Genomic DNA, 114,260 nt, shown 5'->3' on the forward strand with positions numbered 1-114,260 from the left:
CCGAACCGGCACGGTAGCCGGGCGGGTACCGCCGCCGGGCCGAGCCCCGGACGCGGGGGGGGGGCCCCGCCGCCCCCCCCCCCGCCCCCCCGCGACCGGTATGTCTCAGGCGGGCTGGATGCCGGGCCGCCCCGCCTCGGTCACGAGCGAGGTACGGGTCGACACGGGGGCTCCTGGGGTGGTGACGTACGGAAGCACCCGGAAGTCCGCACGGCAGCGCTCCTGGGTCAGCGAGCAACGTACGTAGCCGCGCTGGAAGTTGGTGAACTTGATGTGCTCGTTGGCCGCGAGCAGTCGGGCGCCGGAGGGGTCCAGGTCCATCCCGTCCTTCGTGGTGGAGATGGACGAGCCGACGAACTCGACGCCGAGCGTGGGCGATCCGGGGTCGTCGAAGTCCTGTTTGAGATCGGCGGCGAGGTGGCGGTGCATGTCACCGGTGAGAACGACGGGGTTGCTCACGCTGCGGTCGGTGATCTCCTTGAACAGCCTTCGGCGCGCGTCCACGTAGCCGTCCCAGAAGTCCATCACGAAGGCCTGACCGGGTCCGGGGTCGGTGTCGACCTGGGTCACGGGAATCTGCTGGGAGATCATGTTCCAGGTCGTGTCCGAACGTCCGAGGCCGTTGTAGAGCCACCGCTCCTGCTCGGGGCCGAGGATCGTGCGGCCGGGTTCGAGCCGTTCGTCGCAGCCGCTCTTCGTTCCGTCGCCGCAGGGCTGGTCGTCGCGGAAGAGTCTCGTGTCGAGGATGTGGAACGTGGCCGTGCGGCCGTAGCGAAGACGGCGGTACATCCGTGCCTCGAAGCCGTTCGGTCTGTTCGGCAGTCGCAGCGGCAGGTGTTCGTAGTAAGCCTGGAAGGCGGCCGCGGCACGTTGCCGGAAGACCGCCGGGTCCTGGTCGGGTTCGTTGTCGGCCTTGGACCTGTCGCGTGCCCAGTTGTCCTCGACCTCGTGGTCGTCCCAGACGACGGCGAACGGGTGGACCCGGTGGGCGGCGATGAGATCGGGGTCGAAGCGGTGCAGGGCGTGACGGTTGCGGTACTGGACGAGGTCCATCGGCTCGGGGCGCAGTTCGGCGGCGACGGGGACGTTGCGTACACCGCCCATGGCGTCGATGGCGTTCTCGTAGATGTAGTCGCCCAGATGCAGGACCAGGTCGACGTCCTCCTCGGCGAGGTGCCGGTAGGCCGTGTAGAAGCCTTCGAACCACGCCTGGCAGGAGACGAAGGCGAAGTCGAGCTCCTTGGGACGGCTGTGCGGCGGGGGTGCGGTGCGGGTGCGGCCGACGGGGCTGTGCACGCCGCCGGCGCGGAAGCGGTAGTAGTAGTGCCGGCCCGGCTGGAGTCCGGAGACCTCGACGTGGACGGAGTGGGCGAGCTCGGGCACCGCGCGGGTGCGGCCCCGGCGTACGACGGACCGGAAGCGTTCGTCGCGGGCGACCTCCCACTGGACGTCGACGGAGTACGGCGGCATGCCTCCGGCGCCGTCGGGAGCCAGGGGCTGGGGCGCGAGGCGGGTCCACAGCACGAATCCGTCGGGCCAGGGATCGCCGGAGGCGACTCCCAGGGTGAACGGATCCTCGTGGAAGGGCGTGTCGCCCCAGGCGCTGCCCGCCGACAGTCCGGCCGCGGCAAGCGCCATTCCGACCGTCCCACCGAGCATCGCCCGTCTCTTGAACCCTCCGGCGCCGCCTGGCCCACTGTTCATTGACATGAGACTCGTCCCTTCGTCGGGCGGGATCCCGTCCGGTACGAGGTGGGATCGGCACGTGATTTCACGTCCGCCCATGTGGTAATCACAGGCTGAATATCACAGGGGAACAACACCCCACAAGACCACGCACGGGTGGTCACATTGCCGTTCACAGCGGTTAGTTGGGGATACATCGCCCCTTCTCCGGGGCGACCGAGGGAGGGTTCGGCAACACCCTTGACACCCCTGAGGGGGGCTCATAGTCTCCACGCCACAGAATTAACGTTAGATTTCACATGAGGAAAATCGGTGCGACGGAAGGACGTGCTCGTGTCCGGTTCCTCGGCGGCGGAGGTGCCCGCCCCCGGCCCCGCCGGGGGCACAGCGACCGACACTCCCGAAGACCGGGCGCTGCGGCCGTTCGGCCTGCGGTGCGAGCACCGCGCCACCCCGCTCGGGATCGACGAACCCGCGCCCCGGCTCTCCTGGCGGCTGGCCTCCGCGCACCGCGGGGACGACCCCGTGGCCTATCGGGTCCGTGTCGCCGAGCGCCCCGAGGACCTGGACGAAGGCGGTCGACTCCTCTGGGACACGGGACGAGTGTCCGATCCCGGCGCGATCGCCGTCCAGTACGCCGGCCCCGCGCTCCGGGGCCGCACGCGCTATCACTGGCGGGTCTCCGTCTGGCCGGGCGGGCCCTGCGCGCCCACCGAGGCGACGTCCTGGTTCGAGACCGCCTTCACCGACGTGGGGGCATGGCGGGCGTCGTGGATCACTCACGACCCGCGTCGGATCGACGTCATGGACGCCCCCACCGAGGGCGAGTTCGCCCTCGACGACCACGGGCTCTCCCCGTGCCCCGTGCTGCGACGCGCCTTCACCGGATCGCCCGGCACACGCGCCCGGCTCCATGTCAGTGCGCGCGGCCTGTACGAGGTCCGGCTCAACGGCGTTCGGGTCGGTGACGCCGAACTCGCGCCCGGATGGACCGACTACCGCAGACGCGTCCAGTACCAGACGTACGACGTGGGCGAGTTGCTGCGTGACGGGGAGAACGTTCTCGCCGCGACCCTCGCCGACGGTTGGTGGAGCGGATTCGTGGGCTTCGAACCGCGCAGGGCCGGAGCCCACTACGGCTCGTTCCCGCAGTTCCTGGCCGAACTCCACCTCACCGGTCCGGACGGCCGCAGTACCGCGATCGTCACCGACGACAGCTGGCGCACCGGCACGGGAGTCGTCCGTCACGCGGATCTGCTGATGGGCGAGTGCCATGACCTGCGGAACGCGGCCGACGGCTGGGAGCTGCCCGGGTTCGACGACTCCGGATGGTCCCCGGCCCTGATCACGGACACCGATCACCGGTTGCTCGTGGCGTCCGCGGACGAGCCCGTCCGGGCGATGGCCGAGCTGCGCCCGTGCTCGGTCACCCGGACGTCAGCGGACATCCATCTCGTCGACTTCGGCCAGAATCTCGCCGGACGGGTGCGGCTGCGGATCGCCGGGCTGGCCCCCGGGGCCCGGGTGGTCATCCGGCACGCCGAGGTGCTGGACGCCTCGCACCGTCTGTACACGGCCAATCTGCGCACCGCCGCCGCGACCGATGTGCTCGTCGGGGACGGACGCCGCGACATCGTGTTCGAACCGCGCTTCACGTATCACGGCTTCCGATATGCCGAGATCAGTGGCGTCCCCGAGCTGACCGAGTCCGATGTCGTCGCCGTGGCACTGCACAGCGACACCCCGTGGGCCGGGGAGTTCGACTGCTCGGACGCGGAGCTCCGACGACTCCACGACTGTGTGGCGTGGGGGCAGCGCTCGAACTTCGTCAGTGTGCCCACGGACTGTCCACAACGTGACGAGCGGCTCGGCTGGCTGGCCGACGCGCAGGTGTTCCTGCCGACGGCCGCGCTGAACGCCGACGTCGCCGCGTTCTTCACGAAGTGGCTGCGCGATGTCGATGACGCCCGTACGCCCGACGGCGGCTTCACCAATGTCGCCCCGCGCCTCGTGGGGGTCGCCGACGAGGGAGCGCCCGGCTGGGGCGACGCGGGTGTGATCATCCCGTGGCACCTCTACCGCACCTACGACGACCCGCGGTTCCTCGAACGGGCGCTGGTCGGCATGTGCGCCTGGGTCGATCTGATTCACCGTCACAACTCGGATCTGGTCTGGCGCAGGCGGGTGGGTCCGCACTTCTCCGACTGGCTCGCCCCCGGCACTCCCACCCCGCGCGACGTCGTCGCCACGGCCTACTTCGCGCACAGTGCCCGCCTCACGGCGCGGGCGGCCGACGTCCTGGGGCGGAACGAGGCCGCGAACCACTACCACCGGCTGGCCGACGACATCCGCCGCGCGTTCACCGAGCAGTTCGTCACCGTCGACGAGGGCGCCGACGGGCTCCCCGCCGTGCGCGTGGCAGGAGACACCCAGAGCGGCTATCTCCTCGCACTGGGCTTCGAGTTGCTGCCCGCGGAGCTGGTGGACCCCGCCGCGCGCCGCCTCGCCGAACTCGTCGAGTCGGCCGGTCCCGCCCTGCTCACCGGCTTTCTCGGGGTCGCGCTCGCCGCGCCCGTCCTCGACGCGCACGGCCGGGCCGATCTCGCCCACGCTCTCCTGCGCCGCGACGAAGTCCCGTCGTGGCGGTTCCCGCTGCGGCACGGCGCCACCACGATCTGGGAACGCTGGGACGGGTGGACACCCGAGGCGGGGTTCCGTGCTCCGTCGATGAACTCCTTCAACCACTACGCGCTCGGCTCGATCGGCGAATTCCTCTACCGCGGTGTCGCGGGCCTCGACCAGGTACCGGACTCCACCGGATACCGTCATCTGCGGGTACGGCCCCGCCCCGGCTCCCTGCGGCACGCGAGCGCCCGCCACGTATCGGTCCGCGGCACCGTCGAGGTGGCCTGGGAGAGGAACGGCGGCCGGCTCGCCCTGCGTGTACGGGTCCCGCCCGGCGCCGTGGCCGACGTGCACGTGCCGACCACCGACCCCTGCTCGGTCCGTGAATCGGGGGCGGTCCCGAGCCCCGACGACCCCCACGTCACGTTGATCGCGACCCGCCCCGACCACGTTCTCTACCGCGTGTCCTCGGGCGTCTACCGCTTCACCGCGGCCTGGCCGCCCGTCGGCGGCCCTGCCGGTACGCCGCACGCGGATTGTCTTCGACCGTCGCCCACCCCGAGCCCACGTACACCAGGACCGGCGGCGAAACCATCGTTCGCCCGTTCGCACGAGGAGGACACACCATGACGACGGGTTCTCACAGCCGACCGGGCCGGAGCACGGTCGGACGCCGGGGATTCCTCCGGATCGGGGGCGGTGTCGCCGCACTCGCCACCCTTCCCCCCGCGCTGACGGCCTGCTCCGATTCGAGTGGAGCCTCCGGCAAGCTGCGCATCGTCGGCGTCGCCGACCAGCAGAAGCCGATCGAGGAGCTCGTCGGGCTGTACCGCAAGTCCCGTCCCGGTGACGGGTTCTCCACCTCCTTCGCACCCACGGACCAGGTACAGACGGTGGTGCGCACCCAGCTCGCCGGAGGCAACGCCCCCGATGTGCATGTGCTCTATCCGGGCAGCGGCAGTGCCATGTCCATGGTCGAGCTGGCCAAGGCCGGGCTGCTCGCCGACCTCAGCGACCAGCCGTGGACCAGGGAGGTCCCGGCGAACTTCCATCCGGCGTACCGGTACCGGGGCAAGACGTATCTGTATTCGGCGGGCAGCAGCGTCATCGGCGCCATCTACAACAAGAAGGCCTTCGCCGCGGCCGGGGTGAAGCCGCCCGGTACATGGGGCGAACTCCTCGACGTCTGCGCCAGGTTGAAGGCCAAGGGCGTGATCCCGATCGCGCTCGGCACGCAGACTCCCTGGGTCACCCAGCTGATCACCTACGCACTGGTGCCCAACGCGGTCTACGCCGAGAACCCCGGCTTCGACGCCGAGATGGCCGCGGGAAAGGCGCATTTCCGCGGCTCCGGGTGGGCCGACGCGATGGGCAAGTACAAGGAGTTGCAGCGCCGGGGCTTCTTCAATGACAACCCCAACGGGACGACGTACGAGCAACAGACCTCGATGGTCGCGAGCGGCAAGGCGGCCATGGCCGTCCAGGTCTCCGCCGTGCTCGCCAACTTCCGGCAGGCCACCGCGACACCGGACGACCTCGGCATGTTCCCGTTCCCCGGCGGTGACGACGCGGCGCGTCTGTGGATCCCGGCCGGCATCGTCGTCGGTCTCGGTGTCTCCGCGCGGTCCAAGAAGGCGGCCGGGGCCAAGGACTTCATCGAATTCCTCGGGGAACAGAAGAACGTCGACCGCTGGGCGCAGTCCGTTGCCGCGATCCCGTTCAAGCGCGACGCGTCCACCAGGATCGACCCCGTCCTCGACGGCTTCCTGCCCGTCATCGACGACAACCGGGCCGTCCCGTTCATGGACCAGAGCTGGCCCAACGCCGAGGTCCAGCCGGCCCATTTCGCCGCCGTGCAGAATCTGCTCGCGGGCAGGACGGATGTCGACGGCGCGCTGGGGCAGATGGACGAGGCCTACGGGAAGAAGTCGTGACGACGACCTCCGAGAGGCCGGTCCCCGGCACGGGCGGCAAGGTCACGGGCCCGCCCGACGGCCCGGTCCGCCGCCTCCGGTACCGCGATCACACCACCCCACCGTGGATCTCCGTGCTCCCGGCGCTCGTCGTGTACGGCGCCGTCGTCCTGTACCCCAGCCTCGCCGGGGTGATGTACGCCTTCACCGACTGGTCCGGCATCGGCGGCTTCTCCTTCACCGGGCTGGACAACTTCCGCACCCTGCTCGACGACAGCCGGGCCCTGGAGTCCGTCGGCAACACCCTGCTGCTCACCGTCGCCGTGGTCGTCGTCCAGAACGGCGTCGGCCTGTTGCTCGCACTCGGCGTCCACACCAACATCAGGTCCCGCGCCCTGCTGCGGCTGATCTTCTTCGCGCCCGCCGTCGTCAGCCCCGTCATGGTCGCGATCCTGTGGAAGTACGTCTACAACCCCGAGAACGGCGCGGGCCTCAACGGTGTCCTCGGTGCGATCGGACTCGGCGGTCTGCGTCAGGACTGGCTCGGCGATCCCTCGCTCGCCCTGTGGTCCGTCGCGGCGATGGTCGTGTGGCAGTACGCCGGCTACTCGATGGTCGTCTTCCTCGCCGGTCTCCAGGGCGTCCCGGCCGAACTCCACGAGGCCGCGAGGATCGACGGCGCCGATTCCTGGCAGCGCTTCCGCCACGTCACCTGGCCGCTGCTGGCCCCGGCCCTGACGATCAACCTCATGCTGTCGACCATCGGCGGTCTCAAGCTCTTCGACCAGGTCTACGCAGCCACCAACGGCGGCCCCGGAACCTCGAGCGAGACGCTGTCGACCGTGCTGTACAAGGAAGCCTTCGTGTACGGGAAGTTCGGCTACAGCACCGCCGTCGCCCTCGTCCTCGCGTTGTTCGTCGCCGCGGTCTCCCTGGTCCAGCTCCATCATCTGCGCGCCAGGGAGGTCACCGCGTGAGCACCGCACCGCCCCGAGGGCCCGTGGCACGGAGACCCGGGCGTGGGGGGCGCCGACCGCGCTACGGGCGGTACGTCCTCGAACTGGTCATGATCGCCGTCGCCGTGGTCTTCCTGTTCCCGGTGTACGCCCTGATCACTCTGGCGATGAAGGATCCCCGGCAGATCGCGGACTCCCCCCTCTCGCTCCCCTCGCCGCCCACCTTCGCCAACTTCGGCCATGCCTGGTCCTCCGCGTCGCTGGGGCCCGCGCTGCTCAACAGCACGATCATCACCGTCGCGAGTCTGCTGCTCCTCGTCGTCCTGGGTTCCACGGGGGCCTACTGCCTCGCGCGGCGCGCCCGCGGCCTCGGCTACGGGGTGTACATCCTCTTCCTGCTGGGCATCGTGCTGCCCTTCCAGCTCGGCATGATCCCGCTCTACGAACTCGTCGACGACCTGGGCTGGCTGGGCACGTACCAGGGCATGGTGTTCTTCTACACGGGCATCCAACTGCCCTTCACCGTCTTCCTCTACACCGGATTCATCCGGGCCCTGCCGCAGGACTACGCACAGGCCGCGCTCATCGACGGCTGCAACCACCGGCAGGCGTTCACCCGGATCGTCTTCCCCCTGCTGCGCCCGATCACCGGCACCGTGATCATCCTGAACGCCGTGTTCGTCTGGAACGACTTCTTCACACCGCTGCTGTACCTGGGCGGCTCCGACAAGGAGACCGTGCCCGTCGGTGTGTTCGCGTTCGTCGGTCAGTACGTCTCCGACTACGGACTCGTCTTCGCCGGACTCGTACTGGCGGCGCTGCCGATCCTCGTGGTGTTCGTACTTCTCCAGCGTTATGTGATCAAGGGCTTCGCGGGCGGCCTCAAGGGCTGAGGACATCTCATGACACACCCGGCGCATCCGTCGCTCCCTCCGAGCATCGCCGCGATCCTCGCGGAACCCCCGCGTGCCTTCTCACCCACGGCCATCTGGTGGTGGAGCGGGGAACGGCTCGACCGCACACGGCTGCGGGCCCAGCTGGAACGGTTCACGGAGGGCGGTGTGCACAACCTCGTGCTCCTCAATCTGGCGCCGTCGGGCCCGCTGTTCGGTTCCGACGCCGACGACCCGCCTTTCATGTCGGACGCGTGGTGGGAGCTGCTCGACGGCGTGTGCGACGACGCCGGTGAACTCGGCGTCAGCCTGTGGTTCTACGACCAGCTCGGCTTCTCCGGAGCGGACCTCCAGGCGCGTCTGGTCGATGAACAGCCCGCCCACGCCGGCCGCCGGCTCGTCCGGCTGAGTGCCGTCGTCGAATCCGCGGCGATGCCGGCCGGAGAGCTGCGGTGTCCCCCGGACGGATGCCCGCTGGCGGGCCGCGCCGAGCCGGTCGACGACGCCGGCCGGACCGTCGGCCCGGCAGTCCCGGTCGCGGTGGAGGACGGGGTGGTACGGGCGCCGGGCGCGGGCCGCTGGCGCCTGACGCTCCATCACCATGTCCCGCTCGGCTTCGACTATCTCGGCAGCGGGGCGTGTGCGGCGCTGCTCGACCGGGTGCACGGGGAGTTCGAGCGCCGGCTGGGCGACCGGCTGGGTACCGTCGTCGTCGGCTCGTTCCAGGACGAGCTGCCGTCCCTGCCCACCTGGTCCGCCGGTTTCACCGAGGCCTTTCTCCGTCTGCGCGGATACGACATCACCGCACGGCTCGACGCCCTGTACGACGACAGCACGGATGCGGACGTCCACCGCGTCCGGCGCGACTACCAGATGACCCGCGCCGAACTCGCCGAGGAGGCGTTCTTCCGGCCGCTGGCCGCCTGGCACGACCGGCACGGCCTGCTCATCGGCTGCGACCAGCAGGACCCGGCTCGTGCCGGACACCCCGTCGCCGGCGTGGAGTTGTACGCCGACTACGCCCGCACCCACCGTTGGTTCTCGGCCCCCGGCTCCGACCACCACGGGGATGCCCGCATCCACTCCTCGCTCGCCCATCTCCACGGCCGTCCCCGCACCTGGATCGAGGCCTTCCACTCCACCGGCTGGGGCGGCACGCCGGAGGAGACGTTCGACTGGTTGCTGCCGTGGCTCCGCGCCGGAGCGACCCTCTACAACCCGCATGCCGTCTACTACACGACCAAGGGCGGCTGGTGGGAGTGGGCACCGCCCGCGACCGACTGGCGTCAGCCGTACTGGCGCCACCATCGTGTCCTGGCCGATGCCGTGACCCGGCTGTGCGCGATCCTGAGCCTCGGCCGCCATCTGTGCGACACCGCGATCCTGCTGCCGACCACCACGGCCCAGGCCGGTACCGCACCGGACGGGATCTCGGGCGCGGCGAGGCGGGCCCAGTCGACGTACCTGGAACTCGTCGGCGACATGTCCTGGTTCCGCACCCGTCCGGGCCTCATGGACCGACTCGGCCTCGACGCCGACGTCATCGACGACGCCTCCCTGGCACGCGCCCGGGTCGCGACATGTGACGGCGACGTGCGCCTGAGGGTCGCGAACGAGGCGTACGCCACGGTCGTGCTGCCCGCGTGCACGGTCCTGGAACAGGAGACGGCACGGCGCCTCGTCGAATTCGTCCGCGCCGGTGGGAAGTTGATCGCGGTCGGCGCTCTCCCCGAACACGTCGTCGGCCCCGGCCCGGACACGGCCCCGGCCGAGCTGCGCTCGTGCTTCGCGGACGGCAGCGCCCTCTTCGTCGACGGGGCGGACGATCCGGCGGGTTCGCTGGCGGCCGCGCTCATGGGACAGCACCCGGTGGTCCGGGCCCCGGTGCCCGCACTCGCGCGTCGCACGGAGGGCGCCACGGTGGTGTTCCTGACCGCGGGATCCCCGCGGGCCACCCGGGCGACCGTCGCGGCCCCCGACGAACGCGGTGCCGCACTGGGCTGGCTGGATGCGCGGTACGACTTCGACCCCGACCGCTACGCGCGCCGCGCACGGGTACGGGTACGGGTGCCGGACGCGGTGGGCCCGGCCCTCCTGGTCGACCCCTTCGGCGGCGTGCCCCGGACGTTGCCGGTACGGCCGGCCGACGACGACGCCGGATACGCCGAGGTCGACGTGCCCTTCGACCGGGGGCCCGCGGCGTTGCTGGTGTTTCCGGACCGCACCCGGGACGCGGCCCCGACCGAGGTGTCCGGGACTCCCGGTGCGGCAGCGGCCGTCACCACCGTCGGGATCCCTCCGGAAGCGGAGTGGGACATGACACTCGTCCCGACCCTCGACAACACCTGGGGCGACTTCGCCCGGCCCGCCACCGGCCCGCCCGGTGGCCCGGCCGTCACCGAGTGCCGGACCTTCCGGCACCGGGTGGAGGCGGCCGGGGAGGACGGCGTGCGGGACGGCTGGGCCATGCCGGACCGAGCCGACGAGCAGGCCGGGGACACGGTCCACGCGACCTTCGGTCCGCACGCGCTGCTGCTCCGCGACGGCGCCGGAACCGACGGCGCGTCGGTCCTCGCGTGGTCCGACACCCTGGGAGTGCGCAAGGACCCCGTCCACCGTGCCGTGCTGGGGCCGAAGGGACATGTGCCGGAGGAGTTCGCGCACATCGGCCCCTCGGCCGCCGGACGGATGGCGCTGTTGCGCACGGATTTCTTCCTCGACGAGGACTTCGACGGACATCTCGCGGTCGGCGCCGCGGCGGCGAAGCGGGTCCGCATCGACGGTGCGCCCGTCGCCCTGGACGACGGGGGCCACCTCGCGACGGGCCCGCTGCGGGCGTCGTCGGGCCGCCACCTGCTCGAACTGGAACTGACACCCGATCACGACTGCGCACTGCGGGCGCACGTGGCGCTCGTACGCGATCCGGGGCGCTACCGGCGCCCGGAATGGATTCACGCTGCCGGAACGATGGGCACGACGCTGCGTCTGACGGCCCTCCCCGTCCGGGCCGTCGTCCAGGTCGCCGCGCGAGTGCCCTGCCTCCTGCGCGTCAACGGACATGTCGTGGGCAGACAGGGCGGGTTCGATCCGTACGCCGAACACGCGGTGCCCCGCGTGCGACGGCATGACGTGGCGGCGGCCCTGCGCATCGGTGACAACGAGATCACGGTCGAGGCGTCGGACGGAGGCGACCGTGCGGTCCTGGTGGACGCGGCCTTCGAGGACGGGAACGGCGACCGGGTCGCGACCCTGCACAGCGATGCCCGGTGGTGGGCCGGGAGCGGGCGGGGACGTGTACCGGTCGCGGTGCGTCGCGAGCCGGTGGGCGACCCGGCCGCCCTGTATCTGCGCCGCCGCCCTCATCCGCTGCCGGGCGCCGCGTGGCTGGACCCGGAAGCGGACGACGGCACGGTGGTGCCGGTCCGGTTCGCCGTACCGGGGCGCCGGGGAGCGGTGGAGTGGCTGTGGTGGGAACTGCCGCCCGGAGCCGTCGGGCTGACGGTCCGCGTGTACGGCGAGGCGACGGTCTTCGTGGACGGTTCCGCGTGCGATGCGGCGGTCACCGCCGTCGACGCCCGGGACATGCGGACCATCACGGTCGATCTCTCGGCCGGTGCCCCTTCCGGCCCTCGGACCGCGGCCCTGCGCGTCCGGACGCTTCCCGGTCGCGAGGGAGGCGCCGCCCTGGCCGGTCCGGTGCGCTGCGAGGTCGGCCCCGGAAGGATTCGCCTCGGCGACTGGGAGACGCGCGGCCTGGCCGAGTACAGCGGCGGCGTGCGCTACCGCCGATCGGTGAACGTGCCCGTGGGCGCCGCGGAGGGGCCCGTGTCACTGGATCTCGGGCGGGTCCGGGGGACGGCGGAGGTGCGGGTCGGTGACGCGGAGGCCGGGGTGCGGGTGTGTTCCCCGTACGTTTTCGATCTGACGGGTCTGGTCGGGCCCGGGGCCAACACCCTCGACATCACCGTGTTCGGGACGCTGGCACCCCACCTGGACGCGGCGAGCCCGACCCACTTCGTCTTCCCGGGGCAGCGTGTCAGCGGGCTGCTGGGTCCCGTCCGGCTGCGAACAGGTGGTCGCGGGGAGGGCGAGGCGCGGGTGTGACACCGTCGAGGCCGCCCAGGACCGGCGACGCGGACACCGCTGACCGGCGCTTCCGGTTCCCCGGCGACCGGGGGAGTGTCAGTCGCTGTCGCTACGGTCCTACCCATGGAACGGACATCTGCCCAACGCTTCGATCCGCTGCCCGGACGGATCGCCCATGTCGGCGGTATCGAGTCGCTCGTGCTCGACGGGCATCGCTACTACTTCGGCTTCGACTACAGAAGCGACATCGTCCTGTCACCGCTGATCGACGATCCGGAGGCGATGGCGGCCTTCGCGAGCGAACACATGCGACAGACGACCGGCACGCATGACAGGAACCACTGGGCGAGTCTCGTCGCCGCGGCAACCGGGAGCTCGGGCCTGGCGGGGGTCGCGGAGTGCGAATTCACCACCGAGGGCCTGCGCGATGCCCTGCCGGCCCCTGCGAGCCACCTGCTCTACCTCTTGGGCGCGGCCACCGGCTGGGACGACTGGTTCGAACAGTCACCGGAGGCGGAACGGGCGTGCGAGCGACTGGGGCTGGACGAAGAGGACCCGGAGTTCATCGACCAGTGCCTGCAGGCGGTCCAGGAGCACGGGCCTCGGGCCCGGCCCGACGAGTGGACGGTGGCCCGCTTCCACCTCGGCGCCGCGGTGCGGCATCTGCCGGGCAACTGGGCAGTGTTGTTCGCTCCCGTGGCGGAGGGCGTCGCGAACCGCGGGTGAGATGCCCCTTCGGAGCGCGCATCGCGATCCGGCACGGATCCGACCGCATGTTCCGACCCGGCGTTCTCGGTGCGGGAGGGGTGCCCGGGCCGCCGCTCTGCGGACCGTGGCCCGCACCGGGACAGGGTGCTCGCGTTCGTCCTGTTCAGTGGCACGGCGTTCCGTCATGATGAAGCGTCAGCAGTCGTCCCGCTCCCCGTTCCTGAGGGCTGTCCCGCAGAATCGCGCAGAAGCCGCCGCTCGCCGAGGAAGCCGGGCACGGCGTGATCCGAACGAGAGGCCCCAGGAGCCGCCCCGTGTTCTATTACGTGCTCAAATACGTCGTCCTCGGGCCGCTGCTACGGCTGTTCTTCCGGCCCAGGATCGAGGGCCTGGAGCACATTCCGAAGGACGGCGCGGCCATCGTCGCCGGGAACCATCTGTCGTTCTCCGACCATTTCCTGATGCCCGCGATCCTGAAACGGCGCATCACGTTTCTCGCCAAGGCCGAGTACTTCACCGGACCGGGGGTGAAGGGGCGGCTGACCGCCGCCTTCTTCCGCAGCATCGGGCAGATTCCGGTGGACCGGTCCGGCAAGGACGCGGGGAAGGCGGCGATCCGTGAAGGGCTCGGTGTGCTGGGCAGGGGCGAGTTGCTGGGGATCTATCCGGAGGGCACCCGCTCGCACGACGGACGGCTGTACAAGGGCAAGGTCGGCGTGGCCGTGATGGCGATCACCGCACAGGTGCCGGTGGTGCCGTGCGCGATGGTCGGTACGTTCGAGATCCAGCCGCCGGGACAGGTCGTCCCGCGGATCAGGCGGGTCACCATCCGCTTCGGCGAGCCGTTGGACTTCTCGCGTTACGCCGGTCTGGAGAACCAGAAGGCGGCGATCCGGGCCGTCACCGACGAGATCATGTACGCCATCCTCGGCCTCTCCGGACAGGAGTACGTCGACGAGTACGCGGCCAAGGTGAAGGCCGCACAGGGCGAGCAGGACGCGAAGCCGAAGAAGTTCCCGAAGCTGCGACGCCGACGGCGAATCCGCGCTCGGTGAACTCCTCTGGTCCGGGCTCCGGCCCCGTCCTAGCGTGCTCCTCATGAGCAAGGGAAACGCATGGGTTCTGGGAGCGACGGGACAGATCGGGCGGGCCGCCGTGCAGGCGCTCGTCGAGGACGGCTGGGAGGTGACGGCCGCTTCGCGGGGTGGCGGGCGGGACGCACGGTGGGACGAGGCGGTGCGCGCGACGGCTCTCGACCGGGACGAGGACGGCGCGCTCGCGGCGGCCCTGGGCGAGGGCTGTGACGTACTGGTCGACATGGTGGCCTACGGCGAGGACCACGCCCGTCAGTTGACCGGACTCGCGGACCGGATCGGTTCGGCGGTGGTCATCTCCAGCGGTGCGGTGTACGAGGACGATCGGGGCCGAAACTTCGACACCCAGGATGAACCCGACGGGTCTCCGCGGTACCCCGTGCCGATCCCGGAGACCCAGCGCACCGTGGCGGCCGGCGACGCCACCTACGGGACCCGGAAGATACAGCTGGAGCGGGATCTGCTGGCGGCGGGGGACGCGCTGCCGGTGACGCTGTTGCGGGCCGGCGCGATCCACGGGGTGCACTGCCGGTCGCCGCGCGAGCTGTACTTCGTGAAGCGGCTGCTGGACGGCCGCGGGCGGCGGGTGCTCTCCTACGGCGGGACGTCCCGGTTCCACCCGGTCCATGTCTCCAATCTGGCCGAGCTGATCCGGCTCGCGGCCGGCCGGCCCGGTTCGCGGGTGCTCAACGCCGGGGACCCGCAGGCGCCGACGGTGACGGAGATCGGCGAGGCCGTCGACGCGGTGTTCGGCCGGAGGACCGAGACCGTGCTGATGGCGGGCGCGCCCGGTGAGGACGGCGTCGGCTCGACGCCGTGGAGCGCCGCCCATCCCATCGTGTACGACATGACGGCCGCGGAGCAGGAACTCGGGTACCGGCCGGTGACGGGCTATGCGGAGTCGCTTCCGGCGACGGTCGAGTGGATCTCCGCACAGCTGGAAGGAAGGGACTGGAGGGAGGCCTATCCCGTCATGCTGCGGGCGTACGGGGAGAAGCTCTTCGACTACGCGGCGGAGGACGCCTGGCTGGAGACGTACGACCGCACGGCATGAGGCGGACCCCGTACGCGGGAACGGGCGGCCGGAGGTTCGAGACCGCCGGCCGCCCGTGTCCCTCGGTCGTGACCGTTACGCCTTCGGCGTGGCGTGCGGGGCGCACGTCACGTCGTTGCTGTCGGTCCCGCCCGTGAGCAGGTAGGTGTCCACCCGCTCGTTGATGCAGGGGTTGACCAGACCGGTGACGCCGTGCGAACCGGCGTCCCGCTCCGTGATGAGGCGCGAGCCCTTGAAGCGCTTGTGCAGTTCGACGGCGCCTTCGTACGGGGTGGCGGCGTCATGCGTGGACTGCACGATCAGCACGGGCGGCAGGCCCTTGCCGGTCTTCACGTTCAGCGGGGTCTGCTGCTTCGCCGACCAGGTCGCACAGGGCAGGTTCATCCAGGCGTTGGCCCAGGTCATGAACGGGTATTCCTTGTGCAGCCGGCTGTTGTCGCGGTCCCACTTCTGCCAGCTGGTGGGCCACTTGGCGTCCGTGCACTCGACCGCCGTGTACACGGCGTTGCCGTTCTCCGAGGAGATGTTCCCGGCGGTGTCGGACATGTCCGGGCCCGCCGCGTCGACCAGAGCCTGGGTGTCGCCGCCCAGGTATGCGCTCCAGATCCGGGCGACGGGCGCCCAGGAGGAGTCGTAGTACGGCGCGCTCTGGAAGAAGCCGATGAGCTCGGCGGGGCCGACGACGCCGCCGATCGGGTTCTTCTTCGCCGCGGCGCGCAGCTCCAGCCACGCCTGCTCGACCTTCTCGGGGGTGTTGCCGATGTGGAAGACGGAGTCGTTCTTGGCGACCCATGCCTTCCAGTCGTCCCAGCGTCCCTGGAAGGCGATGTCCTGGTTCAGGTTGGCCTGGTACCAGATGTTGTCCTTGGCCGGGTTGACGACACTGTCGACCACCATGCGGCGGACATGGGTCGGGAAGAGCGTGCCGTAGACCGCTCCCAGGTAGGTGCCGTAGGAGACGCCCAGGTAGTTGAGCTTCTCCTCACCGAGAGCGGCGCGGATGACATCCAGGTCGCGGGCGGTGTTCGGCGTGGTCATGTGCGGCAGCATGTCGCCGCTGCGCTGGGCGCAACCGTCCGCGTACTCGGCGGCGAGCTTGCGCTGGGCGCGCTTGTCGGCCTCGGAGTCGGGTACGGGGTCGGCCTTGGGGGCCTTGACGAACTCCTGGGGATCGACACAGGAGATCGGCGCGGAGTGGCCGACGCCGCGAGGGTCGAAGCCGACGAAGTCGTACGCCTTCGCCGTGTTCGCCCAGAGCGGGTTCTTGTTGGTGATCCGGGTGGGGAACCGCATCCCCGAACCGCCGGGGCCGCCCGGGTTGTAGAGCAGGGCGCCCTGTCGCTCGTCCTTCGTGCCGGTGCTGACGTGCCGGTCGACGGCGAGCTTGATCTGCTTGCCGTCGGGCCTGGCGTAGTCGAGCGGCACGGTCACCCAGCCGCACTGGATCGGCTTGGCCAGGGCCCAGTCGGCCGGACAGTCCTTCCAGTCGATGCCGGACCTGGCCGCCCGTGCCGCGGCGATCTCTACGCCACGCGCCTCGGAACCTTGGTGACGGCCTTCGGCCGTGGCCGCCGGTGCGGTCACCGCGCCCGCTATGAGCGTGCCCGCGATCAGAGCGCCGGCCGAGCCGAGCACTGCTGTGCGTCTCAAGTGGAACCTCCCCCACATCAGAAGCGCCGCCGATGGCGGCGCGTTTCGTTCTTGACCTCCCGCGGATCCTGTCGTCTGTGAGGTTCCTGGGAACAGGCCGTACGCACACTTCTTTACCGAATCGATAACCGGAGACCCGTGTCCCGCTGAGCGGTGTTCATCCCACCGAGGCTCCGAATACGTCGTTCATCGCGCTGTCCAGGGTGGAGCGCAGCAGACGGGCGTCGGGAGCGAGGGCCGTCACCAGCACGGCCGGTCCGGCCAGCGGGGTGAGGACGGCGGTCGGTCCCAGCAGGCGCGCTCGGGGGCATTGGTCGTCGAAGGACGGGTCGACGAGAAGAAGTTGACCGACGGCACGGTGCCCGCCCAGGACGGCCGGACCGTCCCAGCCGCCGGGCGCTCCTGGACCGTACGCCGTCTGCTGGTCGATCAGCGGACGGCCGGCGCGGTACACGGTGAGACGACCGGTGAAGGTGCCGCCGCTCTCGCCGTGGCGGCCGAGGATCTGCTCGTCGCGCAGCACCAACCGTGCGGTGGGGGCGAGTTCGACCCGTGTGGTCATGCGCAGGGAGCTGCCGTGCACCGAGACGAGCTGCTCCGGCAGCCAGCGGAGCCGGCCCCGCTCCCCCACGCTCAACTCGACTTCGTAGGTGGCGGGTTCGGCGACCCTGCCCGCCCCCGGCAGGGCGATGGTCGCCGCCGCCGAGTCGACGGCGAGCCATGCGTCCTCCTCCACCCGAGCCTCGATGGCGAGTCGGTCGCCGCCGAGCGGCGCGCTCATGGCACCGACGACGGTGACCCGGGCGTACGGCCCGTGCGGGGCCCTGGTCCGGCGCAGGGCGAGCGGTCCGTCGCTCTCCAGCACGGGGAGCGAGGTGACGCCCCGGCCGTCGACGGCCGCACCGATCCGGGCGACGGCCCGGACGCTCACGCGGTCCAGGCGGCGAGCCGCCCCCGTACCCATTCCGCGACGGGCCCCACGCCCTCCCCGGAGGTGAGCGAGGTGAGGACCACGGGGAGCGGGCCACGCTGCTGAGCGGCGTCGCGGGCCATCCGGTCCAGATCGGAGCCGACGTACGGGGCGAGGTCGGTCTTGTTGATGACGAGCAGGTCCGAGGTGGTGACGCCGGGGCCGCCCTTGCGCGGGACGTCGTCGCCGCCCGCGACGTCGATGACGAAGATCTGGGCGTCGACCAGTCCTTTGGAGAAGGTGGCGGTGAGGTTGTCGCCGCCGGATTCGACCAGGATCAGATCGAGCGGCCCGACGGTGTCCTCCAGGTCCTCGACGGCTTCGAGGTTGGCGGAGATGTCGTCCCGGATGGCGGTGTGCGGACAGGCGCCGGTCTCCACCGCCTGGATGCGCTCGGGCGGCAGGACGGCATGGCGCAGCAGGAAGGCGGCGTCCTCCCTGGTGTAGATGTCGTTGGTGACCACGGCGACGGAGAGCTGGTCGCGCAGGGCGCGGCAGAGGGCTGCGACGGTCGCGGTCTTGCCGGATCCGACCGGCCCTCCGAGCCCGATGCGCAGGGCGCGGCGGGTACCGTCGGGGCGGGCGGCATCGGCACTCACGGCGGCGGGTCCGTGCTGGGCGTGGTCGAGGTGCATCGGTTACGTCTCCAGGTTGTTGCGGGACTACGAGGCGAACAGGCGGACCGGCCAGGTCGCGTGGGTCTCGGCGGTGATGTCGAGGAGAGGGGCGGAGGGGGCGGGCAGCGCGTCGACGGCTCCGTGGGCCGCGGCGGCGGCCTGTTGGGCGATGCGGTCGAGTTCGGGTGCGAGACGGGCGAGGACGGCGGTGGCCTCGAAGGGGTCCAGGGAGAGCAGACGGACGACGGCGGTGGCGGGACCGCCGACGGTTTCGTAGGCGACGCAGTACGCGGCGTCCTCGGGCCCGAGTCCCGCCGCGCGGGCGGTGAGGCCGAGCACCACGGGCTGGTGGGCGCCGCGCGGCCTGGACCGGGCGAGCGCGGCGAGTTCCGGACTCGGCCAGGTGGCACCGGCCGCCCGCATCAGCTGCCGTCCGAGCCTGCGCGCGACGGCACGCAGTGCGGGCGACGGGGTGCGGGCGTCGGCGGCTTCGTCGAGCGCGAGCGGGTCGTGGCCGTGGGCGGCCGCCGCGGCGAGTGCGGCGGCCGTGAGTCCGGTGGTGTGCAGGCGGCCCCGGCAGAACTCCGCGAGGTCCTCGGCGTCACGGATGCGCCCTTCCCTCACGGCCGGTTCGGCGCCGCCGGAGTGGGCGTGGCCACCGGCGGGGAACCGGCCGTCGGCGAGGACGAGCAGGGCTGCGCGGGTCATCGCACGGTCCGCATCAGAAGAGGAAGTAACGCTGGGCCATGGGCAGTTCGACGGCCGGTGCCGGCTCGACCGGTTCGCCGTCGATCGTCACGGCGAAGCTGTCGGGGTCCACATGGACCCGCGGCAGCGCGTCGTTCTCCCGCATGTCGGCCTTCGTCACACCACGCGTGCTGGTGATCGGCACGAAACGCTTCCCGAGAGCGAGTCGTTCGGCAAGCCCGTCCTCGATGGCCGCGTGCGCGACGAAGTTGAACGAGTTGGCCGCGGGGGAACGGCCCACCGCTGCGAACATCGGGCGGGGCAGCACCGGCTGCGGGGTCGGGATGGAGGCGTTGGCGTCGCCCATCTGCGCGTACGCGATCTGGCCGCCCTTGATGACGGTCTGCGGCTTGACACCGAAGAACGCCGGCTCCCAGAGAACCAGATCCGCGAGCTTTCCCGTCTCCACCGAGCCGATCTCCCGGTCCAGGCCCTGCGCGACCGCCGGGTTGATGGTGTATTTGGCTACGTAGCGACGCACCCGGTGGTTGTCCGCCCGCCCGTCGCCGGGCAGTGCGCCACGGCGTCGCTTCATCACATGGGCCGTCTGCCAGGTACGCAGGACGACTTCGCCGATGCGGCCCATCGCCTGGGAGTCGGACGAGATGATCGAGACGGCCCCCAAGTCGTGGAGGATGTCCTCGGCCGCGATGGTGGAAGGCCGGATCCGCGACTCGGCGAAGGCGAGATCCTCGGGCACGGCCGGGTTGAGGTGGTGACAGACCATCAGCATGTCGAGGTGTTCCTCGACGGTGTTGACGGTGTGCGGCCGGGTCGGGTCGGTCGAGCTGGGCAGGACGTGCGGCTGGGAGACGACGCCGATGATGTCGGGGGCGTGCCCGCCGCCGGCGCCCTCGGTGTGGTAGGCGTGGATGCAGCGTCCGGCGATGGCCGCCAGGGTGTCGGCGACGAATCCGGCCTCGTTGAGGGTGTCGGTGTGAATGGCGAGCTGGGCGCCCGTCTCCTCGCAGACGCTCAGGCAGGCGTCGATGACGGCGGGGGTGGCGCCCCAGTCCTCATGGATCTTGAATCCGAGCGCACCGGCACGCAGTTGGGAGTGCATGGCCTCGCGCGACATCGTATTGCCCTTGCCGAGCAGACCGATGTTGACGGGGTAGGCCTCCAGAGCCTCGAACATCCGGGCAAGGTGCCACGGGCCCGGCGTGATGGTGGTGGCCTTGGTTCCCTCGGCCGGTCCGGTTCCGCCGCCGACCAGGGTCGTGACACCACTGGAGAGCGCCTGGTCGATCAGCGTCGGCGAGATGAAGTGGACATGAGCGTCGACGGCGCCCGCGGTGAGGAGCTTGCCGTTGCCCGCGATGATCTCGGTCTCGGGGCCGATGACCAGATCGGGGTGGACACCGTCCATGGTGTCGGGGTTGCCGGCCTTGCCGATCCCGGTGATCCGGCCGTCCCGGATGCCGAGGTCCGCCTTGACGATGCCCCAGTGGTCGATGATCACGGCGCCGGTGACGACGGTGTCCGGAGCTCCTTCCGCGCGGCTCGTGCGCGCCTGGCCCATCGACTCGCGCAGCACCTTGCCGCCCCCGAACACGGCCTCGTCGCCCGCGAGTCCGGGGCCGCCCGAGCGGTCCTCATCGATCTCGACGAGCAGATCGGTGTCGGCCAGCCGGATACGGTCGCCGGTCGTGGGGCCGAACAGATCGGCGTGGACGGCGCGGTCGAGTTCAGCCATCGAGGGGACCTCCGGTCTCGCCGCGCAGGCCGGGGACGATGCGCCGCCCGGCGAGTGGAACGAGTTCGATGTCGACGGGGATGCCGGGTTCGAAGCGCACTGCGGTCCCTGCGGCGATGTTCAACCGCAGTCCGTGGGCGGCCGGACGGTCGAAGACCAGGCCCGGATTGGCCTCGGCGAAGTGGTAGTGCGAGCCGACCTGGACGGGCCGGTCGGCAGCGTTGAGAACAGTGAGGCGGGTGACGGCGCGGCCCTCGTTGAACGGCACGGGCCCGTCACCGTGGAGGATCTCTCCGGGAATCATCGTCGCCACGCCCCGTCAGACGATCGGTTCGTGGACGGTGACGAGCTTCGTGCCGTCGGGAAAGGTGGCCTCGACCTGGACGTCATGGATCATCTCCGGAACTCCGTCCATGACGTCGTCGCGGGAGACCACCCTGCGTCCCGACGCCATCAGTTGGGAGACCGTGCGGCCGTCGCGGGCGCCCTCCAGCAGATGTGCGGTGATCAACGCGACCGCCTCCGGGTGGTTCAGCCGCAGGCCTCGTGCCCGACGCCGATGAGCCACGTCGGCAGCCACATGGATGAGCAGGCGTTCCTGTTCATGCGGGGTCAGTTGCATGCCTCCACCTCACAGTCCTGTGCCCGTTGCCGGCCCTGGGCACAGCGGACACCAGTCGCCGTCGACGAACGTCGAACGGGTGCCTCGCGGCGAGGTATGCACGCTAGAGCCGAAGTTTTTCCGGCGCGTTAAATACAACCGGCTCCGTCACCCTTGGTGGCGCACGGCGGCAGACCGCGGTCTTCCTCCATTCCATGAGAACCAGGCCCCGCAGCGCGTTCTCCGACCGTTACGGCCTCCCGGCGTCATCGAGGGCGCCGACCGTGCGAGGAGCCCTCCGCGCCACCGCCGCCACCCTCGGCACCACGTGGCGGGCCGCACGACCGTCCGCGGGGACCCGCGCGGCGGTGGGCCTTGCCCACCCCGGCCGCACGCCTGGTGCCGTCGGCTGCGTCTCAGCGGGAAGCCGGGCGGAGGAGCGATCGCTGCGCCGGGCGGTCACGCCCCGGGCTCTGGACGGTGCCGGAATGCGGGTCACGGGTGCGGATGTGGCCGGGAGCCGGGGGCAGCGCCTTCGGCACGAGCCTCCTGCCGTCGGGCGGCCATCGGGTGTCCTCCCTGACGCGTGGGGATCGTGGCCGCGTCCGCCCCCTCCGCGGCGTCCATGCGCCACGGACCTCGGCCGGCGCTCAGCGGCCCGGCTCGTGAGGCCCCCGGTGCTCCGCCGCGATACCGAAGCGCCGCCGTTCGCCGGAAGCGGACACCGCGGAGCCGATCGAGGAGACGGAGCTGATCACCTGCTCCTCTGCGGCCGCCTCATCGTTCTCCAGTCGCTCCAGGTCAGCGGCCGAGACGAGGGCCACGAGCGGCTTGCCGTGCCGCGTCACGACCACGCGCTCACCGCCGTAGACGACGCGGTTGATCAGTTCGGCGAGCTCAGCTCGGGCTTGCGTCACCGGAATCTCGTAGGCCATGCTCCCTAGCTTATGTAATGTCCACCTGGTCCGCCGTGGTCCGTGGCGACAGCGATTATCCAGGTCAGAGGCTCTCGCGTGCTCCCGTTCGGGAGAGGTGCGTGAGACGGGACGAGACGAAGATTTTTCTGGTCGCCCTGAAATCCTGGCGGGTCTCAGCGCGGATCGACACCTCACATGACGCGATCGGGCACTGTCACGGTGGCCGGCCCGTGGGACGATCTCCGGGTTGATCACGTCGAGGGAGCCGTCTGCGGTGGGGGCACCGCCGTCGTACCAGGGGCATCGACACGCGGTCGAGATCAACAGCGAACAGAACGGTCGGCGGCCATCAGCCGAAGCGTCGAGCGCAGTTCGCCTGGCTTCGCACGTGGAGTTGGCACCGGGTGTCGATGAGGCTGCAGCCCGGTGCCACCGAGTCCTTCTGGAAGCGGAGGGTCCCTTTCCAGGCAGTGGGAACCGGGAACCGCCCCCACCTCCATGCATGCCTCAGGCCTGAGCGATCTCGACATGGTGCGGCTTGGCCGCCTGCGCCTTGGGCACGGTGACGGTCAGCACCCCGTCGGCCAGCGTCGCCGTGACCTTTTCGGCTTTGAGGTCCGTCGGCAGCAGCGTCCGGTACTCGAAATGCCCGGTGCGCCGCGTACTGTGGCGCAGGGCGCCCTCGCGCTCACATTCTTTGTACTCCCCTGTGATGCACAGTTCCCGGTCGCTGATCTCGATGTCGATGTCCTGACGCTCGATCCCGGGCAGCTCCGCCTCGACCACGTAGGCGTCGTCTGTCTCATGCAGGTCGGCCAGGGGCGACCATGCCCCGCCGGAGGGCTCGGTGCCGATGGCTCCCAGGAAGCGGTTCATCCGCTCGAAGAGGTCATCGAACTCGGCGGCGGTCGGCTCGCCCCAGCCCAGCGAGGGGAACGGCCGTTCCAGGAGACGGCCGGGCCTGCGGTGTACGACGGGAAGACCCATCGCGGTTCACCTCCGCAAAACGACGATTCGGGTACACCTCCATGCTGCGTGGCTGCCTATCGCCTCGCGAATCGGGCAAGAACCACCGGGCAGGAACAGATGTATCGCACGAAGGCCGACGGGGCGATCCGGTCCCGAGGCCGCGACGTCGCCGCCACACTCGTTCGGGCGGGCCACCGTCAGAACGGCCGGACCAACGCGGATGAACGGTTGCGCAGAGCTCGAGTCGCTTGTGCGGGAGAGCATTCCGGGCGTTGCCGCGCTCAGGAGCGGCGGGCGGGAGGGGCGTTCGACAGCCGGAGCCGGTTCATCCCACGGTGCCTGGCATCCGGACGACGGCCGCCAGATCCGCGGTCTCCAGGACCGGGTCGTCGATGAGGGTCTGGTGTACGGCTTCCAGGATGGGGAGCTTCGTCGCCGCGGTGGCGAGGGCGACGTCCTTGGCCGCGAGGGCGAGCGTGAAGTGGGAGCCGGTTGCCGTTGCCCGCGCCGCGGCCTGGCCGAGCGGACCTCTGCCGAGGGCGTGCAGCGCGAGGTCCTGAGGGAGGCCGAGGGCGGCGGCGAGCGTGAGTGTTTCGCCGATCAGGGCTACTCCGCCGATTACGGCGTTGATGAGGACCAGCTTCAGCGCGGCACCCGCGCCTGGAGCACCGCAGGCGGTGACCGTGCCGAGTCGGCCGAGGATCCCCTCGACGGAGGTGGTGTCGCCGCCCGCCAGAATCAGCAGCTCTCCGCTTGCGGCCCGGTCGACGCTGCCCATGACCGGGGCGTCGAGGAGGGTGACGCCTTCTGGGAGCCGGGTCGCGAGGGCACGGACGGCGTCCGGGCCGATGGTCGAGGTGTCGATCCAGGTCGTACCTGGACGCAGTCCGGGAATCATTGCGTCGGCGACGGCAAGGACCGCTGCCGGGTCGGAGAGCATGGTGATGACGACGTCCGCGTGGGCAACAGCTTCAAAGGGCGTGGCGGCCCGGGTGGCGCCTGCCTCGACCAGTTCGTCGGCGTGCACGGGGGTGCGGTTCCACACTGTGAGGCGGTGACCGGCAGCGAGCAGGCGGCAGGCCATGGGCCTGCCCATGCTGCCCAGGCCGAGGAAGGCTATCTGCTGCGATCTCGGATCGTAGGAGTTCTGGTTCTGTGGCATGGCCTCGACGCTATGAGGCCCTCGGTCATGCGACAAGCGAATGTTTAGCATTGATGCCATGACGAGTTCGCATGACATGGGTCTCGGCCTGTATGAGATCTTTCTGGCTGTCGCCCTGGAGGGCTCCTTCACCGGTGCCGCCCGCACCCTCGGCTACACCCAGTCGGCTGTTTCACGTCAGGTGCAGAGTCTGGAGGAGGAGGCCGGGGCACAGTTGTTCGAACGGCTGCCGCGCGGGGTGCGGCTCACCGAGGCAGGCCGAGTGCTGCTGCCCCACGCGGAGGCGGTGCGCAACCGGCTCACGGCGGCACGCGCGGAGCTGGACGCGCTCCGGACCCTGGACGGGGGGCTGTTGCGGCTCGGCTCGTTCTCCAGCGCCAACGCCACGTTGGTGCCGCGGGCGCAGGCAGAGTTCAGGGTCCGGCATCCGGGCGTCACCATCACCCGCATCGAGGGACCGTCCGTGAAGCACCTGGGGCGGATCGTCGGAGGCGAGGAGGACTTGGCTGTGGTCAGCCCAGCTCTCGGTGCTCCCCCGCCCGACGGCGCGACCCTTCACCACCTGCTGGACGAGCCCATGCTGGTTGCCCTGCCGCGCGGCCACGCGCATGCGGGCCGACGCGCGGTACGGCTCGCCGACCTGGCCGACGAGGAGTGGGTCGTCGGCCATGAAAGCCTGGCGGACACCCTGTTCCGCCCTCTCGTCGACAGCGGCTTCACCCCCCGTACCGGGTTGATCGCACAGGACTGGATCGCCAAGCTCGGCGCGGTCGCAGCGGGGCTCGGCATCACCCTTGTACCGGCGTTGGCCGCTGCGTCCGTGAGCCGGGACGTCGTCCTCGTCACCATCCACCCGCACGACGTGCCCTACCGGCAGGTGTACGCGGCGACTCCCCCCACACCGACGGAAGCTGCCCGGACGTTCCTCAAGGTCCTCCACGAGACAGCGGCCGCATTGCGCGGATCCCGCGGATTCTCCCGACGTGCGGCGCGGTGACGCCCGTTGCCCGGAAGCATGCGGTTCCGGTCCACGTCCGCGAGTCGACTCAGGCGGGCAACAGGGAGTTCCCCTGCTCCCACGATCGCCCCAGCAATCCACTCACGCCGTCGCTGCTTGTACCTCCCGCGGCTCGGTGGGGAGTTCATTCTGTCTCCGCGCAGCCCGCATCACCTCCGCGGCCTCGCCGTCGACCAGCACATGGACCACGAGCGGCAGTTGCTGACGCACCGGCTCGTCAACGCCGAGGGAATGGGACGCGCCCCGCAAGGGCCCGCCGGGATCGTCGTCCCCGCGCCCACGGATCTGCGCGATGGCCTCGCGGACCGTCTTCGTGACCGCGACAGCCGGGGAACGGCGGCGCCGGACTTGCGGCACACGGACATGGCCTTGTGGGAGAAGAACGCCGAGTCCGCGCGGACGACGACGCGCGCGGTGATGCTCACGGCCCGGACGTGGTCGGGGCCTCACGCTGCAGACGGGGCTCCCTTGCCGGAGCCGGCCGCTTTCGCCGATGTTCTGCCGTCGACACGGCATCCGCCGCGACATGGGGCGCGTCGGCTCGAGCCACGTCCTGGCCGCGTTCATGCGGCAGGCCATCGCTGCGAACGGCATCATGGGCGGCGGCATCGTCGCCTCGTCTCCTACCCGGACAAGAGCGGTGCACCCCCGTCGCGTTCCTGCGCCTGCGGTGCTGCCCGGGAGGGTGTAGGCAGGAAATATGCGCCTGCGGCAGCGGTTTGCAGACCGTCCTCGCTCACGGCACACCAGTGACGCTCTGCTGGCGCTGCCGCTGGGTTTGATCATGACAATCGTGCTGACCGACGTGCTGAGCCCCGGTTTGCCGATGGGCCCGTCGCTGCTGATCGTGGCGCCCGCGCTCACCGCGTCTTTCGCCTCCACCCGCATGACCGGGGCGATCGCTGCGCTGGCGGTGGCGGGCATGCTCATCATCGGCCTTCAGGAGAACCAGCTGCTCGGCAGATGGACGGACTTCGGGACGCAGCTCATCGTCCTGCTGGTGGTCTCGGTGATCGTGACGGTCTTCCGTTATCTGCAAGAGCGGCACGCCCATGAGCTGGCGCTGGTGCGGACGGTGTCGGAGGCCACGCAGCGGGTGGTACTGCGGCCGCTGCCGCACCGTATCGGCCCGCTGCGGGTCGGATCGGTGTATATGGCGGCGCAGGAGCAGGCCCTGCTCGGCGGCGACCTGTACGCGGCCGTCCGTACCCCCACGGGCACCCGGCTGATCATCGGGGATGTGATGGGCAAGGGTCTGACCGCGATCAGCGACGCCGCTCTGCTGCTGGGCGCCTTCCGGGAGGGCGCGCACCGTGAGACCGGTCTGCCCGACCTCGCGGCCTACCTGGACCACAGCGTGTGCTGGAACCTGGCCGACCCCACCGAGGCGGAGAAGGCCGGCGAGTGCTTCATCACCGCCGCCATCCTCGACATCCCCGACGCGCTGCCGCAGGTGGACATGGTCACCTGCGGGCATCCGCCCGCCTTGCTGCTGGACGGCCAGAAGGTCTCCACCTTGCACGCCACCTGCCCCGCCCCGCCGCTGGGCCTGGGTGAACTGGTCGGCCACCTCTACCACGTCGACACCTTCACGTTCGGCCCCGGAGACACGCTGCTGCTGCACACCGACGGGGTGATCGAGGCCCGGAATGCCAAGGGCGTCTTCTACCCGCTGTCCGAACGCGCCGCCTCGTGGGGCCACCACAACCCCTCCGCGCTGGTCCACCACCTGCGCACCGATCTCATCGCCCACGTCGGCGGACACCTGGCCGACGACGCCGCCGCGATCGCCGTCCAACGCAGCCGACGGCCGCCGGCTGCCGAGACGGCCGAGCAGGCGCTCCTACCGCGACCCACTGGCGAAAGCGACCAAGCACTCAATTCGGTGATCTGAGCACGGGCGGGTTCACGCTCGTCCTCGCCACCGCCGACTCCCCGGATGCCGTACTACGCGCGGTCCTCGTACACCATGCCGTGTGCCCTCCAGTCGATCGCCTTGGCAGACGCTCCTCCCCTGCCGGAGCCCGGCCTCGGCCGACAGGGCGGTGACGCCGCTCCTTTTCTTCTCGTACGGGCGTGCAGCGTCGCCACCACCCCGTCACGACGTTGACCAGCGGGTTTATAGGTCTACAGCGGCAGCGGAGTGGCGGGGCTGCGGAATTTCGTCGCCCTGGCTCTCGACCTGGAGGACAGCGAAGTCGGCGTTGGTCGCCGCGATGGTTTCGGGGTACGCCTGAGCCTTCTCATGTTCGGCCAGAGCCCGGTAGATACTGGATGTCAGCGTCGTCCAGCCCCAGATCACCGATGGAGGCGACGTCCAGCATCACCGTGAGCAGACTGTCCGCTCCGCACCGAGCTCGATCTGCGGCACAGCGTCGATCTTCCCAGCAAGTGAACCAATACACGTTGCCTTGGAGGCTGTGGCTACGGCTGCGCGGGTGATTGGGTAGGCGTGGGTTCCCCGCCCGGGGCGGGATGGGTTGCCCAGCTGTCGGTGGTTTGCGGCTCGGTCCGGCTCCCTCTGTTGGACACCACGCCGCAGACCGCGAAGGTCACCCCCAACACGCCGAAGATGATCGCCAAGTTGCCCTTCGCTTGGATGTCCGCCTGCCGCGCTGCAACCTCCCTCCCCCAGAACGCCGCATCCTTCTGCATGGTCGACTGGTGCTCGAAGAAGCAGCGCATGAAGCGCTGATCGGGTGGAGCATCTGCCCTGGCGTCGCAGTCGGCGTCCTTGAAGAGATCGATCTTGTTGCTGTACATGTCCAGCGGCTCATCGGGCACCTGAGAGGTCGCGCTCAGTGCGACCGCCGACAAGATCACCGCCGTGGTCATGCTGAGCATCGCCAAGACGATGCACAACACGGTTCCGGAACTGCGCCCTTGGGATGACATGACAGGGAGATTGACGGCATGCGTGAATCACCGTCAGTCCGGCTGCGCTTGCTGACCAGTTCGCCGGATGCGCCCGACTTTCCTGCCTCCCGTGCCTGATGAAGAGCCATGCCGCAGCAGGGACCTCATCAGGTTCAGAGAAAGGTACTTACGATCCGTCGGCCGCATGGCGTGGCCGAGTGCGGGGCGGCGGCCCTGGTCGCCGCCGCATCGGTCTCCTTGGTGGTGCGGCTGCTCGTGCGGGTGGGCGAGGCGCTCGTACGGTGATGGCCCGTCGTGGCCGTGCTCGCCCTGGCGCCTGGCGCGCTGCGGCAGCCGCGCGAGCACACGGCACGAGGACGGCGTCTGTCCGTGCTGCGGTTCACCCTGGCGGAGATCGACGCGCTGGACGACCGGCAGCTTCATCCGCGACACCAGGGAGTGGAGGCCGGTCCTCGCATGAGCCCGACCGGGTTCGAGCACGCCTGCGCCGAACTCCTCTGAGCGCCCCGCTTCGTCGCCTTCGTGAGACATCCGCCCTCAGCGAACGGCCAAACAACCTCTGACCTGGGAGTTTCAGTGGATCACCAGGATCACACCCCCTCATGGCTGCCTGTACGTCCTGTACATTTTTCACAGAAGCTCGCACAGGCCCTGCACAGACCCGGATACGCGGACTGCGTACAGACCCGGAGGAGAGGCGTCACCCATGCCGTTCCGTCCCAGCGCCCGCTACGTACTGCCCGAGTTCACCGAGCGCACCACCAGCGGAACCCGCACCTTCGACCCGTATTCCAAGCTGCTCGCCGAGCGGATCGTGTTCCTGGGCACCCCGGTCGACGACACCGCGGCCAACGACCTGATCGCCCAGTTCATGTATCTGGAGCATGACGATCCGGACCGACCCGTCTCCCTCTACATCAACTCCCCCGGAGGCTCGTTCGAAGCCATGTCCGCGATCTACGACACCATGGAGTACCTCACCTGCGACGTGGAGACCTTCTGCCTGGGCCAGGCCGGTTCCTGCGCCTCCGTACTGCTCGCCGCAGGCGCTCCGGGCCGACGGCACGCACTGCCGGGAGCCCGGGTCGTCGTACAGCAACCCGCGCTCAGCGAGCCGGTGCAGGGCCGGCCTTCCGACCTGGAGATCGAGGCCCTGGAGCTGGAACGGGTCCGCGAAATGCTCATCACACTGCTGGCCCGCCACACCGGCCGTGACGCAGAGCGGATCGCCACCGACATCGAGCGCGATCTCATTCTCGACGCCCCGGGCGCCAAGGCGTACGGCCTGGTGGACCACCTCACACAGAACCGGAAGTCATCGCTCCCCACGTATGGCACGAGGTGAACGCCCGGTGCAGCCGCCACACTTGCCGCAACTGCCCGCACTGACCCGCGCGGAGGGGGAGTTCATCGACCACTACCTCGAAGTCCTCGACCAGTTGGGCCGGATCAATCCGGCCCGTGGCAGCGACACCTACGGCGCGTTGCGCGCCGCGCAGGCACTCGTGTCCCGGGCGGGCGCGCTGCGGGATGCCCTCGCGTCGATGCATGAACGCGGCGAGGCGCAGATCCACACGGGAACCCTGGCACGAGCGCTGCGCGTACTGGACGGGGAGCGGCGGGCCGGACGTGTCACCGTACCCCCCGCTCCGCCGAGTTGATCAGTCTCCACCGGCCCCGGCACCGCCGGGGTCCGGTCGGCTCCCCCACCCCCGCCGACAGCCGGGATTCGGCCAACTCCCGTACACGACACGCCCGGTGGGTACATCGAAATTCCTCGCTCGTTCGGCGTAGGAAGCCCCCCTCACGACGGATATCTCAACTTGCGCTTTTCAGATGACCAGTGAACGGAATCAACGATTCCAGTGCTGGTACGAGACGGGTCCCGGTGAACGACCCCACCCGAGAGTGCGCCGCCTCCACCCGAACGGGTCATTCGTGATGATCCACGCAAATCATCGCTTCCCTTCGGAAATCCGGCAGTCGGTGAGTCAAGATCCCTGGGACGACAAGCCCCCGTCACCGCGACGGGGCGGTCCGGGCGGACGCCGAGTCCTGCCGTCGTCCGGATGTCTGGTCGACAGAAGTGGATCGGCAGGAGTGGAGGACCCGAGCACAACGGGTCGGCCGGATCACCGGTCGATCCTCGGGGTGAAGCCGCCGAGCGCGGCCGGGCAACTTCGCCAGCCCGAACCCGACAGGTCATCCTTCACAGGCGGCTGACGAAGGGTTGCGCATGACTGCGCAGGTTCATGTCCCGTCTCTGCTCGTCCGGGCCGGTACGGCCTCGGTTCTGACTCTCGCCGCCGTCGGCGGCACCGTGCTCGCCCCCGGCGCCACGCCGGAGGCCCAGGCGGCGACTCCCTCGATGAAGGCGCTGAACATCGCCGCGTCGAAGAAGGGGGCGCCGTACCGGTGGGGGGCCACCGGTCCCAACCTCTTCGACTGTTCGGGACTGACGGTCTATTCGTTCAAGAAGGCAGGCAAGCGGCTCCCCCGCACCGCCCAGCAGCAGTACAACAAGACCCGCCATGTCTCGGCCTCGCACAGGAAACGCGGCGACCTGGTCTTCTTCCATTACGGTCGCAGCGTCTACCACGTGGGGATCTACGCCGGCCACGGCAAGATCTGGCACTCGCCGAGGACCGGCGCGGTGGTCCGACTGGAGAAGATCTGGACGAAGCGCGTCTACTACGGGCGGGTCGGCTGACCCGTCCGGCGGATCCTCACCTCCCTCCGGCCCCGACCCGCCGGCGGTGCACCGCCCCGTGCCGCTGATCCGCTCGTCACCGGTGCGGGGCGGTCACCCGACCCGACGCGGCACGCCCTGCGTCGCTCCCGCCCTCGGTCAGCCCTGCACGGGGATGCTCCAGGGAAGCGCGATCCAGACCGTCTTGCCGCCGTCGGCGGTGGGGGTGACGGTGAGCCGGCCGCCGCACTCCTTGGCGAGACAACGGATGATCACCATGCCGCGCCCGTTGTCCTGCTGAACGGCGGCGGGCAGCCTGCGGGGCCAGCGTGGGTGACTGTCCGTCACCCCCAGATAGAGCTGTTCCTCCTGCTCCAGTCTCAGGTCCACGGTGAAGGTGGGCGACTGCCCGAAGGTGTGCTGGACGGCGTTGGTCGCAAGCTCCGAGACGATGAGGCGGATACTGTCGGCGAACTCGGTGTCGACGGTCAGGCCCCATTCGGTGAGCACCCGGACCACATGCTTCCGGGCCGCCGAAACCGAGGCCGGATCGCTCGGCAGAGTGACGCTTGCTTCTTGATGGTCTGCCATGGCGAGCCGTCCCTTTCCCACCCGGACCGACGCTGGATCGGCCCCGGTTGCGCTTCGCGCCAGATTGCCATCGATGCTGCCCTCCGCGACGGCGATCCATCAGGATATGCATATATCTGTCGCTCAATGCGGTGAACCCTGCCCCACGAAACCGTTTGCGGGCGCCACACTGTCCGCTCGGCACGAGAGGGAGGGAGGCCGCGCATGCAGTACGGCCCTGCGGTACGACGCCGCAAGCTCGGGGAGGAGCTCCGGAGTCTGCGCCACGCGTCGGGACTGACCAGTCGGGACGCCGCGCGGATGCTCGGCTGGCACCAGTCCAAGGTGAGCCGGATCGAGACCGGTGTCAGTGGGGTGCGCCCGGCCGACGTGGCCGGGCTGATGGACGCGTACGGCGTGGACGACACCCGGCTCCGGACGCTCCTGGAGACGTTGGCGGGCTCGGCGGGCGGTGGCGGCACCGGGTGGTGGCATGCCTATCGTGGTCTGATTCCGCCGCAGTACCGCGACTTCATCAGTCTGGAGTCGCAGGCGCGGACCGCACGGACCCTGGAGACCTCGGTGGTGCCGGGACTTCTGCAGACGGCGGACTACGCACGCGCGGTGACCCGGGCTTCGCTGGACGATCCACCCGCCGGCCGGCTGGACTCCCTGGTGGAGGTGCGGCTCGCCCGGCAGGGGGTGCTGCGGACCGATCCGCCGCTGCGGCTGAGCGCGGTGCTCGACGAGGCGGTGCTGCGGCGCGAGGTCGGCGGGCGCCTGGTGATGAGGAACCAGCTGCGCCATCTGGCTCGGGTGGCCCAACTTCCCCATGTCGAACTCCAGTTACTGCCGTTCTCGGTCGGCGGCTACGCCGGCCTCACCGGACCTTTCGTTATCTTCTCATTTCCGAACACTTCTGATCTGGACGTGGTAGTTCTTGACCATTTGACGAGTAGCCTCTACCTGGAGCGGAAAGAAGACCTTGAGGCGTACAGCTCGGCCTTCCGCACCATGCAGGCACATGCGCTGTCGCCGCAGCACTCGTTGGACCTCATCGCCGCGATCGACCGCGGCGGTCAGTAACCCCGGACCGCCCGAGAGGGGCGTCATGTCGGATTGCCTCGCACAGCACGAGTTACGGTGGCGGCGCAGCAGCCGCAGCACGGGAATGAACAACTGCGTGGAAACCGCGCCGTTCGGTCACGGGCGGCTGGCCGTGCGGGACTCCAAGGACGTGTCCAGGCCACCACTGCGGTTCTCCGCGGCGGCCTGGACCACCTTCGTCTCCGGCCTGCGCCGGGGTCCGGACGACTGACAGGCAGGACCGTCCCACGAAGGAAGCCGTCCGCGGAAGCGGTCGATCGACCGTCGGGGTCAGCCGACGGGGGCGGTTCGCCGCACGATCGCCACAGCCTTGGCGATCTGTTCCTCGGTCAGGTCCGCCCGCGCCGTCAGCCGCAGCCGGGAGACGCCGTCCGGCACCGACGGCGGCCGGAAGCAACCCACCGCGATGCCTGCGGCGCGACAGTCGGCCGCCCAGCGCACAGCCGCCTGTGCCGAGGGTGCCCGCACCGAGACCACGGCCGCGTCGGGGCGTGCGACGGTCAGCCCGCCCGCCGTCAGCCCCGCGTACAACGCGGCGGCCACCGCCCGGGCCCTGGCGGCGCGCTCCGGCTCGCGGCTCAGCAGTCGCAGGCTGCCCAGGGCGGCGCCCACGGCGGCCGGTGCCAGACCCGTGTCGAAGATGAACGTACGGGCCGTGTTGACCAGGTGTTCGATGACCGCGGCCGGACCGAGTACCGCTCCACCCTGGCTGCCCAGGGACTTGGAGAGGGTGAGTGTGGTGACGATTCCCTCGCCGCCGGCCAGACCCGCGGCGGCGAGCGCACCCCGACCGCCCTCCCCCAGCACACCGAAGCCGTGCGCGTCGTCGACGAGCAGTGCGGCACCCTCCGCCCGGCAGGCTTCGGCCAGTTCGGGCAGTGGCGCGGCGTCGCCGTCCACCGAGAAGACCGAGTCGCTGACCACCAGCGCGCGCCCCGCGTGTGCCCGCAGAGTCTTGCGCACGGCATCCGGATCGGAGTGCGGCACGACGGCGGTCTCGGCCCGGGAGAGTCGGCAACCGTCCACGATCGAGGCGTGGTTGCCGGCGTCGGAGACGATCAGCGAGCCACGGCCGGTGAGCGCGGTGAGGGCGGCGAGATTGGCCGCGTAGCCGGAGGACAGCACCAGTGCCGCCTCGAAGCCACAGAAATCAGCCAGTTGGTCCTCGAACTCGGCGTGCAGCGCGGTGGAGCCGGTCACGAGCCGTGATCCGGTCGCGCCCGCACCCCACCGGTGGGCGGCCTCCGCCGCTGCGGCGGTGACGTCGGGGTGCCGGGTCAACCCCAGATAGTCGTTGCTCGCGAGATCCAGGAGCTCCGGTTCGGCGGGTCGGGGGCGGAGCGTGCGGACGAGTCCGGCGTCCGCACGGCGGCGCGCCTCGTCGTCGATCCAGTCGAACGGGTCGAAGGGCATGAGCGGTCCCTTTTGTAGGCAGCTCACAGAGGCTAACCGGGGGCGCAGCCGGTCATGGTGTGGCAATACACACACCCTCGACGCGCGCTGTTGTCCGGTTCCTCCTTGGCCGCGGGCCGTGCCATAGGCCAGGATCAACGCCATGGACCTCCTGAACACGCTGGTGGACAAGGGACTGCGGCGCGAAATGCCGACCCGGGAAGAAGCTCTCGCCGTACTGGCGACCTCGGACGACGATCTGCTCGAAGTGGTGGCCGCGGCCGGAAAGGTGCGTCGTCAGTGGTTCGGGCGACGCGTGAAACTGAACTATCTGGTCAATCTCAAGTCCGGGCTCTGCCCCGAGGACTGCTCGTACTGCTCGCAACGGCTGGGATCGAAGGCCGAGATCCTCAAGTACACCTGGCTGAAACCGGACGAGGCCTCGAAGGCCGCCGCGGCCGGGGTGGCGGGTGGCGCCAAGCGGGTGTGTCTGGTGGCGAGCGGTCGTGGCCCGACGGACCGTGATGTCGACCGGGTGTCGGAGACCATCGAGGCGATCAAGGACCGGCACGAGGGCGTCGAGGTGTGCGCCTGCCTCGGTCTGCTCTCCGACGGACAGGCCGAGCGGTTGCGTTCGGCGGGCGCGGACGCGTACAACCACAACCTCAACACGTCCGAGGGCACGTACGGCGACATCACCACCACCCACACCTACGCGGACCGGGTGGAGACCGTGCAGCAGGCGCAGGCCGCCGGGCTCTCGGCGTGCTCCGGGCTGATCGCCGGGATGGGGGAGAGCGACGCCGATCTGGTCGATGTCGTCTTCTCGCTGCGCGAACTGGACCCGGACTCGGTGCCGGTGAACTTCCTGATCCCGTTCGAGGGAACCCCGCTGGCCAAGGAGTGGAATCTCACCCCGCAGCGGTGCCTGCGCATTCTGGCGATGGTCAGGTTCGTCTGTCCGGATGTGGAGGTACGGCTCGCGGGCGGGCGCGAGGTGCATCTGCGTTCGATGCAGCCGCTCGCCCTGCACCTGGTCAACTCCATCTTCCTCGGCGACTACCTCACCAGTGAGGGGCAGGCGGGGCAGGCGGATCTGGACATGATCGCGGACGCCGGTTTCGAGGTGGAGGGAGCGGGGACGACGACCCTGCCCCCGCACCGCGCGCAGCCGGGTGGTGGCTGTGGTGCGCACGAGGGCGGGTGCGCACCCTGCGGCGACGGGCCCGGTGAGGCCGTTGCCGAGACCGGTGAGGTCCCGGCCGCACGCACGGATCTGGTGGCGGTGCGCCGGCGCGGAGCGGGAACGGAACTCGCCCCCAATGCCTGAGCTCCTCTCCCCGGCCGAGCTGCGGTCCCTGGACCGGGCCCATGTCTGGCATCCGTACGGCCCGATGCCCGGACGTCAGGAGCCGCTGGTCGTGGAGTCGGCGTCCGGGGTTCGGCTCCGACTCGCCGAACCGGCCCACGGGCAGGACGAACTGGTCGACGGCATGTCGTCCTGGTGGTCCGCGGTGCACGGATACAACCACCCGGTGCTCAACGAGGCGGCACGCGGTCAGCTGGACCGGATGAGTCATGTGATGTTCGGCGGGCTCACCCATGAGCCCGCCGTTCGGCTGGCCACCCGGCTGGTCGAGATCACCCCGGAGCCGCTGCGGCATGTCTTCCTGGCCGACTCCGGCTCCGTGTCGGTCGAGGTCGCGGTGAAGATGTGTCTGCAGTACTGGCGATCGGCCGGGCGGCCCGCGAAACAGAGGCTGCTGACGTGGCGCGGCGGCTATCACGGGGACACCTGGCAGCCGATGTCGGTGTGCGACCCCGAGGGCGGCATGCACGGGCTGTGGTCGGGCGTGCTGCCTCGGCAGGTCTTCGCGGACGAGCCGCCGGCCGGTTACGACACCGAACCGGATGCCGCGTACGTGCGCCATCTGCGGGAGCTGATCGCGGAGCACGCCGACCGGCTGGCCGCGGTGATCGTGGAGCCGGTGGTGCAGGGCGCGGGCGGGATGCGCTTCCACTCCCCCGCCTATCTGCGCGTGCTGCGCGAGGCGTGCGACGCGCATGACGTGCTGCTGGTGTTCGACGAGATCGCCACGGGTTTCGGCCGTACGGGGAAGCTGTTCGCCGCCGGTCACGCGGGGATCTCTCCCGATGTCATGTGCGTGGGCAAGGCGCTGACCGGCGGCTATCTGACGATGGCGGCGACGCTGTGCACCTCACGGGTCGCGGAGGGCATCTCCAGCGGCGAGGTGCCGGTGCTGGCCCATGGACCGACGTTCATGGCCAACCCGCTCGCCGCCTCGGTGGCGTGTGCCTCCATCGACCTGCTGCTCGGCCAGGACTGGGAGCGGGAGGTCCGGCGGATCGGTGCGGGACTGAGGGACGGTCTCGCCCCGGCGGCGGCACTGCCCGGGGTCCGGGATGTGAGGGTGCTGGGCGCCATCGGTGTCGTACAGCTCGATCACGAGGTGGACATGGAGACCGCCACCCGGGCCGCGGTACGGGAGGGCGTGTGGCTGCGGCCGTTCCGCGACCTCATCTACACGATGCCGCCCTATGTGACCGGTGATGACGACGTGGCGCGGATCTGCCGCGCCGTGTGCGCGGCTGCGCGGGAGGGCTGAGATGACGGTTCTGGTGGTGACGGGCACGGGCACGGAGATCGGCAAGACGGTCGTGACCGCGGCCGTGGCGGCGTGCCGGGATCGGGCCGTCGCGGTGCTCAAGCCCGCGCAGACGGGGCTGGCGCCCGGCGAACCGGGGGACGCGGCCGAAGTGGTACGGCTGGCGGGCGGCCATGTGACTGCGGTCGAACTGGCCCGGTACCCCGATCCGTTGGCCCCGGCGACGGCCGCCCGCAGAGCCGGACTCCCACCGGTGCGGCCGTACGAGATCGCCGAGGCGGCCGGGAAGCTGGCGGCCGAACATGATCTGGTGCTGGTCGAGGGCGCGGGCGGACTGCTCGTACGGTTCGACGAGGAGGGCTCGACCCTTGCCGACGCGGCCCGACTGTTGTCCGCGCCGGTCGTGGTGGTGACGCCGGCCGGGTTGGGCACGCTCAATACCACCGCGCTGACCGCGGAGGCCCTGCGGGCGCGGGGGCTGGAGTGCCTCGGCGTGGTGGTGGGCAGTATGCCCGCCGAGCCGGACCTCGCGGCGCGGTGCAATCTGGAGGATCTCCCACTGGTGGCGGACGCCCCGTTGCTGGGTGTGGTGCCGGCCGGTGCGGGCGCACTGGCTCCCGCCGACTTCCGTTCCCGGGCGGGTAGTTGGCTGTCGGCTCGGCTGGGAGGGGATCGGCCCGCCGGATGAGCGGCCCAGGCGCACGGGACGGGGGAGAATCGAAGTAGTCGTACCTTTCCGGTCGAACGCCGTGCGGCCGGGCGCCGTGTGGAGGAGGTCCGTCATGCGTCTGCGCGACACGAAGATCCCGCAGGACACGGTGCACCACCCCGTCTTCGCCCGGTTCTACGCCCGGATGAGCGTGGCGGCGGAGACGGGGGCGGGGCTGGCCGCGGTGCGCTCGGAGCTGTTGGCCGGCCTGTCCGGCCGGGTCATCGAAATAGGTGCGGGCAACGGCCTGAACTTCGCGCACTACCCGCCCACGGTGTCGGAGGTGGTGGCCGTCGAACCCGAGCGCGTCCTGCGGCAGTTGGCTGTGCGATCGGCGCTGCGCGCCGGGGTTCCGGTGGATGTGGTGCCGGGCACGGCGGAATCCCTTCCGGTGAAGAGCGAGGCGTTCGACGGGGCGGTCGCGTCGCTGGTGTTGTGCACCGTTCGAAATGTGGAGCGTTCGCTCGCGGAGATCGTACGGGTGTTGCGACCGGGCGGTGAGCTGCGCTTCTTCGAGCATGTGCGGGCCGACGACCGGGCCATGGCAGCGATCCAGCGCGCACTGGACCACACCGTGTGGCCGCTGGTGACCGGCGGGTGTCACACGGCGCGCGACACCCTGGCCGCCGTCGAGAGGGCCGGATTCGTGGTGGAGGCCTACCGCCGGGTCAGGATGCCTGACTGGGGAGTCCGGCTGCCCACATCCGCCTGTGTGCTGGGCGTGGCACGGCGGCCGACGGTGGACTGACGCGTCCGCCCGGCACGGCGTGCGGCGTCGTCACGGGCTCCACCGGCGTGTTCGCCCACCGCGGTGTGCGGGGCCGTCACAGGCTCCACTGGCGCAGTTCGTCGGCGATGGCCCGGACGTCCGCCTTGCCCTCCTTCACCAGCCTGGCCAGATCGCGCACCTGCTCCGGCGAGGTGATGACCTTCAGCCCGGAGGCGACGAGATAGCCGTACGCGACAGCGGAGGAGAACATCGCGTTTGAGTGTTCGAGCGCGGGGACGTGGAGCAGCAGCTGCAGCAGGGCGGCGGCCCTGGAGTGCGGGTCGCTGTAGACGGGACTGCCGAAGATCTCGGCCTCATGGCGGGCCACCGCGGCCACGAGCGCCCCCCAGTCGACGACCTGCGGATCGCCGGGGGTCTTGTGCTCGGCCACCATGAGCAGCCAGGAAAGGTCGATCTGGAGGTTCAACGCGTGCCTTTGCGCTCCGGGCCGAACTCCTCGGCGAAGACCGACTCGTACTGCTTCATGAAGTCGGCCGCGGCCTCGACAAAGGTGTGTCCGACCTCGCCCGCATCCTGCCTCACGAGCTCCTCTATGTAGCGGTTCACGCTCATCCCCCTCTGCAGCGCGCGCTGTCGCGCGGCCTCGGCGGTCGCCTCGTCCACTCTCACGTTCAGCTGAGTCTTGGGCACGACAACACGCTAGCGCCGGTCCGCTAGCACCGGCAAGGGGGGCACCAAGGTGCCCCGTACACCGGTCGCCGGTACGGCCCCCCTCCCCGCAGCCGCGCACTTCCGTCCGCAGGCCCTCCGCCGTGCTCACCTCACGCGCCGACGACCGTGCGGTGTTACAAAGGTCAATGTGGCCACACGTTTCGGCCGATTCCGGAACGCACCGGTTCGGTCACTCACGGACAGGCGCCCCTGGAGCCTCGCTGGACAGGTCTTCGCCCTCCAGGTGGTTGTGGTGGTGTTCCTCGTGGCGGCCGCTGTGCTGGCGCTCGTACTCCAGTCCCGGCACGACAACAGCGCGGAGGCGAGAAATCGTTCGATCGCCGTCGCGCAGACGTTCGCGCACTCACCCGGCATTCTGGCCGCGTTGAGGTCGCCGGACCCCTCCAAGGTGCTCCAGCCGCACGCCGAGGCCGCACGGAAGGCCGCCGACGTCGACTTCATCGTGGTGACGAACACGAAGGGGATCCGCTACACGCATCCCCAGCCGGACCAGATCGGGAAGAGGTTCGTCGGCAGCATCGGGCCGCCGCTGGCCGGCCATGTGTACACCGAGAGCGTCAACGGCCCGTTGGGCCACGAGGTGCAGGCCCTCGTCCCCGTCTTCGATCACGGGGACAAGGTCGTGGCCGTGGTGGCCGCGGGCCTGAAGGTCACCCACGTGACCGGTGTGGTGGCCCGGCAGCTTCCGATCATCCTCGGCACCGGAGCGGCCGCGCTCGCCGTCGCCACGGGCGGAACCGCGCTGGTGGCCAGGCGCCTGCGGCGGCAGACCCACCGCCTGGGCCCCGCCGAGATGACCCGCATGTACGAGCATCATGACGCGGTGCTGCACGCCGTGCGCGAAGGCGTACTCATCGTCGGCGCCGACGGTCGGCTGCTGCTGGCCAACGACGAGGCGAGACGGCTGCTGAATCTGCCGCGCGACGCCGAGGGACGGCAGGTCTCGGACCTGCCCGGCCTCGATCCCGGCACGGTCGAACTGCTCGCCTCGGGCCGGCCCGCCACGGACGAGGTGCATCTTGCGGGAGACCGCCTGCTCTCGGTGAGCCAGCGCCCCACGGAACGTCACGGCGCCCGCGAAGGGACCGTCGCGACCTTGCGCGACTCCACGGAGCTGCGGGCGCTGTCGGGCCGGGCGGAGAGCGCCCGCCAGCGGCTGAGACTGCTGTACGACGCCGGGCTCGGCATCGGTACGACCCTCGACGTGGCGAGCACGGCCGAGGAACTGGCACGGGTCGCGGTCCCCCGTCTCGCCGACTTCGTCACCGTCGATCTGGCCGACCCGGTTCTGCGCGGCGACGAGCCGACCGGTACGAACACGGACCTGCGCCGCGCCGCCGTGCACGGCATCCGGGACGACCACCCGCTCTATGAACGCGGCCGGCTGCACGAATTCCTCCCCTCCACACCGCAGGCACGGGCCCTGCGGAACGGCCGGTCGCAGCTGGTGCCCGAGCTGTGCATCGCACCCGACTGGCTCGCCCAGGACCCGGAGCGGACACGGTCGATCGTCGACTACGGAATCCATTCGCTCATCACCGTGCCGCTGCAGGCGCGCGGCGTCGTCCTCGGTGTGGTCGACTTCTGGCGGTCGGAGAAGCCCCAGCCCTTCGACACGGACGACCTGTCCCTGGCCGAGGAACTGGTCGCCCGGGCGTCGGTCAGCATCGACAACGCCCGCCGCTACACGCGGGAGCACGCCCTGGCCGTGACGCTGCAGCGCAGCCTGCTCCCCAGGGAGCTGCCCGAGCAGAGCGCCCTGGAGGTAGCCCATCGTTACCTGCCCGCGGTCTCCGGGGTGAGCGGCGACTGGTTCGACGTGATCCCCCTCCCGGGCAGCCGGGTGGCACTGGTCGTCGGAGACGTCGTCGGCCACGGCCTGCACGCGGCCGCCACCATGGGACGGCTCCGGACGGCCGTGCACAACTTCTCCACCCTCGACCTGACGCCCGACGAGATCCTCGGCCACCTCGACGACCTGGTCGGGCGCATCGACCAGGAGGAGGTGGAGACGGCCGTCGGCGCGGGGGTGATGGGAGCCACCTGTCTGTACGCGATCTACGATCCCGTCTCACGCGACTGCGCCATGGCGCGGGCCGGGCATCCGCCGCCCGCACTGGTCCGGCCCGACGGCGGCGGCGTGACGTTTCCCGACCTCCCGGCCGGACCGCCCCTGGGGCTGGGCGGTATGCCGTTCGAGACCGCGGAGATGGAACTGGAGGAGGGCACGCAGCTCGTCCTGTACACCGACGGGCTCGTCGAGGACCGCACCCGGGACATCGACGAGGGGATCGAGCTGCTGCGCCGGGTCCTGGCAGCCCATCCCGGCCGCTCACCGGAGGAGAGCTGCCGGGCGGTGCTCGACGAGCTCCTGCCCGGCCGGCCGAAGGACGACGTGGCGCTGCTCATCGCCCGTACCCGGGCGCTCCCGCCCGACTGTGTCGCCGAGTGGGACGTACCGTTCGATCCGGCCGCTGTGGCGGGGATGCGCGCCGCCGCGACCGAGAAGCTCGACGACTGGGGTCTGTCAGCGCTCTCGTTCGCCATGGAGCTGGTGCTCAGTGAGCTGGTCACCAACGCCATCCGCCACGGCTCCGCACCGGTCACGCTGCGGCTGCTGAACGATCACGGCCTGACGTGCGAGGTGGCCGACGGCAGCAGCACCTCACCCCATCTGCGCTATGCGGCCGCGACGGACGAGGGAGGCCGCGGCCTGTTCCTCGTCGCGCAACTGACCGAGCGCTGGGGCACCCGTTACACGCCTCAGGGGAAGGTCATCTGGGCCGAGCTGTCGCTGCCCGGGCCCGAGGAGGACGTGGACGGCACGGCGTTGCTGGACATGTTCGACACGGAGCTCTGAAGGCGGGATCTGAGGGTGACGGGATCCGGACCGCCGGGGTTCGCGGCCGATGGACTTCCGCGCCCATGGGGGTTGCGGTCGACGGGTTGCGCGGCCGACGCGATGTCCGGGGCGACGGAGCTTCCCGGCCGAAGCGTGAGCGGTGCCCCCCTGTCCGCTCCGTGAAGTCGCCCGGCGGTGAATTCGTTCGCCGAACGGGGCGGCGCTCTGCTTGGCTCGCACCATGAGCGATCTTCACATCCGTTGCGCCGACCTCGCCGACATCGACGCGGTGCTGCGATTCTGGCGGGAAGCCGCAGAGGGCACGAGCATCAGCGACGACCACGACGGGATGACCCGGCTCATTTCAAGAGACCCCGAGGCCCTGCTCCTGGCAGAACGTGACGGTCTTCTCGTGGGAACCGTCATAGCCGGTTTCGACGGCTGGCGATGCTCCGCCTACCGATTGGCCGTACATCCGGACCACCGGAGGCAAGGCATCGCCACCGCCTTGACGGCAGCGGCGGAACAGCGGTTCATGGCCTTGGGCGGGCGCCGGGTCGACGCCATGGTTCTGGAGGCCAACGACCGGGCCCACCGCACATGGGCCGCGGCCGGCTACCACCGCGAGGATCACTGGCGGCGCTGGGTGAAGCCGCTCACGGACTGAAGTCATCCGTCCGGAAGAGTGGTCGACTTTGCCGATCCTTTACGATGGACGGAGTCCTGACCGATCCTTCCGAAAGGTGTGAGCGTCCGCCCATGGGCGAGCCCCCCAGTAGTCGACATCGCCGACATCGAGCGATCCTCCTGCCCCTGCCCGATCATGGGACGGAGGTGAACCGATGACCGAAGTGCTTCTGCTGCTCGTGGCGGTGCTGCTCTCGCTCGCCTGCGGCGCCTTCGTGGCGGCCGAGTTCTCCCTGACGACCGTCGAGCGCGGTCAGCTCGAACGGGCCGTGGAGCGGGGTGAGCGCGGCGCGGCAGGCGCCATGAAGGCCGTGCGCAGCCTCACCTTCCAGCTCTCCGGCGCACAGCTCGGCATCACCGTCACCAACCTGGTGGTCGGCATGCTCTCCGAATCCTCGATCGCGAAACTGATCCGCGGTCCGGTGGAGGCCGTGGGCCTGTCCCCGAGCGTGGCGTCCTCCGCGGCCCTCGTCCTGGGAACGGCGCTGTCCACCGTGTTCCTGATGGTCGTCGGCGAGCTCGTCCCGAAGAACTGGGCGATCTCCTCCCCGCTCGCGGTGGCGAAGGCCGTGGCGACCCCGCAGCGGGCCTTCACCGCCGTCTTCCGGCCCTTCATCAGTCACCTCAACAACACCGCGAACCGGATCGTGCGCCGCTTGGGCATGGAACCGGCCGAGGAACTCGCCTCGGCCCGCAGCCCCCAGGAGCTGGTGGCGCTGGCCCGGCACTCCGCGAAGGAGGGGGCGCTGGAGGCGGACACCGCCGAGTTGTTCGTCCGCACCCTCAACCTGTCGGAGCTGACGGCGGAGAACGTCATGACGCCACGGGTGCAGGTCACGGCGCTGGAGGTGCAGGCGACCGCGGAGGACGTCGCGAATGCCACCCGCGCGACCGGCCTGTCCCGCTTCCCCGTCTACCGCGGCAGCCTCGACACCGTCGTCGGCGTGGCACACATCAAGGACGTGCTGGCCGTCCCGGCCGAGCAGCGATCCCGTACGCGCGTCTCGGAGATGCTGCGCGAGCCCCTGCTCGTACCGGAGACCCTCACCGTGGACCGCCTCCTGGACCGGCTGTCCGGCAAGCTCGCCATGGCCGTCGTCATCGACGAGTACGGCGGTACGGCCGGTGTCGTGACCCTGGAGGACATCGTCGAGGAGGTGGTCGGCGAGGTGCGCGACGAACACGATCCGCACGAGACGCCGGACCTGGCTCCGGCCGGCGAGGACGCCGACGGGCGAACCCTTTGGTCGGCCGACGGCGCCGCCCGACTCGACCAGCTCAAGAGAATCGGACTGCGTGTGCCGGACGGACCGTACGAAACGCTCGCCGGGCTCGTCGCCACCGAGGTCGGCCGCATCCCCGCCGTGGGTGACTCGATCGAGCTGGACGGCTGGCGGGTCGATGTGGTGGACGCCTCCGGGCGCCGTGCCGCGCGGGCCCTGCTGCATGCGCCGCTGCCCGACGACGAGCGGACGGAGGACGCACGGTGATCGCCGTCCAGCTCTTCATCGGACTGATGACCCTGGTCGTCAACGCCTTCTTCGTCGGCGCGGAGTTCGCTCTGATCTCCGTGCGCCGCAGCCAGATCGAGCCCGAGGCCGAGACGGGGAACCGGCGGGCGCGGAGCGTCGTCTGGGGCCTCGAACACGTATCGGCGCTGCTCGCGGCGGCGCAGCTCGGCATCACGCTGTGCACGCTGGTCCTCGGCATCGTCGCCGAACCGGCCATCGCGCATCTGCTGGAGCCCGTCTTCGACGCGGTGGGGGTGCCGCACGGACTGATCCATCCGATCTCGTTCGTGATCGCGCTGTCCGTGGCGACGTATCTGCACATGCTGCTCGGCGAGATGGTGCCCAAGAACATCGCGCTGGCCGAGCCCGTACGGGCCGCGCTGCTGCTCGGACCGCCGCTGGTCGCCCTCGCCAGGGCGCTGCGCCCGGTGATCTTCGCCATCAACGCCTTCGCCAACGCGCTGCTGAAACTCCTGCGGGTCGAGACGAAGGACGAAGTGTCCGCCACGTTCTCCGACGACGAGCTGGCCCGGCTGGTGAAGGACGCCGGGGATGCCGGACTGGTCGACGACCGCGCCGCCGAGCGGCTGCACCACGCCCTTGAGCTGGGCCGTCGCCCGGTGCGGGATGTGGTGATGCCGGTGGAGCGGGTGATGTACGCCAAGGTCGGGACGACGCCGGAACAGTTGGAACGGCTCTCGTACGAGACCGGATTCTCGCGCTTTCCGGTGATGGACAGCGAGGCGCGCATCCTCGGCTACCTCCATGTGAAGGACGCCCTGGACGCCGCACCGCGCGATGTGCCGTTCCCCGTCACGGCGATGCGCCCCATCGCCCGGGTGCGGGCCGCCACGCCGCTGGACGACGTGCTGACCGCGTTGCGGCGCAGCCGGACGCATCTGGCGGCGGTGGTGGACGAGGACGGCAGGCTGGCCGGAATGGTCACGATGGAGGACGTGCTGCGCGAACTGGTCGGACGGTCACAGGCGCGCTGATCGGAGGGCGGGGCCGGCGGGCGGTCCGGGGCGGATGCGGCCGCGGGCCGACCGGCGGGCCGCGAGGCGATCGGGTGCGCATCCGACCGCACCCGCGCTGCCGGCAGCCGGGGTGCGCGGTTCGGGTCCGGCCGCGCACCCTCCCGGTGAAAGGCACCGCCACCGGCACGGTTAAGCTGGCATTCCATGGCAATCAGCACCGCACTTTGGTCCTTCGCCCTGGTCGTAGGGCTCCTCACCCTCACTCCCGGTCTCGACACCGCTCTCGTCCTGCGCACCTCGGCGCTCGGTCGCCGCAAGCGTGCGCTCGGTGTCGTCCTCGGCATCCAGAGCGGCACTCTCGCCTGGGGCGCGCTCACCTCGCTCGGTGTCACGGCGCTGCTCACGGCCTCGCACATGGCGTACGAAGCGCTGCGTTACGCCGGAGCCGCCTATCTGCTCTGGATGGGCGGACGCTTGATCGTCGACACCCTGCGCGGCAGGCACACCGAGGAGGAGGAACAGGGGTCCGAAGCCCGTGCCGCGGGTCCTCACGGGACCGACAGCCTCACTGCCGGATGGCGGCAGGGCGCCCTGACCAATCTCCTCAACCCGAAGATGGGTGTGTTCTACGTCGCCGTCCTGCCCCAGTTCATACCGGCGGGCGCCCCGCACTTCGCCACGGGCCTGCTGCTGACCGGGGTGCACATCGCACTCGGTCTCCTCTGGTCGGCACTGCTGATCGCCTTCGCCCAGGCCCTGCGGGGCTGGCTGCAACGCCCTCAGGCCCGCAGGCTGCTGGACCGGATCACCGGAACCGTGATCACCGGATTCGGTCTGCGGCTGGCCCTCGGCGACTGAGGGGCTCTCGGCTCACAGCGGGCCGCCTCGCTCCGTACGGACCGCCCGCCGCCAGGGCCTTCGCACCGCCGTCCGGAGCCTCCCGGAGCCGTTCGGAGCATTTCCGAACCTCAGGGGCTGTCCGGAGGCGGTCGGATTGTGCCACGGTACGATCGCATCGCCATGGAATCGAATGCCTCATACACCAGTCTTGTCGCGGTCGGCGACTCGTTCACCGAGGGCATGTCGGACCTGCTGCCCGACGGCTCGTACCGGGGCTGGGCCGATGTCCTCGCCGGTCGGCTCGCGCTCCGTGGGCCGGGGTTCCGCTACGCGAACCTCGCCGTACGCGGCAAGCTGATCGGCCAGATCGTCGACGAGCAGGTCGATGTGGCCGCCGCCATGGGGGCGGATGTCATCACACTCGTCGGCGGCCTCAATGACACACTGCGGCCGAAGTGCGACATGGGCATGGTCCGCGGACGGCTCGAAGAGGCCGTGGAACGTCTCGCCCCCTCGTGCAAGAAGCTTGTGCTGATGCGCAGCCCCGGTCGCAACGGGCCGGTGATGGAGCGGTTCCGGCCACGGATGGAGGAATTGTTCTCCCTCGTCGACGCATTGGCGGCACGGCACGGAGCCTCGGTCGTCGATCTGTACGGGGCACCGGCTCTGGGTGATCCCCGCCTGTGGGACGTCGACCGGTTGCATCTGACGGCCGACGGGCACCGGAGGGTGGCGGAGGCGGTCTGGCAGACGCTCGGGCTGCCCCCCGAGAACGACTGGCGGACCCCGCTCCCCGCCTCGGTCCCACCGAAATGGGCGATACGACGTGTCGATGACCTCCGTTTCGCCCGCCGGCACCTGATGCCGTGGATCGGGCGCCGGCTGACCGGCCGCTCGTCCGGGGACGGACGAACGGGCGCCCAGTACAGCGCCGAACAGGGAAGGGCGTTCTGGGTCACCCCCGAAGACTCCCGCGAACCCGGCCCGGTGGCGACATGGCGCCGGGTGGACACGCCGCCGCCCTCGTAGCGAACCCACGAGCAGGACCGCGGCGGCGTCGGCCCGCACGAACCGCGGCGGCGTGGGTCGGCGACAATGTCCGCCGGGGCCGATGGCGCCCCACGATCTGGGGCGTTCCCCGGCCCGATTGGAGTGCGGTTGATGAGTTCGCAGCCGGTCAACGGCTTGATGGCTGCCGAGTTCGCCGTCCTCGACGCCTCGGAACTGGCCGGCGATCCGGAGCTGGAGGCCGGGTTCGCGGAGTCGGCACACCGGATTCTGGCTGACCTGGTCGGTCGGGGCGCCGCTCTGGGATGGGTGGAACCACCCTCCTTGGACGAGGTCGCCGTGCTGCTCGACCAGGTTGTCCGCGCGGTGCGGGCGGGGGACGCGGCCCTGCGTGTCGCCTACCTGGACCGGCGCCTTGTCGGACTGGGGTACTGGCTGCGGTACGCCCGGCCGACCCACAGGCCGCACGCTGATCTGGAGAAGGTCGCTGTGGACGACGCCGTCCACGGTCGCGGCGCCGGCCGGGCGCTGACCGCTGCCCTGATCGAGGACGCCCGGGCCGCCGCCGTCGAAGTTCTCACCCTGGACGCCCGTGGCGACAACGCCGTTGCCCTGCAGCTCTACCGCTCGCTGGGCTTCGCCGAGTACGGCCGCCTCCGCGACTTCGTCGCCGTCGGGCAACGCCGCTACGACAAGGTCTTCTACATGCTGGACTTCCGCCGAGAGAACTGACGGCCGCCACCCGCGATCAGGTGAGCGGTGCGTGCGCCTGCCGTTGGTTCTTGACCATGTGCGCGGGTAGGCGTGGTAGATATCTCCGCGGCGAACGGCCAGGACCGGGCGGCGCCGGGCCCGCGCCGCGGGCCGGGGTGACCGACGGCGGGCCCCACCCCCGGCGGCCCGTATCGCCGGAGCGCCCGCATGGTTCTTACGCTCCGGTGACGTGTCCGCGCGGTGCCGGTGCGGAGGGGATACCGGGACCTAACGTGGCGTCATGCGTGTACTGCTCACCGGCGGAGCCGGATTCATCGGGAGACACATCGCCGAGACGCTGAAGGCACGGGGGCACGAGGTGGTGGTGTTCGACGCGTTGCTGGAGTCGGCCCACGGCCGGGGTGCCCGGCACGACGGGGAGGGCCTGATCGTCGCCGACGTGAGGGACCGGGCGGCCGTGGCCGCGGCACTGCGGGGAATCGACGCCGTGTGTCATCAGGCCGCGATGGTGGGCCTGGGCAAGGACTTCGCGGACGCTCCCGAATACGTCGGCTGCAACGACCTGGGAACGGCCGCGCTGCTGGCGGAGATGGCCGCGGCCGGGGTGCGGGACCTGGTGCTCGCCGGATCGATGGTCGTCTACGGCGAAGGCCGGTACGACTGCCCGCGGCACGGGCGGGTCCGACCGGGGCCGCGGGCCGTGGACGATCTGGCTTCGGGTCGCTTCGAACCGCGATGCCCTGACTGCGGGAGCGGATTGACGCCGGGGCTCGTGGGCGAGGACGCGCCGACCGACCCGCGCAACGTGTACGCCGCGACGAAGCTCGCACAGGAACATCTGGCTGCCGCGTGGGCCCGCGCGACGGACGGGCGGGCAGTCGCGCTGCGCTACCACAACGTGTACGGGCCCGGGATGCCGCGCGACACACCGTACGCGGGCGTCGCCTCCTTCTTCCGTTCGTCGCTGGCCCGGGGCGAGGCGCCGCAGGTGTTCGAGGACGGCGGCCAGCGGCGCGACTTCATCCACGTGCGCGATGTCGCCGTCGCCGATGCGGTGGCGCTGGAGGCTGTGGGGCAACGGGCAGCGGGGAGCTTCGCCGTGTACAACACGGGGAGCGGTGAGCCGCACACGATCGGCGAGATGGCGTCGGCGCTGGCCTCGGCGCACGGCGGTCCGGCACCGCAGATCACCGGTGAGTACCGCCTCGGTGACGTACGCCATGTGACGGCGGACTCGCGGCGGTTGCGCGACGAGCTGGGCTGGCGACCGGAAGTGGGGTTCGCCGAGGGGATGAAGGAGTTCGCGGGCGCGGCGTTGAGGGGTGCGCCGAGTCCGTCCGGAAACCCGGGCAGGGCGGCAACGGGCTCTCGCTCCCCGGACGCGCTCAGCCTGCCGCCGGGAGCGTGACCTCGAAGCGGCAGCCGCCCGTCACGTTACGGACCTCTGCTCGGCCGTCGTGCGCTTCCACGATGCCGCGCACGATGGCCAGTCCGAGCCCGGCACCCGCCGGAGGCGTACGGGCATGGCTGCCGCGCCAGCCCATGTCGAAGACCCTCGGCAGATCCTCCTCGGGGATGCCCCCACAGCCATCGGTCACCGACAGCACCACGCCGTGGTCGTCCCGTCGGGCTGCCACCGCGACCGTACCGTCGGGCGGGGTGCGGCGGATCGCGTTGGCGAGGAGGTTGCCCAGGACCCGACTCATCTCCTTGCTGTCGACCTCCACCGGCACCGCGTCGATCCGGTCCGCGACCAGTCGCACCCCGTGCTCCCGTGCCAGCGGGTCCGCGCCGGCGAGAGCGTCACCGACCATGTCGTGGACGGAGGTGCGAGTGGGCGCCAGAGTGAGCGATCCGGCGTGGATCCGCGAGAGTTCGAAGAGGTCGCCGACCATCTCGTTCATCCGCTCCACTTCGGTGCGTATCTGCCGCAGGTAGCGGCCGGAGTCGGCGGCCACGCCGTCCTCCAACGCCTCCGACATGGCCCGCAGCCCCGCGAGCGGGGTCCGCAGATCGTGCGAGATCCAGGCGACGAGCTCACGGCGCGATGCCTCCAGTGCGCGTTCCCGCTCGCGGGAACCTTCGAGCTTGGCACTGGTGGCGGCCAGCTCTCCCGCCAGTGAGGTGAGTTCGGCACTGGCCTGCTCCACGGGTGCGGAGAACGTGCCGCCGTCACCGAACGAACGGGCCGCGAGCGCCAGCTCCCGGCTCCTCGCCGCCACCCAACGGCCCAGCATCATCGCGGTGATGAGGGACACCACCGCGGCCATGCCGACGACGGTCGTGACCACGGTCAGGTCGTGCGGCGACAGGAACATCGCCCGGGCGACCGCGAGCGTCCCGGCCAGCATCGCAGTCACAGCGACGGCCGCGACGACGGTCACCGACACGACGAGCGAACGGTGCCGCAGGAACCGCAGAGCCAGTGCACCGAGGAGTCCGGCCGCCGCCGCGCCCAGAAACGCGAGGAGCGCGATGAGAAGGATGTCGGTCATACGGGTGCTCCCCCGGCGCCCTGGCCGATGACCGGGTCGGTCGCGGCGCCGGACGGTGCGTCGAGGTCCGTGCCCGACCCCAGTCGGTAGCCCACGCCCCACACCGTCCGGATCAGCCGTGGGCGGGCCGGGTCCGTCTCGACCTTGCCGCGCAGCCTCCGGACATGGACCGTGACCGTCGAAAGGTCCCCGAAGTCCCAGCCCCAGACCTCCCGCATCAGCTCCTCCCGGGTGAAAACGCGCCCCGGGTGGCGCAGCAGAAAGGCGAGAAGGTCGAACTCCCTCAGAGTGAGGGCGATTTCATGGCCCTCGCGGGTCGCGCGCCGGGCCTCGGGATCGAGCCGGAGCCCAGCGGCCTCCAGCGCGGCCGGGGTGGCGTCCGCCGAAGGTGCCGGCAGTCTGCTCCGGCGCAGCACGGAGTCGACGCGCAGCACCAGCTCGCGCGGGCTGAACGGCTTGGTGACGTAATCGTCCGCGCCGGTTTCCAGGCCCAGGATGCGGTCGTCCTCATCCCCCCGCGCCGTCAGCATGATGACCGGAACGGGGCCCTGCACCCGCATCCGGCGGCAGGCCTCGAATCCGTCCATGCCGGGCAGCATCAGATCGAGGACCACCAGGTCCGGCCGTCGTCCGGCGAAGCACTCCAGGGCCGCCGGGCCGTCGCCGACGTGCCGTACCTCGTAACCCGCCCGGTCCAGATAGCCGACGACGACTTCGGCGACCGTCGGGTCGTCGTCCACGACGAGTACGTGGCCGCGCGGGGTGCCGGAGGCGGGGCCGGAATCCGGGGTGCCCGGGATGTTCTCCATGCGACCACCCTGGCACCCCGCTGCCGGGCGGCGGTCCCCCGAAGGGTCGACGTCCGTCTTTCGTAAGAACCTGTAGCCCGAAATGCCGGGTTCCGCTCCGTAGTGTGAGCGGGGTGACCGACACCTCCCCCACCGACTTCCCCCGCGCCGATGTGGTTCTGCCCTGTCTGGACGAGGCGGCGGCGCTGCCCCGGGTGCTGGCAGGCATCCCAGCCGGCTGGCGCGCGATCGTCGTCGACAACGGCTCCACCGACGGCTCGGCGGATCTGGCCCGTTCCCTCGGGGCAACCGTCGTACGCGAGCCGCGGCGTGGCTTCGGCGCCGCGTGCCATGCCGGGCTGCTCGCCGCCCAGGCCGACTTCGTGTGCTTCTGCGACTGCGACGGCTCCCTCGATCCCGGGTTGCTGCCCGGTTTCGTGAGGCGGATCGCCGATGGGGAGACCGATCTGCTGCTGGGCCGGCGCCGACCCCAGGGCCGTGGCGCCTGGCCGCTGCACGCCCGTGCGGGAAATCTGGCGTTGGCCCGGATGCTGTACCGGCGGACGGGACTGCGATTGCGGGATCTCGGCCCGATGCGGGCCGCTCGTCGCGCGGACCTGCTGGCGCTGGATCTCACCGACCGGCGCAGCGGATATCCGCTGCAGATGGTGGTGCGCGCTTCGGATGCCGGGATGCGGGTCGCCGAGACGGATGTGCCGTATCTGCCACGTACCGGAAAGTCCAAGGTCACCGGCACCTGGCGGGGAACGTGGCACGCGGTACGCGACATGCGGGCGGTCCTGAGCCGGCCACCACAGGAGAACGCGGCCCGGCCGACGCAGTCGGGGGTGTCCCGATGAGCGCAACGGCCCGCCCCGGCGACACGCCCGGCCGCTTCGCGCCCTCCGGCCCCACCACTCTCCTCGTGATCGCCAAGGAACCGCTGCCCGGCCTGGTCAAGACCCGGCTCACTCCGCCCTTCACTCCCGTCGAGGCCGCGCAGCTCGCCGAGGCGGCGCTCGGTGACACACTGCGCACCCTCCTCGCCCTCCCTGCGCGGCGGCGTGTGCTCGTGCTCGACGGGCGGCCCGGGCCCTGGCTGCCGGACGGCATCGAGGTGGTCGCGCAGAGCACCGGGCGGCTCGACGAGAGGCTCGCGGCGGCGTTCGCCGGCTGTACCGGGCCGGCGCTGCTCATCGGCATGGACACCCCTCAGGTCACCCCGGCGCATCTGGCGCTCGCGCTCGCACCGGACGCCTGGGACGGTTGCGACGCCTGGTTCGGTCCTGCCGACGACGGCGGCTTCTGGGCGCTCGGCCTGGCCGTCCCCGACCCCGGTCTCCTACGGGGTGTACCCATGTCCGTACCGCAGACCGGCACGGTCCAGCGGCGGCGGCTCGTCGAGGCGGGCCTCACCGTGCGGGACCTCCCCCCGTTGCGGGACGTGGACGACGCGGCGGACGCCGCACACGTCGCCGCCGCCGCACCGGGCGGGCGGTTCGCCGCGACCCTCGCCCGGCTGACCGGGGCGGTGACCCGGTGAGCGGTACGGCCGCAGACCACGTGGTGAGGAGGCCTGCGCCACCGGACCTCACCCCGTGGAGCGCCGACCCGTACGCCAACGCCCTGCGCAACGGCCACGGCCCGCTCTTCCTGCGCCGCACCGACGGCTGGCTGCTTCCCCTGGATGTCGAGCGCTGGTGCGCGGGCGCCGACAGCGCCGACCTGTCGGCACTGCGCCGCTGCGAAGGACCGGTCCTCGACATCGGGTGCGGCCCCGGACGCCTCGTCGCGGAGCTGGCCGGGCGGGGTCATCGGGCGCTCGGCATCGACGTCAGCGAGGCGGCTGTCGCGCACACGCTGCGGATCGGTGGTCCGGCGCTGCGCCGTTCCGTCTTCGACCCGCTGCCGGGCGAGGGCCGTTGGGGCTCCGTCCTGCTCGTCGACGGCAACGTCGGCATCGGCGGCGACCCGCAGGCCCTGCTGATGCGCACCGCGGAACTGCTCGCCCCCGGCGGGCTGCTCATCACGGAGACCGCGCCGCTCGACATCGACGAACGGGTCCGAGTGCGGCTGGTCGACGGACACCTCGCGCCGACGTGCGGCGGTGCGCCGGACCCCACCGGCCCGGGCGACGTGCACTTCGCCTGGGCCCGGATCGGCTCCCCCGCGCTGCTCCGGTACGCACAGCCGCAGGGCTGGCAGCTCTGCGATCAGTGGACGGCGGACGGCCGCTCCTTCCTCGCCCTGCGCCGCAGCCGGAGGGTCCGGACGGTGAGCCAGAGCGCCGACACGGCGAACAGCGCAGCCGTGATCAGCAGCCAGTTGCCCAGAAAGACATCGACGGACAGTCCGCTCGCCGCCTTGTAGTGGGTTGCCTGCCGGGCGATCAGGGGGAACCACATCAGGAGCAGCAGCCCGGAGAGAAAGCCGGGCACCCGTACGAAGTTGACCAGGTCCGAGCGCGGTCCCAGCACCCTGCGCACGGCCCGGTCCGCCGTCGCGTACACCGGCAGCAGCACCAGATCGTGCACCAGCGCCGAGCCGACGAACCACACCACGACGGCGAACGTGTCCCCCGCCAGCAGCCGTACGCCCGCGTAACCGGCAAGCGCGAAGGTGACGACCAGCAGAATGAGATGCATCGGCCCTTCCCCGTACCAGCGTCCGAAGGCCTCCTTCGGCCTCGGCCCGCCCGTCCGCGCCTCGTTCCGCTCCGTCGCGGTTCGCCCACTCCGCCCCATTACAGTTCTCCGAACGTCAGCCGGGTCACCCATTTGGTGTTGAGCACACCGGGCGCGGCCGGGACGATGATCCGCGCCGGATAGCCGTGGTCCAATGACAGCGTCTCGCCATTGGCCTCCAGCGCCAGCAACGAGCGCGAATCGCGCACCTGGTTGTCGCGGAGTGCCGACTTGCGGAAGGGCCCGCTGGGCTGCACGGACTCCACGAGAACCCCCGGCGGCCGATCCGGATATCCGGCGAGCGCCGCCAGGTCCCGCAGCCGCACCCCTCGCCACCACTGGTCCGAGGTCGACCAGCCCTCCACGCACGCGATCGGCAGGGCCGAGCTGTGCTGGGTCATGGCGAGGAGCTGTTCCCTGGTGAAGGAGCGCTCCCCGGCCGGGCCGCTGACGGTGAGTCGCCACCGTTCCCCCGTGTCGGCGGGGGTGACCCCGACGGACGCGGCGGTCCTGTTGATCTGGAAGCCGTTGGGTCCGGGCCCCGGGTCGGCGACCCCGCGCGGGGTGAGGAGCGCGGTGAGCCGCAGCACGTCGAAGCTCCGGCCCAGCGAGGTGACCAGGAGGAGCAGCGATCCGGCACCCACCACGGCGAAGGCACCGCGCCGGGAGATGGTCGGCGCGTCGGGGGACGGTGACGCCAGCTCGTCCCGGGCCGTTGCGGGTTCCCTGTTCCGCAGGACCCGTACGGTCCGTGGCAGCTTCAGCGCGACATGGGCGATGAACCCGGCGAAGAACAGCCACGCCCCGTAGAAGTGCAACGGGTAGAACGAACCCGGGAACACGTACTCCAATTGAATGTTGAGCAGGCCGGTGATGAACTCGAACAACGCGCCGCCGACGAGCAGCAACAGCGACAGCGTTTCCAGCGCGTGTCCCACCGAGCGGGCGGGCGGCAGCGCGAAGAGCTTCGGGATCACCGACCACAGCTTCGCCAGCAGAACCGGTACGAGGATGATGCCGCCCGTGACGTGCACCCCCTGCGTCAGCCGGTACAGCCAGTGCGGGCCGGTCGGCCAGGAGAAAAGATAGAACCCCAGCAACCCCTTGTCCGGTGTCTTGTCGTTGACCGCTGCCAGATCCGGGTTGTAGGCGGCGTACGACAGCAGCCCCGTCACGAACAGCAACGTCATCCCGACGAGCAGGACCAGACCGAGGACCGCCGTGAACCGGACGCCGCGCACCGGACTACGCCAGAACCCCGGCGCGGAAGGCAGCCTCTCCGAGACCTGGAACCGTTCGAGGAGCGCCGGTGCCCGCCCGGCGGTCGCAGCGGGCTCGGGACCGGGTCCGTCCGACGGGTCGCGCCCCGCCCGGCCCGAACGAAACGGGAAGCGGAACGCTCTGTTGTGACGCTTGTCGCCCATGTCCCGAAGCTAAGGCCGGGGCAACGGGCCCGTCCGCCCGCGACCCATGACGAGACTCTGACGTCACTCCCCGCTACGGCCAACCGGACCAATATCTGACGGTTTGATGACGTGGCCCGGTGGCACCGCCGGCAGCCGCCCCGTCCTGCATAGCGTGCCACGGTGAAGACCGAGGAACACATCACCGGCAACCACCCGGCCGGGCAGCGCACCGCCATCGACGGCACCGGTCGTCGCCGCGATCTGATCGCCGCCGCAGCAGGTGTCCTACTGGTCACGGTCGCGGTGTTCGTCGGCCGCCGGATCGAGGACACGGACGGCACCCTCTTCGTCGACTGGCCGCCTCTGCTGGCGTCCTGGGACCCGCACCTCGGCCCCGGTACCCCCGCCGCGCTCGCCGTTGCGGCAGCCGTGGTCGCCCATGGCCCGCCCCTCGCCGACCGGCTGCCCTGGCGCGGTCTCCTCGCCACCGCCTGGGCCGCCTCTCTTGCCTGGATCGTCTCCCTGGCAATGATCGACGGCTGGGACCGGGGCATCGCCGAACGGCTCAACACGAAACACGAATACCTTCGGGCCGTCGCCCGGTTCGACGACATCGGCGCCGCCCTGCGCGGCTTCAACGACCACATCCTCGTCGGCCCCCCGGGCAACTGGCCGACCCATGTCGCCGGCCATCCGCCCGGCGCCACGCTCACGTTCGTCGTGCTGGACCGCATCGGACTCGGCGGCGGCGCCTGGGCCGGGGTCTGGTGCATCGTGCTCGGCAGCTCCATGACGATCGCGGCCCTGGTCACGGTGCGTGCCTTGTCGGAGGAACGCCTGGCACGCCGGGCCGCCCCCTTCCTGGTCCTCGCCCCGATGGCCGTGTGGACGGGCACCTCGGCGGACGGCTACTTCGCCGCGGTCGCCGCCTGGTCCATCGCCCTTCTCGCCCTGGCCGCGACCCGCTCGACCCGCCTCCCCGCAACGGCAGCCCTCGCCTCCGGCCTGCTCTACGGCCTGACCTGCTACCTCAGTTACGGACTGACACTCATCGCGGTCCCCCTTCTCGCCGTGCTCGTACTCCCGCGCACCGCCCGCCCCCTGCTCCCCTTCCTGCTCGGCGCACTCGTCGTCCCCCTCGCCTTCACAGTGGCGGGCTACAACTGGTGGGAGGCCTACCACCTGCTCGTCACGCGCTATTACCAAGGGGCAGGCGGCATCCGGCCCTACTCCTACTGGATCTGGGCCAACCTCGCCTGCGCCACCCTCGTCTCCGGCCTCGCCACCCTCGCCGGCCTCCGCCGTGCCTCCGCCGGAGCCCCCGCCGCCCTGCACGCCCTGCGCACCCACACCACCACTCCTCGCCGACGACTCGCCCTCCTCACCCTCACAGCCCTCCTCGCGCTCCTCGTCGCCGACCTCTCCGGCATGAGCAAGGCCGAGACAGAACGCATCTGGCAACCCTTCGTCCTCTGGCTGCTCCCCTCCACCGCACTTCTTCCCCCGCACGCCCGCCGCGGCTGGCTCAGCGCACAAGCCGCCCTTCCCCTCCTCGTCAACCACTTGCTCCGGACCGGCTGGTGAGCATCGGGGAACGTGCTCGCCTCCCCGGTACACGGACCTGCCGTTCAGGACGCGCGGACCACCTTCGTCGGAGGCGGGAACACTGCCAAGAAATGAGCCCATCGTGATGCCGATGAGGGGGGCCAGGGCGTCCTCAGGCCCGGTCGCCGAGCCACTGGTGGATGGCGAGTGCGGTGGTACGGGCGTGTTCCTCCAGCATGGTGAAGTGGTCACCCGGCACGGTGACCTCGGCGTGCGGCAGGATCCAGTCCGGAGCGGGGTCGGCGCCGGGCAGTGGGTCACGGGCCCGTATGTACAGGGTGGGACAGGCGAGCGGCGCGGGTTTCCAGTCGCTGAAGAGGTCGAAGTACCCGGCCATGGCGGTGAGCCGATCGGGACTGGCAGAGGCGAACTCCGCCGCCCTGCGCAGCATGTCCGACGTCATCGCGGAGAGCACCTGGTCCTGGTCGCCGTACCCGGGTGGATAGGTGTCCACCAGGACGACGGCCGCCGGGACGACCCCCTCCGACTCCAGACGCTCGGCCACGGCATGGGCCACCCAGCCACCGGCCGACCGCCCCAGCAGTACCGGCGGGCCTTCGGTCGCGGCCGCGCGGACGGCGGTTGCCTGCGCGGTGACGAGAGCGTCGAGCGTGGCGGGCAGAGCCTCTCCGGGCTCGAACCCCGGATGCCGGACCGCGGAAACCGGCCGCAGCCCTCGCAGCCGGGCACCGAGGCGCGCGTACTCCTGCGGTCCGGACAGCGCGCTGAGCGCGGGCGAGCAGACCAGCCGGGCCCCCGCACCGCCCGCCGCGAGCATGACGGGCTCGTGCGTCGCACCGGGCGCCCCGGTCCTGTCGAAGACCGGGCGGAGGCGCGCCGCGATGGTCAGGAGCACCATGCCGTCCCAGCTCCGTCCCCGGGCGCATGCGGTACGAAAGAGCGCACCCAGGGAGTCCGGAGATCCCCCGGCGCGCGGTGCGTCGGCGGCCTGTACCCGGGCGTCCGACGGACCGCCCGCACCGTCATCCGTCGGCCGGCCGGCGGCGCCCGGGGCGTCGGCGCCCTCGGGCCGTGCCGGGCCGTCGGACGCGGGGCCGGCAGATGACGCCTCGACGGCATACCGCCGCGTCAGCTCGGCGGCGAGCGCGCGCGGCGTCGGGAAGTCGAACAGCAGCGTGGACGGCAGTGCCAGCCCCGTCCACGCCGCGAGCTCATTGCGCAGATCGACCGCGGCCAGGGAGTCCAGTCCCAGGTCCGCCAGCAGGATGTCCTCGTCGATCTCGCTCGCCTCCTCCCCGTGGCCCAGGACGCGGGCCGCCAGGGTCCGCACCTGTGCGAGCAGCACCCCGCGCCGCTCGCCGGGGGGAGCGGTCGCCAGGACCCGACCGGTTCGGTCCCCGCCGTCGTCGGCGTCGGCGGGGGTTCGGAGGCGGTTCGCCGCCTGCTCGCCGCTGCGGAGAGCGGCCGGGGCCAGGCGGGCCGCCACCACCACGGGTTCGTCCCCGGCCACGGCGGCGTCGAAAAGGGCCAGGCCTTCCGCCGGCCCGAGCGCGCCGAACCCGGAACGGGCCATCCGCCGCAGGTCCGCGTCGCCGAGGTGCGCCATCATGCCGTCGTCCTGCTGCCAGGGGCCCCAGACGATCGACGTACCGGGCAGGCCGAGCCGCCCGCGGTGTCGTGCCAGGGCATCCAGCACACAGTTGGCCGCGGCGTAGTTGGCCTGGCCGGCGGAACCGAAGGCACCCGCCACCGACGAGAACAGCGCGAACACGGCCAGGTCGTGTCCGCGGGTCAGTTCGTGCAGCGCGAGAGCGGCGTCCGCCTTGGGCCGCAGCACCCGCCTCAGACGGTCGGGGGTGAGCGCCGGGACGACGCCGTCGTCCAGCACCCCCGCGGTGTGCACGACGCCGGTCAGCGGGTGGGCCGCCGGTACGGTGTCGAGCAGGGCGGCGAGCGCGGTCCGGTCCGCGACGTCACAGGCATGCAGGGCCACCTGGGCGCCCGCCGCACGCAGCTCCGCGACGAGTTCCGGGGCCCCCGGGGCGTCCGGCCCGCGCCGGCCGGCGAGCAGCAGGTGGCGGACGCCGTGGGCGGTGACCAGGTGCCGGGCCACCAGCATGCCCAGGGAACCGGTGCCGCCGGTGACCAGGACGGTGCCCTCCGGGTCGAGCCGCCGCCGCTCGCGCGGCTTCGGTGCCGTCTCGTCCAGTTGCACCAGCTCCGGTACGCGCGCCGTCCCCCGGCGCACCGCCGCCTCCGGCACCGAGGCGGCCAGCAGGGCGGGCAGGGCATTCCAGGAATCGGGGTGTTCATCCACGTCGATCAGGGCGAAGCGGCCCGGGTTCTCCCGCAGGGCCGAGCGGACGAGCCCCCACACCGGTGTGTGTGACGGCACGCACGCCGTTTCGCCGAACGGGCCGTCAAGGCCGCGATCGACGCCCTCCGCGGAGAGACCGTCGTCGGCCGCGGTGACGGCACCGGACGTCACGAGGACGAGACGGGAGCGGGACAGGCGCGGTTGGGCGAGCCACTCCTGCACGAGCCCCAGCGCCCAGCTCGCCGTCCCCAGCAACCCGGCGGCCCGGTCCTGCCCGCCACCGGTCGTGTCCGGCGGCGGGCACGGTGCGACGACGACGGCCGACGACGCGTCGCACGCCGCCGGGCCGGAATACACCGGGACACCGGAACCGGGGGGCGCGAGGGCGTCCACCAGCCCCGTGCCCGCCGTGCCCAGAACCGCCCAGCGGGGCATGGCCGCGGGAACGGGCGGCTCCGTCAGCGGTACCCAGTCCGTCCGGTGGAGAGCGCCGGTGACCGCGTCCGGCGCCGTCGAGCCGGTACGCGGAAGAGGCCGTAGCGTCAGCGAACGGACCGTCGCCACCAAGGAACCCGCCTCGTCGGTCAGTTCCACCCCGGTCTGCCCGTCGGGGCCGGGGGCCATCCGTACCCGCACCCGCTGGACGCCGGTGGCGTGCACCCGCACTCCGTTGAAGGCGAACGGCAGGGACAACCCGCCGCCCGCCGGATCCGCCGTCCCGGAACCGTTCGTGACCAGGCTGTCCAGGGCCCGGGCGTGCAGTGCCGCGTCGAACAGCGCGGGATGCAGGAGGAACCCCCGGCCGTCCGGCTCCGGGCGCGGGGTCCGGGCCGCCTCGGGCAGCGCGACCTCGGCGTACAGCTCCTCCCCGTGCCTCCAGGCGGCTCGCATGCCCCGGAAGGCGGGACCGTACCCCAGCCCGTCGGCGGCCAGTCGCTCGTACGGTCCGGTCCCCGGACCGCCGTCGTGCAGCGGCACCGCCGCCTCCGGCGGCCAGGACGCCGCCGACCGGGACGCGCCGCCGGCCTTGGCGGCGGCCGCTCCCGATTCCGCGAGCTCCGGTGCCGACGCGAGAGTGCCGACGGCGTTCCGGAGCCACGGCCCGTCACCCGCCGGAGCGTGCGGCCGGGAGTGGAAGAGCACGGCCCGCCGTCCCGTGTCGTCCGCCCCCGCCACCTTCACCTGCACGGCGACGGCACCGTCCGCGGGCAAGCACAACGGCGCGGTCAGGACGAGCTCGTCCAGGACGGCCGCGCCCGTCAACTCACCGGCGTGGAGGACCATGTCGACGAAGGCGGTCGCCGGCAGCAAGACCTTCCCGGCCACCACGTGGTCGGCGAGCCATGGCTGGTCGTGCACCGAGAGCAACCCGCTCAGCAGCACCCCGCCGTCGGCCGTACGGGGGTCCGAACGCAGGAACGGATGGCTGGGCCCGGCCGTCGGGGACACGGCCGGATGCCCCGGGGCGGACTCCAGCCAGTACCGGCGGCGCCGGAAGGCGTACGTGGGCAGTGCGACGCGCCGCCCGCCGCGCCCGGCGAGGACAGCCCGCCAGTCGACCGGCACGCCGTGGGCGTGCAGCGCGGCCAGTGTGTCGAGCAGGGCGTCCGCTTCCGGCCGCGTCCCGCGCAGTGTCGGCAGGACCAGCGGTGCCGGGCCCCGCTTGCCGCCGCCCGCCGCGCCCGTGTCCGGGTCGGCCGGGGCCGGTCCGGACGAGGCGAGGCAATCTCGCACCAGGCCGGTGAGCACCCCGTCCGGCCCCAGTTCGACGTAGTGTGCCGCGCCCCGCTCATCCAGGTGCGCCACCGAATCGGCGAAACGGACCGGACGGCGCACATGGTCCACCCAGAACTCCGGTGTGCACAGCTCCTCCTCGGTGGCCGTCCGGCCCTGAACGGCGCTGATCAGGGGCAGCTTCGGCGCGGCGAAGGACAGCCGCCGGACCACGTCCGCGAATTCGGCCAGCACGGGCTCCATCCGGGTGGAGTGGAAGGCGTGGGCGACCCGCAGCGGCGTCGCCGAACGGCCCCGCCCCCGGAAGTGCGCGACGGCCTCCCGCACCGCGGCCTCGTCGCCGGAGACGACCACCGAGGCGGGTCCGTTGAACGCGGCGATCTCCACCGCACCCCCGGTCCCGGCGAGGTGGGCGGCCACCTCCTCCGCGCCGGCGGCCACGGCCGCCATGGCGCCGCCCGGAGGCAGCGCGTCCATCAGCCGGCCACGGGCCGCCACCAGTGTGCAGGCGTCCGCGAGCGACAACACCCCGGCGACGTGTGCAGCCGTCACCTCGCCCACGGAGTGCCCGGCCACCGGGCCGGGGCGCACCCCCCATGCCTCGAACTGCCGGAACAGGGCCGTCTCCAGGGCGAAGAGAGCCGGCTGCGCGAACCGGGTCGTGTGCAGCAGCGCGCCCGTCTCCGTACCCGGCCCGGCGAACATGACGTCCCGCAGGGGCACCGGCAGCAGCGTGTCGAGCAGGGCACAGGACTCGTCCAACGAACGGGCGAAGGCCGGATGCAGGTCCCGCGACTCGTACAGTTCACGGCCCATGCCGGCGCGCTGGCTGCCCTGACCGGTGAACAGCAGGACCGGCGGGCCGTGGTGGCGGGACGTGCCGGTGCGCACTCCGGGCCGGCCGTTCTCCTCCGCCACGGCCCGCAGGGAGCCGAGCAGTTCGGCACGGTCCCGGGCCACCACCACGGCCCGGTGCTCGAAGGCGGTACGCGTGGTGGCGAGCGAGTAGCCGATGTCCACCAGGGACACGTCGGGCGAGGCGGCCACATGGTCGTACAGCCGTCGCGCCTGGGCCCGCAGCCCCGGCACGTTCCTGGCCGACACCGGAAAGGCCACCGCGACCGGTCCGGGTCGCGTCGCACCTTCCGGCGGCGCCCCGTCACCGGCGGACCCGCCGTCCGCCATCGCATACGGCGGCGCGGCCTCCCCGCCGTCCGGAGCCTCTTCGAGCACCACATGGGCGTTGGTGCCGCTGATACCGAACGAGGACACCCCCACCCGGCGCGGACGGTCCGTCGCAGGCCACTCCACCGCCCGGGTCAGCAGCGCGATCCGCCCCGTCGACCAGTCGACCCGGGGGGACGGCTCGTCGGCGTGCAGCGTACGGGGCAGCACCCCGTGCCGCATCGCCTGCACCATTTTGATCACGCCGGCCACCCCGGCGGCGGCCTGGGTGTGACCGATGTTCGACTTCACCGAGCCCAGCCGGAGGGGACGTTGCCGCGCCTGCCGCCCGTACGTCGCGAAGAAGGCCTCCGCCTCGATGACATCCCCCAGCCGGGTGCCGGTGCCGTGCGCCTCCACCGCGTCGATGTCCCCGAGGTTCAGCCCCGCGTCCTCGAGCGCCTGACGGATCACCCGCTGCTGCGCCGGTCCGTGCGGTGCGGTCAGCCCGTTGCTCGCCCCGTCCTGGTTCACCGCCGAGCCGCGCACCACGGCCAGTACCGGAAGTCCGGCGCGGCGCGCCTCGGACAACCGGCTCAGCAGCAGCATTCCGGCGCCCTCGGCCCACCCGGTGCCGTCGGCAGACGCGCCGAACGCCTTGCACCGGCCGTCCGGAGCCAGTGCCCGCTGGCGGCTGAACTCCACGAACGACGAGGGCCCCGACATCACCGTGGCACCGCCGGCCAACGCGTAGGCACACTCGCCCCGGCGCAGCGCCTGGGCCGCCAGGTGCAGGGCCACCAAGGACGAGGAACACGCCGTGTCCACGGTGATGGCCGGGCCTTCGAGCCCGAAGGTGTACGCGATACGACCCGAGGCGACGCTTCCGGCGTTGCCGAGGCCGAGGTACCCCTCGACCTGCTCGGGCGTCCTTGTCAGGTGGCGGGCGTAGTCGCTGTACATCAGCCCGACGTACACCCCGGTCGCCGAACCGCGCAGGGTGCCGGGGACGAGACCGGCGTGTTCGAAGGCCTCCCACGCCACTTCGAGCAGCAGTCGGTGCTGCGGGTCCATGGCCAGCGCCTCGCGGGGAGAGATGCCGAAGAAGCCGGGGTCGAACCGGTCCGCACCGGAGAGGAAGCCGCCTTCGCGCACATATGTCCGTCCGGGCCGCCCGGGGTCCGGGTCGTACAGTGCCCGGGTGTCCCAGCCCCGGTCGGTGGGGAAGGGACCGATGACGTCCCTCCCGTCGGCCACCAGCCGCCACAGTTCCTCGGGAGAGGTCACGTCTCCGGGATAGCGGCATGCCATCCCCACGATCACCACGGGGTCGTCGTCCGACCGGGCCGCGCTCCGGTGCACGGGCCCGGCACCGGCGGGCGCGGCGGCGTGCTGTTCCCCGAGGTGGGCGGCGAGCGCGGCGGCCGTGGGAAAGTCGAAGGCGACGGCTTCGGAGAGCGGCAGGCCGGTCACCGCCGACAACCGCTCCCTCAGTACCGTCGCCGTCAGTGAGTCCATGCCCAGGTCCCGCAGTGCCGTGCCCGGCTCCACGGCCTGAGCCGTACAGCCGAGCACGGCCGCCACCTCGCCCCGCACCAGGGCGAGCAGGTCCCCCGACGGCTTCCCGGCGGCCTCCGCGCCCAGCGCCCCCGCCGGCCGGTCGGCGAGGTCCCGCCGCAGGATCTTCCCGGAGGTGGTACGGGGAATGTCCGCCACCTCGAACAGTTCGGCGGGCACCTTGGAGCCGGACAGTTCCGCACGACAGGCGGCGAGGAGGCGCCCCCGGTCCAGCCCGCCGCCCCCGGGCTCCGCGACCAGATAGCCGACCGGCACCTCGCCGAAGACGGGGTGCGGGCGTCCGGCCACGGCGGCGTCCGCGACCCCCGGCAGCCGCCGCAGCACCGCCTCCACTTCCGAAGGGTGGATGTTCACCCCGCCGCGGATGATCAGATCGTCGGCCCGGCCGGTGATCGACAGTCCACCGGAACCGTCGATCCTGGCCAGATCACCCGTGCGGAACCAGCCCTGGCGCAGTACTTCCGCGGTGGCTTCCGGCCTCCCGTGGTAACCGGTCATGACCCCGGGCCCGTTGACCCACAACTCGCCCTCGCCCGTGTCCCGGCCGTCGGCACCCCCACCGACCCGGACCCGGGTGCCCGGCAGCACCCGGCCGCACGTCCCGGACGCCGCCGCCCCGTCCGGCGCCGGCATGGTGACCGGGCCCGCCTCGGTGCTGCCGTAGTGCTCCAGATAGGGAACACGACAGAGCGCCTCGAAGGACTCGCGGAACCCGGGCCCCGCCGCGGCACCACCACTGACGCAACCCCGCAGCGCGGGGGCGCCGAGTCCGGTGCCGCCAGTGCCGCTCCCTTCTCCCCGGACCGCGTCGAGCAGCGCCGAATACGTGGTCGGGACCCCGCCGAGCAGAGTGAACGAGGCTTCCTCGCGCCGCAGTTCGCCGAGCACGGCCGCCACCGAGAACCGGGGCAGCAGCATCGCGCTCGCCCCCACCGCGGTCACCCCGAGGAAGCACACGATCTGGCTCATCGCATGATGGAGGGGCAACGGCCACAGCACGCGGTCCCGTTCGGACAGGCCCAGGACGCCGACGAGCCCCGACGCGACCGACGCGAGGCGGTTGCGCTGGGTGGACAGGACGCCCTTGGGCGTGCCGGAGGAGCCCGAGGTGTAGAGCAGCCAGGCCACCTCGTCCAGGGCGAGATCGTCCCGGGCCGGCCTCCGCGGCTCCGTACCCGCCAACTCCTCGTACCGCAGAACGCCTCTCGCGAGCGCGGCGGACCGGCCCCCGGCGCCGCCGGCCCCGTCCGCCGGTTGCCCGAAGCCCGCCCCCGAAGGCGAGTGCACGTCCCCGTCCTCGTCGCCGCCTTCGGCCATCATCACGGTCAGCCCGGGCGGCAGCGTCGAGGCTCGCCGCCGCGACAGGCAGACGCCGTCGGTGATGAGCACCCGGGCCCCGCTGTCGTTCAGCAGGCGGGCCAGCTCGTCGTCCGAGTTCCCTGGGTCCAGAGGTACGCCGATGCCGCTCGCCCGGGTGACGGCGAGCAGGCTCTCGACCGCCTCGACCCGGTTGCCGAGCAGTACGGCCACCCGGTCACCGCGCGCCAGGCCGAGTCCGGCCAGGTGACCGGCCAGCCGTGCGGTCCTCCGTTCCAGCTCCCGGTAGGTCACACGCCTGAGCCGGTCCTGGAAACAGACCTTGTCCCCGAGGCGCCGGGCGTGGTGCCCGAGCAGTTCCGGCAGTGGCGTGACGATGTCGGCGTGCGTACCCAACGCGTGACCTCCCTGAGACGACCCGCCGTTGAGGACGACGGCACGGTTCTCCAGGTTGCATCCCGGTGGGGAGGGCCTGTCCGGCCACGGAGGCGGCGGCCGGATCCACGGCAGCACCGCCCTCCTGGCCGATGCCTCGCGAAGGCGGCCAGGCAGCGCCTCCTCTCGCGAAATCGGCCACAGGTCCGACCACGAGCCCGAGTGCGGCAGGTCACGAAGCCATGGCCTGGAGGATGCCGACCGCGAACGCGACAGGCCCGCGGACGCTTCAGCCGCTCCCGACGGTGCGGTCTCGTGCGGGGCCCGGCAAGGCGTGCCGAAGCTCGTCGGCTGACATGTCAGGGAACCCGCCCCGAGGCTCCAGAAGGCAATTCGTGAATTTTGAGTGATTATGTCGTCACTTGATGACGGGGACACCGGACGGAGTCCGCCCGGTGTCCGCGGCCGGACGCCTGCCGACATGCCGGGGTGAGCGAACGCCGGACCCGCCCCGCCGCCCGTCCGACGCGAAGCGGACTCCGATCGAGCCTGCGATCAACGCACGGAAGGACCGGCACCAGCACGGCACCGCGCCCGCCGAGCAGAGGACCCGCCCCTGTCGGGTGTCCACGCGGCCTCCGGGGTCCACACCTCCACGACCGGCCTCGACGTGGCGAAGAGGGTGCCCGGCCGCAAGCGGGGACCCGCCGTGGACGTGTTCGGGCCGGTCGTCGTCGCCACCGCGCCGGTCGCGAACGCCCACGACGACGCCTGCTCGACGCCCGGGTTGCGGTCCGGCACGGGCTCGGCTCCCTCGATCAGAAGCGTTCCGGCTGAACGCCCCGGCAGCGCCGGCATCACCGGCCCGGGGCCGTTCCGTCTCGCACACGTATCGCACCCCGTGTGCGAAGCGATGGCCCAGGAGCCTCTGACCTGGACCTTATGGACTGGACGCTCACGAACCGCTGAAGACGACAGGTAAACTCTGGACACGTGACTGCTGTGTCTGCGAAGCCTCGCATCCCCAATGTCCTGGCCGGCCGCTACGCCTCCACGGAGCTGGCCGTCCTCTGGTCCCCCGAGCAGAAGGTGAAGCTGGAGCGTCAGCTGTGGCTGGCGGTGCTGCGCGCTCAGAAGGACCTCGGGATCGAGGTGCCCGACGCCGCCCTCACCGATTACGAACGTGTCGTCGACCAGGTCGACCTGGCCTCGATCGCCGAGCGCGAGAAGGTCACCCGCCACGACGTCAAGGCCCGGATCGAGGAGTTCAACGCCCTCGCCGGACACGAGCAGGTCCACAAGGGCATGACCTCCCGGGACCTCACCGAGAACGTCGAACAGCTCCAGATCCGTCTCTCCCTGGAGCTGATGCGCGACCGCACCGTGGCGGTGCTGGCCCGGCTCGGCAAGCTGGCCGGCGAGTACCGCGAGCTGGTGATGGCAGGCCGTTCCCACAACGTCGCCGCGCAGGCGACCACGCTCGGCAAGCGCTTCGCGACTGCGGCGGACGAACTCCTGGTCGCCTACGGGCGGCTCGACGACCTGCTGGGCCGCTACCCGTTGCGTGGCATCAAGGGCCCCGTGGGCACGGCCCAGGACATGCTCGATCTGCTGGGCGGCGACGCCGGAAAGCTCGCCGACCTCGAACAGCGCATCGCCGGACACCTCGGCTTCGCGCAGGCCTTCACGTCGGTCGGTCAGGTCTACCCGCGCTCGCTCGACTACGACGTCGTGACGGCACTGGTGCAGCTGGCCGCGGCCCCCTCCTCGGTCGCGAAGACGATCCGTCTCATGGCCGGGCACGAGCTGGTGACCGAGGGCTTCAAGCCGGGTCAGGTCGGTTCGTCCGCGATGCCGCACAAGATGAACACCCGCTCCTGCGAGCGTGTCAACGGCCTGATGGTCATCCTGCGCGGCTACGCGTCGATGACCGGCGAGCTCGCCGGCGATCAGTGGAACGAGGGCGACGTGTCCTGCTCCGTGGTCCGCCGGGTGGCACTCCCGGACGCGTTCTTCGCGTTCGACGGTCTGTTGGAGACCTTCCTGACAGTGCTCGACGAGTTCGGGGCGTTCCCGGCCGTCGTCGCCCGCGAGCTCGACCGCTACCTGCCGTTCCTCGCCACGACCAAGGTCCTGATGGGCGCGGTGCGCGCCGGTGTGGGCCGAGAGGTCGCCCACGAGGCGATCAAGGAGAACGCTGTCGCCTCGGCCCTGGCCATGCGCGAGCAGGGCGCCGAGCGCAATGAACTGCTCGACAAGCTGGCTGCCGACGACCGCATCCCGTTGGACCGCGCGCAGCTGGACGCGCTGATGGCCGACAAGCTCTCCTTCACCGGAGCGGCGGGTGACCAGGTCACCGTACTGATCTCTCGCATCGAGGAGATCACCAAGCAGCACCCCGAGGCCGCCGGGTACACACCCGGCTCCATCCTCTGACGCCCGGCGCCACAGCCGGATGACCGCCGAAGAGCTCCGGGCCGCCCGCGACCGCACCGTTCCCGATGTGGTCGCGGGCGGCCTGCGCGTGCTGTTCTGCGGGATCAACCCGAGCCTGATGACCGGGGCGACGGGCCACCACTTCGCCCACCCCGGCAACCGCTTCTGGCCCGTACTCCACCGGTCCGGCTTCACCCCACGGCAATTGAAACCGGCAGAGCAGACCGAACTCGTTCGCTACGGCCTGGGCATCACCAACGTGGTCGCCCGCGCCACCGCACGAGCGGACGAGCTGTCCACCGACGAGTTCCGCGAGGGCGGACGGATCCTCGCCGCCAAGGTGGCGGAGTTGCGGCCGCAGTGGCTGGCGGTCGTGGGGGTCACCGCGTACCGCACGGCCTTCGGCAGGCGAACCGCCCGCATCGGTTTGCAGGACCACACGATCGCCGCCACCCGCGTCTGGGTCCTCCCCAACCCCAGTGGCCTGAATGCTCACTGGACGGTCCAGACGATGGCGGAGGAATTCGGACGGCTCCGCGCCTCCGTCGAACACGACGGCACCGACATCACTGCGGAGACCTGACGCCCCGGGCGCCTGCACAGCGGCTTGCCCCCGTGTCCCCCCTGTCCTCGTGGCCGTGTGTCCGGCCCGTGACAAGGGACCGGCCCCGGGCTGGACACCGCAGAGGATTGCGGGCTGTCGGCACTCCGTATCGGATCAGCGGGCCGGCTCACATCATCACGGCGGATCGATCTCCGTCACCACAACGCTCAACTCGCAGCCAGGGCCTTCCTCCTCCAGGCAGAGCCCCATGGCGACCCATCGGTCCTCGATCCGCCAGAGCTCAAGGTGCTCGCAGCCCGCCACCGTCTCGGCCCATGCCTCCGAAATCTCCTCGCCGGCCATCATCCGCTCCTGCACACTCCACAGACTGATCGTCTGTGGCTCACCCCAGCGGCTGGTGAGCAGCGTCAGCAGCACGTCGTGCTCCGCGAGGCACTGGGCCCGGTGTTCCAGGCGCCCCACCTCGTCCTCGTCGTCGTCCCAGTGATCGGCGTCCGCGTGCAGGGATGCTGTGTGATAGCCGGGCCCGCTGACTCCCGAGTCCGACCGGATGCGCTCCGCGGGAAAGTTCCGGGTGCGCATCCCGTCGATGAGGCGGAGGTGATGTGCGGTGGTCATGCCGCCAGTAAACCGCCCGGCACTGACAAACCGCTTCCCTCACGCACTCTGAGTGGCTTTCAGCCACCTCGCTCCGTCGTCGAGGACGAGGTCATGGCACCGGGCGGTCCGGCGCCAAGGGCTGCCCCGTCATCCCTGGTGGATCAGCTCGCGGCGTCGGATGCAGTGCATCGCAGGACGGAGGGATGTTCGCATACCGGATGCACGCGGACGTTTCGGCAACGCGGCGTGGTCCCGTAGCCGTAGCGCGTGGCCGCCAGGGGGCGGGACAGCCCTCAAGCGTCCCTGCGTCTGATCGCCCACCAGCCCGCCAGAAGGGCGGCCGCCGCCCATGCCGCGGTCACCGCGAGTCCGCTCCACGGTCCGAGGCTGCCCATGGCGTTCTGGTGGAGCACCAACTGTCCTGCTCTGTCCGGCAGATACTGCGCCACACCGCTTGAGACGTCACCCACCACGAAGGAGACGATGAGCACGAACGGGATGAGCAGGCTGAGCACAGCTACGGCGCTGCGCATCAGTACCGCCAGTCCGGCCGCGAACAGGGCCATCAGGGTCAGATAGATCCCCCCTCCGAATGCCGCCCTCAGGGCACCCGGCTCCCCGAGGCCGATCGCGTACTCTCCCATGAACAGCTGCCCCACCAGGAAGGCGCCGAAGCTGGTGACAAGGCCTACCACGAGCGCCGATGCACCGACGAGCGTCATCTTGGCCGTGTAGAAGACATTGCGGCGCGGCACGGCGGCAAGCGATACCCGCAGGGCGCCATTGAGGTACTCGGACGAGATCGCGGTTGCTCCGAAGCTGATGGCCGCGATCTGTCCGAAGTTCAGCGCGGAGAACGCGTTGAAAATCAGATCGGCATCCGTCTTCTCCGCCTCGGTTCGACCGGCGATGGACAACGCGAGCACGGTCATGGCGAGTGTCGCCACAAGGACCGCTGTCAAGGATCCGGTGACCGATCGTACCGATCTGATCTTGATCCACTCGGATCGCAGCACTGCTGTGGTCGACATGGTCACGACTCCTGACGGTTGTGGGCCGGGTTCACCACGGACACGAAGTCCATGGCATCGGCGGTGAGGTCGAGGTATGCCTGCTCCAACGTGTTCTGTTCGTCGCCGAGTTCAAGGATGGTGATCCCTTCGGACGCGGCTGTCGCACCGATCTCCCCGGCCTTCGCGCCTTCGACGGTCCAACTCCCGTCTTCACTCTGCACAGGCTCATATCCTTTGCGGACCAGGACATCGCGCAGCCGAACGGACTCGGTCGTACGCACGCGCACCCGGGGCCTGCTGCGCGCGTCCAGGAATTCCCGCATCGGCAGATCGGCGAGCAGTCTCCCCCTGCCGAGAACCACCAGGTGGTCGGCGAACGACGACGTCTCGTTCATCAGGTGACTGGACACCAGGACCGTGCGGCCCTCTCGGGCCAACCGCTTCAGCAGCTCGCGGATCCAGATGATGCCTTCCGGATCGAGTCCGTTGGACGGCTCGTCGAGCATCACGACCTCCGGGTCCCCGAGGAGGGCCGCCGCTATGCCCAACCGCTGTCGCATACCGAGGGAGAACGTCTTGATGCGCGCTCCCGCGACCTGGCCGAGGCCTGCCTCCTCCAGAACCTCCTCGACTCTGCGCGCACCCATCCCGTTGCTGACCGCGAGAGCCAGCAGGTGGTTCCGCGCGGTACGCGAACCGTGGGCAGCCTGTGCGTCGAGCAGGGCGCCCACGCGGCGCAGCGGCTCGGCCAGCGTCGCGTAGGGCCTTCCACCGATCGTGGCGGTGCCACCGGTGGGCCGGTCCAGGCCGAGAACGAGTCGCATGGTGGTCGACTTGCCGGCGCCGTTGGGGCCGAGGAAGCCGGTGACTCGGCCGGGGCGCACACTGAACGTGAGGCTGTCCACGGCGCGGGTCGTGCCGTATTCCTTGGTGAGCTCATGGACGTCGATGCTGGTCATGTCCTCAGCCTCGCGGTCCCGCCGGGTGCCCGGCCTCCCCCGGCGGTGTGGATCACCTCCCCCGCACGGGGGAGCCGCCGGTCCCGTGCGAGCTGACACGATGACAGCATGTTCCGCCTCCTCCGCCCGTTGAGCTCCTCCGTCACCTACACCCGGTGGCTGCATCTCCTCGTTCCGGCAGCGGTCTACAGCGTGTGGCTCTTCATCTCCATGGACTCACCGTGGGTACCCATGGTCTTCGCCGTGCCGGTGGGTCTGCTGCCCGGCATGCGGCTGGCGGAAGGTGTTCAGGCCCAACTCCTGCTCACGCCCGAGGAGCGGGGTGCGCCCGATGCCGCAATCTCCGCAACCGCCGCGACCACCTGGGCGGATCGCTGGCGAACCGTGTTGTGGCTGGAGATACGACTGCTGCTCGCCGCCGTCGTGGGGTCGGCGACGGTGTGGTTGCCGGCAACCGCGGTCGATCTCGTCCTCGGCGGTTCCGGGACCGGCACGAGCGACCAATGGCTGGTCCGCGGAGTGGAGCCGCACTGGTGGTACGCGCTGCTCGCACCTCTGCCCATAGTGGTGCTGTTGACCATGGTCGTGGCGAGCGGCGAGCTGATCACCGCGACCGCCCGTCGGCTCCTCGGCCCCTCACCGGTCCAGCGGTTGACCGCTCTGGAGGAGCGCACCGAACAGCTGCTGGAGCGCAACCGCATCGCGCGCGAGTTGCACGACTCGATCGGGCACGCGTTGACTGTCGCGGTGGTGCAGGCAGGTGCGGCCCGGGCAGCTCGCGACCCGGAGTTCACCGAGCGGGCTCTGACCGCGATCGAGGAGACCGGCAGGGACGCGCTCGACGATCTGGAGCGCGTTCTGCGGGTGCTGCGGGAATCGGGAACCCCGGTGGGCCAGCGGCCGACGCTCGCCGAAGCCGACCGGCTCCTGGACTCCGCGCGCGGTTCAGGGGCGAAGATCGACGCGGACGTGTCCGGTCGGCTGGAACAGGTTCCCGGAGCGATCTCCCGTGAGGGGTATCGCATCCTTCAGGAATCCCTCACCAACGTGCTGCGTCACTCCGGGGCCGTACCCGTTCGTGTACGGATCAGCGTCGCGAACGGACGGTTGGAGCTGGAGGTGACCAATCCGATCACTGAATCGACGAGCACGCCAGGTGGTGGCAGCGGGTTGCGGGGCATCCGCGAGCGCGCCGCGCTGCTGGGCGGAAACGCCAAGTCGGGTCCGCACAAAGGCGAATGGAGGGTTCATGCGAGTCTTCCGCTGAACGGGACACGGGGCGTCCCGTAGTCTCTGGCCGATCCGCGCGCCGTCGGACGCGTGGGGAGAGGCATCCTCGTACCAGGTGTGTTCGGGCGATCCGACTGCACGGCGAGGAACCGCAGCCGTCGTCGTCCGCCCGTCCGGGCTTGGGAGCCGGCCCCTATAGGCTGACCGGATGCCGGTTACCGTTCTTCTGGTCGACGACGAACCTCTCGTTCGCGCGGGGCTGCGTGCGGTGCTCGAGGCCCAGCCCGACATCGAGGTGGTGGGCGAGGCGGGCGACGGTGCCGCGGTGATTCCCTTGCTGCGTCGGCTGCGCCCCGATGTGGTGGCCATGGACGTCAGGATGCCGCTGATGGACGGCATCGAGGCGACCCGGGTGGTACTGCGGACCGTACCGGATCCACCGAAGATCCTGGTGGTCACCACCTTCGAGAACGATGAGTACGTCTACGAGGCGCTCCGGGCCGGAGCGGACGGCTTTCTCCTCAAACGTGCCCGGCCCGCAGAGATCGTGCACGCGGTGCGACTGGTCGCGGAGGGCGAGTCGTTGTTGTTCCCGGCCGCTGTCCGGCAACTGGCCGCGGAGTACGGAACGAGCAAGGCACGGGCAGTCATGGAGCAGGCTTCGCTCACCGAGCGGGAGGCTGCCGTGCTGCGGCTGATGGCCCGCGGGCTGTCGAATGCCGAGATCGCCGCGAAGCTCGTGATCGGCGTCGAGACGGTGAAGACCCATGTCAGCGCCGTACTCGCCAAGTTGGGTGCGAGGGATCGCACGCAAGCGGTGATCGCCGCGTACGAGTCCGGCTTCGTCGCTCCGGGCTGATCACCGCCACGTCCGCAGACGCGTTGCCGCCCGCGGTCGCCCTGCACCCGGGCAGCGAGTACCATCCGCCTGACATGCGCACGAGCTGGGAGGACACACCGTGGGCCGGCTGACCGGTGGGGATCCGTCACTGCTGCGACGGATCAATTCCGCGGTGGTACTGCACGCCCTCCGAGGCGCCGACTCCCCCACCCTCACGGATCTGACCCGGATCACCGGTCTGTCCCGGCCGACGGTCGAGGGAGTCATGGAGGGGCTCTTCGAGGCCGGACTGGTCGTGGAGTCGGTGCCCGACGAGAGTGGAACGCGTCGCCAGGGGCGGCCGGCCCGCCGGTTCCGGTTCCGTGCCGAGGCCGGGCACCTGCTCGGCATCGAGATCGGTCCGCACCGGATCTCGGCACTGCTGTCGGGGCTGGACGGCCGAATCATCGGGGCGGGCTCCCGCGAGGTTTCGGAGACGGCCTGCGCAGACGACCGTCTCGACAAGGTCAGGACCGTGGTCGCCGATGTTCTGCGGCGGACCGGCGTGCCCCGGAGCAGTCTGCGCGCGGTCGGGGTCGGCAGCCCTGGCATCGTGGAAGCCGACGGAACCGTACGGCTGGGCACCGCGCTGCCGGGCTGGACAGGTCTGGCGCTGGGTGAGCGGCTCAGGCGCTCCTTCCGCTGCCCCGTCCTCGTGGAGAACGACGCCAATGCCGCGGCGGTCGCGGAGCACTGGAAGGGGGCGGCCACCGAGTCCGACGACATCGTGTTCGTCCTGGCGGGGCTGAGCCCGGGCGCCGGATCGCTGATCGGCGGGCGGCTGCACCGCGGTTTCGGCGGCGCGGCCGGTGAGATCGGCGCGCTGCATCTCCTCGGCCGCGAGGCGACGCCGGAGAAGCTTCTGTCGACGACGGACACGCCGTTGGATCCGTTGGACGAGCCCGCGGTCGCCGCGGTGTTCGCGAAAGCCCGGCATGGCGATGTCCGGGCGCAGGCGGCGGTCGAGCGGTTCATTCAGCGTCTGGTGCACGATGTCGCCGCGCTGGCGCTGGCGCTGGACCCGGAGCTGGTGGTGATCGGCGGCTGGGCCGCCGGGTTGGACGGTGTCCTGGACCCGCTCCGCCGCGAGCTGGCCCGGTACTGTCTTCGGCCGCCGCGGGTCACCCTCTCGCTGCTCGGCGAGGCGGCCGTGGCCACGGGCGCCCTGCGGCTGGCTCTCGACCACGCCGAGGAACAGCTCTTCGCGGTGGAGGGAACGGTGACGGCCCGCCGCTGAGCGCGACGGGCCGTACGTGTGCATCACGGATCAAAGGAGCCGACAGGACTCAGGATGCCTGGCGTTCCTCGTTGTGATGGCTGATCTCCAGGTCGCCCGAATCGCCGAAGGTGAGCCGGCACGTGTCGGCCCGATAGGTGGCGACGGAGAGTGCCGCCGTGCCACCGGCCGCGAGGTAGCGGGTGGTGACGACAAGAACGGGGGCGCCGGGAAGCCGGTCCAGCTCCTTGGCGTCGTCCACGCGCGCCGAGCCGAGCTCCACCGAACGGTCCTGGCCCTCGAGTCCGAGACGGTGCAGTTCGCGCAGGACGCTGCGGGCCCGGGCAGGGCCGGAGGGGGCGTCGATCGCGGAGAGGTCGGGCACGGACGCCGACGGGACGTACAGGAGTTCCGCCGCGACCGCCTGTCCGTGAGTGACCCGGATCCGGCGCACGATGTGCACCGGCTCGTCGGGCTCGACGTCGAGCGCCGCCACCACGGACGCCGGTGCGACCGCCGTCGTGCAGTCCACCGGCTGCCAAGCCTCGCCGGTGCCGCCACCGGACCAGTCCCGTTGTGCCGTGGAGACCGCGACCCCGACGCGCGGCGGGGCGACGGTGGTCCCGACGCCGCGGCGACGCTGGAGCCTGCCTTCGAGTTCGAGCTGCTCCAGGGCCTGCCGGAGCGTGGCTCGGGCGACTCCGAACCGGGCGGCGAGCTCGCGCTCGTTGGGCAGGATCTCGCCCACCGCAAAGTCCGAGTCGAGTGCCTCACTGAGCACGGTCTTGAGGTGCCAGTACTTCGGCTCCTGCACCGTTTCCAGCTGCGTGGTCCCCACCCTGTCCTCCGCAATCGCCCAGCGGCTTTTCCGCGACGTTATTTATTAAAGGTTCCTGTCTTAACGTTGAGACCATAGGACGGCACACCCCCTTGGTCAAGACCAATCCTCCATCGGTCACGCAGCGAAACGGACCTCTGCCGCAGAGCGTTCACAGGACGTTCGTGGTGCCGTGAGCAGCCCGCAGCACAACGCATCACAGCCGGACGGGCGGCGGGGCTCCGGGCAGGGACGGCAAGGTGCTCCTGTCGGGTGGACCGGAGGGCATCACTTCGATTGCGAGCGCGACGAAAGGGCGGGGGTTCCGGCTACTCCGCGGCCAGACCGATGAGCTTGTCGGGGTTACGCACGATGTATACGGACTGAATGAGCCCGTTCCTGATGTCCACCTGGAAGACGGAGTCGGGCTTTCCACCCGAGAGCACCAGGAGACCCGGCCCGCCGTTGAGCTCCAGCAACCGGAAGTCGGGGTCCGGGATCCGACCGTGGGCGACGGCGAACAGGAAACGGCCGACCTTGTCGGCGCTCTCGATGATCCGCAGCGGCGCCTTGGACTTTCCGCCGCTGTCCCCGACGAGCCGCACATCGGGTGCCAGCAGTGCCAGCAGCTCCTGGATGTCGCCACCCGCCGCCGCGGCGAGGAACCGCTCCGTGAGGTCGCGGCGCCGGGCCGGGTCGACGTCGTAACGCGGTTTGCGCTCATCGACGTGGCGCCGCGCACGTCCCGCGAGCTGGCGCACCGCCGCCTCGGACCGTTCCAGTACGACGGCGATCTCGGCATAGGGGAAGCCGAACGCCTCGCGCAGGACGAAGACGGCCCGTTCCAACGGTGACAACGACTCGAGAACGACCAGCACGGCGACCGATACCGAGTCGGCGAGGACGGCCTGTTCCGCGGTATCCGCAACGGCCGGTCCGAAGTCGGTCACAAGGGGCTCCGGCAGCCACGGCCCGACGTACGACTCACGCCGCGACCGCACCTGTCGCAGCCGGTCGACGGCAAGCCGGGTGACGATCCGCACCAGAAAGGCACGCGGTTCCCGTACGTCCTCGCGCGAGGCGGACGACCAGCGCAGCCACGCCTCCTGCACCACGTCCTCGGCGTCGGCGATCCCGCCCAGCATGCGGTAGGCGACCCCGACGAGCACGGGACGGTGGCCCTCGAAGACGTCGGTCGCGGTGTCGGCTGTCACCCCTCCATCCCAGCCGACGTGTGACACCGTGTCCAGCGCGAATCGCCCTGCCCCCTTGAACTGCAGTCTACCGAGCGGTAATTGTTATTGACGAGACGTCTAAGTCGCCCTCGCGCATGACTCATTCATGCCGGATCACCCCGGGAGCAGCAGCATGGCCACCATGGTCTCGTTCGGCGTCGACTCATCGCGGGGGCCCCGCACCGTGTCCGTGGCGTATGAACGGAGCGGCTGCGGAGAGCCGTTGCTCCTGCTGCACGGGATCGGACACCACCGTCAGGCCTGGGATCCGGTGCTGTCCGCCCTCACCGCGGAACGGGATGTGGTTGCCGTGGACCTCCCGGGTTTCGGCGCCTCCCCGGGGCTGCCCGACGGTGTTCCGTACGATCTGGCGAACGTGGTCCCTGTGCTCGGTGCGTTCTGCAAGTCCGTCGGCCTGGACCGGCCCCACGTCGCGGGCAATTCGCTCGGCGGGCTGCTGGCACTGGAATTGGGCAGAAAGAAGCTCGTGCGGTCGGTGACGGCCCTGTCGCCCGCCGGGTTCTGGACAAAGAGCGAGCGCCGCTATGCGTTCGCAACGCTGCGGGCGATGCGGCGGGGCGCGCTGTCGATGCCGATACCGGTGATCGAGCGGCTCTCACGCAGTGCGGCCGGACGTGCGGCCCTGACCAGCACCATCTATGCACGGCCCGGCCGCCGTTCATCCGGTGCGGTGGTGGCCGAGACCATCGCCCTGCGTGAGGCGACCGGATTCCATCAGACGCTTGACGTCGGCCGGAGTGTCACGTTCACCGACGATGTGCCGGGGCTGCCCGTGACCGTCGCCTGGGGCAGCCGGGACCGGCTTCTGCTGCGCCGTCAGGGAATCAGGGCCAAGCACACCATCCCCGGTGCCCGACTGATCCGGCTGCCGGGCTGCGGACATGTTCCGATGAACGACGACCCGGCGCTCGTGGCACGCGTTGTTCTCGACACCAGCCGCCGCTGAGTCCGGCCGCGGCCGGGTGTTCATCTGAGGTTGGTGTGCGCGCCGCCGACGGCAACGAGGGTGGGGGCGCTCGACCAGCCACCCGTCGTCCGCCGAACATTGCCCCGGAGGCGCCTCGATGTCGTACCGTCCGCGTATTCCGTCCCTCGACCGCCGCGGTGTGCTGCGCGGTTCACTCGCCGCCTCGACCGCGCTCGCGCTCCCCTTGGCGGGCGCCGCGGCCCCCGCCTTCGCCCTGTCCGGCCGCCCGCGCGCCGCCTGGGGTGTGCAGGTCGGCGACGTCACCGCGTCGTCCGCGCTGGTCTGGGTCCGGTCGGACCGCCCGGCCCGGATGGTCGTGGAGACGTCGGCGACGGAGTCCTTCCGCCGGTCCCGTACGTGGCACGGCCCCGTGGTCGGTTCCGGCACCGACTTCACCGGGACCACGCCGCTCTACGGGCTGCCGCCGGGCGAGCAGGTGCACTATCGGGTGACACTGACCGACCCCGGGGACCCCCGCCGCAGCGGCGAGCCGGTGTACGGAACCTTCCGGACCGCGCCCGCCCGCCGCCGGGACGGAGTGCGTTTCCTGTGGTCCGGCGATATCGCCGGTCAGGGCTGGGGCATCAACCCGGACATCGGAGGCTATGTGGTGTACGACGAGATGCGCCGCCTGGACCCGGACTTCTTTCTGTGCAGTGGTGACAACATCTACGCGGACGGGGTGATCGAGCCGAGCGTGCCCCTGCCCGACGGGCGTGTGTGGCGCAATGTCACCACGCAGGAGAAGTCGAAGGTCGCCGAGACCCTTGCCGAGTACCGCGGAAACTTCCGCTACAACCTGCTCGACCACAATCTCCGCGAGTTCAACGCGCAGGTGCCCTCGATCATTCAGTGGGACGACCACGAGGTACGCAACAACTGGTATCCCGGGCAGATCCTCGACGACCCCCGCTACACCGAGAAGAACGTCGACGTGCTGGCGTCCCGGTCGATGCGGGCATTCCGCGAGTACTTCCCGGTGTCCACACTGCGTGCCTCGTCGGACGAGGGCCGGATGCACCGCGTGGTACGGCACGGACCGCTGCTCGACGTGTTCGTCCTCGACATGCGGTCCTTCCGGAACGCCAACTCCCCAGGCCGGCAGCCCGACGACACCACCGGCATCCTCGGTGCCCAGCAGCTCCGCTGGCTCAAGGACGAGCTGTCGCGGTCCCGCGCGGTGTGGAAGGTGATCGCCGCGGACATGCCGCTCGGACTGTTGGTCACCGACGGCGCCACGGACTTCGAAGCCGTTGCCCAGGGCGATCCCGGAGCGCCGCTCGGCCGTGAGCTCCAGATCGCTGAGCTGCTCCGCCACATCAAGCACCGGCGGATCACCGGCACGGTCTGGCTGACGGCCGATGTGCACTACACATCGGCGCAGCACTACGAGCCCGAGCGTGCGGCGTTCAAGGACTTCGCGCCGTTCTGGGAGTTCGTGTCCGGACCGCTGGCGGCCGGTCAGTTCCCGGCCAACGCGCTCGATGCGACGTTCGGTCCCGACCAGGTCTTCGTGCGGGCACCCGACCGCGCGAACGTGTCGCCGATGGAGTCTCCGCAGTTCTTCGGCGAGGTCGACATCGACGGCGACAGCGGCGAGTTGACCGTCCGGCTGCGGGCCCAGGGCGGTTCCGTGCTGTTCAGCAAGGTGTTGCAGCCAGGACGCGTCGGACAGTGAACCTGCCCACCGGCAATCGGCCCCGCACAGTGGGCCGGGGCCGATTGTCAGTGGTGGGTTCTACGGTTCTTGCATGACCCGATCCGTTCAGGCATTGGCCTACTCACGCCCGTCCGCACTGGAGTCCTCGCAGTCCGGGCAGCTCCTCGGTCTGGAGACAGCCGGTGGCCTCACGCCGCGGGGCAGCGAGCCCCACCCCCGGTTCTTCTCCGGGTTCCTCGCCTCACCGAGGGTCGCCGCGCGCGGTCTGCTGGCGGTGGCGGACGTGGCATCCACGCGCTACTACCAGCGCACCCTGCCCGCCTCGCTCGACCCGGTGGTGACGGGCAACGGCGACCGTTTGCGGTTCGAGTCCTTCTCCGGCTGCTGCGGGGTGTACGCGCGCCTCGATGTGCTCCAGGACGGTTTGGACGGCGCCCGGACGGGTCATGGCACGACGAATGTGGATGTCAACAATCCACTCCGGGAGGCACTTTCGCGGATAGCGGGAGACGATCCACTGCATATGCGTGTGGGCCCGGACGAGTTGGCCGTCACCACCATGGACGGACCCGTCGTGGAGAAGAAGGTGCCCTTGCCCGACCGATGGCTGCGTGGCTTCGCCGAGGCGCAGGTGATGTCGGCCGGTTTCGATCTGCGGGCCGAACTGTCGGCCGCGGAGGCTGTGCGGTTCCTGCGTGGCCTGCCTCGCTCGTCGGGGAATGCCTCGCGGGGCGCTCAGTGGGTCGTTCCCGTCGGCAAGACGTTGCGGCCGACGACCCGACCGGTCGCGGGTGCGGTGTGCCTGCCGGGCCCCGAGCGGTTGGTGGCATTGCAACGAGTGTTGCGTCATGCGACAGCACTGCGGGTGTACGGGCCCGCGGCCGACGGTGCGGCCACGGCGAGCGCCTGGGAGGCGGTGCTCCCCGGTATGCGGCTCACCCTGACGCTCTCACCCGATGCCTCGCGGGGGTTCTCCGGCGAGGGCGGGGTGCTCGACGCGTTGGCCACCGACGACGCCGCTGCCGACGCAGAGTTGGTGTCCGTGCTCCTGGCCTGGGAGCCACGGATCGAACCCGCCGATCTCGCGGAGCAGTCGGGCCTGACGACGGAGCGGGTGCGGGCCGCGCTCACCCGGCTGGGGACGGCGGGCCGGGTCGGCTACGACCTCGCCGACGCGACCTACTTCCACCGCGACCTGCCCTACGACGCCGACCGGGCCGAGCGGCACAATCCACGGCTGGTGGCAGCCCGGCAACTGGCCGACTCGGGCGCCGTCGTACTCGACCGGGACGTGGCGACCGTGGCCTCGGCCGAACGCCGGTACCAGGTGAGGGAGAAGGATGGAGTGCTGAGCTGCACCTGCCAATGGTGGGTCGACCACCGCGGGCGCAGGGGCCCGTGCAAACACGCGCTCGCCGTCCGGATGGTCCGCCGCGGTGCGCAGGTTGCCGGAGGTGTGCGATGAAGGAGCTGCTCACCGCCGTGCGAGAAGGGCGCAAGGAGGATGTGCCGACCCTGCTGGCCCCGCTCGATTCAGCCGAACGACGTGCGGTGCTGGCGGAGTTGAAGGCACTCCGCAAGGAGGCGCGGGGCTGGCACTGGCACGAGCAGGAGAAGATCCGGAAGGCTCTGCTGATCGCCGGTGCCGGCTGCCACACGGGCGCCGCGGGCTGCGCGACCTGGATCGGCGGCCGGGACCTGCTGGGCTGGACACGGTCCCCGTACCCGCTGGTACTCGAGGTTCTCGCGGACCGTGACCCCGCCTGGCTCGGTGACGTCGCACACCGACTGGCGGCGCGGCCGGCGACGGCGGAGACGACGTACGAGCTCATCGACGAACTGGTGAAGATCGCGCAGTGCCCCGTACCCACCACGGACGGCTTCGTGCGGGGCTGGGCCGAGACGGTCTCGGGCGTACGGTGGCGACGACGCGGTGCGCGAGCCCTCATCGATCGTCTCCGCGCCGACCCGCATCTGACTGCTCTCGTCCCTCGGCTCTTCGAGCTGACGGAGCTGCCGTCGCAGGTGACCTGGTACGACCAGCCCGACAACCCCGGCCACTGGCCCCAGACCCTGGCCGTCCTGGCGGACGAGGGTCTGCTGGAGCGGCGGAACGTCGTCGACAGTTGTGTGACCCGGCTGCTGCGCGGAGGAAAGCCCGGAGACCTGCGTTTCTTCCTGACGGTGCTCCGTCGGCTCGCGCCGACCGAGCGGGAGGAGGCCGAAAGGATCGCGGACTGGATCGGAATGGCCGCGGACGGGATCTCCACCGTGGCCGGTCATGCCCAGGGAGTGCTCGCCCGGCTGGACGAGCGGGGCGAACTACCCGTACGGGCCCTGGCGGATGTCTCCGGTTCGGTGCTTTTCCGAGCCGAGAAGAAGCTGGTCCGGGCCCAGCTCGTGTTGATCGGCAAGGTGCTGCGACGCGATCCGTCGACGGCCGGCGAGCTACTGCCCGTCGTCGCCGAGGCCTTCGGGCACGAGGACATCGACATCCAGGAGCGGTCGCTCAAACTCGTGGCACGCCACCTGTCCGCCGTCGCCGATCCGGTGCGCGAAGCGATCGCCCTGTCCGCGTCGTTGCTGGGTCCGGCGCACCGCACGGCCGCGGCGGAGGTGTTCGGCGATCTGCTGGACGTACGGTCGGCCGCGGAGCCGTACGAGGAGGTCCTGCCGCCCGTCCCCGCCCCGCAACGTCTCGAACCTGCGCCGACGACGCTGCCCGAACTCGTCGAGGAGGTGGTGGTCCTCGCGAGATCCGCATCGCAGGAGAGCACCGCCTTCGAGCGGGCGCTGGACGGGTTGGTCCGCCATGCCCGCACCGATCGGCAGGCACTGGCCGACGCGTTGCGCGAAGCGCTGGCGGGACAGTGGTGGCTCGACGACGAACCGCAGTCACGGGTGGAGCAGCAGCTCCGTTCGGAGGCGGGAATCGAGCTCGTCGTGGCCGTCCTGCTCGGGCGGGTACCGGCGCAGGCCGTGCATGACGGGCGTGCCGCGTGGACGGGCACCGGGACCTGTGTCCATGCCGCACTCACGGGAGTGCTGAAGGCTCGGCTGTGGGAGGCCGCCGACGCCGTACTGAACGGCACCGCACCGTTTCTGCTCGCCTTCCCCACGTGGCACACGGGCTCGATCGACCCTGCCGTGCTCGTCGAGCGACTGCGCACCTACCAGCGGCTCGGGATCCGTCCCGGGGAGGCCGACTTCGCCCAGGCCCTGCTGCGGGTAAGGCGCAGCGGTCGGCACGAGGCCGCAGCGGCTGCGGCCCTCCTGGGCACCCCGGAGGGTGACCGGCTGGCCCTCTGGCTGCGGAACGACGAGCCGCTCGCCCGCGTTTTCCGCTTCGATCTGGAGAAGGGCCGTGCCTCGACACGAGGCTGGCCGCTGAGGGAGCCGACCGACTGGACGCGGCGCGTCCTGATGGCGAGCGAGGAACGCCCCTTCATCCAGCAGGAGTTCCCCCGTTCCTTCCACTGGCTGGGCCATCCGCATGCACCGGACCATCGCCTCTGCCACCACTGGGGCGACCACTCGGGCACCTGGCTCGCCACGCTCCCCGAGGACGGGGAAACCCTGGCTGCCTGGCTGCTGCCGACCACGGCGACCTGCGCGACGGACGAATTGCGTGGCACCGCCGAGCCGTTGCCCGGACTTGTCGAACTCGGCGGGCCGGCCGCCCCCGAGGCCATCCATCTGTCCGTGGCATACGGCCTGGGGGCCCGCCATCCGGACGACCGGTTGTCGGCGGTGGACGCCCTGCTGATGCTCGCGGCCCAGGACCGGCTGGACGCGTCGTCGGTCGGCCAGAACCTGGCGATCCTCCTCGACCACAAGTTGGTGAAGCCCAACCGGCTCGCGGACTCCGCCCGTACCGCGGCGGTCACCGGCGCGTACCGGATGGTGCTCTCCGTACTGGTCCCCGTGCTGCCAGGGCTGCTCGCTCAGGCGAAAGCGCCTCGCGGACTGAGCGACTTGCTCTCCGTGGCCGCCGAGTGCGTGGAGCACTGTGGTCCGGTGGGCTCGGAGCCGATACCCGGTCTCACCGAAGTGGTGGCGCGTGGCGGATCCTCGCAGCTGGTACGACAAGCGATGCGCCTGAAGACGGCCTGGGAGCGGACAGCCGAACCGACAGACGCCGGACCGACGGCCTCCGCGTCGACGGGAACGGGGTCAGGAACGCCGGACTCCGGGCCGACCGGGACCGATGCGACCGATGTGACCAGCGAGACCGGCGAGACCGGCGAGGACATCGTGGCGTAACCCGCGGGGGCAGGTCCGGGGCCGATGAGCCGCGCCCGGTCGGCACAGGGTCGGTCCGGGGCGGACCGGCGCCGTCCCGACCGGTGGTCACCGTCCGGGCGCGCCGCTCCTCGCAGCGGGCCCGGACGACAGCGACCCCGCTCCGACCCCGGGATACGCGGAACTCCGCCCCCGGGACACCCGGACCTCTCTCACCGCCCCGAGCCCGGAAGGAAGCTGCCGTACCCCGTCCTCACACCCGGCCCGGGCCTCGGGCAGCAGGACCTGCCTCTACCGGCCGATCCAGAATCGATCAAGACAATAATCCGCCAAAACAGACGATAGAGACCCAGATCATCACTTAACCCATCAGTCACAGAGTGTTCGTGGCCACGCAACACCGCTGGGTCACAGTGAGGGCATGACTGATGTGACATCCGCCAAGTCCGCCCGCCGCTCCCCTCACTGGCGGCGGGACGTGACCGAACTCGCCGCGCTGTTCACCGCGGTCGCGGTGGCCGACGCGATCGCCAACCTGATCGGACACCAGCCGGACGGACCGTACCTCCTGATCGCCTCGGCCGTGGCCCTGGCCGTGACAGCCGCTTTCCACACCTGGTGGGCGCGGCGCTACAGCCACGCTCCACCTCCGACCACCAGCGCCCCCGGTGCGGACAGCGACGGCACTGCCCCCTCCCAGCACACCGACCCCGTCGCGAGCACGCTCGTGACCCGACCCACCGCCGCCGGCCCGGCCCGGTCCCCCGAGGACACGGTGCTGTGGCGGATGCGTACCACCGTGCGGGACACCCCGGGCAGTCTGGCCGCGCTGTGCACAGCGCTGGCCCGGCACCGGGTCGACATCCTCACCCTGCAGACGCACCCGCTGGCGCAGGGCACGGTCGACGAGTTCCTGCTGCGTGCCCCCGCCCCGCTGCAGGCCCAGCAGCTGAGCCGGGCGATCTCCGCCGCCGGGGGTGGCTCGACGTGGATCGAGCGGGCCGACGCGCACGACCTGGTGGACGCACCCACCCGCATCCTGAGCCTCGCCACGCGCACGGCCCTGGACGCGGCCGAACTCCCCCTCGCCCTGCGTCAGCTGCTGGGCCGCTGCACCATCCACTCGCTGCCCGCCGTCTCGATCACGGGCCGCTCCACCGGTGAGACGGCACCCGTCGAGGGCATGCCGGAGGAGACGGTGATGCGGCTGCGCGATCCGTCCGGAGGCGCCATCACCGTCGAGCGGCCCTACCTTCCGTTCACCCCGACCGAATTCGCCCGGGCCCGCGCCCTGGTGGAGCTGGACGCCCGGCTCGGTCCCCGCATGCCACGCGGTGAGCACGTGCTGACCCTGCCCGAGGGCGAGGAGATCACCGTGCGCCGGGTGGATCGCGGCGATCTCGGAGCAGCGCGGGCCATGCACGACCGCTGCTCCGAGCAGACGCTGCGGATGCGCTATCACGGCCCCGTGCACGACGCGGACCGCTACCTCGACCACCTGCTGAGTCCCCGTTTCGGCCGCACCCTGGCCGTGGAGACGGCCTCCGGACGGCTGGTCGCCCTCGGCCACCTCCTCTGGGACGGCGACGAGACCGAGGTCGCTCTCCTCGTGGAGGACGAGTGGCAGCGCCGAGGCATCGGCTCCGAGCTCCTCGGCCGGCTGGTGACGCTCGCCATCGAGGCGGGCTACGAGAGCGTGTATGCCGTCACCCAGGCGTCCAACACCGGCATGGTCGCGGCCATGCGTGCGCTGTCCCTGCCGCTGGACTACCAGATCGAGGAGGGCACGCTGGTCGTCACCGCCCGGCTGGACGCGACTCCGATCCGTTCGCTGCCACCGTACGAGCAGGCCGGTCGCTGACCTCCCGACGCGACGGTTCCGCGCCGGGACCTCCAACCCCGGGACCACGTACCCCGGGGCCCGCGACCCGCCCCCTCCTCGAAGCCCCGCCTGCCGTCAGCTCAGTGCCTGGCACAGGTCGGCCCACAGGTCCTCGACGTCCTCCAGACCGACCGACATGCGCAGCAGCCGGTCCCCGACCCCGGATGCCTGTCGGTCCCCCTCGTCCACAATGCGGTGGCTGATGGAGGCCGGATGCTGGATCAGGGTGTCGACACTTCCGAGGCTGACCGCGGGCGTGATGAGCCGTACGGCCGAGATCACCCGGTGCGGATCCCCGTACGTCTCGAACGAGACCATCGCCCCGCCCAGCTTCGGATAGTGGACCCGGGCGATGCGCGGATCGGCCGTCAGTCTGCGCGACAGTTCGGCGGCGCTCGCGGAGGCGGCCCGTACCCGTACCGGAAGCGTGGCGAGCCCGCGCAGCAGCAGATATCCCGCCATCGGGTGCAGCACCCCGCCGGTGGCGAAGCGCACCTGCCGCAACCGGGCCGCGAACTCCTCGTCACAGGCGACGACGCCGCCCATCACGTCGCCGTGCCCGCCGAGGTACTTGGTGGCACTGTGCAGCACGATCCGTGCGCCGTGCTCCACGGGACGCTGGAGCACGGGCGTGGCGAAGGTGTTGTCGACGAGCAGCGGCACGGAGCCGCAGGAGTGCGCGACGGCACGGATGTCGGCCTCGGCGAGTGTCGGATTGGCGGGCGTCTCCACCATGACCAGCCCGGTGTCCGGACGGATCGCCTCCGCGATGCCCGCCGGATCGGTCCAGGTCACTTCGGTGCCCAGCAGGCCGGTGCCGAGAAGGTGATCGCTGCAGCCGTAGAGCGGACGGACGGCCACCACGTGGCGCAGTCCCATGCTCGCCCGGACCAGCAGGACAGCGGTGAGTGCCGCCATTCCGCTGGCGAACGACACGGCGCTCTCGGTCCCTTCGAGCCGCGCGAGCGCGGTCTCGAAACGGGTGGTCGTCGGATTGTCCAGCCGCGCGTAGACGGGCGGGCCTTCGAGCCTGGCGCCGGTGGCGGCGAAGGTGTCGATCCGCTCGGCCTCGCCCCTGGAGTCGTACGAGGGGTACGTGGTGGACAGGTCGATCGGCGGGGCGTGCAGGCCGAGCGCCGCGAGATCGTCGCGACCCGCGTGCACGGCTTCGGTGGCCAGCGCCCTGGACCGGGATGTCGTCAGGGGCGCCGTCGAGGCTTCAGTGTCCATGACACGACTCTGAACAAACACCGGGACTGGGTGCGCATCTCCCGTGCTACGTTCGGCAGATGGCCGATTCCGTCGCTCTCGACCCGGTGGACCTGCACATTCTGCGACTGCTGCAGAACGATGCCCGGACCACTTACCGCGAACTGGCCGCCGAGGTCGGTGTCGCGCCGTCGACCTGCCTGGACCGGGTGGCCAGGCTGCGCCGCTCCGGCGTCATTCTCGGCCACCAGCTCCGACTGGACCCGGCGCGGCTCGGCCGCGGTCTGGAGGCACTGCTCTCCGTACAGGTCCGTCCGCACCGCAGAGAGCTCATCGGGCCGTTCGTCGAGCGCATCAGGTCGCTGCCCGAGTCCCGCGCGCTCTTCCATCTCACCGGGCCGGACGACTACCTGGTCCATGTCGCGGTCACCGGAACCGCCGATCTGCAGCGACTGGTGCTGGACGAATTCACCTCACGCCGGGAGGTGGCCCGGGTCGAGACCCGCCTGATATTCCAGCAGTGGGAGTGCGGGCCGCTGCTGCCACCGGCCGTCGGACCGGCCGGGACGGGCCCCTGAGGCAGGATGATGGTGACGTGGAGGCCTCCGCCGTACGAGGATGTCCGCATGTCAGACATTCCCAGCAGCGCGCTGCCCCGCCAAGTCGCCGACGCCTACGTCGACGCGTTCATCGAGCTCGACCCGATCGCCGGCACCTATCTCGGTGTTACGGAGAGCTCGCGCCGCCTTCCCGACTTCTCCCCCTCGGGGCAGGAAGCCGTGGCCGAACTCGCCCGCACCACCCTGGCGAAGCTCGACGCCGCCGAGCGGCTGCCCGGCGCGGACAGCGATGCCGAGCGCCGCTGCGGACGCCTCCTGCGCGAACGCCTCACGGCGGAGCTCGCCGTCCACGAAGCCGACGAGGGGCTGCGCGCGGTCTCCAACATCTCCTCCCCGGCGCACAGCGTCCGCGAGGTGTTCACGGTGACGCCCACCGAGACCGACGAGGACTGGGCGGCGGTCGTGGACAGGCTGCGTGCCGTTCCGGCCGCGCTGGAGGGCTACCGCGAGTCGCTCGCGCTCGGTCTGGAGCGTCGGCTGTACGGCGGGCCGCGGGCCACCGCCACCTTCATCGACCAGCTCGACGAATGGGCCGCCACCGACGGATCGGGTTTCTTCCAGGAGTTCGCGGGCGCCGGCCCTGCCGCTCTGCGCAACGATCTGGACGACGGCGCCCGTCGGGCCACCGAGTCCGTCGCGGCGCTGCGCGACTGGATGCGAGAGGTGTACGCCCCCGCGGTCGAGGGTGCTCCGGACACGGTGGGCCGTGAGCGGTACGCGCGCTGGTCGCGCTACTACAACGGCACCGACCTGGATCTCGACGAGGCGTACGCGTACGGCTGGTCCGAGTACCACCGGCTGCTCGCCGAAATGAGGACCGAGGCCGAGAAGGTTCTGCCCGGCGCCGGCCCCTGGGAGGCGCTGGCCCATCTCGATGTGCACGGCAAGCACATCGAGGGGGTCGACGAGGTCCAGGTCTGGCTCCAGAGCCTGATGGACGAGGCGATCGAGGCACTCGACGGCACGCACTTCGAACTCGCCGAAAGGGTGCGGAAGGTGGAGTCCCGCATCGCCCCGCCGGGCGGTGCCGCGGCCCCCTACTACACGGGGCCGTCCGAGGACTTCTCACGTCCCGGCCGCACCTGGCTTCCCACCATGGGAGAGACCCGCTTCCCGGTGTACGACCTGGTCTCCACCTGGTACCACGAGGGCGTGCCGGGCCATCACCTGCAGATCGCCCAGTGGACTCATGTCGCCGACACCCTCTCCCGCTACCAGGCCTCGATCGGCGGTGTCAGCGCCAACCTGGAAGGCTGGGCGCTGTATGCCGAGCGCCTCATGGACGAGCTGGGCTTCCTGCCGGACGCCGAGCGCCGGCTCGGCTATCTCGACGCACAGATGATGCGGGCCTGCCGCGTGATCGTGGACATCGGCATGCACGCCGAAATGGAGATCCCCGAGGACTCCCCCTTCCACCCCGGTGAGCGGTGGACCCCGGCCCTCGCCCAGGAGTTCTTCGGCAACCACAGCGGCCGTCCGGCCGACTTCGTGGAGAGCGAACTGACCCGCTATCTCTCGATGCCGGGGCAGGCCATCGGCTACAAGCTGGGCGAACGTGCCTGGCTGCTCGGGCGGGACAACGCCCGCAAGGCACACGGTGACGCGTTCGACGCCAAGGCCTGGCACATGGCCGCGCTGTCGCAGGGGCCGCTCGGGCTCGACGACCTGGTGGACGAACTGTCCAGGCTCTGACCCCGCTCCTGTCCCCTCCCCGCCCCTCCCGCACTCGCGTCCACCGGCCACGGAACGCCCGGACGAGAGCGGGCGGGAGGGGCACTCTCCCGGCCCCGCCGGTCAGCAGCCGCAGTCTCCGGAGCCGACCGGCGCGGTGAGCGGGTCGGCCTCACGCCGCTGCGGCCCGTCCAGGGTCTCGAACTCGAAGCCCTCCCGGACCCAGTACTCGAAGCCGCCGAGCATCTCCTTGACCCGGTAGCCGAGTTCGGCGAGCGCGAGCGCGGCCCGCGCCGCGCCGTTGCAACCGGGACCCCAGCAGTAGGTGACCACGGGCACGGCCGGGTCGAGAAGGTTCCGGGCCTGTTCGGGGATGAGGGCGGTCGGCAGATGGACGGCGCCGGGGACGTGCCCCTGGTCCCAGGAGGCGGTGGAGCGCGCATCGAGGAGTACGAAGCCGGGGTCGCCGTCGGCCGAGAGCGCGGCCTCGACGTCGGAGACATCGGCGTGGAAGGCGAGCGAGGCGCCGAAGTGGGCGGCCGCCGCGGCCGGAGCGGCCGGCGGGACACGGAGGACGGGGTTGGCCGCGGTGGTGGGCTGCGTTGTCATGCTCAGAAATCTATGGTCGGCGTCCCTGCCCCGGAAGGGGAGATCCCCGGCACAGCTCTTGATCCGCCGGTGATTTCCCTGTTGCCTTCCAGGTATGACCGACTATTCCCCAGACTCGACGGACTGGCGCATCCTCGATGTCCTGCAGCGCGCGGGCCGTGCGACATTCGCCGAGCTGGCGCGGGAGGTGGCGATGTCCCCGAGCGCCGTGACGGAGCGGGTGCGCAGACTGGAGGAGGCCGGGGTGATCAGCGGCTACGCCGCGGTGGTCGACCCGGAACGGCTGGGGCTGCCGATTCTCGCGCTCGTACGGCTGCGCTACCCGAACGGCAATTACAAGCCCTTCCACGATCTGCTCGATACGACTCCGGAGATCGTGGAGGCCCACCACGTCACCGGCGACGACTGCTTCGTACTGAAGGTCACCGCCCGCTCGATGCGTCATCTGGAGGAGGTCTCGGGCAGGATCGGAGCGCTCGGCTCCGTGACCACGAGCGTCGTCTACTCCTCCCCGCTCCCCCGGCGTGCCATCAGCCGCTGACCGCCCCCGGTGTTCGGTGCCGTACCGCCGATCCGTGCCGTTCCTTCACCACTTCGAGCTGAGCGGGGATGCGACGGCGCAGATCCGCGACATGGCTGACGATGCCGACGCTGCGGTCCCGCTCGCGCAGCGAGTCCAGTACGTCGAGCACCTCGTCGAGGGTCTGGTCGTCCAGGCTGCCGAAGCCCTCGTCGATGAAGAGGGTGTCCAGCCGTACGCCGCCCGCCTCGTCGGTGACGACATCGGCGAGGCCGAGCGCGAGGGCGAGCGAGGCGAAGAACGTCTCGCCGCCCGAGAGCGTCGCCGTGTCGCGCTCGCGTCCGGTCCAGGCGTCGACGACGTGCAGTCCGAGGCCCGATCTGCGGCCGCCGGTGCGGGCATCGGAGTGGACCAGCGTGTAGCGGCCGGACGACATCTTCTGCAGCCGTGCGGTGGCGGCCGCGGCGACCTGTTCGAGCCGGGCCGCGAGCACGTACGACTCCAGCCGCATCTTGCGTTCGTTGTCCGCGGACGTACCCGCGGTGAGCCCGGCCAGCCGTGCGACCCGGTCGTACTCCTCGCGCAGCGGACCGAGTCCGCGCACCTCGTCCGCGACGGAGCGCGACAGCCTGTCCAGCTCGGCGCAGCGCTCGCCTGCGGCGGCCAGCGTCGCCGAGGCGTCCCGCAGCATCCGCTCGGCCGTGTCGTACGCGGCCGCGGCGACATCCACCGCGGCCGGGGGGCTCTGCGCAGCGTCACGGGTCGCGGTCTCGGCGAGTCGGTCGGCCACGGCGGCCGACTCGGACTGCCAGGCGTCGACCAGACGCTGGAGTTCGCGCTGCTCGGTATCGGTGAGGAGGCTCTCGGCAGCGGCCTGCGGGGTGGCGAACCCGGCCCGGAACGCGGCGTCCGCGAGCCGGCCGTCGGCCTCCTTGCGACGCAGGGCGGCCGTCTCCTCCTCGCGTACCGTCTCGGCGGCCTCGGCCAGCAGACCGACCCGGCGCTCCAGCAGGGCGGCATGCTCGGCGACGCTGCCGGAGTCACCTCGGGCGTTCACCAATTCCGCCTCCAGTGACTCCTGTTCACGGTCCAGGCCTTCGCGCAGAGAGGTGCGGGCCGCAGCCCGTCGCTCGGCCAGCCGCAGACCCTCGAGACGCTCCGACTGTTCCCGCTCGGCGACCGCGAGGGCCTCACGCGCCGCGTGCATGCCGGCGGCCGTCCGGTGCGCATGGGCATGCCGGCGTGTCAGATCGTCGACGAGGGCACCGAGTTCGACGACCGTGGGGTCGGTGGCGGGCTCGGCGGCAAAAGACGGAGGGGACTGCTCGCGACGGACCGCGCCGTCGTCGATCGCTCCGGACGCGACCGAACCGGCGGCGGCGACCCGGGCGGGCTCTGCGGTGTCGGCGCCGTCCCTGGGCTGCGGCACCACGGACTGTGCGGCGGCGCGGGCCGCCGTGTGCTTCTCACGTACGACCCCCAGCTCCCGGTCCGCCTCCGTGCGGGCCTCTTCGGCCCGCCGATAGGCGTCCAGGGCCCGTTCCTCGGTCGCCCGGTCGACATGGCCGTCGGCCGCGCGTGCAGGCCTGGGGTGGTCGGCCGAGCCGCAGACCTTGCAGCCCTCGCCGTCCACCAGCTCGGCGGCCAGCTCCGCGGCGATGTCGCGCAGTCGTCGTTCGCGCAGCGCCAGCCACGACTCGTGGGCTTCTGCAGCCCGCTCACGGGCCACGGTCAGCCGCTCGGCGGCGGCCGACGCCTCGACGGCGAGCGCGTCCCGGCGGCGAGCGGCATCCAGCCGTGCGCGGGCTGGCTCCAGGCGGCCGGCCAGGTGTTCGGCGCGGGTCGCCGCCTCCTGGGCCTCCTCGATGCGTGCCCGCAGGTCGTGCCGGACGGATTCCCAGTCGGCCAGTCGGCCCTTCGCCTCGCGGATCAGTTCGTCGTCCACGCGGGCCTGGCGCTCCAGTCCGGCCCGCTCGGCATCGATCTCCGCGCCGCGCCGCTCGGCGCGCTGTGCGGCGTCGAGCCCGCCCAGTTCCTGCCTCAGCTTTCGTTCCAGCTCCGCCAGGTGTTCCCCGCCGGCGTCGGCCAGGGTGTCGGGCAGCAGCGCACGGGCGCGGTCACGGGCCTCGCGGACCGTGCGGTAGGCACGCTCGGCCTCGTCGCGCAGCTCCAGCGCGGGGGCCACGAGGTCGGCGGCGCGGGCCTGCGCGAGCCGTTCCCGGTGCCGGTCGTGGTCGGGTCGGCCGGCTTCGAGTGCGGTGGCGCGACGCCGCGTCTCCTCGTACCGCCGCTGGAGTCCGGCGAGTTCACGTTCGGCGTCGAGGGTCAGACGGGCGGCCGTGCGCCGGTCGTCGGCCGTGGTCAGCACGGACTCGGCGATGTCGAGCCGTTCGCGGGCGGCGCCACGGGCCGTGGCGGCCCACGCCAGCACGCCGTCGGCGAGCCCCGGCTCGCCGGGCTGGAGGTCGGGCAGCTGCGATTCACGGGCGGCCGGACCGGCGGCCTGGGCGATCCGCTGGGCCACCGCGAGGACGCGTTCGTCGCCGGTCCGCACCTGTGCTTCGGCACTGCGGCGCAGTTCGGCCAGGCGTTCCTCGACGGCTGCGAAACGGCGGGTGTCGAAGAGCCTGCCGAGCAGTTTGCCGCGCGCCTCGGCATCGGCACGCAGAAAGCGCGCGAAGTCGCCCTGCGGCAGCAGGACCACCTGGCAGAACTGATCACGGCTCATGCCGATGAGCTGGGTGATCTCCTCGCCGATCTCCTGGTGCGAACGGCTCAGCTGCTGCCAGCCGTCGTCGGGGTCGAACACGCGCAGCCAGCTCTGGGCCTTCTCCGTCGTGAAGCCGCTGCCCTTCTTCTTGGGGCGGGGCTGTGCGGGGCGCCGGGTGATTTCGAGGCGTCGGCCGCCGACGGTCAGTTCCAGCTTGACCTCGGTGGGGAGGTCCGCGGGGGCGTGGTCGCTTCGCAGCGAGGTACCGGGGCTCTGGCGGGCGCCGGGCACCGCGCCGTAGAGGCCGTAGCAGACGGCGTCCAGGACCGAGGTCTTGCCGGCTCCGGTCGGCCCGTGCAGCAGAAAGATCCCGGCCGAGGAGAGGGCGTCGAAGTCGATGTCCTGAGTGACGCCGAACGGCCCGAAGGCGGTGAGGGTGAGGCGGTGGAGTCTCAACGGTTCACCTCGCGCACGCCGTCGTCCACCCGTACGTGGTCGAATGCGCCGCGCAGTACCGTGCGCTCCTGCTCGTCCGCTGCGGACCCGCCCCGCACATGCGCCACGAAGTCCTCCGCGATCTGCTGGTCGTCGCGCCCCTTGAGACGCTGTGCGTACGAGGCGAGCGGGTCGTCGGGGGCCCGGTCGGGTTCGAAGACGAGGCTGAGTGTGTGCGGAAAACGCTCGACGAGGCGGGCCATCGGCTCGACCGGGCGCACCGGGTCGGTGAGGGTGGCCTCCACCCAGGATTCCCGGTGCCGTTCCAGCGCGGGGTCCTCGACGAGGGTGTCGAGGCGGCCGCGGAGCCTGGCGAGCGGACGGGGCACCGGACAGTCGATGCGTTCGGCGGCGATCGTGCCCGAGGCGCCGAGGTCGATCAGCCACATCGTCTTGCGGTGGGAGACCTCGGAGAAGGAGTAGGACAGCGGCGAGCCCGAGTAGCGGACCCGGTCGGTGACCGTCTGACAGCCGTGCAGGTGTCCGAGCGCGACATAGTCGACGCCGTCGAAGACCCCGGCGGGCACGGCGGCCACCCCTCCGACGGTGATGTCGCGTTCACTGTCACTGGGCCGGCCGCCCGCGACGAAGGCATGGGCGAGCACCACGGATCTGGTGGTTTCGGGGCGGTTCGCGAGGTCGGCGCGGACCCGGTCCATGGCCGCGGTCAGCACCGCCTCGTGCCCGGCTCGCTCCGCCTTGAAGACGTCCTTCACCAGGGCCGGTTCCAGGTACGGCAGCCCGTAGAACGCCACATCGCCGTGAGCGTCGCGCAGGACGACCGGGGTGGCGCAGTGTGCGGGATCGGTGCGCAGGTGGATTCCGGCCTTCCCGATCAGTCCTGCGCCGACGCCCAGCCTGCGTGCCGAGTCGTGGTTCCCGGAGATCATCACGGTGGGCACACCGGCGGCGGCGAGCCGGTGCAGCGCGTCGTCGAAGAGCTCGACCGCGAACAACGGAGGAACGGCCCTGTCGTACACATCACCCGCGACGAGGACCGCGTCCACCTCGTGGTCACGCACCGTCGCCACGAGATGGTCCAGGTAGGCGGCCTGGGCTTCGAGCAGGGAGACCCGGTGGAACGACCGCCCCAGGTGCCAGTCCGACGTGTGCAGAATCCTCAAGAGTCGGCTCCGACCTGCATTGTTCTCTTCCTCCGCCCCCGGGGCCCGGGTCTGTCGCGCCGTGCTCGGTCCGTCCCGCGCGGAGCCTCGTTGTCCGCATCGGCCGCATCGACGGCGGTGAGCCCCTCTTCCCTCACCGACCACAGTGTCCCATCACCATCGACCGCCACCGCGGCCTTCGGGCGAGAAGATCGATCCGCGTTCCGGCGGAGAGGGCCCGCCGGGCACCGGGGAAATCGGCGTCACCCTTGACGGTGCACGCGTCGATGCCTGGCAGCAGTCGGGGTACGAGAGCCCTGCCCGGGAACGGCGGATCCGTGCGCACGCGCCGCCCGGCGACCGCCGGAGGGCCGGGGTGGCGAAAGCCCTCCCGCAGTGCGGCCGTGGAGGCTTCCGGTCGAGCACGGCAGAAGGTCACTGCCGGTCGGGGGACGGTCGTGGGCCCGTTGTCCGGCGCGGCCGGTCAAGGCCCGTGAATGCCCCGTGCCGCCGGGAGAGTGCGGCGGGGCGTGCCGGAGGGCCCGGTCAGGCTTCCTCGTACGCCTCGCCGCCCAGCTCCAGCCCGGCCTCGCCCGCCGTGGCATCGGCCAGCCAACCGCGGAACGACTCCACCTCGGCGTCCGGCAGCCCGATCTCGATGACGACGGCCTCCGCGTAACGGACCTCGCGCACGGTCCGTCCGGTGGCCCGGAGATCGTTCTCCAGCTTGCCGGCGCGCTGATGGCCGACGGTGATCGTCGCCAGGCGGAACCGCCGACGGGTGATGGTGCCGAGTGCGTCGAGGGCCTCGCCCACCACACCTCCGTATGCCCTGATCAGTCCGCCCGCACCGAGCTTCACACCCCCGTAGTAGCGGGTGACGACGGCGACGACGTACCGCATCTCTCGGCGTGTCAGCATCTGCAGCATGGGGACGCCGGCGGTGCCGCCGGGCTCTCCGTCGTCGCTCGCCTTCTGCACGGAGGCGTCGGCGCCGATCACGTAGGCGAAGCAGTTGTGGGTGGCGGTCGGGTGTTCCCTGCGGACACGTGCGACGAAGTCCTGCGCCTCCTGTTCGGTGGCGGCGGGGGCGAGCGCGCAGATGAAGCGCGACCGGTTGATCTCGGTCTCGTGCACGCCCGCTCGGGCGACGGTCCGGTACTGCTCCTGCATCCGGCCACCCTATGCCCCGGCCGGGAATGGTCCCGGGCCCCCGTCCGTTGTCCCGGTCATGTACGCAGACGCAGAGACGATCAGCAGGATCCTCCGGGACTCGGGCGAGACCTGGGCCGTGGTGGGCCTGTCGGGCAACCGGTCGCGCGCGGCCTACGGCGTCGCCGAGGTGCTTCAGCGCTTCGGCAAGCGCGTGGTCCCGGTACACCCGAAGGCGGAGCGGGTCCATGGCGAGGACGGCTATGCGTCGCTGGCCGACATACCGTTCCCGGTCGATGTGGTGGATGTCTTCGTCAACAGCGAACTGGCGGGCACCGTGGCCGACGAGGCCGTGGCGGCCGGGGCGAAGGCGGTCTGGTTCCAGCTCGGAGTGGTCGACACCGAGGCGTACGAGCGCACGCGCGCGGCCGGACTCGACATGGTCATGGACCGCTGCCCCGCGATCGAGATTCCCGCGCTGGCCCGGTAGCGGCAGCACGTCCGTCTCCCGTGCGGATGTGCGTGGTGTCACATCCGTTGCCCGGCTGGGACAATGACGGGCTGTGGGTACTACTACTGCGACTGCGACGACCGTCCGCCACAGCCGCGCCGAGTTGTCCGGACAACTGACCGATCTGGGCGTGGAGCGGAACGGTGTTCTGCTGGTGCACGCGTCGATGCGTGCGGTCGGTCCGGTGAGCGGCGGGGCCGAGGCGGTGGTCGGTGCGTTGCTGGACGCCCTCGGGGCGCGCGGCACACTCGTCGTCCCGGCGTTCACCCCGGAGAACTCCGACACCTCCACGCACTACCTCGACCGCGTGCGCGGTCTCACCGAGCGGGCACGCGAGGCCGTGCGGGCGAGCATGCCGCCCTTCGACCCGGACACCTCGCCCGCACCGTCGACGGGTCGTCTCGCGGAGACCGTACGGCTCACCGAGGGGGCGGCCCGAAGCGGCCACCCCCAGACGTCCTTCGTCGCGCTCGGCCCCTCGGCCCGGGAACTGGTGGCGCACCACCGCCCCGACTGCCACCTCGGTGAGGACTCCCCGCTGGCCCGCCTCTACGACCTGCGGGCCCAAGTGCTGCTGCTGGGAACCGGGTTCGACACCTGCACCGCGTTCCATCTCGGTGAGTACCGGGTGCCCGCCCCGCCCCGCCGCACGTATCGCTGTGTGGTGACGGCCGCGGGCCGGCGCCAGTGGTGGGAGTACGAGGACGTCGCGCTGGACGACGGCGACTTCGCAGACCTGGGAGCGGACTTCGCCCGCGCGGACGAGGGCACGGCCGTGCGCACCGGTCCCGTGGGCTCGTCGACGAGCCGTCTCTTCCGCATCACCGACGCCGTCGACTTCGCGTCCCACTGGCTGCCGTCGCACCGGGGCGGCTCACCGGTCCAGGCACTCGGCCGTGCACACGGCTGAGCTCAGCCCCGGACGCCCAGTCCCTCGACGACCACCGCTCCCGGCAGCGCCGCCAGTGCCTTGCCCGGGACGATCAGCTTGCCTCGCCGGCTGCCGCTGCCGATCAGCACCCATGCCTCGTCGACGACGGCGGGATCGATCAGCAGCGGCCAGGCGGCCGGGAGTCCGACGGGTGTGATTCCGCCGTACTCCATGCCGGTCTCGCCGACCGCCGTGTCCATCGGGGCGAAGGACGCCTTGCGGGCGCCGAGGTGCTTGCGGACCGCACCGTTCACATCGACGCGGGAGTGGGAGAGGACGAGGCAGGCCGCCAACGTCACCTCGCCGCCGCGCTTGCCCGCCACCACGACGCAGTTGGCCGACCGGTCGAGCAGTTCCGCGCCGTGGTGCTCGACGAAGACCGCCGTGTCGGCGATCGCAGGATCCGTGTCGACATGAATGATCTGCTCGGCGGGGACACCACCCCAGCCCTCGCGCACAGCGGTGGCGACGGGCGGGGTGAGCAGGTCGAGGCGGTCGGCCGCCGGTCCGGCGTTCTCGAAGGATCCGATGGGTGCGCGCATGCGCGCCACGCTAACAGCGCCCCGAGGGCCGTCGGTCGGGCGTCTCACCGTACGGGCGGGATGGACACCGCCATGGTGATCTCGGCGGGCTCGGAGCCGTCGTTGCGGTAGACGTGCGGGTGGTGCGCCTCGAAGGTGGCGGAGCCGCCGGTGGGTACGGCGTACGAGGTCCCGTCGACGACCAGGGTGAGCTCGCCCGCGGTGACGTGGAGCAGTTCGACGGTGCCTTCGGGGTGCGGGTCCGAGGCGCTGCTGTCGCCCGGCATCAGGCGCCACGACCAGAGTTCGAGGGGCCCCCTGGCCTCCGTGCCGACGAGCAGGGTGGTCGAACTGCCCGCCTCCGTCGACCACATGCGTACCGCCTGACCCTCTGGCACCAGTCGCACCGGTGATCCCTGCTCGTAGTCGAGCAGGGTGGTGATGCTGACGCCCAGCGCGTCGGCGAGCTTGACCGTGGTGCCGACGCTCGGGTTGGTGCGGGCCTGCTCGATCTGGATGATCATGCCGCGGCTGACCCCGGCACGGGCGGCGAGTGCGTCCAGAGTGAAGCCGCGTTCCCCGCGCCAGCGCTTCAGATTGCGCGCGAGCGACTGGGTGAGCTGATCGAGGTCAGACACATTCCGTCCAATATTCTGGATGACAGGGTCGAAAATAGTGCACTACGGTGTGCTGTACCCACCGTTCACCGCACTGTACTGCGAGGCGCGCAATGACAGCAGTCTTCGCCTTGGCCACCAGCCTCCTCTGGGGGTTGGCCGACTTCGGCGGCGGGCTGCTCACGCGACGCACGCCCGCGCTCACCGTGGTGGTCGTCTCGCAGAGCGTCGCCGCCGTGGTGCTGGGCGCCATCGTGGTCGCGACCGGCGGCTGGAGCGAGGCGGGACCGCAGCTCTGGTTCGCCGTCGCGGCCGGGGCCGTCGGGCCGATCGCGATGCTGAGCTTCTACAAGGCCCTGGCTCTGGGCCCGATGGGGGTGGTCTCCCCGCTGGGATCACTGGGTGTCGCCGTGCCGGTGAGCGTCGGGATCATCGTCGGGGAACGGCCGGGGCTGCTGCAGTTCGCGGGGGTCGCCGTCGCCGTGGTGGGCATCGTGCTGGCCGGCGGTCCGCAGTTGCGCGGGGCGCCGGTGCAACGCCGGGCGGTGCTGCTGACGCTGGTGGCCGCGTTCGGCTTCGGGTCGGTGATGTCCTTGATCGCGGAGGCGTCCACCGACGTCACCGGACTCTTCCTGGCGCTCTTCGTCCAGCGCCTGACCAATATCGCGGTGGGCGGTACCGCCCTGTACGCATCGGTGCGCCGCGGGGCACGCGCGCTGCCGGAGGAGGGCGGGGGTGCCGCGGTACTGGCCGCGCTGCCCGCCCTGGCGTGCGTCGGGCTCGCGGACGTCGCGGCCAACGGCACGTACTCGTTGGCCGCGCAGCACGGCCCGGTCACCGTGGCCGCCGTGCTCGCCTCGCTCTATCCGGTGGTCACGGCCCTGGCCGCGCGCGGAGTGCTGGGGGAACGGCTGCGCGGGGTGCAGGCGGCCGGGGCCGGCCTCGCCCTGGTCGGCACGGTGCTGCTGGCAACCGGTTGAGGGATCGGATCACGACGGCTCAGTCCCCCGGCGGGCCCGACGCCTCGCCCGGCTCCGTCAGGGCCAACAGCTGCTCGGGCGTGACGCCCGACGGGATCGGCACCGGGGCCGGGGTGCGCAGCGGCGGCTGCCAGCCCTTCTCGGGGTCCCAGTTGCGCACCACACGGGCGGGAGCACCGGCCACCACCGCCCGGTCGGGCACCTCCCCCCGCACCACCGCCCCCGCCGCGACCACCACATTGCGCCCGAGCGCGGCCCCCGGGAGGATCACCGCTCCGGTGCCGATCCAGCAGCCCGGTCCGATGGAGACGGGCTCCATGCGGGGCCACTGCTTGCCGACCGGCTCGTGCGGATCGTCGTAACTGTGGTTCGTGGACGTGATGTAGACATACGGTCCGCAGTAGGTGTCCGAGCCGATGGTCACCCGGGTGTCGGCGACGACATGGCTGCCACGGCCGAGCACCACTCCGTCCCCCAGGGTCAGGATCGGCTCCGGGCCGAGGTCCAGGTCGGGCATGAGTCCGGCGGTCAGCGTGACCTGTTCACCGATCACACAGTGCGCGCCGAGCTCGATCCACGGCTCCCCGAAGACGGTGCCCTGCGGGAAGGCCAGGCGGGTGCCCGCGCCGATCCGGCCGAAACGCAGCGGACCGGGGTGTTCCGCGGTGACCGCGCCCGACTCCTGCACCCAGCGCCAACCACGGTGGACGGCCCTGGACAGGGCGCGCCGCCGCCAGGCGGCAAGGGAAGAGAACGTGTTCCTGTTCTTCGGCACTCGCACACGGTAGTCGTCGGCACCCGGCACGATCACCGCGGCCTCCTGTGATGTTCACCCCACTCGGTGGCGGTCCCCCGCCCGTCGCATACCGTCTTCCTGACGCGATCGGACGACCGCGACCGCACCACACCTGAGCACGGAGGAACGGGCGATGTCAGAGCAGGCGTTGATCACGGCCATGGGCGGCAAGGAGCCGGTCATCGATGCGGATGCCTTCACCGCACCGACGTCGGTCGTGATCGGTGAGATCACGATGGCCGCGGGCTCCAGCGTCTGGTACCACGCCGTACTGCGCGCCGACTGCGGTCCCATCTCCATCGGCGCCGACAGCAACATCCAGGACAATTGCAGTGTCCACGTGGACCCCGGGTTCCCGGTCACGGTCGGCGAGCGCGTCTCCGTCGGGCACAACGCCGTGCTCCACGGCTGCACCATCGAGGACGACGTCCTGGTCGGCATGGGGGCCACCGTCCTCAACGGTGCCCGCATCGGGGCCGGTTCACTGATCGCGGCGCAGGCGCTCGTCCCGCAGGGGATGCAGGTGCCGCCGGGGTCGCTCGTCGCGGGCGTCCCCGCCAAGGTCAAGCGGCAGCTGACCGAGGAGGAACTCGAAGGCATCAGGTTCAACGCGGTCGGCTACGTGGAACTCGCCAAGGCGCACCGGCAGGCGCACGAGAGCTGAACGGAGCCGAGGGCCCGGCGAAGGTTTCCGCCGAGCCGCCTCGTCACCGGCCGGCACAGCCGCCTCCGTCCGGCCGGCCGATCGGTCGCCGCAGCTCAGTCCCCGGCCGGTACGGCCCCCGCGTCGGGCTCGGCCACGGTCGACGACTGCTCCGCCGCCTTCTTGGCCCGGTTCTTCACGATCAGCATCGAGGTCACACCGATCAGCACCGCGACCACCAGGCCGAGGTAGGAGAACCGCTTGAGCCAGGCCTCGGCGACAGCGCCCACCGAGTAGACGACGGCCGTGGTTCCGCCGGCCCAGACGATGCCGCCGAGCACGTTCGCGATCAGGAACCTCCAGTACGGCATGTGCAGCACACCGGCCAACGGCCCCGCGAAGATCCGCAGCAGTGCGACGAAGCGGCCGAAGAACACCGCCCACATGCCCCACTTCTGGAACGACCGCTCCGCGACGGCGATCTGGCTCTCGCCGAAGTGCTTGGGGAACTTCCCGCCGAGCCAGGCCAGGAGAGGCCGTCCGCCCTTGCGGCCGATGGCGTATCCGATCGAGTCTCCGACGACCGCGCCGACCGAGGCACAGGCCCCGAGGACCCATGGATTGATCCCGTCGTGCCCGACCGCCAGCAGTGCGGCACTGACCAGGACGATCTCACCCGGCAGCGGAATACCGAGGCTCTCGAGTCCGATGACGACGCCCACCAGGACGTACACGCTGACCGCCGGAACGGTCTCCAGCCACTCCTGGATGTGCAACGCCGGTTCCTCCCGTGATCATGTCTCGTCGCTCGCCGGTCGACTCCTCGGCGCACGGCGGAAATGCTACCTGTCCCGCCGTCGGCCCGGACAGCACGAAGGGCCGCCGCGCTCGCCCCGGCGGGGATGCGCGGTCGGCCCTGCGGGGGAGCCGCCCGGGATCAGGCGTTGGGGCGCAGCGTCCAGACGACCGTCATCTCACCGGTCACCGCGCCGTCCGCGCGCCGGATCTCGACGAGCACGGGGAACTCGGGCCGCAGGCCCTCGTCGAGTTCGGCGACGACGTCGGCCACCGGGCGGCCGAGAGTGGCCGTCGCCGTGACGACGCCCTTGGCGAGCTTCTTGTAGCCGATCTCCGCCTTCACCGCCAGCGGCACGGCACGTGACAACTGGTCGCCGAAGGCGGCGATGACGATCGCACCGCTCGCCGACTCCGCCAGCGTGAACATCGCGCCGGCGTGCGGTCCGGCGAGGTGGTTGTGGTAGTCGGCCTGGTCCGGCAGGCGGACCACCGCGCGCTCGGCGGTCGTCTCCAGGAATTCGAGATTGAGGGTCCGGGCCATCGGAACCGTCGCGGCGAGCATCTCGCCGACGGTCATCTGTTCAGCGCTCATGACCAGATGTTACTCATCGGTAAATGTGTTTGGCCATCCCCGGAATCCCCCCACCCCCTCGCGCGGTCACCGCCTTCACCATCCGCTCACGGGGGCGGACGTAGCCGAGCGGTCAGCGCCCCTCTATCGTTACTCGCCATGTGGCCAGGACAGCAGCCGCCCGGGGGCGAGCAGAACCCGCAGGACCAGAACCAGAATCCGTATCAGCAGCCGGGGTACCAGCAGCCGAATCCCTACCAGCAGCCGGGATATCAGCAGCAGGGTCCTCCCGGACAGCAAGCGGGGTACCCGCAGGACGGGCAGCAGCCGGGGTATCCGCAGCAGGGCCCGCAGCCCGGCTACCCGCAGCCGAACCCGTACCAGCAGCCGACCGTGCCGCAGTACGCGGTCCCCGGCCCGCCCGGCGGTCCGCAGCCGGACGACGGAAGGAAGAAGACCACCGCCATCGCGATCGTCGCGGCCACCGCCGTCGTCGTGGCTGCCGTGGTCACCGGTGTCGTCGTGATGAACAAGGACGACAACAAGGGCGAGGACGTCGCGGACGACAAGAACTCCTCGGCGCCCGCCAAGCCGTCCGAATCCACGTCCGAGGCGAACCCGCGCGGCTCCGACGGGGACGCCAAGCCCCTGATCGCAGGCTGGAAGGTCGTCACCAACCCCAGGTGGGGAACGCAGTTCGACGTACCCGGGGACTGGGAGGTCGGCTCTGCCGGCACGTTCTCCTACTTCGACGACAAGAAGAAGGGTGACGGCTCGCCCTACATCGGTTTCTCCGCACCGTCGTACTACCAGAGCAAGTGGTGCGTGAACGAGGAGAAGGACGGCAGCAAGGAGGACATCAACCTGGCCAGCGCGGGCACCAGGGGTGCCCGGGGCGCCACCGACGCGGCCCAGAACGCCCGCAACGAGGCCGGCGACTGGGCATGGGCCGCCTACGCGCAGCACATGCCGAAGAGCACCATCAAGTTGACCGAGGCCAAGCAGTACACCACCAAGTCGGGTCTCACCGGCCAGGTCGTCACCGCCACCGCCCCGAATGTCACGAAGCGGAAGAAGTGCGACAGCGACGGCAAGACGATCGCTTTCACCTTCAAGAACAAGAAGGGCGAGTTCGCTTCCTGGGTGCTCTACGGAGCCCACGACGTCAAGGACGAACTCCCGGACACGACGATCCAGCAGATCCTGAGCACCGTGCGGCTGGTGGACGTCGCCCCGCCCTCCTGACCCTCACCACCGCCGCCGGGAAAGCAGTTGGCACGACGGGGGCGCGGCCGCGATAGTCGCTCGGTGACTGCAGCTTCCGCCCCCGTTCCCCCTGTGCGCCGCTCGGGCCGCAACTACCGGCTCCTGACCGCCGCCGCGATCATCACGGGCCTGGGCACCCATGGTGCCCTGATCGCGGCGGCGTTCGCCGTTCTGGAGTCGGGCGGCGACGGCGGCGACGTCGGTCTGGTCGCCGCTGCCAGGGCCGCACCACTGGTGCTCTTCCTGCTGATCGGCGGGGCGGTCGCGGACCGCCTGCCCCGCCACCGTGTGATGGTCGCGGCGAACGCCCTCAACTGCGTCTCGCAGGCCGCCTTCGCCTGGCTCGTGCTGGCCGGCGATCCGAAGCTGTGGCAGATGATGCTGCTCACCGCGCTGTGCGGGACCGGGCAGGCATTCTTCAACCCGGCGGCCGAGGGCATGTTGATGTCCAGCGTCAGCCGTGAGCAGGCGAGCCGTGCCTTCGCCCTGTTCCGAATGGCCATGCAGGGCGCGACGATCGGCGGGGCGGCGCTCGGCGGCGCCATGATCGCCGCCATGGATCCGGGCTGGGTGCTGGCCATCGATGCGGCGTCCTTCGCGTTGGCGGGTGCGCTCCGCGCCTTCCTCGACGTCAGCCACATTCCCTCGCGCGCGCCGGGCGGCGGGCTGCTCGCCGATCTGCGCGACGGCTGGCAGGAGTTCATCGGCCGCCCGTGGCTGTGGAGCATCGTGGCCCAGTTCTCGGTGGTGGTCGCAGCTGTGGGGGCCGCCGAGTCGGTGTACGGGCCGCTGGTCGCCCGGGACGAGCTCGGTGGCGCCCGTCCCTGGGGCTTCGCGCTTGCCGCGTTCGGGGTCGGCACGCTGGGCGGCGCGTGCTTGATGACACGCTGGAAGCCCCGGCGGCTGCTGCTGGCCGGAACCCTCTGCGTCTTCCCGCTGGCCCTGCCGTCGGCCGGACTCGCGGTCCCGCTGCCGGTGGCCGGGCTCTGCGTGGTGATGTTCGTGAGCGGCGTCGCCATCGAGGTGTTCGGCGTCTCGTGGATGACGACCATGCACCAGGAGATCCCGGAGGAGAAACTGTCGCGGGTCTCGGCGTACGACTGGTTCGGCTCGGTGGCGATGATGCCGGTCGCCACCGCGCTCGCCGGTCCGGTCGAGTCCCTGGTCGGTCGCAGCCAGGCCCTGTGGGGCTGCGCGGCCTTGATCGTGCTGGTCACCGGCGCCGTGCTGTTCGTGCCCGAGGTACGCAATCTGACCCGCGCCGCCACCACCGAGGTGGTGGCGGCCAAGGCCTCGCGGCCGTCCTCAGCCGATGCCGAAGGCTCCGTCGGGCGGCTCGGGTGAGGCGACCGCCTCGCCGTCCCCGACCGGCCGGGCGGCTCCGGTGAGCCGGTCCAGCGCGCGGCCGTGCTCGACCCTGGCGGGGAAGGCGTCGGCGGCGCAGCGGCGGGTCAGCATCGCGATGTCGATGGGGCTTCGGGAGGCGACGAGAACGACATTGCCGAAGCGCCGACCGCGCAGCACCGCCGGTTCGGCGATCAGCGCGAGCTCTTCGAAGACGACCGCGAACGTGGCCAGTTGGGAGCGGAGGAAGTCGAACGGCGCACCGTCCGCGAGATTGGCGGCGTACGTCCCGCCGTCGCGCAGCGCCCGGCGGGCGGCCCCGGCGTACTCGACGGTGGTGAGGTGAGCGGGCACCCGGGAGCCGCCGAAGACATCCGCGACCAGGACGTCGAGGGATCCGGGCGGCGTCCGTTCCAGCCGACTGCGGGCGTCCTCGCCGTGCACGGCGATCCCGCTGCCGTCGGGGACCGGCAGTTGCTCGGCGACCAGGGCGAGGAGCCCGAGGTCGGCCTCGGCGACGTCCTGGCGGGATCCCGGCCTGGTCGCGGCCACATAGCGGGGCAGGGTGAGCGCACCGCCGCCGAGGTGCAGGACGTCCAGCGGTGCGCCCGGTGCCGCGGCGCAGTCCACGACGTGCGCGAGGCGTCGTACGTACTCGAATTCGAGATGGTCCGGCGCGTCGAGGTCGACGTACGACTGGGGTGCGCCGTCGACGGTGAGCAGCCAGGCCCTGTCCCGGTCGACGTCCGGGAGGAGCCTGGCGGTGCCCTGGTCCACGTCCCTGATGACGGGTATCGACTCGTTCACTCCCCCATTGTGCGGTGAACGATCAGCCGCTCATGACCGCGGTGACGGCTGCGGTGTGCGCGGCCGACTGCGCGAGCCCGGCGCGGGCCGCCGCGGCCCGGCACGCCGGGTCGAGGGGATTGCGCCCGAAGGCCTTCTTCGCAGCCGCGTCCGGGGTGATGACTTCCACGCGGGCGCCCTTCGCGACGAGCTCGGCCGCCTGCGAGCGCGGCGAGACGATGACCTTGTTGCCACTGGCCGTCGGAGCGATGACGACGACGCGTCCGTAGCCCTCCGCCAGATGGGCGTTGGCCGTGGAGTGCACCCCTCCGTCGATCCAGGACCGTCCTTCGACGGTGGCGACGGGCCAGACGGCCGGGACGGCGGAACTCGCGGTGACGGCGTCCACGAGCGGAATTCCACTGTCCTTGTCGAACGTGTGGAGTTCGCCGGTGGCCGCGTCGACCGCGGTGACGCGCAGGGCCCGCTCGGGCCAGTCGGACGACGGAAGGCGATCGGCGATGGCCGCGCGCCGTTGCTCCGCCGTGACACCGAGGCGGGCGCCTCGCGCGATCCGGGCCAGCTTCCGGCCGTACGCCTCGGGGGTACGCGAGGACAGCACGGCTCCCGCGTAGCGCAGGAGGGTCGGCACGCCGAGCCTGCCGCCGGTCAAGCCCTGTGGATCGGCGAGCTGGAGTTCGTACAGTTCGGGAAGGCCGACCAGCCCGGAGGCCAGCTGCGCGCCGACCACCGCGCCTGCCGAGCTCCCGATGATCATGTCGACGTCGCCGAGGTCCACGCCCGCCTTCGCGAGCCCGTACAGAATTCCGGTCTCCCAGGCGCTGCCGGTGACACCGCCGGCACCCAACACCAGTGCAGTTTCTGTCATGCCGTCAGTCTTGCGCACGGCATCGGGCCCGCCTCCCCTGGGGTACGGGAGGCGGGCCCCTGGTGCGGCACGTCTCAGAGCAGTCCGGTGACGGTGCCCGCGCCGACGGTGCGGCCGCCCTCGCGGATCGCGAAACCGAGCCCGGTCTCCAGCGGGACGTCACGGCCCAGTTCGACGGTCAGGTCGACCGTGTCACCGGGTCGCGCCACCGCCACCGCGCCGAGGTCGACGTCTCCGACGACGTCCGCGGTGCGGATGTAGAACTGCGGCCGGTAGCCGGTCGTGACCGGGGTGGTCCGACCGCCCTCCCGCGCCGACAGGACGTACACCTGCGCGGTGAAACGTCGGCTCGGCGTCACGCTGCCGGGCGCCGCCACCACATGGCCGCGGCGGACCCGGTCGCGCTCCACGCCGCGCAGCAGCAGGGCCACGTTGTCGCCGGCCTCGGCCGACTCCATCGGCTTCCCGAAGGTCTCCAGACCGGTGACGACCGTCTCGATGTCCGGGCCCAGCACCGACACCCGGTCACCGACCCGCACGGTGCCGCGCTCGACCGCCCCGGTGACGACGGTGCCCCGGCCGGTGATGGTCAGGACGTTCTCCACCGACAGCAGGAACGGCGCGTCCGTGTAGCGGACCGGCATCGGCACATACGTGTCGACGGCGTCCAGCAGCGCCTCGACGGCCGAGGTCCAGCGCGGGTCGCCCTCCAGGGCCTTGAGGCCCGACACCCGGACCACGGGGGCGGAGTCACCGCCGTAGCCGTGCGCGGAGAGCAGCTCACGGACCTCCAGCTCGACGAGGTCGGTCAGCTCCGGGTCGCCCGCGTCGGCCTTGTTGAGGGCGACGACGATGTGGTCGACGCCCACTTGGCGGGCGAGCAGTACGTGCTCGGCGGTCTGCGGCATGATGCCGTCGAGCGCCGAGACGACCAGGATCGCCCCGTCGAGCTGGGCGGCGCCGGTGACCATGTTCTTGATGTAGTCGGCGTGCCCCGGCATGTCGACATGCGCGTAGTGACGGGTGTCGGTCTCGTACTCGACGTGCGCGATGTTGATGGTGATGCCGCGCTGCGTCTCCTCCGGCGCGCGGTCGATCCGGTCGAACGGGACGTACGTCCCGGTTCCCCGGTCGCTGAGCACCTTGGTGATGGCCGCCGTCAGGGTGGTCTTGCCGTGGTCGACGTGGCCCATGGTGCCGATGTTGAGGTGGGGCTTGGTGCGCACGTATGCCGTCTTGGGCATGGCTCATTCCTTGGAATTCGAAGCTGAGTGAGAAGACCCCAGGGCCCCGCCGACCCTCCCCCTGCGGGGTCCGCCGGACTGTCGGGGGAGGGTCAGCTTCGGGCGCCGCCGATGGACGCTGCGGCAGCGGCGAACGCTGCTGCGACGACTGCCGCTGCGGTGACGGGGCTCACGGCAGCCTTCGGCGCGTCCGCGACTGCGGACGACGCTGCGAGGAAGGCGTACCGGAACATGACTCCGATGATGGCCGAGGGACCTGGCGGCGTCGAATGGTTTTCCCGTGCGGACGGCGCGGGCCGACAAGGGAGTTCGGCCTCCGCCCCTCCGCCCAGGCCGCGTCGCCACCGGGACGCCGGTGCGGGCACGGGCGGCCGTCCGGTACGTACCATCGCATTACGGCGATCGCACACGGGCGTCGGTTAGTCTCCCCGCATGCTCGACCCCGTCCCCGCCGCCCGGCCCGCCACCGGCCTCGCCGTGCGCTGTACGAGGGCTCTGCTCTCGCCCTGGTCCCGGTTCTCACTGCTCGTGGCGGTGCTGCTGGGCGCCGCGGCGACGACGCTGCTCCTCGATCCCCAACGGCTGCTCGCCACCGGCTGGCCCACCCGGCTGAGCGGGGGCGCCACCGCGATCGCGCTGTTCGCCGCCGCGTACGGCGTGTGCACCGTGGCCTTCGTGCCGCGGCCGCTGCTCAACCTCGCCGCCGGTGCGCTGTTCGGTTCGCAGGCGGGCCTGGCCGCCTGCCTGGCGGGCACGGTGCTCGGCGCGGGCATCTCGTTCGCCCTGGGACGGGTACTGGGGCAGGACGCTCTCCGTACGCTGCTGCGCGGGCGCTGGCTCAAGGCGGCGGACGGTCAGTTGAGCCGGCACGGTTTCCGCTCGATGCTGGCGCTGCGACTGTTTCCCGGCGTGCCCTTCGCGGCGGCCAACTACTGCGCGGCGGTCTCACGCATGAGATATCCGCCGTTCCTGATGGCCACGGGGCTCGGTTCGGTCCCGAACACCGCCGCGTATGTCGTCGCGGGCAGCGAGGCCTCGTCACCGACGTCCCCCGCGTTCCTGGCCGCGACCGGGTTCATCGTGCTGACGGGGATCGGCGCGGCCGTCGTCGCCTGGCGCAAGCGCCACCGCCTCGCCGCCGAGTGATCCGGTGCGCGCGGGGCGGGCAGTGGTGGGTCGGGCGGCGCGGGGGTACACGCAATGTTGTTCATCTGAGGGCGATACCCTGCCCGCGACCGACCGAAATCTCCGGGCGCGGCGCGGCCCTGCCCTCATTCGACTCCACATCCGCACGCTGCCGACGGCTCTCACGGCCGTCGGCCGATGCACGATCACCTCCGGGATGGCCAAAGCCCCATGAGCTGGTTCGAATCGTTCGTCCTGGGCCTCGTTCAGGGACTGACCGAGTTCCTGCCGATCTCCTCCAGCGCGCATCTGCGACTCACCGCGGCGTTCGCCGGATGGCACGACCCGGGTGCGGCGTTCACCGCCATCACTCAGATCGGCACGGAGGCGGCAGTCCTCATCTACTTCCGCAAGGACATCGTCCGGATCGTCTCGGCCTGGTTCCGTTCGCTGGTCGACCGGTCGATGCGGAGCGACCACGACGCACAGATGGGCTGGCTGGTCATCGTCGGCTCGATCCCCATCGGCGTGCTCGGTGTGACGCTCAAGGACCAGATCGAGGGCCCGTTCCGGGATCTGCGACTGATCGCCACCACGCTGATCGTGATGGGCATCGTCCTGGGCTTCGCGGACCGTCTCGCCGCCCGCGACGAGGCGGGCGGCAGGCACCGGGCCAGCAAGGAGCGCAAGACGCTCAAGGAACTCGGGGTGAAGGACGGCCTGATCTTCGGTTTCTGCCAGGCGATGGCGCTGATTCCGGGTGTCTCCCGCTCCGGCGCCACCATCAGCGGTGGTCTGCTGATGGGCTACACCCGCGAGGCGGCGGCCCGCTACTCGTTCCTGCTGGCGATCCCGGCGGTGCTGGCCTCGGGGGTCTTCGAACTGAAGGACGCGGGCCAGGGACATGTGTCCTGGGGGCCGACCATCTTCGCCACACTGATCGCGTTCGGTGTCGGCTATGCCGTCATCGCCTGGTTCATGAAGTTCATCACGACCAAGAGCTTCATGCCGTTCGTCATCTACCGGGTCATTCTGGGCATTCTGCTCTTCGCCCTGATCGGCATGGGGGTCCTGAGCCCCCACGCCGGCGAATCCGCCGGGTGATCCACTCTCCACTTCTCTTCCGATCCAGCGCTTTCCAGCATCCCCGCGCATCCACGCGTCATGATCGTCTCCCACTCGTCTCCCAGCTTCCTCCCTCCCAGGAGGCAGAGAGACGGCAGCCCGGCCGTGTGCTATCGCAAGTCCGGGGAGCATGAGGAAAGGCCCGCACAGCTGAAACTGTGCGGGCCTTCTGGGTGTTGAGCGGGTCCGACCGGACCGGACAGTGTTCATGTGGTCGATGGCCCGGCCTCAGGTGGCACACGCCCGGGTCAGGGCCGTCAGAAGTCCTCGGTGGGCCTCCACGGCTCCGGAGCAGATGGCAGGGCACTGAATCACGGAAGGGAGACGCGCTCTGCCGTGTCCTGGGGGCCGGTCTCCCCCACGGCGGCTGCGTGGTCGTCAGCTGCACCAGAAGGAACCCACTGGTGGCCGTCCCACTCCAGTATCCCGCGCGCCGTATCCAGGTCGACGTGATCACCCCGCGCGGGGCCGTCACCGAGAGGGACAGCTCTGCGCGCGCCGGGCTCGGGCCGGTGGGCGTCCCGGCGTTCGGCCCATTCGTCCAACGGCTCGTCGCTCAAAGGGATCTCCTTCCCTCCTCCTGGCGCCGCCGGTCTGCCCACCCTTGGGCGAAGGGCGAGGGCGTGTGACGCCTGGTTGTTCTGTCTCGGAAGGTTGTGGACGGTGGAGGGCACCAGCCCGAGCAGGTGCCCTCCACCGTCCACCGCACCCTGACCCGCTACCGCCTGGCCCGCCTCGATCACACGCCTGGCGCGATGCCCTGGCAGAGGCCGGAATCACCCACAAGCGAACCCTGCCCTACCGGCCCCAGACCAACGGCAAAGTCGAACGCCTCAACCGCACCCTGCTCGACAAATGGGCCTACGCCCGCCCCTACCGCTCAGAACAGGAACGACGCGACGCCTTCCCACGATGGCCGCACACCTACAATCACCACCGCGGACACACTGCACTCGCAGGCAAGCCACCCGCCAGCCGCGTCCCCAACCTCACAGGGCAATACATCCAGCGCGAATCCAAGGCATAACTGAAGAAAGGCCACCGATGAGAACTGATGCCGTCGCCTCTGGCCGTAAACCCCGGCTCGCCGTCCTCACGGGGGCTGGTATCTCCGCCCCTTCAGGGCTGCCCGTCTACCGAGGCGACAACGGGCTGTGGGACCGCAACCCGGACATCGCGAAACTCACCACCGCATCCCGCTGGCACGGCAGAGCGCAGCAGGCATGGGAGCACTGGAACGAACTACGGCAAGCCTCATCCCTCGCCAGGCCCAATCCGGCACACGAAGCGTTGGCCGCTGCCGAAACCTGCTTCGACGTGCGCATCGCCACTCAAAACGTCGACGGACTCCACGCCAGGGCGGGATCCAGGCATGTCACCGACCTCCACGGCAGCGTGTTCCACACCCGCTGCTCGGCGCGGGCATGCCATGCCCGCCATGGCGCCTGGTTCGACGAAAGCCTCCACGAAAACGTGCCCACCTGCCCGCACTGCGGGCGCATCGCACGGCCCGACGTAGTCCTGTTCGGAGAGCGACTCCCGGCCAGGAAGATGCGCACCTCGATCGACGCTGCCCGTCACGCCGATGTATGGATCGCCATCGGCACGTCCGGGACAGTGTTTCCCGCAGCCGGGCTCATCGACCACTGCCGTCCCGGCACGCTCCGAGCACTCGTCAACACCCAACCGTGGGCCGACAACCCTTCGCCGTTTGAGCGGGAAGTGCTCGGCGACGCTGCCGTTGTTCTGCCCGATCTGCTCGGTGAACTCCACGATGCCGTCAGCTGACCAAGACGGTGTCGGAAACAGCGCCGGAAATCAGGGGGCGGAATCGCCAACGCAGGCGGTCAGTTGACGGTCCAGGACAGCAACGTCAACGACAACGTGGCGGGTGATGGTGGCGGGATCGTCAATCTCAGTGGCACCGTCAACCTGTTCCGCACCAACGTCAACAGCAACGAGGCCACAGACGGACTAGGCGCCGGCGGCATTCTCAGGACCGGCGGCACAGTCATCCTCAACAGCAGCCGCGTCCGCGGCAACGTGCCGACGAATTGCGCGGGCACGGTACCCGGCTGTACCGGTTGAAGCAATGCCGCGCCGGAGCCTCCCAGCTTCTGGCGCGGCACCGTCTTGCAGGGGTGGAGCGCGTCAGACCGGCTGGCCAATCGGACGGACCACCAGCGTGTTTACGTCTACTCCGGACGGCTGGCCAACCGCCCACACGATCGACTCAGCGACCTGCATGGCGGTCAGCATCGGCCTCTCCGGCCGCCCGCCCAGGTTGTCCCAGAAGTTGGTTTCCATACCTCCCGGCGCGACCAGTGTCACCCCCACGCCATGCCCTGTCAGCGCGCGGCGGGCGTTCTCGGCCAGGCCGGTCAGCGCCCACTTGGTCGCACCATAAAGGCTGCCGGGAGCATGGATGAAGCCTGCGACGCTGCCCACCAAGACGATCCGACCATGGGTCGCCTTCAGCGCCTTCACCGAGGCTCGCATGACGATGGCCGGTCCCAGAACGTTGGTCAGCACCATCTCCCGCCAATGAGAGGGATCGCCGTCGATGACGCTGTCCGACCTGGCGAAACCTGCGTTGGCGACGACTGCATCCAGCCGCCCGTACCTCTGGAGGGTGGCGTCCACTGCAGACTGCGTCGCCTCGGGGTCGGCGGCGTCGGCGACAAGGCCCAGCAGTCGATCAGGACTTCCACAGTTTTCGGTGAACCGGTCGAGCCGGAGGCGATCGCGTCCGGTAATGGCGACCCGGTGGCCGCGCTCGAGCAGCAAACGCGCGGTGGTCGCCCCGAGGCCTCCGGAGCCGCCGGTGATCAATGCGACAGGGGAACAGGTCATGGTTCCGGAGGCTAGATCCTAGAGTCGACTCCAGGGCAAGCCGTACGCTCGGGGCATGGCTCAAACGTCGTCCCTCACGATCGGCCAGGTTGCAGAACGCACTGGTCTCAGCGTGCATACCCTGCGCTTCTACGAAAAAGAAGGACTCTTCGCCTTGCCGGTTCGCCGCGTTCGTGGGAACCGCGTCTATGGAGAGAAAGATCTTGAGTGGCTCCACCTGTGCACCAGGCTCCGCGCGTCCGGCATGCCCTTACCCGCAATCCGCGAGTACGCGGCACTCGTGAGAGAGGGGCCCACGACCCTCCAAGCGCGGCTCGCCCTCCTGCACACCCACCAGCAACGGATAACCACCCAGATCGAGGAACTGTCCTCCTGCTCGGCGCTGATCTCCCACAAGGTAGCCCTGTACGAGGAACAAATTTCCGGAGGTGGCAACGATCCACTCTTGCCCAGTTCACTTCCACATCAAGGGGAGCCGTCGAGCCGCGAGTAGGCACCGGTGCGTATCTTGCGGCCCGCGTCACGAACGTCTCGTGTGCCTTGCCGGCGATGACCTTGGTGTCTGAGCACGTGCCGCCGTACCGGCCCGACGAAATCAGACCCGCCGGACGATCACCCACCCCCTGGGCCATGTCCTGTCCTGCCATGCCCTGCCCCTGTCAACTATGAGGTGACTAAACGGCATTGGTGTTGCCGGGAGAGGTATGCCGATACCAGCCGCTGGTATGGCGGGCAGCAGTGCGAGGCCGAAACGCGCGCGGGAGAGAGCTTCGGCCTCCCACCCCTCTCCTGTCCGACTGCCCCACGACCTCGACCTACAGAGTGCTTCATGAAGTTCATCGGCTGCCCCGAGTCGGGTGTACGGTCCCGCCTCCCTGGGAACGGGAGGCGGGACCGTACACCCGCTACGCCGATCGAAGCCCGAAGCAGAGCAGCTCCTAGGACGGAGGCATGAGCACCTCGTCAACGAGGTAGACGGTGGCGTTGGCCGTCTTGATGTCCCCGCAGACGATCTTGGCGGTGTCGTTGACCTTGAACGACGTGCCCGACCCGGAGGTCTTGAGCGTGGAGCCCTCCAGCGTCTTGAAGCTGCCGTGGGAAAGCTCGCTGGGGGTGATGGTCTTGTCCACGACGTGGTAGGTCAGGACCTTCTTGAGTCGCGGCTTGTCCTTGAGCAGGCTGGCGAGTTGCTTCGCGGAGATCTTGTCGAAGGCCGCGTTCGTGGGAGCGAAGACCGTGATGTGCTTCGCATCATTGAGCTTGGTGGTGAGGCCGGCGTCCTTCAACGCGAGTGCCAGCTTGGTCAGTTTCGGGTTGTTGGCCGCCGCCGTGGCCACGCGTTCCTTGGACATTCCGGCGGCACTTCCCTTGCCGCTGTGCGGCAGCGAGGAGCATTCCGGACCGAACGGGCTCGGTGTGCTGGAGGGGCTGGATGCTGCGTTGCCGGCGAACGCCTGGGGGGCGAACGCGCCGAGCGAGAGCGGGAGGGCCACCGCAGCGGTGATCGCCGCGGCGCTCGTGCGGATGCGATGTGACCTCATACCGATTCCTCTTCCCTCTAGGCGGAGGTCCGTGAGGTGTCGATGGCGACCCTCGTAGGACGAGGACTGTGGCCCTCCTGGCCGGGGTGTCATCTGCACCGCTCCGGCATGCCTCGTGGACCACCGCATCAAGCCTAGACACCATTCCGTGCGGGGCGCACCCCGAGAGCATTCGGCCGGTCGCACCGCGCGCCCAACACGCCCGGTTCCGCCTGCCCGGCTCAAGATCGACGTGATGTCGGATTCTCGCCAGAAGGTGGGCGGCGGTCGATGTTTGACTGCCTCCATGACCAACACGCGGCCGAACAACGCCCAGCTCTTCCGTTCCCTGCACACCCCGTCCGCACCCCTCGCGCTCGCCAATGCCTGGGATGTCGCCAGCGCGCGCGTCATCGAGGCCGCGGGCGCCCCCGCGATCGCCACGACCAGTGCCGGCGTCGCCTGGTCGCTGGGTTCTCCGGACGGCGACCGCCTTGCCCGCGACCGGGCGCTGAAGGCGATCGCGCGGATTGTCGCCGCCGTCACGGTTCCGGTCACCGCCGACATCGAGGGCGGGTACGGGAAGGACGCCGCCGACGTTGCCGAGACCGTCTCCGAAGTGCTCGCGGCGGGCGTCGTCGGCGTCAATGTCGAGGACGGCACCCGTCCTCCGGTCGAACTCGCGACACGGCTGGCCGCGGCCCGGGAGACCGCCGACCGGGCAGGTGCGGACCTGTTCCTCAACGCCCGCGTCGACACGTTTCTGTTCGGGCTCGGCGACCCGGACACCCGATTGGAGGAAACCCTGACCCGGGCACACATGTACGTCGATGCGGGCGCCGACGGCATCTTCGTCCCCGGCGTCACCGACGCCGCCACCATCTCGGCGTTGGCCGGGGGCATCTCCGTGCCGCTGAACGTCATGGCCGGTACCGGCGCCCCGACGGTCGCGGAGCTCGGCGCTCTCGGTGTGGCCCGCGTCAGTCTGGGCTCGGGCGTGGCGCAGGTCGCCTACGCTGCCGCCCGTCGCGCCGCGCAGGAGCTCTTCGCCACCGGCGACTACGGCTGCCTCGCCGACGGCATGACCTTCCCGGAACTCGACGCGCTCTTCTCCGATTCCCGCTGACCGG

98 protein-coding genes, 1 pseudogene and 1 riboswitch are annotated in these 114,260 nt (G+C 70.9%); of the genes and pseudogenes, 58 read left to right on the top strand and 41 right to left on the bottom strand.

The window, feature by feature from the left end:
• Positions 1–105: 105 nt before the first annotated feature.
• On the bottom strand, positions 106–1,704 hold the full coding sequence (locus tag ACIRP2_RS29105; protein WP_404255349.1) for an alkaline phosphatase D family protein: 1,599 nt from the start codon (positions 1,702–1,704) through the stop codon (positions 106–108).
• Between the two features lie 294 nt (positions 1,705–1,998).
• Between ACIRP2_RS29105 and ACIRP2_RS29110 the strand changes: the two genes are divergently transcribed.
• The 8 genes from ACIRP2_RS29110 (at position 1,999) to ACIRP2_RS29145 (ending at position 15,015) form a co-directional block, all read left to right on the top strand.
• Positions 1,999–4,941: a family 78 glycoside hydrolase catalytic domain gene (locus ACIRP2_RS29110; protein WP_404255351.1), complete on the top strand. Its 2,943-nt coding sequence runs from the start codon at positions 1,999–2,001 to the stop codon at positions 4,939–4,941.
• Positions 4,938–6,245: an ABC transporter substrate-binding protein gene (locus tag ACIRP2_RS29115; RefSeq protein WP_404255353.1), complete on the top strand. Its 1,308-nt coding sequence runs from the start codon at positions 4,938–4,940 to the stop codon at positions 6,243–6,245. The genes ACIRP2_RS29110 and ACIRP2_RS29115 overlap by 4 nt, the downstream gene beginning before the upstream one ends.
• The gene (locus tag ACIRP2_RS29120) at positions 6,242–7,201 is read left to right on the top strand and encodes a carbohydrate ABC transporter permease (RefSeq protein ID WP_404255355.1); all 960 of its coding nucleotides are present in this window, start codon (positions 6,242–6,244) and stop codon (positions 7,199–7,201) included. The genes ACIRP2_RS29115 and ACIRP2_RS29120 overlap by 4 nt, the downstream gene beginning before the upstream one ends.
• Positions 7,198–8,073, top strand: a complete 876-nt coding sequence (locus ACIRP2_RS29125) for a carbohydrate ABC transporter permease (RefSeq protein ID WP_404255357.1) — start codon at positions 7,198–7,200, stop codon at positions 8,071–8,073. Before ACIRP2_RS29120 ends, ACIRP2_RS29125 begins: the two co-directional genes overlap by 4 nt.
• Positions 8,074–8,082: 9 nt before the next feature.
• The gene (locus tag ACIRP2_RS29130; RefSeq protein ID WP_404255359.1) at positions 8,083–12,177 is read left to right on the top strand and encodes a hypothetical protein; all 4,095 of its coding nucleotides are present in this window, start codon (positions 8,083–8,085) and stop codon (positions 12,175–12,177) included.
• A gap of 105 nt (positions 12,178–12,282) precedes the next feature.
• Positions 12,283–12,885 (top strand): hypothetical protein, encoded by a 603-nt coding sequence (locus ACIRP2_RS29135; RefSeq protein ID WP_404255361.1) that lies wholly within the window; start codon positions 12,283–12,285, stop codon positions 12,883–12,885.
• A gap of 296 nt (positions 12,886–13,181) precedes the next feature.
• Positions 13,182–13,922, top strand: coding sequence for a lysophospholipid acyltransferase family protein (locus ACIRP2_RS29140; RefSeq protein WP_404255363.1), 741 nt, complete (start codon positions 13,182–13,184; stop codon positions 13,920–13,922).
• 43 nt (positions 13,923–13,965) lie between these two features.
• Positions 13,966–15,015 carry an NAD-dependent epimerase/dehydratase family protein gene (locus tag ACIRP2_RS29145; protein ID WP_404255365.1) on the top strand — a complete coding sequence of 350 codons (1,050 nt, stop codon included), beginning with the start codon at positions 13,966–13,968 and terminating at the stop codon, positions 15,013–15,015.
• Positions 15,016–15,090: 75 nt separating this feature from the next.
• On the opposite strand, the gene ACIRP2_RS29150 is transcribed toward ACIRP2_RS29145, so the two are convergent.
• The 10 genes from ACIRP2_RS29150 to ACIRP2_RS29195 all read right to left on the bottom strand — a co-directional run bounded on the left by ACIRP2_RS29150 (position 15,091) and on the right by ACIRP2_RS29195 (position 24,344).
• On the bottom strand, positions 15,091–16,665 hold the full coding sequence (locus ACIRP2_RS29150; protein ID WP_404255367.1) for an alpha/beta hydrolase: 1,575 nt from the start codon (positions 16,663–16,665) through the stop codon (positions 15,091–15,093).
• Positions 16,666–16,822: 157 nt separating this feature from the next.
• Entirely contained in the window at positions 16,823–17,596 is a 774-nt protein-coding gene (locus ACIRP2_RS29155; RefSeq protein ID WP_404255369.1) for an urease accessory protein UreD, read from the bottom strand.
• Positions 17,593–18,270 (bottom strand): urease accessory protein UreG, encoded by a 678-nt coding sequence (ureG, locus tag ACIRP2_RS29160; protein WP_404255371.1) that lies wholly within the window; start codon positions 18,268–18,270, stop codon positions 17,593–17,595. Before ureG ends, ACIRP2_RS29155 begins: the two co-directional genes overlap by 4 nt.
• Before the next feature lie 27 nt (positions 18,271–18,297).
• Positions 18,298–18,960: an urease accessory protein UreF gene (locus ACIRP2_RS29165; protein WP_404255373.1), complete on the bottom strand. Its 663-nt coding sequence runs from the start codon at positions 18,958–18,960 to the stop codon at positions 18,298–18,300.
• Between the two features lie 13 nt (positions 18,961–18,973).
• Positions 18,974–20,695 carry an urease subunit alpha gene (locus ACIRP2_RS29170; RefSeq protein WP_404255375.1) on the bottom strand — a complete coding sequence of 574 codons (1,722 nt, stop codon included), beginning with the start codon at positions 20,693–20,695 and terminating at the stop codon, positions 18,974–18,976.
• The gene (locus tag ACIRP2_RS29175) at positions 20,688–20,999 is read right to left on the bottom strand and encodes an urease subunit beta (protein ID WP_404255699.1); all 312 of its coding nucleotides are present in this window, start codon (positions 20,997–20,999) and stop codon (positions 20,688–20,690) included. Before ACIRP2_RS29175 ends, ACIRP2_RS29170 begins: the two co-directional genes overlap by 8 nt.
• A gap of 15 nt (positions 21,000–21,014) precedes the next feature.
• Positions 21,015–21,317 carry an urease subunit gamma gene (locus ACIRP2_RS29180; RefSeq protein WP_404255377.1) on the bottom strand — a complete coding sequence of 101 codons (303 nt, stop codon included), beginning with the start codon at positions 21,315–21,317 and terminating at the stop codon, positions 21,015–21,017.
• Positions 21,318–21,946: 629 nt separating this feature from the next.
• Positions 21,947–22,231 carry a type II toxin-antitoxin system Phd/YefM family antitoxin gene (locus ACIRP2_RS29185; protein ID WP_404255379.1) on the bottom strand — a complete coding sequence of 95 codons (285 nt, stop codon included), beginning with the start codon at positions 22,229–22,231 and terminating at the stop codon, positions 21,947–21,949.
• A gap of 489 nt (positions 22,232–22,720) precedes the next feature.
• Positions 22,721–23,200, bottom strand: coding sequence for an Hsp20/alpha crystallin family protein (locus tag ACIRP2_RS29190; protein WP_404255381.1), 480 nt, complete (start codon positions 23,198–23,200; stop codon positions 22,721–22,723).
• A gap of 307 nt (positions 23,201–23,507) precedes the next feature.
• Positions 23,508–24,344, bottom strand: a complete 837-nt coding sequence (locus ACIRP2_RS29195; RefSeq protein WP_404255383.1) for an NAD(P)-dependent oxidoreductase — start codon at positions 24,342–24,344, stop codon at positions 23,508–23,510.
• A gap of 58 nt (positions 24,345–24,402) precedes the next feature.
• On the opposite strand from ACIRP2_RS29195, the gene ACIRP2_RS29200 reads away from it, so the two are divergent.
• Both ACIRP2_RS29200 and ACIRP2_RS29205 read left to right on the top strand, forming a co-directional pair.
• Positions 24,403–25,341 carry a LysR family transcriptional regulator gene (locus ACIRP2_RS29200; RefSeq protein WP_404255385.1) on the top strand — a complete coding sequence of 313 codons (939 nt, stop codon included), beginning with the start codon at positions 24,403–24,405 and terminating at the stop codon, positions 25,339–25,341.
• Positions 25,342–26,146: 805 nt separating this feature from the next.
• Positions 26,147–27,256: a PP2C family protein-serine/threonine phosphatase gene (locus tag ACIRP2_RS29205; protein ID WP_404255387.1), complete on the top strand. Its 1,110-nt coding sequence runs from the start codon at positions 26,147–26,149 to the stop codon at positions 27,254–27,256.
• Positions 27,257–27,786: 530 nt separating this feature from the next.
• Here ACIRP2_RS29205 and ACIRP2_RS29210 read toward each other — a convergent pair.
• Positions 27,787–28,206, bottom strand: coding sequence for a hypothetical protein (locus ACIRP2_RS29210; RefSeq protein ID WP_404255389.1), 420 nt, complete (start codon positions 28,204–28,206; stop codon positions 27,787–27,789).
• Between the two features lie 327 nt (positions 28,207–28,533).
• Here ACIRP2_RS29210 and ACIRP2_RS29215 point away from each other — a divergent pair, with 327 nt between their 5' ends.
• The 4 genes from ACIRP2_RS29215 to ACIRP2_RS29230 all read left to right on the top strand — a co-directional run bounded on the left by ACIRP2_RS29215 (position 28,534) and on the right by ACIRP2_RS29230 (position 30,949).
• Positions 28,534–28,740, top strand: a complete 207-nt coding sequence (locus ACIRP2_RS29215) for a hypothetical protein (protein WP_404255391.1) — start codon at positions 28,534–28,536, stop codon at positions 28,738–28,740.
• 205 nt (positions 28,741–28,945) lie between these two features.
• Positions 28,946–29,584: an ATP-dependent Clp protease proteolytic subunit gene (locus ACIRP2_RS29220; protein ID WP_404255393.1), complete on the top strand. Its 639-nt coding sequence runs from the start codon at positions 28,946–28,948 to the stop codon at positions 29,582–29,584.
• A gap of 7 nt (positions 29,585–29,591) precedes the next feature.
• Positions 29,592–29,900, top strand: a complete 309-nt coding sequence (locus ACIRP2_RS29225) for a hypothetical protein (RefSeq protein ID WP_404255395.1) — start codon at positions 29,592–29,594, stop codon at positions 29,898–29,900.
• A gap of 385 nt (positions 29,901–30,285) precedes the next feature.
• Positions 30,286–30,471: riboswitch (cyclic di-AMP (ydaO/yuaA leader) on the top strand.
• Between the two features lie 4 nt (positions 30,472–30,475).
• Positions 30,476–30,949 carry a C40 family peptidase gene (locus ACIRP2_RS29230; protein WP_404255397.1) on the top strand — a complete coding sequence of 158 codons (474 nt, stop codon included), beginning with the start codon at positions 30,476–30,478 and terminating at the stop codon, positions 30,947–30,949.
• A gap of 138 nt (positions 30,950–31,087) precedes the next feature.
• On the opposite strand, the gene ACIRP2_RS29235 is transcribed toward ACIRP2_RS29230, so the two are convergent.
• Positions 31,088–31,519, bottom strand: coding sequence for an ATP-binding protein (locus ACIRP2_RS29235; protein WP_404255399.1), 432 nt, complete (start codon positions 31,517–31,519; stop codon positions 31,088–31,090).
• A 204-nt stretch (positions 31,520–31,723) separates the two neighbouring features.
• Between ACIRP2_RS29235 and ACIRP2_RS29240 the strand changes: the two genes are divergently transcribed.
• Positions 31,724–32,584 (top strand): helix-turn-helix domain-containing protein, encoded by an 861-nt coding sequence (locus tag ACIRP2_RS29240; RefSeq protein ID WP_404255401.1) that lies wholly within the window; start codon positions 31,724–31,726, stop codon positions 32,582–32,584.
• A gap of 25 nt (positions 32,585–32,609) precedes the next feature.
• Positions 32,610–32,816 carry a DUF397 domain-containing protein gene (locus ACIRP2_RS29245; RefSeq protein WP_404255403.1) on the top strand — a complete coding sequence of 69 codons (207 nt, stop codon included), beginning with the start codon at positions 32,610–32,612 and terminating at the stop codon, positions 32,814–32,816.
• A gap of 59 nt (positions 32,817–32,875) precedes the next feature.
• Here the strand turns inward: ACIRP2_RS29245 and ACIRP2_RS29250 are convergent, their stop codons facing one another.
• The gene (locus tag ACIRP2_RS29250) at positions 32,876–34,018 is read right to left on the bottom strand and encodes an 8-amino-7-oxononanoate synthase (RefSeq protein ID WP_404255405.1); all 1,143 of its coding nucleotides are present in this window, start codon (positions 34,016–34,018) and stop codon (positions 32,876–32,878) included.
• Between the two features lie 142 nt (positions 34,019–34,160).
• Between ACIRP2_RS29250 and bioB the strand changes: the two genes are divergently transcribed.
• The 4 genes from bioB (at position 34,161) to ACIRP2_RS29270 (ending at position 38,081) form a co-directional block, all read left to right on the top strand.
• A complete protein-coding gene (gene bioB, locus ACIRP2_RS29255; protein ID WP_404255407.1) occupies positions 34,161–35,327 on the top strand; it encodes a biotin synthase BioB in 1,167 nt (388 codons plus the stop codon).
• Positions 35,320–36,624, top strand: a complete 1,305-nt coding sequence (locus ACIRP2_RS29260; RefSeq protein ID WP_404255409.1) for an adenosylmethionine--8-amino-7-oxononanoate transaminase — start codon at positions 35,320–35,322, stop codon at positions 36,622–36,624. Before bioB ends, ACIRP2_RS29260 begins: the two co-directional genes overlap by 8 nt.
• Before the next feature lies 1 nt (position 36,625).
• Complete coding sequence (bioD, locus tag ACIRP2_RS29265) at positions 36,626–37,312, top strand: dethiobiotin synthase (RefSeq protein ID WP_404255411.1); 687 nt, start codon at positions 36,626–36,628, stop codon at positions 37,310–37,312.
• 94 nt (positions 37,313–37,406) lie between these two features.
• Positions 37,407–38,081, top strand: a complete 675-nt coding sequence (locus ACIRP2_RS29270; RefSeq protein WP_404255413.1) for a class I SAM-dependent methyltransferase — start codon at positions 37,407–37,409, stop codon at positions 38,079–38,081.
• A gap of 76 nt (positions 38,082–38,157) precedes the next feature.
• Here ACIRP2_RS29270 and ACIRP2_RS29275 read toward each other — a convergent pair whose 3' ends face one another.
• Positions 38,158–38,529 (bottom strand): fic family toxin-antitoxin system, toxin component, encoded by a 372-nt coding sequence (locus ACIRP2_RS29275; RefSeq protein WP_093551070.1) that lies wholly within the window; start codon positions 38,527–38,529, stop codon positions 38,158–38,160.
• The gene (locus ACIRP2_RS29280; protein ID WP_093551072.1) at positions 38,526–38,753 is read right to left on the bottom strand and encodes an antitoxin; all 228 of its coding nucleotides are present in this window, start codon (positions 38,751–38,753) and stop codon (positions 38,526–38,528) included. Before ACIRP2_RS29280 ends, ACIRP2_RS29275 begins: the two co-directional genes overlap by 4 nt.
• A 169-nt stretch (positions 38,754–38,922) precedes the next feature.
• On the opposite strand from ACIRP2_RS29280, the gene ACIRP2_RS29285 reads away from it, so the two are divergent.
• The 8 genes from ACIRP2_RS29285 to ACIRP2_RS29320 all read left to right on the top strand — a co-directional run bounded on the left by ACIRP2_RS29285 (position 38,923) and on the right by ACIRP2_RS29320 (position 48,782).
• Positions 38,923–41,655: a SpoIIE family protein phosphatase gene (locus ACIRP2_RS29285; protein WP_404255416.1), complete on the top strand. Its 2,733-nt coding sequence runs from the start codon at positions 38,923–38,925 to the stop codon at positions 41,653–41,655.
• 223 nt (positions 41,656–41,878) lie between these two features.
• The gene (locus tag ACIRP2_RS29290; RefSeq protein WP_404255418.1) at positions 41,879–42,304 is read left to right on the top strand and encodes a GNAT family N-acetyltransferase; all 426 of its coding nucleotides are present in this window, start codon (positions 41,879–41,881) and stop codon (positions 42,302–42,304) included.
• Positions 42,305–42,479: 175 nt separating this feature from the next.
• Positions 42,480–43,814, top strand: coding sequence for a hemolysin family protein (locus ACIRP2_RS29295; RefSeq protein WP_404255420.1), 1,335 nt, complete (start codon positions 42,480–42,482; stop codon positions 43,812–43,814).
• Positions 43,811–44,830 carry a hemolysin family protein gene (locus ACIRP2_RS29300; RefSeq protein WP_404255422.1) on the top strand — a complete coding sequence of 340 codons (1,020 nt, stop codon included), beginning with the start codon at positions 43,811–43,813 and terminating at the stop codon, positions 44,828–44,830. The genes ACIRP2_RS29295 and ACIRP2_RS29300 overlap by 4 nt, the downstream gene beginning before the upstream one ends.
• 186 nt (positions 44,831–45,016) lie before the next feature.
• Positions 45,017–45,670, top strand: a complete 654-nt coding sequence (locus ACIRP2_RS29305) for a LysE family translocator (RefSeq protein WP_404255424.1) — start codon at positions 45,017–45,019, stop codon at positions 45,668–45,670.
• A gap of 162 nt (positions 45,671–45,832) precedes the next feature.
• Entirely contained in the window at positions 45,833–46,681 is an 849-nt protein-coding gene (locus ACIRP2_RS29310) for an SGNH/GDSL hydrolase family protein (RefSeq protein ID WP_404255426.1), read from the top strand.
• 132 nt (positions 46,682–46,813) lie between these two features.
• Positions 46,814–47,392, top strand: a complete 579-nt coding sequence (locus ACIRP2_RS29315) for a GNAT family N-acetyltransferase (RefSeq protein ID WP_404255428.1) — start codon at positions 46,814–46,816, stop codon at positions 47,390–47,392.
• 262 nt (positions 47,393–47,654) lie between these two features.
• A complete protein-coding gene (locus ACIRP2_RS29320; RefSeq protein ID WP_404255430.1) occupies positions 47,655–48,782 on the top strand; it encodes an NAD-dependent epimerase/dehydratase family protein in 1,128 nt (375 codons plus the stop codon).
• Here the strand turns inward: ACIRP2_RS29320 and ACIRP2_RS29325 are convergent.
• Positions 48,760–49,869, bottom strand: coding sequence for a sensor histidine kinase (locus ACIRP2_RS29325; RefSeq protein ID WP_404255432.1), 1,110 nt, complete (start codon positions 49,867–49,869; stop codon positions 48,760–48,762). The genes ACIRP2_RS29320 and ACIRP2_RS29325 overlap by 23 nt on opposite strands.
• On the bottom strand, positions 49,866–50,678 hold the full coding sequence (locus ACIRP2_RS29330) for a response regulator transcription factor (protein WP_404255434.1): 813 nt from the start codon (positions 50,676–50,678) through the stop codon (positions 49,866–49,868). Before ACIRP2_RS29330 ends, ACIRP2_RS29325 begins: the two co-directional genes overlap by 4 nt.
• Positions 50,679–50,791: 113 nt before the next feature.
• On the opposite strand from ACIRP2_RS29330, the gene ACIRP2_RS29335 reads away from it, so the two are divergent.
• Genes ACIRP2_RS29335 through ACIRP2_RS29345 form a run of 3 tightly spaced genes read left to right on the top strand, consistent with a single transcriptional unit; the run spans position 50,792 to position 53,027 of the window.
• Positions 50,792–51,517, top strand: a complete 726-nt coding sequence (locus ACIRP2_RS29335; protein ID WP_404255436.1) for a glycosyltransferase family 2 protein — start codon at positions 50,792–50,794, stop codon at positions 51,515–51,517.
• Positions 51,514–52,200 carry a DUF2064 domain-containing protein gene (locus ACIRP2_RS29340; RefSeq protein WP_404255438.1) on the top strand — a complete coding sequence of 229 codons (687 nt, stop codon included), beginning with the start codon at positions 51,514–51,516 and terminating at the stop codon, positions 52,198–52,200. The genes ACIRP2_RS29335 and ACIRP2_RS29340 overlap by 4 nt, the downstream gene beginning before the upstream one ends.
• A 20-nt stretch (positions 52,201–52,220) precedes the next feature.
• Positions 52,221–53,027 carry a class I SAM-dependent methyltransferase gene (locus ACIRP2_RS29345; RefSeq protein ID WP_404255440.1) on the top strand — a complete coding sequence of 269 codons (807 nt, stop codon included), beginning with the start codon at positions 52,221–52,223 and terminating at the stop codon, positions 53,025–53,027.
• 373 nt (positions 53,028–53,400) lie between these two features.
• On the opposite strand, the gene ACIRP2_RS29350 is transcribed toward ACIRP2_RS29345, so the two are convergent.
• Positions 53,401–54,765 (bottom strand): molybdopterin-dependent oxidoreductase, encoded by a 1,365-nt coding sequence (locus tag ACIRP2_RS29350; protein ID WP_404255442.1) that lies wholly within the window; start codon positions 54,763–54,765, stop codon positions 53,401–53,403.
• 162 nt (positions 54,766–54,927) lie between these two features.
• On the opposite strand from ACIRP2_RS29350, the gene ACIRP2_RS29355 reads away from it, so the two are divergent.
• The gene (locus ACIRP2_RS29355) at positions 54,928–56,331 is read left to right on the top strand and encodes a hypothetical protein (protein ID WP_404255444.1); all 1,404 of its coding nucleotides are present in this window, start codon (positions 54,928–54,930) and stop codon (positions 56,329–56,331) included.
• A 133-nt stretch (positions 56,332–56,464) separates the two neighbouring features.
• Here ACIRP2_RS29355 and ACIRP2_RS29360 read toward each other — a convergent pair whose 3' ends face one another.
• Complete coding sequence (locus ACIRP2_RS29360) at positions 56,465–64,819, bottom strand: type I polyketide synthase (RefSeq protein WP_404255446.1); 8,355 nt, start codon at positions 64,817–64,819, stop codon at positions 56,465–56,467.
• A gap of 972 nt (positions 64,820–65,791) precedes the next feature.
• Between ACIRP2_RS29360 and purB the strand changes: the two genes are divergently transcribed.
• Positions 65,792–67,234, top strand: coding sequence for an adenylosuccinate lyase (gene purB / locus ACIRP2_RS29365; RefSeq protein ID WP_404255448.1), 1,443 nt, complete (start codon positions 65,792–65,794; stop codon positions 67,232–67,234).
• A gap of 19 nt (positions 67,235–67,253) precedes the next feature.
• On the top strand, positions 67,254–67,817 hold the full coding sequence (mug, locus tag ACIRP2_RS29370) for a G/U mismatch-specific DNA glycosylase (protein ID WP_404255450.1): 564 nt from the start codon (positions 67,254–67,256) through the stop codon (positions 67,815–67,817).
• 156 nt (positions 67,818–67,973) lie between these two features.
• Here mug and ACIRP2_RS29375 read toward each other — a convergent pair whose 3' ends face one another.
• The 3 genes from ACIRP2_RS29375 to ACIRP2_RS29385 all read right to left on the bottom strand — a co-directional run bounded on the left by ACIRP2_RS29375 (position 67,974) and on the right by ACIRP2_RS29385 (position 70,371).
• Entirely contained in the window at positions 67,974–68,417 is a 444-nt protein-coding gene (locus ACIRP2_RS29375; protein WP_404255452.1) for a hypothetical protein, read from the bottom strand.
• Between the two features lie 275 nt (positions 68,418–68,692).
• Positions 68,693–69,430 (bottom strand): ABC transporter permease, encoded by a 738-nt coding sequence (locus ACIRP2_RS29380; RefSeq protein ID WP_404255454.1) that lies wholly within the window; start codon positions 69,428–69,430, stop codon positions 68,693–68,695.
• A 2-nt stretch (positions 69,431–69,432) separates the two neighbouring features.
• Complete coding sequence (locus ACIRP2_RS29385) at positions 69,433–70,371, bottom strand: ABC transporter ATP-binding protein (protein WP_404255456.1); 939 nt, start codon at positions 70,369–70,371, stop codon at positions 69,433–69,435.
• Between the two features lie 108 nt (positions 70,372–70,479).
• Here ACIRP2_RS29385 and ACIRP2_RS29390 point away from each other — a divergent pair, with 108 nt between their 5' ends.
• The 3 genes from ACIRP2_RS29390 (at position 70,480) to ACIRP2_RS29400 (ending at position 73,718) form a co-directional block, all read left to right on the top strand.
• Positions 70,480–71,661, top strand: a complete 1,182-nt coding sequence (locus tag ACIRP2_RS29390) for a sensor histidine kinase (protein WP_404255458.1) — start codon at positions 70,480–70,482, stop codon at positions 71,659–71,661.
• 148 nt (positions 71,662–71,809) lie between these two features.
• Positions 71,810–72,460, top strand: coding sequence for a response regulator (locus tag ACIRP2_RS29395; protein WP_404255460.1), 651 nt, complete (start codon positions 71,810–71,812; stop codon positions 72,458–72,460).
• A 100-nt stretch (positions 72,461–72,560) separates the two neighbouring features.
• Positions 72,561–73,718, top strand: coding sequence for an ROK family protein (locus ACIRP2_RS29400; RefSeq protein ID WP_404255462.1), 1,158 nt, complete (start codon positions 72,561–72,563; stop codon positions 73,716–73,718).
• Between the two features lie 49 nt (positions 73,719–73,767).
• Here the strand turns inward: ACIRP2_RS29400 and ACIRP2_RS29405 are convergent, their stop codons facing one another.
• Positions 73,768–74,535, bottom strand: a complete 768-nt coding sequence (locus ACIRP2_RS29405) for a GntR family transcriptional regulator (protein ID WP_404255464.1) — start codon at positions 74,533–74,535, stop codon at positions 73,768–73,770.
• Positions 74,536–74,843: 308 nt separating this feature from the next.
• Positions 74,844–75,728 carry an RNA polymerase sigma-70 factor gene (locus ACIRP2_RS29410; protein ID WP_404255466.1) on the bottom strand — a complete coding sequence of 295 codons (885 nt, stop codon included), beginning with the start codon at positions 75,726–75,728 and terminating at the stop codon, positions 74,844–74,846.
• Between the two features lie 154 nt (positions 75,729–75,882).
• Here ACIRP2_RS29410 and ACIRP2_RS29415 point away from each other — a divergent pair, with 154 nt between their 5' ends.
• From ACIRP2_RS29415 to ACIRP2_RS29435, 5 genes are all read left to right on the top strand, one after another.
• Positions 75,883–76,716 (top strand): alpha/beta fold hydrolase, encoded by an 834-nt coding sequence (locus tag ACIRP2_RS29415; RefSeq protein ID WP_404255468.1) that lies wholly within the window; start codon positions 75,883–75,885, stop codon positions 76,714–76,716.
• 118 nt (positions 76,717–76,834) lie between these two features.
• Positions 76,835–78,415, top strand: a complete 1,581-nt coding sequence (locus ACIRP2_RS29420) for an alkaline phosphatase D family protein (protein ID WP_404255470.1) — start codon at positions 76,835–76,837, stop codon at positions 78,413–78,415.
• Between the two features lie 73 nt (positions 78,416–78,488).
• The gene (locus tag ACIRP2_RS29425) at positions 78,489–79,862 is read left to right on the top strand and encodes an SWIM zinc finger family protein (protein WP_404255472.1); all 1,374 of its coding nucleotides are present in this window, start codon (positions 78,489–78,491) and stop codon (positions 79,860–79,862) included.
• Positions 79,859–82,660 carry a DUF6493 family protein gene (locus ACIRP2_RS29430; protein WP_404255474.1) on the top strand — a complete coding sequence of 934 codons (2,802 nt, stop codon included), beginning with the start codon at positions 79,859–79,861 and terminating at the stop codon, positions 82,658–82,660. The genes ACIRP2_RS29425 and ACIRP2_RS29430 overlap by 4 nt, the downstream gene beginning before the upstream one ends.
• Positions 82,661–83,060: 400 nt before the next feature.
• Positions 83,061–84,500, top strand: coding sequence for a GNAT family N-acetyltransferase (locus ACIRP2_RS29435; RefSeq protein ID WP_404255476.1), 1,440 nt, complete (start codon positions 83,061–83,063; stop codon positions 84,498–84,500).
• Between the two features lie 96 nt (positions 84,501–84,596).
• On the opposite strand, the gene ACIRP2_RS29440 is transcribed toward ACIRP2_RS29435, so the two are convergent.
• The gene (locus tag ACIRP2_RS29440) at positions 84,597–85,751 is read right to left on the bottom strand and encodes a trans-sulfuration enzyme family protein (protein ID WP_404255478.1); all 1,155 of its coding nucleotides are present in this window, start codon (positions 85,749–85,751) and stop codon (positions 84,597–84,599) included.
• 59 nt (positions 85,752–85,810) lie between these two features.
• Between ACIRP2_RS29440 and ACIRP2_RS29445 the strand changes: the two genes are divergently transcribed.
• Both ACIRP2_RS29445 and ACIRP2_RS29450 read left to right on the top strand, forming a co-directional pair.
• Complete coding sequence (locus tag ACIRP2_RS29445) at positions 85,811–86,308, top strand: Lrp/AsnC family transcriptional regulator (RefSeq protein ID WP_404255480.1); 498 nt, start codon at positions 85,811–85,813, stop codon at positions 86,306–86,308.
• A 48-nt stretch (positions 86,309–86,356) separates the two neighbouring features.
• A complete protein-coding gene (locus ACIRP2_RS29450) occupies positions 86,357–88,042 on the top strand; it encodes a DUF885 domain-containing protein (RefSeq protein ID WP_404255482.1) in 1,686 nt (561 codons plus the stop codon).
• Positions 88,043–88,144: 102 nt separating this feature from the next.
• Here ACIRP2_RS29450 and ACIRP2_RS29455 read toward each other — a convergent pair whose 3' ends face one another.
• Positions 88,145–88,630 (bottom strand): rhodanese-like domain-containing protein, encoded by a 486-nt coding sequence (locus tag ACIRP2_RS29455; RefSeq protein WP_404255484.1) that lies wholly within the window; start codon positions 88,628–88,630, stop codon positions 88,145–88,147.
• 94 nt (positions 88,631–88,724) lie between these two features.
• On the opposite strand from ACIRP2_RS29455, the gene ACIRP2_RS29460 reads away from it, so the two are divergent.
• Positions 88,725–89,171: an Lrp/AsnC family transcriptional regulator gene (locus tag ACIRP2_RS29460; RefSeq protein ID WP_404255486.1), complete on the top strand. Its 447-nt coding sequence runs from the start codon at positions 88,725–88,727 to the stop codon at positions 89,169–89,171.
• Here ACIRP2_RS29460 and ACIRP2_RS29465 read toward each other — a convergent pair.
• The 3 genes from ACIRP2_RS29465 to ACIRP2_RS29475 all read right to left on the bottom strand — a co-directional run bounded on the left by ACIRP2_RS29465 (position 89,161) and on the right by ACIRP2_RS29475 (position 94,631).
• Positions 89,161–92,316 (bottom strand): AAA family ATPase, encoded by a 3,156-nt coding sequence (locus ACIRP2_RS29465; RefSeq protein WP_404255488.1) that lies wholly within the window; start codon positions 92,314–92,316, stop codon positions 89,161–89,163. The two genes, ACIRP2_RS29460 and ACIRP2_RS29465, sit on opposite strands and share 11 nt — an antisense overlap.
• Positions 92,313–93,479, bottom strand: coding sequence for an exonuclease SbcCD subunit D (locus tag ACIRP2_RS29470; protein ID WP_404255490.1), 1,167 nt, complete (start codon positions 93,477–93,479; stop codon positions 92,313–92,315). Before ACIRP2_RS29470 ends, ACIRP2_RS29465 begins: the two co-directional genes overlap by 4 nt.
• A gap of 525 nt (positions 93,480–94,004) precedes the next feature.
• On the bottom strand, positions 94,005–94,631 hold the full coding sequence (locus ACIRP2_RS29475; protein WP_404255492.1) for a YigZ family protein: 627 nt from the start codon (positions 94,629–94,631) through the stop codon (positions 94,005–94,007).
• Positions 94,632–94,689: 58 nt separating this feature from the next.
• On the opposite strand from ACIRP2_RS29475, the gene ACIRP2_RS29480 reads away from it, so the two are divergent.
• Both ACIRP2_RS29480 and ACIRP2_RS29485 read left to right on the top strand, forming a co-directional pair.
• Positions 94,690–95,100, top strand: a complete 411-nt coding sequence (locus ACIRP2_RS29480) for a CoA-binding protein (protein ID WP_404255494.1) — start codon at positions 94,690–94,692, stop codon at positions 95,098–95,100.
• 73 nt (positions 95,101–95,173) lie between these two features.
• Positions 95,174–96,031, top strand: a complete 858-nt coding sequence (locus ACIRP2_RS29485; protein ID WP_404255496.1) for an aminoglycoside N(3)-acetyltransferase — start codon at positions 95,174–95,176, stop codon at positions 96,029–96,031.
• Positions 96,032–96,033: 2 nt separating this feature from the next.
• Here ACIRP2_RS29485 and ACIRP2_RS29490 read toward each other — a convergent pair whose 3' ends face one another.
• Both ACIRP2_RS29490 and ACIRP2_RS29495 read right to left on the bottom strand, forming a co-directional pair.
• Entirely contained in the window at positions 96,034–96,594 is a 561-nt protein-coding gene (locus ACIRP2_RS29490; protein WP_404255498.1) for a YbaK/EbsC family protein, read from the bottom strand.
• Between the two features lie 44 nt (positions 96,595–96,638).
• Entirely contained in the window at positions 96,639–97,211 is a 573-nt protein-coding gene (locus tag ACIRP2_RS29495; protein ID WP_404255500.1) for a helix-turn-helix domain-containing protein, read from the bottom strand.
• Positions 97,212–97,303: 92 nt separating this feature from the next.
• Between ACIRP2_RS29495 and ACIRP2_RS29500 the strand changes: the two genes are divergently transcribed.
• On the top strand, positions 97,304–98,170 hold the full coding sequence (locus ACIRP2_RS29500; protein WP_404255502.1) for an EamA family transporter: 867 nt from the start codon (positions 97,304–97,306) through the stop codon (positions 98,168–98,170).
• A 19-nt stretch (positions 98,171–98,189) separates the two neighbouring features.
• Here ACIRP2_RS29500 and ACIRP2_RS29505 read toward each other — a convergent pair whose 3' ends face one another.
• Entirely contained in the window at positions 98,190–98,945 is a 756-nt protein-coding gene (locus ACIRP2_RS29505) for an acyltransferase (RefSeq protein ID WP_404255504.1), read from the bottom strand.
• A 154-nt stretch (positions 98,946–99,099) separates the two neighbouring features.
• Between ACIRP2_RS29505 and ACIRP2_RS29510 the strand changes: the two genes are divergently transcribed.
• Positions 99,100–99,630: a gamma carbonic anhydrase family protein gene (locus ACIRP2_RS29510; protein ID WP_404255506.1), complete on the top strand. Its 531-nt coding sequence runs from the start codon at positions 99,100–99,102 to the stop codon at positions 99,628–99,630.
• Positions 99,631–99,725: 95 nt separating this feature from the next.
• Here ACIRP2_RS29510 and ACIRP2_RS29515 read toward each other — a convergent pair whose 3' ends face one another.
• Positions 99,726–100,385 carry a DedA family protein gene (locus ACIRP2_RS29515; protein ID WP_404255508.1) on the bottom strand — a complete coding sequence of 220 codons (660 nt, stop codon included), beginning with the start codon at positions 100,383–100,385 and terminating at the stop codon, positions 99,726–99,728.
• Between the two features lie 161 nt (positions 100,386–100,546).
• Positions 100,547–100,984, bottom strand: coding sequence for a DUF4442 domain-containing protein (locus ACIRP2_RS29520; protein WP_404255701.1), 438 nt, complete (start codon positions 100,982–100,984; stop codon positions 100,547–100,549).
• A gap of 153 nt (positions 100,985–101,137) precedes the next feature.
• Here ACIRP2_RS29520 and ACIRP2_RS29525 point away from each other — a divergent pair, with 153 nt between their 5' ends.
• Both ACIRP2_RS29525 and ACIRP2_RS29530 read left to right on the top strand, forming a co-directional pair.
• On the top strand, positions 101,138–102,223 hold the full coding sequence (locus ACIRP2_RS29525) for a hypothetical protein (RefSeq protein WP_404255509.1): 1,086 nt from the start codon (positions 101,138–101,140) through the stop codon (positions 102,221–102,223).
• A 63-nt stretch (positions 102,224–102,286) separates the two neighbouring features.
• A complete protein-coding gene (locus ACIRP2_RS29530; protein ID WP_404255511.1) occupies positions 102,287–103,588 on the top strand; it encodes an MFS transporter in 1,302 nt (433 codons plus the stop codon).
• On the opposite strand, the gene ACIRP2_RS29535 is transcribed toward ACIRP2_RS29530, so the two are convergent.
• The 3 genes from ACIRP2_RS29535 to tuf all read right to left on the bottom strand — a co-directional run bounded on the left by ACIRP2_RS29535 (position 103,550) and on the right by tuf (position 106,507).
• On the bottom strand, positions 103,550–104,395 hold the full coding sequence (locus tag ACIRP2_RS29535) for a spermidine synthase (protein WP_404255513.1): 846 nt from the start codon (positions 104,393–104,395) through the stop codon (positions 103,550–103,552). The genes ACIRP2_RS29530 and ACIRP2_RS29535 overlap by 39 nt on opposite strands.
• Before the next feature lie 22 nt (positions 104,396–104,417).
• Positions 104,418–105,263 carry a patatin-like phospholipase family protein gene (locus tag ACIRP2_RS29540; protein WP_404255515.1) on the bottom strand — a complete coding sequence of 282 codons (846 nt, stop codon included), beginning with the start codon at positions 105,261–105,263 and terminating at the stop codon, positions 104,418–104,420.
• 74 nt (positions 105,264–105,337) lie between these two features.
• The gene (gene tuf / locus ACIRP2_RS29545) at positions 105,338–106,507 is read right to left on the bottom strand and encodes an elongation factor Tu (RefSeq protein ID WP_404255517.1); all 1,170 of its coding nucleotides are present in this window, start codon (positions 106,505–106,507) and stop codon (positions 105,338–105,340) included.
• A gap of 432 nt (positions 106,508–106,939) precedes the next feature.
• On the opposite strand from tuf, the gene ACIRP2_RS29550 reads away from it, so the two are divergent.
• On the top strand, positions 106,940–107,653 hold the full coding sequence (locus ACIRP2_RS29550; protein WP_404255519.1) for a TVP38/TMEM64 family protein: 714 nt from the start codon (positions 106,940–106,942) through the stop codon (positions 107,651–107,653).
• A gap of 210 nt (positions 107,654–107,863) precedes the next feature.
• Positions 107,864–108,736, top strand: a complete 873-nt coding sequence (locus ACIRP2_RS29555; protein ID WP_404255521.1) for an undecaprenyl-diphosphate phosphatase — start codon at positions 107,864–107,866, stop codon at positions 108,734–108,736.
• Positions 108,737–109,068: 332 nt separating this feature from the next.
• Here ACIRP2_RS29555 and ACIRP2_RS29560 read toward each other — a convergent pair whose 3' ends face one another.
• The gene (locus ACIRP2_RS29560) at positions 109,069–109,317 is read right to left on the bottom strand and encodes a DUF6087 family protein (protein ID WP_404255523.1); all 249 of its coding nucleotides are present in this window, start codon (positions 109,315–109,317) and stop codon (positions 109,069–109,071) included.
• A gap of 176 nt (positions 109,318–109,493) precedes the next feature.
• Here ACIRP2_RS29560 and ACIRP2_RS29565 point away from each other — a divergent pair.
• The 3 genes and pseudogenes from ACIRP2_RS29565 to ACIRP2_RS29575 all read left to right on the top strand — a co-directional run.
• A pseudogene (locus ACIRP2_RS29565) lies at positions 109,494–109,784 on the top strand (integrase core domain-containing protein); the annotation flags it as partial.
• A gap of 17 nt (positions 109,785–109,801) precedes the next feature.
• A complete protein-coding gene (locus ACIRP2_RS29570; RefSeq protein WP_404255525.1) occupies positions 109,802–110,545 on the top strand; it encodes an SIR2 family NAD-dependent protein deacylase in 744 nt (247 codons plus the stop codon).
• A 63-nt stretch (positions 110,546–110,608) separates the two neighbouring features.
• Complete coding sequence (locus ACIRP2_RS29575) at positions 110,609–110,845, top strand: hypothetical protein (protein ID WP_404255527.1); 237 nt, start codon at positions 110,609–110,611, stop codon at positions 110,843–110,845.
• 63 nt (positions 110,846–110,908) lie between these two features.
• Here the strand turns inward: ACIRP2_RS29575 and ACIRP2_RS29580 are convergent, their stop codons facing one another.
• Positions 110,909–111,610 carry an SDR family oxidoreductase gene (locus ACIRP2_RS29580; protein ID WP_404255529.1) on the bottom strand — a complete coding sequence of 234 codons (702 nt, stop codon included), beginning with the start codon at positions 111,608–111,610 and terminating at the stop codon, positions 110,909–110,911.
• Between the two features lie 55 nt (positions 111,611–111,665).
• Between ACIRP2_RS29580 and ACIRP2_RS29585 the strand changes: the two genes are divergently transcribed.
• Positions 111,666–112,103 carry a MerR family transcriptional regulator gene (locus ACIRP2_RS29585; protein ID WP_404255531.1) on the top strand — a complete coding sequence of 146 codons (438 nt, stop codon included), beginning with the start codon at positions 111,666–111,668 and terminating at the stop codon, positions 112,101–112,103.
• 445 nt (positions 112,104–112,548) lie between these two features.
• Here ACIRP2_RS29585 and ACIRP2_RS29590 read toward each other — a convergent pair whose 3' ends face one another.
• Positions 112,549–113,151: a fasciclin domain-containing protein gene (locus ACIRP2_RS29590; RefSeq protein WP_404255533.1), complete on the bottom strand. Its 603-nt coding sequence runs from the start codon at positions 113,149–113,151 to the stop codon at positions 112,549–112,551.
• Between the two features lie 286 nt (positions 113,152–113,437).
• On the opposite strand from ACIRP2_RS29590, the gene ACIRP2_RS29595 reads away from it, so the two are divergent.
• The gene (locus tag ACIRP2_RS29595) at positions 113,438–114,256 is read left to right on the top strand and encodes an isocitrate lyase/phosphoenolpyruvate mutase family protein (RefSeq protein ID WP_404255535.1); all 819 of its coding nucleotides are present in this window, start codon (positions 113,438–113,440) and stop codon (positions 114,254–114,256) included.
• The last annotated feature ends 4 nt before the right edge of the window (positions 114,257–114,260 follow it).

The organism is Streptomyces sp. NPDC101194, assembly GCF_044767885.1.
GTDB lineage: Bacteria > Actinomycetota > Actinomycetes > Streptomycetales > Streptomycetaceae > Streptomyces.

What these genes read in the sequence shown, in the direction of transcription:
- ACIRP2_RS29105 (WP_404255349.1), bottom strand. Translation starts at nt 1,704, where the DNA reads ATGAACAGTGGGCCAGGCGGCGCCGGAGGGTTCAAGAGACGGGCGATG.
- ACIRP2_RS29115 (WP_404255353.1), top strand. Translation starts at nt 4,938, where the DNA reads ATGACGACGGGTTCTCACAGCCGACCGGGCCGGAGCACGGTCGGACGC.
- ACIRP2_RS29130 (WP_404255359.1), top strand. Translation starts at nt 8,083, where the DNA reads ATGACACACCCGGCGCATCCGTCGCTCCCTCCGAGCATCGCCGCGATC.
- ACIRP2_RS29135 (WP_404255361.1), top strand. Translation starts at nt 12,283, where the DNA reads ATGGAACGGACATCTGCCCAACGCTTCGATCCGCTGCCCGGACGGATC.
- ACIRP2_RS29145 (WP_404255365.1), top strand. Translation starts at nt 13,966, where the DNA reads ATGAGCAAGGGAAACGCATGGGTTCTGGGAGCGACGGGACAGATCGGG.
- ureG (WP_404255371.1), bottom strand. Translation starts at nt 18,270, where the DNA reads ATGCACCTCGACCACGCCCAGCACGGACCCGCCGCCGTGAGTGCCGAT.
- ACIRP2_RS29165 (WP_404255373.1), bottom strand. Translation starts at nt 18,960, where the DNA reads ATGACCCGCGCAGCCCTGCTCGTCCTCGCCGACGGCCGGTTCCCCGCC.
- ACIRP2_RS29170 (WP_404255375.1), bottom strand. Translation starts at nt 20,695, where the DNA reads ATGGCTGAACTCGACCGCGCCGTCCACGCCGATCTGTTCGGCCCCACG.
- ACIRP2_RS29175 (WP_404255699.1), bottom strand. Translation starts at nt 20,999, where the DNA reads ATGATTCCCGGAGAGATCCTCCACGGTGACGGGCCCGTGCCGTTCAAC.
- ACIRP2_RS29180 (WP_404255377.1), bottom strand. Translation starts at nt 21,317, where the DNA reads ATGCAACTGACCCCGCATGAACAGGAACGCCTGCTCATCCATGTGGCT.
- ACIRP2_RS29185 (WP_404255379.1), bottom strand. Translation starts at nt 22,231, where the DNA reads ATGGCCTACGAGATTCCGGTGACGCAAGCCCGAGCTGAGCTCGCCGAA.
- ACIRP2_RS29190 (WP_404255381.1), bottom strand. Translation starts at nt 23,200, where the DNA reads ATGGGTCTTCCCGTCGTACACCGCAGGCCCGGCCGTCTCCTGGAACGG.
- ACIRP2_RS29195 (WP_404255383.1), bottom strand. Translation starts at nt 24,344, where the DNA reads ATGCCACAGAACCAGAACTCCTACGATCCGAGATCGCAGCAGATAGCC.
- ACIRP2_RS29200 (WP_404255385.1), top strand. Translation starts at nt 24,403, where the DNA reads ATGACGAGTTCGCATGACATGGGTCTCGGCCTGTATGAGATCTTTCTG.
- ACIRP2_RS29205 (WP_404255387.1), top strand. Translation starts at nt 26,147, where the DNA reads ATGACAATCGTGCTGACCGACGTGCTGAGCCCCGGTTTGCCGATGGGC.
- ACIRP2_RS29210 (WP_404255389.1), bottom strand. Translation starts at nt 28,206, where the DNA reads ATGCTCAGCATGACCACGGCGGTGATCTTGTCGGCGGTCGCACTGAGC.
- ACIRP2_RS29220 (WP_404255393.1), top strand. Translation starts at nt 28,946, where the DNA reads ATGCCGTTCCGTCCCAGCGCCCGCTACGTACTGCCCGAGTTCACCGAG.
- ACIRP2_RS29230 (WP_404255397.1), top strand. Translation starts at nt 30,476, where the DNA reads ATGACTGCGCAGGTTCATGTCCCGTCTCTGCTCGTCCGGGCCGGTACG.
- ACIRP2_RS29235 (WP_404255399.1), bottom strand. Translation starts at nt 31,519, where the DNA reads ATGGCAGACCATCAAGAAGCAAGCGTCACTCTGCCGAGCGATCCGGCC.
- ACIRP2_RS29240 (WP_404255401.1), top strand. Translation starts at nt 31,724, where the DNA reads ATGCAGTACGGCCCTGCGGTACGACGCCGCAAGCTCGGGGAGGAGCTC.
- ACIRP2_RS29245 (WP_404255403.1), top strand. Translation starts at nt 32,610, where the DNA reads ATGTCGGATTGCCTCGCACAGCACGAGTTACGGTGGCGGCGCAGCAGC.
- ACIRP2_RS29250 (WP_404255405.1), bottom strand. Translation starts at nt 34,018, where the DNA reads ATGCCCTTCGACCCGTTCGACTGGATCGACGACGAGGCGCGCCGCCGT.
- bioB (WP_404255407.1), top strand. Translation starts at nt 34,161, where the DNA reads ATGGACCTCCTGAACACGCTGGTGGACAAGGGACTGCGGCGCGAAATG.
- ACIRP2_RS29260 (WP_404255409.1), top strand. Translation starts at nt 35,320, where the DNA reads ATGCCTGAGCTCCTCTCCCCGGCCGAGCTGCGGTCCCTGGACCGGGCC.
- bioD (WP_404255411.1), top strand. Translation starts at nt 36,626, where the DNA reads ATGACGGTTCTGGTGGTGACGGGCACGGGCACGGAGATCGGCAAGACG.
- ACIRP2_RS29270 (WP_404255413.1), top strand. Translation starts at nt 37,407, where the DNA reads ATGCGTCTGCGCGACACGAAGATCCCGCAGGACACGGTGCACCACCCC.
- ACIRP2_RS29290 (WP_404255418.1), top strand. Translation starts at nt 41,879, where the DNA reads ATGAGCGATCTTCACATCCGTTGCGCCGACCTCGCCGACATCGACGCG.
- ACIRP2_RS29295 (WP_404255420.1), top strand. Translation starts at nt 42,480, where the DNA reads ATGACCGAAGTGCTTCTGCTGCTCGTGGCGGTGCTGCTCTCGCTCGCC.
- ACIRP2_RS29305 (WP_404255424.1), top strand. Translation starts at nt 45,017, where the DNA reads ATGGCAATCAGCACCGCACTTTGGTCCTTCGCCCTGGTCGTAGGGCTC.
- ACIRP2_RS29310 (WP_404255426.1), top strand. Translation starts at nt 45,833, where the DNA reads ATGGAATCGAATGCCTCATACACCAGTCTTGTCGCGGTCGGCGACTCG.
- ACIRP2_RS29315 (WP_404255428.1), top strand. Translation starts at nt 46,814, where the DNA reads ATGAGTTCGCAGCCGGTCAACGGCTTGATGGCTGCCGAGTTCGCCGTC.
- ACIRP2_RS29320 (WP_404255430.1), top strand. Translation starts at nt 47,655, where the DNA reads ATGCGTGTACTGCTCACCGGCGGAGCCGGATTCATCGGGAGACACATC.
- ACIRP2_RS29325 (WP_404255432.1), bottom strand. Translation starts at nt 49,869, where the DNA reads ATGACCGACATCCTTCTCATCGCGCTCCTCGCGTTTCTGGGCGCGGCG.
- ACIRP2_RS29330 (WP_404255434.1), bottom strand. Translation starts at nt 50,678, where the DNA reads ATGGAGAACATCCCGGGCACCCCGGATTCCGGCCCCGCCTCCGGCACC.
- ACIRP2_RS29340 (WP_404255438.1), top strand. Translation starts at nt 51,514, where the DNA reads ATGAGCGCAACGGCCCGCCCCGGCGACACGCCCGGCCGCTTCGCGCCC.
- ACIRP2_RS29350 (WP_404255442.1), bottom strand. Translation starts at nt 54,765, where the DNA reads ATGGGCGACAAGCGTCACAACAGAGCGTTCCGCTTCCCGTTTCGTTCG.
- mug (WP_404255450.1), top strand. Translation starts at nt 67,254, where the DNA reads ATGACCGCCGAAGAGCTCCGGGCCGCCCGCGACCGCACCGTTCCCGAT.
- ACIRP2_RS29375 (WP_404255452.1), bottom strand. Translation starts at nt 68,417, where the DNA reads ATGACCACCGCACATCACCTCCGCCTCATCGACGGGATGCGCACCCGG.
- ACIRP2_RS29380 (WP_404255454.1), bottom strand. Translation starts at nt 69,430, where the DNA reads ATGTCGACCACAGCAGTGCTGCGATCCGAGTGGATCAAGATCAGATCG.
- ACIRP2_RS29385 (WP_404255456.1), bottom strand. Translation starts at nt 70,371, where the DNA reads ATGACCAGCATCGACGTCCATGAGCTCACCAAGGAATACGGCACGACC.
- ACIRP2_RS29390 (WP_404255458.1), top strand. Translation starts at nt 70,480, where the DNA reads ATGTTCCGCCTCCTCCGCCCGTTGAGCTCCTCCGTCACCTACACCCGG.
- ACIRP2_RS29395 (WP_404255460.1), top strand. Translation starts at nt 71,810, where the DNA reads ATGCCGGTTACCGTTCTTCTGGTCGACGACGAACCTCTCGTTCGCGCG.
- ACIRP2_RS29415 (WP_404255468.1), top strand. Translation starts at nt 75,883, where the DNA reads ATGGCCACCATGGTCTCGTTCGGCGTCGACTCATCGCGGGGGCCCCGC.
- ACIRP2_RS29420 (WP_404255470.1), top strand. Translation starts at nt 76,835, where the DNA reads ATGTCGTACCGTCCGCGTATTCCGTCCCTCGACCGCCGCGGTGTGCTG.
- ACIRP2_RS29425 (WP_404255472.1), top strand. Translation starts at nt 78,489, where the DNA reads ATGACCCGATCCGTTCAGGCATTGGCCTACTCACGCCCGTCCGCACTG.
- ACIRP2_RS29430 (WP_404255474.1), top strand. Translation starts at nt 79,859, where the DNA reads ATGAAGGAGCTGCTCACCGCCGTGCGAGAAGGGCGCAAGGAGGATGTG.
- ACIRP2_RS29435 (WP_404255476.1), top strand. Translation starts at nt 83,061, where the DNA reads ATGACTGATGTGACATCCGCCAAGTCCGCCCGCCGCTCCCCTCACTGG.
- ACIRP2_RS29440 (WP_404255478.1), bottom strand. Translation starts at nt 85,751, where the DNA reads ATGGACACTGAAGCCTCGACGGCGCCCCTGACGACATCCCGGTCCAGG.
- ACIRP2_RS29445 (WP_404255480.1), top strand. Translation starts at nt 85,811, where the DNA reads ATGGCCGATTCCGTCGCTCTCGACCCGGTGGACCTGCACATTCTGCGA.
- ACIRP2_RS29450 (WP_404255482.1), top strand. Translation starts at nt 86,357, where the DNA reads ATGTCAGACATTCCCAGCAGCGCGCTGCCCCGCCAAGTCGCCGACGCC.
- ACIRP2_RS29455 (WP_404255484.1), bottom strand. Translation starts at nt 88,630, where the DNA reads ATGACAACGCAGCCCACCACCGCGGCCAACCCCGTCCTCCGTGTCCCG.
- ACIRP2_RS29460 (WP_404255486.1), top strand. Translation starts at nt 88,725, where the DNA reads ATGACCGACTATTCCCCAGACTCGACGGACTGGCGCATCCTCGATGTC.
- ACIRP2_RS29475 (WP_404255492.1), bottom strand. Translation starts at nt 94,631, where the DNA reads ATGCAGGAGCAGTACCGGACCGTCGCCCGAGCGGGCGTGCACGAGACC.
- ACIRP2_RS29480 (WP_404255494.1), top strand. Translation starts at nt 94,690, where the DNA reads ATGTACGCAGACGCAGAGACGATCAGCAGGATCCTCCGGGACTCGGGC.
- ACIRP2_RS29490 (WP_404255498.1), bottom strand. Translation starts at nt 96,594, where the DNA reads ATGCGCGCACCCATCGGATCCTTCGAGAACGCCGGACCGGCGGCCGAC.
- ACIRP2_RS29500 (WP_404255502.1), top strand. Translation starts at nt 97,304, where the DNA reads ATGACAGCAGTCTTCGCCTTGGCCACCAGCCTCCTCTGGGGGTTGGCC.
- ACIRP2_RS29510 (WP_404255506.1), top strand. Translation starts at nt 99,100, where the DNA reads ATGTCAGAGCAGGCGTTGATCACGGCCATGGGCGGCAAGGAGCCGGTC.
- ACIRP2_RS29520 (WP_404255701.1), bottom strand. Translation starts at nt 100,984, where the DNA reads ATGACCGTCGGCGAGATGCTCGCCGCGACGGTTCCGATGGCCCGGACC.
- ACIRP2_RS29525 (WP_404255509.1), top strand. Translation starts at nt 101,138, where the DNA reads ATGTGGCCAGGACAGCAGCCGCCCGGGGGCGAGCAGAACCCGCAGGAC.
- ACIRP2_RS29540 (WP_404255515.1), bottom strand. Translation starts at nt 105,263, where the DNA reads ATGACAGAAACTGCACTGGTGTTGGGTGCCGGCGGTGTCACCGGCAGC.
- tuf (WP_404255517.1), bottom strand. Translation starts at nt 106,507, where the DNA reads ATGCCCAAGACGGCATACGTGCGCACCAAGCCCCACCTCAACATCGGC.
- ACIRP2_RS29550 (WP_404255519.1), top strand. Translation starts at nt 106,940, where the DNA reads ATGCTCGACCCCGTCCCCGCCGCCCGGCCCGCCACCGGCCTCGCCGTG.
- ACIRP2_RS29555 (WP_404255521.1), top strand. Translation starts at nt 107,864, where the DNA reads ATGAGCTGGTTCGAATCGTTCGTCCTGGGCCTCGTTCAGGGACTGACC.
- ACIRP2_RS29570 (WP_404255525.1), top strand. Translation starts at nt 109,802, where the DNA reads ATGAGAACTGATGCCGTCGCCTCTGGCCGTAAACCCCGGCTCGCCGTC.
- ACIRP2_RS29580 (WP_404255529.1), bottom strand. Translation starts at nt 111,610, where the DNA reads ATGACCTGTTCCCCTGTCGCATTGATCACCGGCGGCTCCGGAGGCCTC.
- ACIRP2_RS29585 (WP_404255531.1), top strand. Translation starts at nt 111,666, where the DNA reads ATGGCTCAAACGTCGTCCCTCACGATCGGCCAGGTTGCAGAACGCACT.
- ACIRP2_RS29590 (WP_404255533.1), bottom strand. Translation starts at nt 113,151, where the DNA reads ATGAGGTCACATCGCATCCGCACGAGCGCCGCGGCGATCACCGCTGCG.
- ACIRP2_RS29595 (WP_404255535.1), top strand. Translation starts at nt 113,438, where the DNA reads ATGACCAACACGCGGCCGAACAACGCCCAGCTCTTCCGTTCCCTGCAC.